Source organism: Xenorhabdus sp. SGI 60, assembly GCF_056632175.1.
The window spans coordinates 2,756,989-2,872,331 of sequence record NZ_CP196860.1; the positions used below are offsets into that span (position 1 = coordinate 2,756,989).

At 44.2% G+C, this 115,343-nt stretch carries 112 protein-coding genes, 6 tRNA genes and 8 pseudogenes (2 of these 126 only partly in view); 58 read left to right on the top strand and 68 right to left on the bottom strand.

The window, feature by feature from the left end; translation table 11 throughout:
• The 3 genes in view from sdhA to sdhC are tightly spaced (each overlapping or abutting the next) and all read right to left on the bottom strand, a layout consistent with a single transcriptional unit that may run on beyond the window.
• Positions 1-1,243: the 5' portion of a succinate dehydrogenase flavoprotein subunit gene (sdhA, locus tag ACSJJG_RS12705; protein WP_481089602.1), read on the bottom strand. Its footprint begins 524 nt before the window's first position; the window shows 1,243 of its 1,767 coding nt (coding positions 1-1,243); the start codon lies at positions 1,241-1,243; its stop codon lies beyond the left edge, outside the window.
• The gene (sdhD, locus tag ACSJJG_RS12710) at positions 1,244-1,591 is read right to left on the bottom strand and encodes a succinate dehydrogenase membrane anchor subunit (RefSeq protein ID WP_047770308.1); all 348 of its coding nucleotides are present in this window, start codon (positions 1,589-1,591) and stop codon (positions 1,244-1,246) included.
• The gene (gene sdhC, locus ACSJJG_RS12715; RefSeq protein WP_074022583.1) at positions 1,585-1,974 is read right to left on the bottom strand and encodes a succinate dehydrogenase cytochrome b556 subunit; all 390 of its coding nucleotides are present in this window, start codon (positions 1,972-1,974) and stop codon (positions 1,585-1,587) included. Before sdhC ends, sdhD begins: the two co-directional genes overlap by 7 nt.
• A 623-nt stretch (positions 1,975-2,597) precedes the next feature.
• Between sdhC and ACSJJG_RS12720 the strand changes: the two genes are divergently transcribed.
• Positions 2,598-3,881, top strand: a complete 1,284-nt coding sequence (locus tag ACSJJG_RS12720; protein WP_481089603.1) for a citrate synthase — start codon at positions 2,598-2,600, stop codon at positions 3,879-3,881.
• A 111-nt stretch (positions 3,882-3,992) separates the two neighbouring features.
• Here ACSJJG_RS12720 and ACSJJG_RS12725 read toward each other — a convergent pair.
• Positions 3,993-4,767: pseudogene (locus ACSJJG_RS12725) on the bottom strand (AraC family transcriptional regulator).
• 119 nt (positions 4,768-4,886) lie between these two features.
• On the opposite strand from ACSJJG_RS12725, the gene ACSJJG_RS12730 reads away from it, so the two are divergent.
• Positions 4,887-6,035, top strand: a complete 1,149-nt coding sequence (locus tag ACSJJG_RS12730; protein WP_481090438.1) for an MFS transporter — start codon at positions 4,887-4,889, stop codon at positions 6,033-6,035.
• 33 nt (positions 6,036-6,068) lie between these two features.
• Here the strand turns inward: ACSJJG_RS12730 and ACSJJG_RS12735 are convergent.
• Together ACSJJG_RS12735 and ACSJJG_RS12740 are read right to left on the bottom strand one after the other, a co-directional pair.
• A pseudogene (locus tag ACSJJG_RS12735) lies at positions 6,069-6,811 on the bottom strand (type 2 GTP cyclohydrolase I).
• A 182-nt stretch (positions 6,812-6,993) separates the two neighbouring features.
• Positions 6,994-7,212, bottom strand: coding sequence for a YbfA family protein (locus tag ACSJJG_RS12740; RefSeq protein WP_481089604.1), 219 nt, complete (start codon positions 7,210-7,212; stop codon positions 6,994-6,996).
• A 350-nt stretch (positions 7,213-7,562) separates the two neighbouring features.
• On the opposite strand from ACSJJG_RS12740, the gene kdpF reads away from it, so the two are divergent.
• The 5 genes from kdpF to kdpD are packed head-to-tail and all read left to right on the top strand — an operon-like array spanning position 7,563 to position 14,805.
• Positions 7,563-7,652 (top strand): K(+)-transporting ATPase subunit F, encoded by a 90-nt coding sequence (gene kdpF, locus ACSJJG_RS12745; RefSeq protein WP_065814091.1) that lies wholly within the window; start codon positions 7,563-7,565, stop codon positions 7,650-7,652.
• The gene (gene kdpA / locus ACSJJG_RS12750) at positions 7,653-9,350 is read left to right on the top strand and encodes a potassium-transporting ATPase subunit KdpA (protein ID WP_481089605.1); all 1,698 of its coding nucleotides are present in this window, start codon (positions 7,653-7,655) and stop codon (positions 9,348-9,350) included.
• Between the two features lie 22 nt (positions 9,351-9,372).
• Positions 9,373-11,439, top strand: a complete 2,067-nt coding sequence (gene kdpB / locus ACSJJG_RS12755; RefSeq protein WP_481089606.1) for a potassium-transporting ATPase subunit KdpB — start codon at positions 9,373-9,375, stop codon at positions 11,437-11,439.
• Between the two features lie 56 nt (positions 11,440-11,495).
• Entirely contained in the window at positions 11,496-12,095 is a 600-nt protein-coding gene (kdpC, locus tag ACSJJG_RS12760; protein WP_481089607.1) for a potassium-transporting ATPase subunit KdpC, read from the top strand.
• Positions 12,082-14,805, top strand: coding sequence for a two-component system sensor histidine kinase KdpD (gene kdpD, locus ACSJJG_RS12765; RefSeq protein WP_481089608.1), 2,724 nt, complete (start codon positions 12,082-12,084; stop codon positions 14,803-14,805). Before kdpC ends, kdpD begins: the two co-directional genes overlap by 14 nt.
• A 75-nt stretch (positions 14,806-14,880) precedes the next feature.
• Here kdpD and pulA read toward each other — a convergent pair whose 3' ends face one another.
• Positions 14,881-17,685 (bottom strand): pullulanase-type alpha-1,6-glucosidase, encoded by a 2,805-nt coding sequence (pulA, locus tag ACSJJG_RS12770; RefSeq protein ID WP_481089609.1) that lies wholly within the window; start codon positions 17,683-17,685, stop codon positions 14,881-14,883.
• A gap of 447 nt (positions 17,686-18,132) precedes the next feature.
• On the opposite strand from pulA, the pseudogene ACSJJG_RS12775 reads away from it, so the two are divergent.
• A pseudogene (locus ACSJJG_RS12775) lies at positions 18,133-18,357 on the top strand (EamA family transporter); the annotation flags it as partial.
• Between the two features lie 60 nt (positions 18,358-18,417).
• On the opposite strand, the gene pgm reads toward ACSJJG_RS12775, so the two are convergent.
• Both pgm and seqA read right to left on the bottom strand, forming a co-directional pair.
• Entirely contained in the window at positions 18,418-20,058 is a 1,641-nt protein-coding gene (pgm, locus tag ACSJJG_RS12780) for a phosphoglucomutase (alpha-D-glucose-1,6-bisphosphate-dependent) (protein ID WP_481089610.1), read from the bottom strand.
• A 93-nt stretch (positions 20,059-20,151) separates the two neighbouring features.
• Positions 20,152-20,685, bottom strand: a complete 534-nt coding sequence (gene seqA / locus ACSJJG_RS12785; protein WP_481089611.1) for a replication initiation negative regulator SeqA — start codon at positions 20,683-20,685, stop codon at positions 20,152-20,154.
• Positions 20,686-20,944: 259 nt separating this feature from the next.
• Here seqA and ybfF point away from each other — a divergent pair, with 259 nt between their 5' ends.
• The 5 genes from ybfF (at position 20,945) to ACSJJG_RS12810 (ending at position 25,685) form a co-directional block, all read left to right on the top strand.
• Complete coding sequence (ybfF, locus tag ACSJJG_RS12790) at positions 20,945-21,724, top strand: esterase (protein ID WP_481089612.1); 780 nt, start codon at positions 20,945-20,947, stop codon at positions 21,722-21,724.
• A gap of 193 nt (positions 21,725-21,917) precedes the next feature.
• Complete coding sequence (locus ACSJJG_RS12795; protein WP_481089613.1) at positions 21,918-22,652, top strand: class I SAM-dependent DNA methyltransferase; 735 nt, start codon at positions 21,918-21,920, stop codon at positions 22,650-22,652.
• Positions 22,653-23,067: 415 nt separating this feature from the next.
• A complete protein-coding gene (locus ACSJJG_RS12800) occupies positions 23,068-24,093 on the top strand; it encodes a methyltransferase (protein ID WP_481090439.1) in 1,026 nt (341 codons plus the stop codon).
• A gap of 66 nt (positions 24,094-24,159) precedes the next feature.
• Entirely contained in the window at positions 24,160-24,591 is a 432-nt protein-coding gene (locus ACSJJG_RS12805) for an FAD/NAD(P)-binding protein (RefSeq protein WP_481089614.1), read from the top strand.
• 17 nt (positions 24,592-24,608) lie between these two features.
• Positions 24,609-25,685 (top strand): FAD/NAD(P)-binding protein, encoded by a 1,077-nt coding sequence (locus ACSJJG_RS12810; protein WP_481089615.1) that lies wholly within the window; start codon positions 24,609-24,611, stop codon positions 25,683-25,685.
• Between the two features lie 425 nt (positions 25,686-26,110).
• On the opposite strand, the pseudogene ACSJJG_RS12815 reads toward ACSJJG_RS12810, so the two are convergent.
• The 5 genes and pseudogenes from ACSJJG_RS12815 to rtxH form a co-directional block, all read right to left on the bottom strand.
• Positions 26,111-29,440: pseudogene (locus tag ACSJJG_RS12815) on the bottom strand (C80 family cysteine peptidase); the annotation flags it as partial.
• A gap of 1,185 nt (positions 29,441-30,625) precedes the next feature.
• A complete protein-coding gene (gene rtxA / locus ACSJJG_RS12820; protein ID WP_481089616.1) occupies positions 30,626-39,562 on the bottom strand; it encodes an MARTX multifunctional-autoprocessing repeats-in-toxin holotoxin RtxA in 8,937 nt (2,978 codons plus the stop codon).
• A gap of 113 nt (positions 39,563-39,675) precedes the next feature.
• Positions 39,676-39,966, bottom strand: a complete 291-nt coding sequence (locus ACSJJG_RS12825) for a hypothetical protein (protein ID WP_481089617.1) — start codon at positions 39,964-39,966, stop codon at positions 39,676-39,678.
• Between the two features lie 27 nt (positions 39,967-39,993).
• Positions 39,994-40,455: an RTX toxin-activating lysine-acyltransferase RtxC gene (gene rtxC, locus ACSJJG_RS12830; protein ID WP_481089618.1), complete on the bottom strand. Its 462-nt coding sequence runs from the start codon at positions 40,453-40,455 to the stop codon at positions 39,994-39,996.
• Positions 40,456-40,458: 3 nt separating this feature from the next.
• Complete coding sequence (gene rtxH, locus ACSJJG_RS12835; protein WP_481089619.1) at positions 40,459-40,851, bottom strand: protein RtxH; 393 nt, start codon at positions 40,849-40,851, stop codon at positions 40,459-40,461.
• A gap of 464 nt (positions 40,852-41,315) precedes the next feature.
• Between rtxH and ACSJJG_RS12840 the strand changes: the two are divergent.
• From ACSJJG_RS12840 to fur, 6 genes and pseudogenes are all read left to right on the top strand, one after another.
• Positions 41,316-43,403 (top strand): annotated as a pseudogene (locus ACSJJG_RS12840) (peptidase domain-containing ABC transporter); the annotation flags it as partial.
• Between the two features lie 135 nt (positions 43,404-43,538).
• Positions 43,539-44,780 (top strand): annotated as a pseudogene (locus ACSJJG_RS12845) (HlyD family type I secretion periplasmic adaptor subunit); the annotation flags it as partial.
• A 2-nt stretch (positions 44,781-44,782) separates the two neighbouring features.
• Positions 44,783-46,978, top strand: a complete 2,196-nt coding sequence (locus ACSJJG_RS12850) for a type I secretion system permease/ATPase (RefSeq protein WP_481089620.1) — start codon at positions 44,783-44,785, stop codon at positions 46,976-46,978.
• A 253-nt stretch (positions 46,979-47,231) separates the two neighbouring features.
• The gene (gene ybfE, locus ACSJJG_RS12855) at positions 47,232-47,522 is read left to right on the top strand and encodes a LexA regulated protein (protein ID WP_047770781.1); all 291 of its coding nucleotides are present in this window, start codon (positions 47,232-47,234) and stop codon (positions 47,520-47,522) included.
• Positions 47,523-47,696: 174 nt separating this feature from the next.
• On the top strand, positions 47,697-48,230 hold the full coding sequence (fldA, locus tag ACSJJG_RS12860; RefSeq protein ID WP_481089621.1) for a flavodoxin FldA: 534 nt from the start codon (positions 47,697-47,699) through the stop codon (positions 48,228-48,230).
• Positions 48,231-48,416: 186 nt separating this feature from the next.
• Positions 48,417-48,866 carry a ferric iron uptake transcriptional regulator gene (gene fur / locus ACSJJG_RS12865; protein WP_481089622.1) on the top strand — a complete coding sequence of 150 codons (450 nt, stop codon included), beginning with the start codon at positions 48,417-48,419 and terminating at the stop codon, positions 48,864-48,866.
• A 144-nt stretch (positions 48,867-49,010) separates the two neighbouring features.
• Here the strand turns inward: fur and ACSJJG_RS12870 are convergent, their stop codons facing one another.
• From ACSJJG_RS12870 to nagE, 3 genes are all read right to left on the bottom strand, one after another.
• Positions 49,011-51,716: a beta-N-acetylhexosaminidase gene (locus ACSJJG_RS12870; protein ID WP_481089623.1), complete on the bottom strand. Its 2,706-nt coding sequence runs from the start codon at positions 51,714-51,716 to the stop codon at positions 49,011-49,013.
• A 220-nt stretch (positions 51,717-51,936) separates the two neighbouring features.
• A complete protein-coding gene (gene glnS / locus ACSJJG_RS12875) occupies positions 51,937-53,604 on the bottom strand; it encodes a glutamine--tRNA ligase (RefSeq protein WP_481089624.1) in 1,668 nt (555 codons plus the stop codon).
• A gap of 243 nt (positions 53,605-53,847) precedes the next feature.
• Positions 53,848-55,878, bottom strand: a complete 2,031-nt coding sequence (nagE, locus tag ACSJJG_RS12880; RefSeq protein ID WP_189758081.1) for an N-acetylglucosamine-specific PTS transporter subunit IIBC — start codon at positions 55,876-55,878, stop codon at positions 53,848-53,850.
• Positions 55,879-56,249: 371 nt separating this feature from the next.
• On the opposite strand from nagE, the gene nagB reads away from it, so the two are divergent.
• The 11 genes from nagB (at position 56,250) to ACSJJG_RS12935 (ending at position 61,486) form a co-directional block, all read left to right on the top strand.
• The gene (gene nagB / locus ACSJJG_RS12885) at positions 56,250-57,056 is read left to right on the top strand and encodes a glucosamine-6-phosphate deaminase (RefSeq protein ID WP_481089625.1); all 807 of its coding nucleotides are present in this window, start codon (positions 56,250-56,252) and stop codon (positions 57,054-57,056) included.
• Between the two features lie 24 nt (positions 57,057-57,080).
• Entirely contained in the window at positions 57,081-58,238 is a 1,158-nt protein-coding gene (gene nagA / locus ACSJJG_RS12890) for an N-acetylglucosamine-6-phosphate deacetylase (protein ID WP_481089626.1), read from the top strand.
• A gap of 12 nt (positions 58,239-58,250) precedes the next feature.
• On the top strand, positions 58,251-59,471 hold the full coding sequence (nagC, locus tag ACSJJG_RS12895; RefSeq protein WP_481089627.1) for a DNA-binding transcriptional regulator NagC: 1,221 nt from the start codon (positions 58,251-58,253) through the stop codon (positions 59,469-59,471).
• Between the two features lie 155 nt (positions 59,472-59,626).
• A tRNA-Met gene (locus tag ACSJJG_RS12900) sits at positions 59,627-59,703 on the top strand.
• A gap of 6 nt (positions 59,704-59,709) precedes the next feature.
• Positions 59,710-59,794: transfer RNA gene (locus ACSJJG_RS12905), tRNA-Leu, on the top strand.
• A gap of 69 nt (positions 59,795-59,863) precedes the next feature.
• Positions 59,864-59,938: transfer RNA gene (locus ACSJJG_RS12910), tRNA-Gln, on the top strand.
• Positions 59,939-60,021: 83 nt separating this feature from the next.
• Positions 60,022-60,096 (top strand) — tRNA-Gln (locus ACSJJG_RS12915).
• Between the two features lie 41 nt (positions 60,097-60,137).
• A tRNA-Met gene (locus ACSJJG_RS12920) sits at positions 60,138-60,214 on the top strand.
• Positions 60,215-60,228: 14 nt separating this feature from the next.
• Positions 60,229-60,303 (top strand) — tRNA-Gln (locus ACSJJG_RS12925).
• A gap of 302 nt (positions 60,304-60,605) precedes the next feature.
• Entirely contained in the window at positions 60,606-61,067 is a 462-nt protein-coding gene (locus ACSJJG_RS12930) for a hypothetical protein (RefSeq protein ID WP_282892752.1), read from the top strand.
• Positions 61,067-61,486 carry a tail fiber assembly protein gene (locus ACSJJG_RS12935; protein ID WP_189760254.1) on the top strand — a complete coding sequence of 140 codons (420 nt, stop codon included), beginning with the start codon at positions 61,067-61,069 and terminating at the stop codon, positions 61,484-61,486. Before ACSJJG_RS12930 ends, ACSJJG_RS12935 begins: the two co-directional genes overlap by 1 nt.
• 26 nt (positions 61,487-61,512) lie before the next feature.
• On the opposite strand, the gene ACSJJG_RS12940 is transcribed toward ACSJJG_RS12935, so the two are convergent.
• From ACSJJG_RS12940 to ACSJJG_RS12990, 11 genes and pseudogenes are all read right to left on the bottom strand, one after another.
• Entirely contained in the window at positions 61,513-62,982 is a 1,470-nt protein-coding gene (locus tag ACSJJG_RS12940) for a phage tail fiber protein (RefSeq protein ID WP_282892751.1), read from the bottom strand.
• Positions 62,966-63,625, bottom strand: coding sequence for a DUF2612 domain-containing protein (locus tag ACSJJG_RS12945; RefSeq protein WP_189760253.1), 660 nt, complete (start codon positions 63,623-63,625; stop codon positions 62,966-62,968). The genes ACSJJG_RS12940 and ACSJJG_RS12945 overlap by 17 nt, the downstream gene beginning before the upstream one ends.
• Positions 63,618-64,742, bottom strand: a complete 1,125-nt coding sequence (locus ACSJJG_RS12950; RefSeq protein ID WP_189760252.1) for a baseplate J/gp47 family protein — start codon at positions 64,740-64,742, stop codon at positions 63,618-63,620. Before ACSJJG_RS12950 ends, ACSJJG_RS12945 begins: the two co-directional genes overlap by 8 nt.
• On the bottom strand, positions 64,726-65,088 hold the full coding sequence (locus ACSJJG_RS12955; RefSeq protein ID WP_189760251.1) for a contractile injection system sheath initiator: 363 nt from the start codon (positions 65,086-65,088) through the stop codon (positions 64,726-64,728). The genes ACSJJG_RS12950 and ACSJJG_RS12955 overlap by 17 nt, the downstream gene beginning before the upstream one ends.
• Positions 65,085-65,750, bottom strand: a complete 666-nt coding sequence (locus tag ACSJJG_RS12960; protein WP_189760250.1) for a Gp138 family membrane-puncturing spike protein — start codon at positions 65,748-65,750, stop codon at positions 65,085-65,087. The genes ACSJJG_RS12955 and ACSJJG_RS12960 overlap by 4 nt, the downstream gene beginning before the upstream one ends.
• Entirely contained in the window at positions 65,728-66,579 is an 852-nt protein-coding gene (locus ACSJJG_RS12965; protein ID WP_189760249.1) for a phage protein, read from the bottom strand. Before ACSJJG_RS12965 ends, ACSJJG_RS12960 begins: the two co-directional genes overlap by 23 nt.
• On the bottom strand, positions 66,554-66,892 hold the full coding sequence (locus ACSJJG_RS12970) for a phage baseplate plug family protein (RefSeq protein WP_189760248.1): 339 nt from the start codon (positions 66,890-66,892) through the stop codon (positions 66,554-66,556). The genes ACSJJG_RS12965 and ACSJJG_RS12970 overlap by 26 nt, the downstream gene beginning before the upstream one ends.
• Positions 66,892-67,626: a phage baseplate protein gene (locus ACSJJG_RS12975; RefSeq protein WP_189760247.1), complete on the bottom strand. Its 735-nt coding sequence runs from the start codon at positions 67,624-67,626 to the stop codon at positions 66,892-66,894. The genes ACSJJG_RS12970 and ACSJJG_RS12975 overlap by 1 nt, the downstream gene beginning before the upstream one ends.
• A 249-nt stretch (positions 67,627-67,875) precedes the next feature.
• Positions 67,876-68,247, bottom strand: a pseudogene (locus ACSJJG_RS12980) (phage antirepressor N-terminal domain-containing protein); the annotation flags it as partial.
• A 283-nt stretch (positions 68,248-68,530) separates the two neighbouring features.
• Positions 68,531-69,337, bottom strand: a complete 807-nt coding sequence (locus ACSJJG_RS12985; RefSeq protein WP_223281752.1) for a Rha family transcriptional regulator — start codon at positions 69,335-69,337, stop codon at positions 68,531-68,533.
• Positions 69,327-69,494: an Arc family DNA binding domain-containing protein gene (locus ACSJJG_RS12990; protein ID WP_189760244.1), complete on the bottom strand. Its 168-nt coding sequence runs from the start codon at positions 69,492-69,494 to the stop codon at positions 69,327-69,329. The genes ACSJJG_RS12985 and ACSJJG_RS12990 overlap by 11 nt, the downstream gene beginning before the upstream one ends.
• A 128-nt stretch (positions 69,495-69,622) precedes the next feature.
• Here ACSJJG_RS12990 and ACSJJG_RS12995 point away from each other — a divergent pair, with 128 nt between their 5' ends.
• Positions 69,623-70,060, top strand: coding sequence for an Arc family DNA-binding protein (locus tag ACSJJG_RS12995; protein WP_189760243.1), 438 nt, complete (start codon positions 69,623-69,625; stop codon positions 70,058-70,060).
• A 37-nt stretch (positions 70,061-70,097) separates the two neighbouring features.
• On the opposite strand, the gene ACSJJG_RS13000 is transcribed toward ACSJJG_RS12995, so the two are convergent.
• The 20 genes and pseudogenes from ACSJJG_RS13000 to ACSJJG_RS13095 all read right to left on the bottom strand — a co-directional run bounded on the left by ACSJJG_RS13000 (position 70,098) and on the right by ACSJJG_RS13095 (position 83,933).
• On the bottom strand, positions 70,098-70,397 hold the full coding sequence (locus ACSJJG_RS13000) for a DUF6694 family lipoprotein (RefSeq protein WP_189760242.1): 300 nt from the start codon (positions 70,395-70,397) through the stop codon (positions 70,098-70,100).
• 75 nt (positions 70,398-70,472) lie between these two features.
• Complete coding sequence (locus tag ACSJJG_RS13005) at positions 70,473-72,413, bottom strand: hypothetical protein (RefSeq protein WP_223281751.1); 1,941 nt, start codon at positions 72,411-72,413, stop codon at positions 70,473-70,475.
• Complete coding sequence (locus ACSJJG_RS13010; RefSeq protein ID WP_189760241.1) at positions 72,385-72,534, bottom strand: hypothetical protein; 150 nt, start codon at positions 72,532-72,534, stop codon at positions 72,385-72,387. Before ACSJJG_RS13010 ends, ACSJJG_RS13005 begins: the two co-directional genes overlap by 29 nt.
• A 26-nt stretch (positions 72,535-72,560) precedes the next feature.
• Positions 72,561-72,953, bottom strand: a complete 393-nt coding sequence (locus ACSJJG_RS13015) for a phage tail assembly chaperone (protein ID WP_189760240.1) — start codon at positions 72,951-72,953, stop codon at positions 72,561-72,563.
• Entirely contained in the window at positions 72,953-73,387 is a 435-nt protein-coding gene (locus ACSJJG_RS13020) for a tail tube family protein (RefSeq protein WP_189760239.1), read from the bottom strand. The genes ACSJJG_RS13015 and ACSJJG_RS13020 overlap by 1 nt, the downstream gene beginning before the upstream one ends.
• A gap of 9 nt (positions 73,388-73,396) precedes the next feature.
• Entirely contained in the window at positions 73,397-74,908 is a 1,512-nt protein-coding gene (locus ACSJJG_RS13025; protein ID WP_189760238.1) for a DUF3383 domain-containing protein, read from the bottom strand.
• 2 nt (positions 74,909-74,910) lie between these two features.
• On the bottom strand, positions 74,911-75,357 hold the full coding sequence (locus tag ACSJJG_RS13030) for a phage neck terminator protein (RefSeq protein ID WP_282892750.1): 447 nt from the start codon (positions 75,355-75,357) through the stop codon (positions 74,911-74,913).
• Positions 75,329-75,664 carry a hypothetical protein gene (locus ACSJJG_RS13035; protein ID WP_223281749.1) on the bottom strand — a complete coding sequence of 112 codons (336 nt, stop codon included), beginning with the start codon at positions 75,662-75,664 and terminating at the stop codon, positions 75,329-75,331. The genes ACSJJG_RS13030 and ACSJJG_RS13035 overlap by 29 nt, the downstream gene beginning before the upstream one ends.
• The gene (locus tag ACSJJG_RS13040) at positions 75,657-76,127 is read right to left on the bottom strand and encodes a phage virion morphogenesis protein (protein ID WP_189760236.1); all 471 of its coding nucleotides are present in this window, start codon (positions 76,125-76,127) and stop codon (positions 75,657-75,659) included. The genes ACSJJG_RS13035 and ACSJJG_RS13040 overlap by 8 nt, the downstream gene beginning before the upstream one ends.
• Positions 76,124-76,486: a DUF4054 domain-containing protein gene (locus ACSJJG_RS13045; RefSeq protein ID WP_189760235.1), complete on the bottom strand. Its 363-nt coding sequence runs from the start codon at positions 76,484-76,486 to the stop codon at positions 76,124-76,126. The genes ACSJJG_RS13040 and ACSJJG_RS13045 overlap by 4 nt, the downstream gene beginning before the upstream one ends.
• Positions 76,487-76,500: 14 nt before the next feature.
• A complete protein-coding gene (locus ACSJJG_RS13050; protein WP_223281748.1) occupies positions 76,501-77,448 on the bottom strand; it encodes a major capsid family protein in 948 nt (315 codons plus the stop codon).
• A gap of 2 nt (positions 77,449-77,450) precedes the next feature.
• Complete coding sequence (locus ACSJJG_RS13055; protein WP_189760234.1) at positions 77,451-77,921, bottom strand: structural cement protein Gp24; 471 nt, start codon at positions 77,919-77,921, stop codon at positions 77,451-77,453.
• Entirely contained in the window at positions 77,921-79,078 is a 1,158-nt protein-coding gene (locus tag ACSJJG_RS13060) for a DUF2213 domain-containing protein (RefSeq protein WP_189760233.1), read from the bottom strand. The genes ACSJJG_RS13055 and ACSJJG_RS13060 overlap by 1 nt, the downstream gene beginning before the upstream one ends.
• 1 nt (position 79,079) lies before the next feature.
• On the bottom strand, positions 79,080-79,946 hold the full coding sequence (locus ACSJJG_RS13065; RefSeq protein ID WP_189760232.1) for a phage head morphogenesis protein: 867 nt from the start codon (positions 79,944-79,946) through the stop codon (positions 79,080-79,082).
• Positions 79,888-81,222, bottom strand: coding sequence for a phage portal protein (locus tag ACSJJG_RS13070; protein ID WP_189760231.1), 1,335 nt, complete (start codon positions 81,220-81,222; stop codon positions 79,888-79,890). The genes ACSJJG_RS13065 and ACSJJG_RS13070 overlap by 59 nt, the downstream gene beginning before the upstream one ends.
• Positions 81,222-82,450, bottom strand: a pseudogene (locus tag ACSJJG_RS13075) (PBSX family phage terminase large subunit). The gene ACSJJG_RS13070 and the pseudogene ACSJJG_RS13075 overlap by 1 nt, the downstream one beginning before the upstream one ends.
• A gap of 47 nt (positions 82,451-82,497) precedes the next feature.
• Entirely contained in the window at positions 82,498-82,605 is a 108-nt protein-coding gene (locus tag ACSJJG_RS13080) for a terminase small subunit (RefSeq protein ID WP_481089628.1), read from the bottom strand.
• Positions 82,602-82,880: a terminase small subunit gene (locus tag ACSJJG_RS13085; RefSeq protein ID WP_481089629.1), complete on the bottom strand. Its 279-nt coding sequence runs from the start codon at positions 82,878-82,880 to the stop codon at positions 82,602-82,604. Before ACSJJG_RS13085 ends, ACSJJG_RS13080 begins: the two co-directional genes overlap by 4 nt.
• 118 nt (positions 82,881-82,998) lie before the next feature.
• Positions 82,999-83,409, bottom strand: a complete 411-nt coding sequence (locus tag ACSJJG_RS13090) for a hypothetical protein (protein WP_189761272.1) — start codon at positions 83,407-83,409, stop codon at positions 82,999-83,001.
• Complete coding sequence (locus ACSJJG_RS13095) at positions 83,406-83,933, bottom strand: KilA-N domain-containing protein (RefSeq protein WP_189761274.1); 528 nt, start codon at positions 83,931-83,933, stop codon at positions 83,406-83,408. The genes ACSJJG_RS13090 and ACSJJG_RS13095 overlap by 4 nt, the downstream gene beginning before the upstream one ends.
• A gap of 397 nt (positions 83,934-84,330) precedes the next feature.
• Between ACSJJG_RS13095 and ACSJJG_RS13100 the strand changes: the two genes are divergently transcribed.
• A complete protein-coding gene (locus ACSJJG_RS13100) occupies positions 84,331-85,392 on the top strand; it encodes a beta family protein (RefSeq protein ID WP_189761271.1) in 1,062 nt (353 codons plus the stop codon).
• Here the strand turns inward: ACSJJG_RS13100 and ACSJJG_RS13105 are convergent.
• The 19 genes from ACSJJG_RS13105 to ACSJJG_RS13195 form a co-directional block, all read right to left on the bottom strand.
• Complete coding sequence (locus ACSJJG_RS13105) at positions 85,389-85,955, bottom strand: sce7726 family protein (RefSeq protein ID WP_189761270.1); 567 nt, start codon at positions 85,953-85,955, stop codon at positions 85,389-85,391. The two genes, ACSJJG_RS13100 and ACSJJG_RS13105, sit on opposite strands and share 4 nt — an antisense overlap.
• A 178-nt stretch (positions 85,956-86,133) precedes the next feature.
• A complete protein-coding gene (locus tag ACSJJG_RS13110; protein ID WP_311062208.1) occupies positions 86,134-86,334 on the bottom strand; it encodes a Lar family restriction alleviation protein in 201 nt (66 codons plus the stop codon).
• Positions 86,316-86,771: a lysis protein gene (locus ACSJJG_RS13115; RefSeq protein ID WP_189760935.1), complete on the bottom strand. Its 456-nt coding sequence runs from the start codon at positions 86,769-86,771 to the stop codon at positions 86,316-86,318. Before ACSJJG_RS13115 ends, ACSJJG_RS13110 begins: the two co-directional genes overlap by 19 nt.
• Positions 86,768-87,169, bottom strand: coding sequence for a structural protein (locus ACSJJG_RS13120; protein ID WP_189760936.1), 402 nt, complete (start codon positions 87,167-87,169; stop codon positions 86,768-86,770). Before ACSJJG_RS13120 ends, ACSJJG_RS13115 begins: the two co-directional genes overlap by 4 nt.
• Positions 87,150-87,482, bottom strand: coding sequence for a phage holin, lambda family (locus ACSJJG_RS13125; protein ID WP_189760951.1), 333 nt, complete (start codon positions 87,480-87,482; stop codon positions 87,150-87,152). The genes ACSJJG_RS13120 and ACSJJG_RS13125 overlap by 20 nt, the downstream gene beginning before the upstream one ends.
• A gap of 78 nt (positions 87,483-87,560) precedes the next feature.
• Positions 87,561-87,785 carry a hypothetical protein gene (locus ACSJJG_RS13130; protein WP_189760937.1) on the bottom strand — a complete coding sequence of 75 codons (225 nt, stop codon included), beginning with the start codon at positions 87,783-87,785 and terminating at the stop codon, positions 87,561-87,563.
• A gap of 134 nt (positions 87,786-87,919) precedes the next feature.
• Positions 87,920-88,390: a hypothetical protein gene (locus ACSJJG_RS13135; RefSeq protein ID WP_189760938.1), complete on the bottom strand. Its 471-nt coding sequence runs from the start codon at positions 88,388-88,390 to the stop codon at positions 87,920-87,922.
• A 617-nt stretch (positions 88,391-89,007) separates the two neighbouring features.
• A complete protein-coding gene (locus tag ACSJJG_RS13140) occupies positions 89,008-89,499 on the bottom strand; it encodes an HNH endonuclease (protein ID WP_223281835.1) in 492 nt (163 codons plus the stop codon).
• Between the two features lie 264 nt (positions 89,500-89,763).
• Entirely contained in the window at positions 89,764-90,603 is an 840-nt protein-coding gene (locus tag ACSJJG_RS13145; RefSeq protein WP_189760939.1) for an antitermination protein, read from the bottom strand.
• On the bottom strand, positions 90,600-90,956 hold the full coding sequence (locus ACSJJG_RS13150; protein WP_189760940.1) for a RusA family crossover junction endodeoxyribonuclease: 357 nt from the start codon (positions 90,954-90,956) through the stop codon (positions 90,600-90,602). Before ACSJJG_RS13150 ends, ACSJJG_RS13145 begins: the two co-directional genes overlap by 4 nt.
• A gap of 1 nt (position 90,957) precedes the next feature.
• A complete protein-coding gene (locus ACSJJG_RS13155) occupies positions 90,958-91,242 on the bottom strand; it encodes a DUF1364 domain-containing protein (RefSeq protein WP_189760941.1) in 285 nt (94 codons plus the stop codon).
• 69 nt (positions 91,243-91,311) lie between these two features.
• Positions 91,312-91,755, bottom strand: coding sequence for a YbcN family protein (locus ACSJJG_RS13160; protein WP_189760942.1), 444 nt, complete (start codon positions 91,753-91,755; stop codon positions 91,312-91,314).
• The gene (locus ACSJJG_RS13165) at positions 91,756-91,926 is read right to left on the bottom strand and encodes a Lar family restriction alleviation protein (protein ID WP_189760943.1); all 171 of its coding nucleotides are present in this window, start codon (positions 91,924-91,926) and stop codon (positions 91,756-91,758) included.
• Positions 91,923-92,363, bottom strand: a complete 441-nt coding sequence (locus tag ACSJJG_RS13170; RefSeq protein ID WP_189760944.1) for a phage protein NinX family protein — start codon at positions 92,361-92,363, stop codon at positions 91,923-91,925. The genes ACSJJG_RS13165 and ACSJJG_RS13170 overlap by 4 nt, the downstream gene beginning before the upstream one ends.
• On the bottom strand, positions 92,363-92,698 hold the full coding sequence (locus ACSJJG_RS13175) for a nucleoside triphosphate pyrophosphohydrolase family protein (RefSeq protein WP_189760945.1): 336 nt from the start codon (positions 92,696-92,698) through the stop codon (positions 92,363-92,365). The genes ACSJJG_RS13170 and ACSJJG_RS13175 overlap by 1 nt, the downstream gene beginning before the upstream one ends.
• A gap of 22 nt (positions 92,699-92,720) precedes the next feature.
• Positions 92,721-94,106 (bottom strand): replicative DNA helicase, encoded by a 1,386-nt coding sequence (locus tag ACSJJG_RS13180; RefSeq protein ID WP_189760946.1) that lies wholly within the window; start codon positions 94,104-94,106, stop codon positions 92,721-92,723.
• On the bottom strand, positions 94,099-94,923 hold the full coding sequence (locus ACSJJG_RS13185) for a replication protein (protein ID WP_189760947.1): 825 nt from the start codon (positions 94,921-94,923) through the stop codon (positions 94,099-94,101). Before ACSJJG_RS13185 ends, ACSJJG_RS13180 begins: the two co-directional genes overlap by 8 nt.
• Complete coding sequence (locus tag ACSJJG_RS13190) at positions 94,916-95,041, bottom strand: hypothetical protein (RefSeq protein WP_262985617.1); 126 nt, start codon at positions 95,039-95,041, stop codon at positions 94,916-94,918. The genes ACSJJG_RS13185 and ACSJJG_RS13190 overlap by 8 nt, the downstream gene beginning before the upstream one ends.
• Before the next feature lie 404 nt (positions 95,042-95,445).
• Complete coding sequence (locus tag ACSJJG_RS13195; protein WP_189760948.1) at positions 95,446-95,691, bottom strand: helix-turn-helix transcriptional regulator; 246 nt, start codon at positions 95,689-95,691, stop codon at positions 95,446-95,448.
• A gap of 111 nt (positions 95,692-95,802) precedes the next feature.
• Between ACSJJG_RS13195 and ACSJJG_RS13200 the strand changes: the two genes are divergently transcribed.
• The 18 genes from ACSJJG_RS13200 (at position 95,803) to ACSJJG_RS13285 (ending at position 106,065) form a co-directional block, all read left to right on the top strand.
• On the top strand, positions 95,803-96,207 hold the full coding sequence (locus tag ACSJJG_RS13200; protein WP_481089630.1) for a helix-turn-helix domain-containing protein: 405 nt from the start codon (positions 95,803-95,805) through the stop codon (positions 96,205-96,207).
• 548 nt (positions 96,208-96,755) lie between these two features.
• Positions 96,756-97,121 carry a hypothetical protein gene (locus ACSJJG_RS13205; protein ID WP_189760950.1) on the top strand — a complete coding sequence of 122 codons (366 nt, stop codon included), beginning with the start codon at positions 96,756-96,758 and terminating at the stop codon, positions 97,119-97,121.
• Positions 97,122-97,203: 82 nt separating this feature from the next.
• The gene (locus ACSJJG_RS13210) at positions 97,204-98,793 is read left to right on the top strand and encodes a DUF262 domain-containing protein (protein ID WP_223281901.1); all 1,590 of its coding nucleotides are present in this window, start codon (positions 97,204-97,206) and stop codon (positions 98,791-98,793) included.
• Positions 98,794-98,871: 78 nt separating this feature from the next.
• Positions 98,872-99,060 (top strand): hypothetical protein, encoded by a 189-nt coding sequence (locus tag ACSJJG_RS13215; RefSeq protein WP_189761293.1) that lies wholly within the window; start codon positions 98,872-98,874, stop codon positions 99,058-99,060.
• Positions 99,061-99,074: 14 nt separating this feature from the next.
• Entirely contained in the window at positions 99,075-99,470 is a 396-nt protein-coding gene (locus ACSJJG_RS13220; protein ID WP_189761292.1) for a hypothetical protein, read from the top strand.
• 73 nt (positions 99,471-99,543) lie between these two features.
• Positions 99,544-99,666, top strand: coding sequence for a hypothetical protein (locus ACSJJG_RS13225; protein WP_262985622.1), 123 nt, complete (start codon positions 99,544-99,546; stop codon positions 99,664-99,666).
• 2 nt (positions 99,667-99,668) lie between these two features.
• Entirely contained in the window at positions 99,669-99,890 is a 222-nt protein-coding gene (locus tag ACSJJG_RS13230) for a hypothetical protein (protein ID WP_189761291.1), read from the top strand.
• A complete protein-coding gene (locus ACSJJG_RS13235) occupies positions 99,887-100,051 on the top strand; it encodes a hypothetical protein (RefSeq protein WP_189761290.1) in 165 nt (54 codons plus the stop codon). The genes ACSJJG_RS13230 and ACSJJG_RS13235 overlap by 4 nt, the downstream gene beginning before the upstream one ends.
• The gene (locus tag ACSJJG_RS13240) at positions 100,048-100,383 is read left to right on the top strand and encodes a hypothetical protein (protein ID WP_189761289.1); all 336 of its coding nucleotides are present in this window, start codon (positions 100,048-100,050) and stop codon (positions 100,381-100,383) included. The genes ACSJJG_RS13235 and ACSJJG_RS13240 overlap by 4 nt, the downstream gene beginning before the upstream one ends.
• A gap of 1 nt (position 100,384) precedes the next feature.
• Entirely contained in the window at positions 100,385-101,065 is a 681-nt protein-coding gene (locus ACSJJG_RS13245; RefSeq protein WP_189761288.1) for an AAA family ATPase, read from the top strand.
• On the top strand, positions 101,062-101,676 hold the full coding sequence (locus ACSJJG_RS13250; protein WP_189761287.1) for a DUF669 domain-containing protein: 615 nt from the start codon (positions 101,062-101,064) through the stop codon (positions 101,674-101,676). Before ACSJJG_RS13245 ends, ACSJJG_RS13250 begins: the two co-directional genes overlap by 4 nt.
• Before the next feature lie 105 nt (positions 101,677-101,781).
• Positions 101,782-102,132: a phiTE_072 family protein gene (locus tag ACSJJG_RS13255; protein ID WP_189761435.1), complete on the top strand. Its 351-nt coding sequence runs from the start codon at positions 101,782-101,784 to the stop codon at positions 102,130-102,132.
• Positions 102,083-102,511 (top strand): zinc-finger-containing protein, encoded by a 429-nt coding sequence (locus ACSJJG_RS13260; protein ID WP_282885614.1) that lies wholly within the window; start codon positions 102,083-102,085, stop codon positions 102,509-102,511. The genes ACSJJG_RS13255 and ACSJJG_RS13260 overlap by 50 nt, the downstream gene beginning before the upstream one ends.
• 129 nt (positions 102,512-102,640) lie before the next feature.
• Complete coding sequence (locus ACSJJG_RS13265) at positions 102,641-102,895, top strand: hypothetical protein (RefSeq protein WP_189760799.1); 255 nt, start codon at positions 102,641-102,643, stop codon at positions 102,893-102,895.
• 210 nt (positions 102,896-103,105) lie between these two features.
• Positions 103,106-103,642, top strand: coding sequence for a phage N-6-adenine-methyltransferase (locus ACSJJG_RS13270; RefSeq protein ID WP_189760798.1), 537 nt, complete (start codon positions 103,106-103,108; stop codon positions 103,640-103,642).
• A 367-nt stretch (positions 103,643-104,009) separates the two neighbouring features.
• Entirely contained in the window at positions 104,010-104,231 is a 222-nt protein-coding gene (locus ACSJJG_RS13275; RefSeq protein ID WP_189760797.1) for a DUF4224 domain-containing protein, read from the top strand.
• On the top strand, positions 104,224-105,261 hold the full coding sequence (locus ACSJJG_RS13280) for a tyrosine-type recombinase/integrase (RefSeq protein WP_189760796.1): 1,038 nt from the start codon (positions 104,224-104,226) through the stop codon (positions 105,259-105,261). The genes ACSJJG_RS13275 and ACSJJG_RS13280 overlap by 8 nt, the downstream gene beginning before the upstream one ends.
• Before the next feature lie 429 nt (positions 105,262-105,690).
• A complete protein-coding gene (locus ACSJJG_RS13285) occupies positions 105,691-106,065 on the top strand; it encodes a helix-turn-helix domain-containing protein (RefSeq protein ID WP_189760795.1) in 375 nt (124 codons plus the stop codon).
• Positions 106,066-106,089: 24 nt separating this feature from the next.
• On the opposite strand, the gene ubiF is transcribed toward ACSJJG_RS13285, so the two are convergent.
• Positions 106,090-107,277, bottom strand: a complete 1,188-nt coding sequence (gene ubiF, locus ACSJJG_RS13290; RefSeq protein ID WP_481089631.1) for a 3-demethoxyubiquinol 3-hydroxylase — start codon at positions 107,275-107,277, stop codon at positions 106,090-106,092.
• 203 nt (positions 107,278-107,480) lie between these two features.
• On the opposite strand from ubiF, the gene miaB reads away from it, so the two are divergent.
• The 8 genes from miaB to gltK form a co-directional block, all read left to right on the top strand.
• Positions 107,481-108,911, top strand: a complete 1,431-nt coding sequence (gene miaB, locus ACSJJG_RS13295; protein ID WP_481089632.1) for a tRNA (N6-isopentenyl adenosine(37)-C2)-methylthiotransferase MiaB — start codon at positions 107,481-107,483, stop codon at positions 108,909-108,911.
• Positions 108,912-109,004: 93 nt separating this feature from the next.
• A complete protein-coding gene (locus ACSJJG_RS13300; RefSeq protein ID WP_481090440.1) occupies positions 109,005-109,982 on the top strand; it encodes a PhoH family protein in 978 nt (325 codons plus the stop codon).
• Complete coding sequence (ybeY, locus tag ACSJJG_RS13305) at positions 109,979-110,446, top strand: rRNA maturation RNase YbeY (protein WP_481089633.1); 468 nt, start codon at positions 109,979-109,981, stop codon at positions 110,444-110,446. The genes ACSJJG_RS13300 and ybeY overlap by 4 nt, the downstream gene beginning before the upstream one ends.
• A 70-nt stretch (positions 110,447-110,516) precedes the next feature.
• A complete protein-coding gene (gene corC, locus ACSJJG_RS13310) occupies positions 110,517-111,395 on the top strand; it encodes a CNNM family magnesium/cobalt transport protein CorC (protein WP_481089634.1) in 879 nt (292 codons plus the stop codon).
• 10 nt (positions 111,396-111,405) lie between these two features.
• Positions 111,406-112,935: an apolipoprotein N-acyltransferase gene (lnt, locus tag ACSJJG_RS13315; RefSeq protein ID WP_481089635.1), complete on the top strand. Its 1,530-nt coding sequence runs from the start codon at positions 111,406-111,408 to the stop codon at positions 112,933-112,935.
• A 420-nt stretch (positions 112,936-113,355) separates the two neighbouring features.
• Complete coding sequence (locus ACSJJG_RS13320; RefSeq protein WP_481089636.1) at positions 113,356-114,243, top strand: glutamate/aspartate ABC transporter substrate-binding protein; 888 nt, start codon at positions 113,356-113,358, stop codon at positions 114,241-114,243.
• A 114-nt stretch (positions 114,244-114,357) separates the two neighbouring features.
• Positions 114,358-115,098, top strand: coding sequence for an amino acid ABC transporter permease (locus tag ACSJJG_RS13325; RefSeq protein ID WP_481089637.1), 741 nt, complete (start codon positions 114,358-114,360; stop codon positions 115,096-115,098).
• Between the two features lie 3 nt (positions 115,099-115,101).
• Positions 115,102-115,343, top strand: partial view of a glutamate/aspartate ABC transporter permease GltK gene (gene gltK / locus ACSJJG_RS13330; protein ID WP_481089638.1) — the 5' end (the start) only. 433 nt of this gene lie beyond the right edge of the window; only the first 242 of its 675 coding nucleotides appear in the window; it begins with the start codon at positions 115,102-115,104; its stop codon lies beyond the right edge, outside the window.

A 115,343-nucleotide genomic window follows, 5' to 3' on the forward strand; every position in this document is an offset into this window, starting at 1 on the left:
CGGAACGACCAAATACCACCAGGTCAAGCAGTGAGTTACCCCCCAGACGGTTTGCGCCGTGAACAGATACGCAAGCAATTTCACCCACAGCAAACAGGCCAGGGATGACCACATCTTCGCCTTTTTCATTGACTGTCAGCGCCTGACCCGTAATCTTAGTTGGAATCCCCCCCATCATATAGTGACAGGTTGGGATAACAGGGATCGGCTCTTTTACTGGATCGACATGGGCGAAAGTACGGGATAATTCAAGGATACCTGGCAGGCGGGATTCCAACACTTCTTTACCCAGATGATCCAGTTTCAGTTTGACATGCGGACCCCATGGGCCTTCACAGCCGCGGCCTTCACGGATTTCGATCATCATAGAACGTGCGACTACATCACGACCAGCAAGGTCTTTAGCATTTGGCGCATAACGCTCCATAAAGCGTTCACCATCTTTATTTAGCAGGTAACCACCTTCACCACGACAACCTTCTGTAACCAAAACCCCCGCTCCAGCAATACCCGTTGGGTGGAATTGCCACATTTCCATATCCTGAACAGGCACACCTGCACGCAACGCCATCCCCACACCATCACCGGTGTTGATATGCGCATTAGTCGTGGATTGGAAAATACGGCCGGCACCACCCGTGGCCAGAATAGTCGCCTTAGCTTTGAAATAGACCACTTCACCAGTTTCGATACAAATCGCGGTACAACCGACAACGGCACCATCCTGATTCTTAACCAAATCTAGCGAGTACCATTCAGAGAAGATAGTCGTGTGGTTTTTTAAATTCTGCTGATACAGAGTATGCAATAGCGCGTGACCGGTTCGGTCAGCAGCAGCGGCAGTACGAGCGGCCTGCTCGCCACCAAAATTTCTGGATTGCCCACCAAATGGGCGTTGGTAAATACGGCCATCATCCAGACGGGAAAACGGCAACCCCATGTGTTCCAGTTCCAAAATAGCTTCTGGGCCAGTCTTACACATATATTCGATGGCATCCTGGTCACCAATATAATCGGAGCCTTTCACCGTATCATACATGTGCCATTCCCAGTTATCGTCATGGGTATTGCCCAAAGCAACCGTGATCCCACCCTGTGCTGAAACTGTGTGGGAACGGGTTGGGAATACCTTGGAAATTAACGCACAAGATAAACCCATTTGTGAAATTTGCAGTGCAGCACGCATACCTGCGCCACCAGCACCAATAACAACAGCGTCAAACTCTCTTACCGACAGTTTCATTTATGCACCCCACACCACAATTGTTCCGTAAATCAAATAAGTTAACAGCGCTACGATAATCACCAGTTGCAACACCAGACGCAGTGCGAGCGGTTTGACATAATCTGTCAGTACCTGCCACATTCCAATCCACGCATGAACCAGAATGGAAAGCAGAGTCAACACAGTGAATACTTTAGTGAGGGATGAAGAAAAGAAACCTCGCCAGACTTCATAGGTAATATCCGATGTTGTTGCGACAAAACCGACGAGATAGAGGACGTACAAAACAATAATAATTGCGGATGCACGCAATAGCAGCCAATCCTGAATACCTGTACGACCCAAAGCGGATGCGTTGCTTACCATAATAATACCCCAGCCAGAATAGACAGAATAACCGCGATCGCTATTGCTACTTTGGCAGATGCACTACCGGTAGCGAGATTTTCTTCCAGGAAACCAAAATCCATCAACACATGGCGAATACCTCCACAGATGTGGTAAGCCAGCGCCGTCAATATCCCCCACAGGATAAATTTGGCGAAGAAGCCAGTCATGATTTCAGATGCTTGCAGGAAGCCTTCTTGCGAAGACAGAGACATCCCCAATAACCACAGCAGAATGCCAACTGCGATAAAGGTAATGACGCCTGAGATACGGTGCAAGATCGACGCTATCGCGGAGACGGGTTGGTTAATCGTCCGCAGATCAAGGTTGACAGGTCTTTGTTTTTTCACAATTTTGCCCACAAAGCTTTTTTTTATTTTCCATCCTCCGGTCCTGGGCGGGAATCAGACAGCGCGAAGAGGATACAAAGACACAACATAATTAACTTAAACAATCCCTACTGTTCATCAAAAGTTGTGATTTGGTTACGCTGGGTGCTCCTACATCAGGATAATCCGGAGACCTCACGGAAGTATAAGTACTTCACATTGTTATTACAATTGCCACACAATATGATTATTAACATTTAGCTTGAACAGTGAGAAAGATCACGCTTCAAACATTTTTCATAAAATCAACAATCTTGTTTGACAAAGATTAAACATTTATCTTACATATATGTCGTTATATATTATTTGCCATCATTTTATGATGCAAAATTAATCTTAACGAAAAATAAAAGTTATGTAAAAGTATCATATAAGCACAAAATGATAACATTTTATGTAAATAATACTTTAAACATAACTTCCAAAAACTTTTTAACAACCTGAAAACCATTGTCGTCCGTAATGAGATTTCAGCGTTAAATGTGATACCAGCCTGATTTTAAATTCTCTCCGGTAGCACAATGCCTTCGGCACAGTATAAATTGCGCCTATCTGGTTGTTAGGGGTTATAAAAAATAAGCGCTAAGGAGATATAAATGGCTGATAAAAAGGCTACGTTGAACATAAATGGTTCAGCTGCTATCGAACTAGACGTACTAACGCCGACCCTAGGTTCTGAAGTGATTGACGTTCGTACCCTCGGCTCAAAAGGCTTCTATACTTATGATCCAGGTTTTACTTCCACTGCCTCCTGTGAGTCGAAAATCACCTATATTGATGGCAATGAAGGCATTTTGCTACACCGTGGTTTTCCCATCGATCAGCTTGCAACGGAATCGACCTATCTGGAAGTCTGTTACATTCTGCTATATGGCGAACCCCCCACTCCCGAAGAATACGAAAAATTTAAAACTACGGTGACTCGCCATACTATGATCCACGAACAGATCACCCGTCTGTTCCATGGTTTCCGCCGTGATTCCCATCCAATGGCTGTACTGTGTGGTGTCACAGGCGCACTAGCGGCCTTCTATCATGATGCTCTGGATGTCCATAATCCCCGCCACCGTGAAATCACTGCTTACCGCCTGCTGTCCAAAATGCCAACTGTTGCGGCAATGTGTTACAAGTATTCCCTTGGACAACCTTTCGTTTATCCACGCAACGATCTGTCTTATGCTGCTAACTTCCTGTACATGATGTTCTCAACACCGTGTGAGGAATATAAAGTTAATCCAGTATTAGAACGCGCTATGGATCGCATTTTCATTCTGCATGCTGATCATGAACAAAATGCGTCAACTTCAACGGTACGTACTGCGGGTTCTTCTGGTGCCAACCCATTTGCTTGTATTGCTGCGGGCATTGCATCCCTTTGGGGACCAGCACATGGTGGAGCAAATGAAGCCTGCTTGCGGATGCTGGAAGAGATCCAAACTGTCGAACACATTCCTGAATTCATCGCTCGCGCCAAAGACAAAAATGACTCTTTCCGCCTGATGGGCTTTGGTCACCGTGTTTACAAAAACTACGACCCTCGCGCGACAGTGATGCGTGAAACCTGCCATGAAGTGCTGAATGAACTTGGTCTGAATGACAGTCTGCTGGAAGTGGCAATGGAATTAGAACGCATTGCCTTGCATGACCCCTACTTCATAGAGAAAAAACTGTATCCAAACGTTGACTTCTATTCAGGCATTATCCTGAAAGCGATGGGTATTCCGTCGACCATGTTCACCGTGATTTTTGCTATTGCCCGTACGATTGGCTGGATTGCCCACTGGAATGAAATGCACGATGAAGGTTTGAGGATCGCCCGTCCGCGCCAACTTTATACTGGTCACACGCAACGCGATTTCAAGAGCCAGCTGAAAAAGTAATTGAATCAATAACACTATTCATATCCAGTCAAGTTCTGGCATATTTTGAATAGTGTATTTCTGCACCTCTTATGTTAGTTTTTATTCTGATATTAGGGGTGTAGTTTTGTTTTATCTCTTTGAACCCGCCATATATTCTCTTGGCGGCCTCCCCATGATTTTGCGAAAAAATGTCACAAATGCACTATCATTGGCAAAACCGAGTTCCAGTGCAACATAGGATAACGTTTTATTCTGCGCCAATAACTCTATTGCCTTTACCAATCGCCATTGCTGCCGCCACTGTTGATAATTCATTCCTGTCTCACGCTGAAATATCCGGGTAATGGTTTTCTCACTGGCGCCAATATAAGTAGCCAGTATGTGTAATGGTGATGGCAATTGATCAAATGACAAATGTGCTAAACGCCGATCAGAGGGTAGCGGTAATAAGGTTGGTTCCCTACGAGCCTCACGGATCTCATCAAAAAATAGTGCTAACAAATTTGTTCCTTTTCCCTGATACCAATTAGAATCCAAAGAAGATGTCGCGATACGCTCCAAAAGGGCCTGTAATAGTGGTGTGGCTTCTAATATTTCACTTTGCGTCGAAAACAGAAAATTCCAAGTAACTAGAATTTAAATAAATAGAACGATAGCCTACAGAGCCATGCATTTCTGCCCGATGTCGTATCTTGGGGGGTATCCATGCCACTCTGGTTGGAGGCAGAACAGAAATTTGGTTTGCCAATGTGATCTTGATACAGCCCCGCTGGGTAAACAACAACTGCCCCATATTATGTTGATGAAAGCCCGAATCGTATTGCCCCATTTCTGCTGCGATCCCTATCACAGGCATATCCAAGCTATCAGGATCAAAATAATCACTTTGTTGCAACCACGCCATGTTGATTCCTTCTGATTTAATGTCCGATTAAATAAACAAATAGTCTTTATTATCATAAAAAGACAGTGACCATAATGCTAACCTTTCAAGCCATTACTTATCAGCAAAAGAAAAAAATCATGCAAACTAAACCATCACTTTGGCTCGCTATTGCCTTGATGATGTTCCCGCAGATCGTAGAAACCATCTATAGTCCCGCATTAACCAATATTGCTGCTGGATTTTCCGTCAACTCAGAGCAAGCAGGCCAAACATTATCACTCTACTTTTTTGCTTTTGCCTTTGGTGTTGTCGTATGGGGACGTATGTGTGATGTCATTGGCAGACGCCCAACCATGATTGCTGGTCTATCACTCTATAGCCTCGCTTCCCTGCTGGCATTATTGACACAACAATTTTGGTTATTACTCGTTGCCCGAATGCTGTCTGCTTTCGGAGCCGCCGTTGGCTCTGTCGGCACACAAACCATTATGCGTGATACTTATCGTGAGGAAGAGTTAGCGCGAGTCCTTTCCATTATGGGAATTGCCTTAGCAATCAGTCCTGCTATTGGTATGCTCAGTGGTTCAATATTGAACTATTTTGCTGGCTATAAGGCAGTCTTTGCTGGGTTAATTATTCTGGCAGTTATCCTGATCTGTTGGTCTATTACCCGATTACCAGAAACCCGGCCAACTGACGTAACAAAAGTGGCTTTATTCAGCACAGTAATTATGATGCTTAAAGATATTTCAATTTGGCGAAATGCGTTTTTGATCGCATTTTTTAATATTTGTTTATTCAGCTATTACCAATTAGCACCATTTCGTTTCCAGCAATTTGGGTTATCACAGAAAATATTTGGTTATACTGGCTTGTTATTAACTTTCGGCGTTGCATTAGGCTCGCTATTAAACAAATATCTATTAAAACAACAATGGATATCAACCCAATTAGTTACCCTTGCCTCATTAATCAGTTTATTCAGTGGGATCGGTGTATACCTGCTCGAAAATAGCGGGCTTTTTATTTTTCCAATATTGGGAATAGTTATCGCTTATGGACTGGCGATCCCAAATATTTTAGCTACTGCATTAACTAACTATTCAGACAGGCTAGGTACAGCTGGTGCTTTACTTGGGTTGTTTTACTATTTGCTGCTGGGACTTGGTTTGGCATTGGCAGGCTGGAGTCAGGCATTAGGCAGCGTATTAATATGCTGTGGGATTGCAATGATTATTTTATCTCTCTTGCAAGATAAAAAGCCCCACTTCCCAAAATGGAAATAAAACCCAGGGGCTAGATAATAATTTACTAAAAAATCAAGCCGGATTAGGAATATCGATAAAAGTCACATCCAACCCATAATTATTCGTCAACCATTCACCGAGCGCTTTGATGCCATAGCGCTCTGTCGCATGGTGCCCTGCCGCAAAAAAATGCAGTCCCATTTCACGGGCTACATGAATAGTTTTTTCCGATACTTCTCCTGTCACAAAAGCATCAACGCCAAACTCAGCCGCCTGTTCAATAAAACCTTGGCCGCCGCCTGTGCACCATGCCAGTGTGCGGATCTCTTCCGGTGCATTATCACCACAATGCAGGACCTTTCTCTCCAGGTTTTTTCGAGACGTTCAGTCAATTCTGCCGGTGTAACAGGCTGTTCAAAAGCACCATGAGGAAGAAGAGTATCAATCTCGCCGATAACCTTTATACCCATCTGACGAGCCAATTGGATATTGTTACCCAAAGCAGGATGGGCATCTAACGGAAGATGATAGCCATACAGGTTGATATCATTGCAAAGCAGTGTTTGCAAACGGTGCCGCTTCATGCTACGGATAACCGGGGATTCATTCTTCCAAAAGTATCCATGATGAACGATGACAGCATCTGCCCCAAGACGAACGGCTTCATCCAATAGTGCCTGACAAGCTGTCACGCCGGTAATGACCCGTTGAACATGGGGGCGGCCTTCCACCTGTAATCCATTGGGGGCGTAATCTTGAAATTCACGGATCTTCAATTCCGTATTGAGCACATGCTCCAATTCAACATTGTTCATCACATTCTCCCTGCCACTTAGCATTTTCTTTAGCATAAAATACATACCTGCCATGGATTAAGTCAAAATAGATTGGTTATAAATCCAATATAAAACAAAACACCTTGCCAGCATAAACCGACAAGGTGCCAAAATACTATAGTTCAAATGTTATATTCAACATGCCCGGTTAGGCTACATCGTCATGCAATTTTAGTGATTTCGGTATCTGACGCCGTTTCCGAACTTTCCAGCCATACTGGCTTATCACTGGTTTTTAACCATACTTTATGCAGATAGCTATAAAAGCGGGCACGATCATGACGAAACAGCATAACAGGAAGCGCAATGACACCCAGTGATATAGCGCCAATACGCCGCAAGAGAATCTGATGCCAAGAGTATGCACGATAAATAGACATTGATACCCCCCTCGTGGGCTTAACCTGTAATATGCATAAAATTTTATCCGATAAAATGAAAACTTACCACTCATCCGACCACTTTTTAGTGATATAAATTACCTTTTTTCTTTGATTGCGTAATTTAATTACAAAATTATACTTAAACAGAAACAAAACAAACAAATTGAAAACAAAAAATTAACTCAACATAGTTTGCTACACTTGCCCTATGATGCTTTATCGTTGAATTCCAAAGATCATTTATACTTTTTTACGCTTACAAGAATTCTTTTAATAACTTCTTTGTATGGTATTTCTATGCTGTAACTGACTATTTCTTGAAGAAATAAGCAAGGAGATACACCACCATGAATATCTTTCTGATCCTTGGCATTTTTCTGGTGACGCTATTACTGGGCTACCTAATTTATGCGTTATTGAATGCGGAGGATTTCTAAATGGCAATATCCGCTTTTTTACTGATTGCCAGTTTCCTGCTCATACTATTTCTATTGGCTAAACCGCTTGGTATCCTGATTGCCAGACTCGTCGAAGGAGAGCTACCTCACTGGCTAACCAAAACAGAAACTATCTTATGGCGTTGTTGTGGCCTGCAAAAACCGGGCAGCAATGTTAAAGAAATGAACTGGTGGCAATATGCTCTCACCATCCTCATATTCAATATAGTCGGGCTATTACTACTGTTTACGCTGCTGATCAACCAAGGTCACCTGCCACTGAATCCACAACATTTTGTTGGCATGAGATGGGATCTGGCACTGAATACCGCGATCAGTTTTATCACTAATACCAATTGGCAAGCTTATAGCGGAGAAAATACCCTCAGTTACCTGAGCCAAATGGCCGGATTAACTGTTCAGAATTTTCTGTCTGCGGCAACGGGAATTGCCGTGGCTTTTGCCTTAATGCGGGCGTTTTCCCGTCAAGGCACTAAAACAGTGGGAAATGCGTGGATAGACATTACACGTATCACTGTATATCTCTTACTTCCGCTTGCGATCATTGTGTCCTTATTCTTTGTCAGTCAAGGCGTTATTCAAAACTTTTCTCCCTATGTCCTCATCCATTCCCTTGAAGGACAGCAACAATGGCTTCCTATGGGACCCGTTGCTTCCCAGGAGTCCATAAAACTTTTGGGAACCAATGGCGGCGGATTTTTTGGCGCCAACTCAGCCCATCCATTTGAAAACCCAACTGCACTCAGTAACTTTGTTCAGGTTCTGGCTATTTTTTTGATCCCCTGTGCCTTATGTTTCGCATTCGGTCTGGCTGTTGGCGACAACCGTCAGGGATATGCCCTGCTGTGGGCAATGAGTATTATTTTCATTATTGCCACCAGCGTTGTGATGTATGCCGAAACCGCAGGCAATGCCCATCTCATCCATCCCAATATCGGTAACCACTTTAATATGGAAGGCAAAGAAGCCCGCTTTGGTATCCTTGCCTCTTCTCTCTATAGCGTTGTGACGACAGCCGCTTCCTGTGGTGCCGTAAATGCAATGCATGACTCCTTTACCGCGCTGGGTGGCATGATACCGCTCTGGTTAATGCAGATTGGTGAAGTTATATTCGGTGGCGCAGGCTCCGGGCTTTATGGCATATTGCTGTTCGTTCTGCTTGCCGTATTTATCGCGGGCTTAATGATTGGCCGGGCACCAGAATACTTAGGCAAAAAAATCGATGTCTATGACATGAAAATGGCCGCACTCGCGATTTTAATCACACCTTCGCTGGTTTTATTAGGTACTGCTTTAGCAATTTCAATCGATGCAGGTCGCAGCGCTATTGCCAATCCCGGCGCTCATGGTTTCACCGAAGTACTTTATGCTTTCTCATCCGCAGCTAACAACAACGGAAGTGCCTTTGCCGGACTCAACGCCAACAATATTTTTTACAACCTGTTGTTGGGAATAGTCATGTTTCTTGGGCGCTTTGGCATCATTCTGCCTGTTCTGGCAATCGCGGGTTCCATGGTTAACAAAAAACGCCAGCCGATTAGCAGTGGTACCTTACCAACCCACGGTTCTCTCTTCATCGGGTTACTCATTTTGGTCATTTTACTGATTGGTGCTCTTACGTTTATTCCTGCTCTGGCTCTTGGCCCTATTGCAGAACATCTACAACTTTGGCCGTGAGGTTGAGAGAGTGAGGTAACGCATGAAAAATAAACAACAAGTATTATTTGAACCTACTTTAATTCGCCATGCCCTGATCGATTCGTTAAAAAAATGTCATCCGGCCCAACAATGGCGCAATCCGGTCATGTTCGTTGTCTATGTGGGAAGTTGTCTGACCACCGCCTTATGGATCGGCATATTAGTGGAACAATTGACAGGCAGCGCACTCTTTACCGGCACCATTGCACTCTGGTTATGGTTTACGGTCCTGTTTGCCAACTTTGCGGAAGCACTGGCCGAAGGACGTAGTAAAGCTCAAGCTTCCAGTCTGAAAGGCGTAAAAAAAACCAGTTGGGCGACCAGACTGGCCTCCCCCAACTGTGAAGCCACAAAAGAAAAAGTCACCTCCGACACCTTGCGCAAAGGCGATATTGTGCTGGTAGAAGCCGGAGAAATTATTCCTTGTGATGGTGAAGTTCTTGAAGGTGGTGCTTCTGTTGATGAAAGTGCTATTACAGGAGAATCGGCGCCCGTTATCCGCGAATCCGGCGGCGATTTTTCCTCTGTCACCGGAGGTACGCGAGTTTTATCAGATTGGTTAATCGTCGAATGCACAGTCAATCCGGGAGAAACCTTTTTAGACAGGATGATCTCAATGGTTGAAGGCGCCAGGCGACGTAAAACCCCCAATGAAATCGCCCTCACCATATTACTCACCGCGCTGACCATTATTTTTCTGCTGGTTTGTGTAAGTTTGCTGCCTTTTTCCTTGTTCAGTGTTCAGGCTAACCAATCTGGCGCCCCGATTACACTTACTGTTTTGATTGCCTTACTGGTTTGCCTGATCCCCACCACCATTGGCGGGTTACTGTCAGCTATTGGCGTTGCGGGTATGAGCCGGATGTTGGGAGCCAACGTTATTGCTACCAGCGGGCGAGCCATTGAAGCCGCTGGGGATGTCGATGTTTTGCTACTCGATAAAACGGGTACTATCACGCTAGGAAATCGTCAGGCATCCCAATTTTTACCCGCATCGGGCGTAACGGAACGGCAGTTGGCTGATGCCGCTCAACTCTCTTCTCTCGCAGATGAAACACCAGAAGGACGCAGTATCGTGATTTTAGCAAAACAACGGTTCAATATGCGTGAACGTGATCTGCGAGAATTAAACGCGACATTTGTCCCCTTCTCCGCAATGACGCGCATGAGTGGCGTCAATATTGGTAATCGCATGATCCGCAAAGGCGCTGTCGATGCTATTCGTCGCCATATTGAAGCTAATCATAGCCATTTCCCGGATGTGATTGACCAATTGGTACAGCAAGTTGCGCATAAGGGAGGAACACCTTTGGTTGTTGCTGAGAACCAGCAGGTTTTGGGCGTTGTTGCCTTAAAAGATATTGTGAAAGGCGGAATTAAAGAGCGCTTTAGTGAAATGCGCAAAATGGGGATCAAGACTGTCATGATCACGGGTGACAATCATCTCACAGCCGCTGCAATTGCCGCCGAAGCAGGCGTTGATGACTTTCTGGCAGAAGCCACTCCCGAAGCGAAACTTGCCCTTATCCGCCAATATCAATCCGAAGGGCGTCTGGTTGCCATGACGGGTGATGGTACAAACGATGCGCCAGCACTGGCACAAGCAGATGTTGCCGTTGCCATGAATTCAGGTACACAGGCGGCGAAAGAGGCAGGCAATATGGTCGATCTGGATTCCAATCCCACCAAGTTGATCGAAGTTGTCCATATTGGCAAGCAGATGCTAATGACCCGTGGGGCTTTGACCACATTCAGTGTTGCCAATGATATTGCTAAATATTTTGCCATTATCCCCGCCGCTTTTTCAGTCACATACTCACAACTTAATGTGTTGAACATCATGCATCTTCACTCTCCTGAATCTGCGGTACTGTCTGCGGTTATCTTCAATGCGATAATCATCATCTTTTTACTGCCATTGGCCCTAAAAGGCGTCAGTTACCGCCCAATGAATGCATTGTCACTCTTGCGCCGCAATCTATGGGTATATGGCTTTGGTGGCCTGCTTGTGCCTTTTGTGGGTATCAAGCTTATTGACATATTGCTCACTGCCTTAATGTTTAACTAACGATTTTTTAACTACAGCGTATTTAAAAATAGGTGCTTCAAATAAGGTGATGAAAAATGATCTGGTTACGTTCTTCCATTATTCTGCTGGTATTTCTTAGCTTAATCACGGGGATTACCTATCCATTACTGGTGACGGGAATATCAGAATTTTTATTTCCCTATCAAGCTAAAGGATCGCTAATAGAACAGAATGACAAGCTGGTTGGCTCTGAATTAATGGGTCAAAATTTTACCAAATCCATCTATTTTCATGGGCGGCCTTCCATGACAATCGAAAAACCGTACAACACTTTGTCATCTGGAGGCAGTAATCTCGCGATAACCAACCCTGTATTGAGCAGCAAAATACATCAAAACATTATCCGGGTACGCTTATTTAACCATCCCGAAAACAATCCGCTTCCTGTTGATTTAATCATGGCATCGGGGAGCGGACTCGATCCCCATATATCCCCAGAGGCGGCTGAATTCCAGGCTCAACGTGTGGCGATAGCCCGTCACATGCCACTTGAAGTCATTCATAAGCTCATTCAGCAACACATTCAATATCCCCTGCTGGAATATATGGGGCAACCCATAGTCAATGTACTGGAACTGAATCTGGCGTTAGATAACCTGGACCAGAAAGGCAGATCAGAATATGGCACAAAATGAACCGCAGCGTCCTGATCCTGATGAATTGCTGACACTGGCAAACGAAAAACCACGCGGCAAACTAAAAATATTTTTCGGGGCTTGTGCGGGTGTCGGCAAAACCTATGCCATGCTGCAAGAAGCTCAGCGGCTGCTGGCGCAAGGTTTAGATATCATTGTCGGTGTTGTTGAAACTCATGATCGGCAAGAGACCGCCGCCTTACTGAAAGGGTTGCCCCGATTACCCCCCAAATATTTCCGCCATAATGATCGCCGGATAGCAGCATTTGATATTGATGCCGCCCTTGCCCGTCATCCTGCCATTATTCTGATGGATGAACTGGCATTCAGTAACCCGAAAAGTTGTCGCCATCCGAAGCGCTGGCAAGATGTCGAAGAATTATTGGAAGCTGGCATTGATGTACTGACTACCATCAATGTACAACATTTGGAAAGTTTAAATGATGTTGTCGGCGGCATTACCGGTATTCGCGTTCGGGAAACCGTTCCTGATCATATCTTTGATCAGGCCGATGATGTTGTTCTGGTCGATTTGCCGCCAGATGATCTGCGCCAACGGCTTAATGATGGCAAGGTTTATATTTCAGGTCAGGCCGAGCGGGCCATTGAACATTTTTTTCGCAAAGGGAATCTGATTGCCCTGCGTGAATTGGCGTTGCGTCGCACGGCAGATCGCGTCGATGACCAAATGCGCGCTTTTCGTGATACTCGAGGAAAAGAACCCGTATGGCATACGCAAGAGAATTTACTGCTGTGTATTGGCTACAACACCGGCAATGAAAAACTGGTTCGAAAAGCAGCTCGCCTGGCAGCAAAACTCAACTGTACCTGGCATGCTGTTTACGTTGAAACCCCCAAACTACATCGATTGCCAGAAAGCAAACGACGTACCATTTTGCAAGCCTTAAAGCTGGCACAAGATCTGGGTGCTGAAACCGCAACACTCTCTGATTCCGATGAAGAAAAAGCCATCCTGCGCTACGCCAGAGAGCATAATTTGGGAAAAATTCTGATTGGTCGCTATTACAATTCACATACCAATTTCTTTGGCTTTAAATGGTATCGTGACTTTTCAGAGCGTCTGGGAAAACTCGGTCCTGATTTGGATTTGATTATTGTTGCATTGGAAAATAAAAAAAACAGAGACAAAGAGCCAAAAGATAACCGAACATTCAATGATAAATGGAGAGTCCCGATTCAGGGTTTTTTGATGGCTATCGTACTCTGTGCCCTTATTACCCTCTTTTCCCGAACTTTCTTGCTGACCCTTGATAAAGCCAACCTGGTCGCACTCTACCTGCTCGGTGTTGTCATAATCGCGCTGTTTTATGGCCGTTGGCCATCTGTCTTTGCTGCTTTTGTCAATGTCATCAGTTTTGATCTTTTCTTTGTCCAACCACGTTGGTCATTGGAAGTCAAAAACATACAATATCTGCTCACATTAGCTGTAATGCTGATTGTCGGAGCCGTTGTTGGCAACCTCACTTCCGGTATTCGCTATCAAGCCAGAATAGCCCGTTATCGCGAAAAACGAACACGACACCTGTATGAAATAACGCGTACACTGAGCAAAGCTCTGAACGAAGAAGACGTAGCCCGTATCAGCTATCACTTTCTATCCAACAGCTTTCAGGCAAAAACAGGTCTGCTGCTGCCAGATAGCAACCAGCATTTATATCAAGTGAAATCCACTAACGGTGGTCAGATGCAGATCGATGAAGCGATCGCCAAATGGTGTTTTGAGAAAAAACAACCTGCTGGAGCTGGTACTGATACATTACCGGGTGTCCCTTATCAATTATTGCCTATCGCTACGCCCTCACAGGTTTTTGCCGTTCTTGCTATTGAATCTCCTAACCTGCGCCAGTTACTGGTGCCGGAACAACAGCGGCTATTACAAATCTTCACGGGACTCATTGCCAATGCGCTGGAACGCTTGTACCTTACCCGCAGTGCAGAATCCGCCAGGTTAGAAACTGAACGGGAGCAACTGCGTAATTCATTACTGGCAGCCCTATCTCACGACTTACTGACTCCATTAACCGTACTATTCGGGCAGGCTGAAATACTGATGTTGGATTTATCGACAGAAAGTTCGCCCCATACTCAACAGGTTAACCAAATTCGCCAGCAAATTCTCAGCCTTTCGCGACTGGTCAATAACCTGCTTGATATGGCACGACTGCAATCAGGTGGCATTCAGCTTAATCTTGAATGGTATCCACTGGAAGAAATTGTTGGCAGAGCCTTGCACGCTCTGGAACATTCCCTTAATCGTTATACTGTAGCGCTTTCTTTACCTGACGCTTTATTGCTGCATTGTGATGCCGTCTTACTGGAACGTGTTTTTATCAATTTGCTGGAAAATGCCATTAAATACACTAACGGACAAACCCCCTTAGGCATAAAAGCCACACTCGAGGAAAAAAATATTCAAAAACAGGTGCATATTGAAATCTGGAATGCAGACTCTGGCATTCCATCAGGGCAAGAAAAACTTATTTTTAATAAATTCTCACGCGCCAGCAAAGAAACAGCCATATCCGGTGTCGGGTTAGGTTTGGCAATCTGCCGATCCATTATTGAAATCCACGGTGGAAAGATATGGGCGGCTAACAATAAAAAAGGGGGGACCAGTTTTCATTTTCTTCTACCGTTAGAAGATCCGGCAAAATTGAAAATGCCCCCAGAGAAATATGAGTATGGTTAACGTAAATACAGCCAGTGCCTGTACGTAAAACCGTGGCTTGCTCACATCAAAAATAACCCCATTTTTTGCCGGATTTTACTCTTTCCTGCGCACAGGCAAACCTGTTCCACGAATTCCTGCTTGCGGCAGGACTAATACGGCGGCTGACCACGCAGGCATGGTTACCTCACCATTTTCTGTTATTTGTATTCCCGCTGCTAAAGATATTTCACCTAATTCACGTTGAATAGCGTTTAATTTCAATTCCTTGATATTAAGATCTTTGACAGTCACAGGCCAAGGAGCAGCATTAATAACGATGACCAAACCATCAAATCTCCGGTCATAATCACGCACGGTCGTATTACCATCATCAATCGTCATGACCAATAAACCCATTTGCTGATGGGGACCAACATTGGCAAAATCGACCCGCTGCCTGACAGCATCACCATCACCAAGTGTCATCAATGGTGAAAATTGACGTAACTGTAATAGCTCCTGATAAAATGCCATCATCTGTAATAATTCAGTTTGGCTCGGTTTTTCTACTTGATTTTTTACCCGATTAATCAATGGATAATTTTGGCCGTCGTTATCACGTTCAGGTAGCCCCACATCATAGTTATTGTCTTTATAGTTATAACTAACTCGATTAAACCAGTCGCCAGCGTCATAAGAATCACGGGTAAATGATTTTGAACGCAATAACTCTGAACCTTGTTGATCGAAAGCCAGGCCTTGCCCAAGGAATACCGTTGCCAGGGAGATCGCCTGCATACGGACCCTTGTCATCAAATCCGCCTCTTGGGCTGCTTTATAGCTAATAATGTCCCACAATGTTTGATTATCGTGCTTGGATACATAATTAAGTACTTCAATAGGATCTGACGCATAGCCCGCAGCACTGCCTTTATAATCAATTTCCTTGCCTGTTTTCACATTCCCATCTTTATCGATCATGACGAAATCAGCCAAATTGCCAGCCATGCCAAGACGTACCAGATCCCATAAATGACGAGTCTTATCCGCATCTAAACCAGAAATTTCGTTCGGCAATATTCCGGCACCATTACCGACTCCCTGATGACTACGAATACTGTCAGCAACATCAAAAGGCCCACCTCCACGTACCGCATCTCGCAGCCTGTCAGAGAAAGTCCCGATGCCAGTTCCTTTAAGATTGGCTTGCGATGCGATTTCAAATCGATCATCTTGCCCAGAATCCCATCCCTCTCCGAGAAAATAGATCGATGGGTTAATAGCCCGTACTTTTTCCAGTGCCGATATCATTTGCGCTTTGGGATGATAACCCATTAAATCGAATCGAAATGCATCTATCTTATAATCTTTAACCCAGGTCACCAGTGAGTCTTCAATCAGTTTGGCAAACATACGACGTTCAGGTGCCGTGTCAGCACAACAAGTATTACTTTCAATCTTGCCTGCTATTTCATCCAAACGGTGGTAATACCAAGGCACAATCTTATCCAACACCGATGTTCGGGATACAGGGCCTGCCGAATCGGTATGGTTATAGACAACATCCATGATCACATTCATCCCTAATTGCTGTTTGATAGCCTGTATCATGGAGCGAAACTCTTTTATACGACCGGAACCTTCTGGATCAGTCGCATAAGAGCCTTCCGGTACTGAATAGTGAAACGGATCATAGCCCCAGTTATAGGAATCCGTCTTTGCCACCATCATAGTTAACTCCTGCACTTGCGGATTATTGATGTTGTCACCACGCTGCAATTGCTGAAAAACTTCCCGCACAGTCAATGAGCTATCGCAATAACCCGCAAAACGACTCTTTTTCACCATTGGATTGATTTGGCACAGACGACTAAAAGGGTGATCAAGATCAACCACCTGATCGCTAAATTCATTAATGGAAGCGATATCGAACACAGGCAATAACTCCATATGAGTCATCCCCGCCCGACTTAGCGCCTTAAGGTGCCTGAACATCTCACTGTTCTTGTCAGTCAGTGCCAGATACTTACCACGCCAGGCTACTGGTATCGTGCTGTCGGCAACGGAAAGATCGCGGATATGCGCTTCATAGAGGGTCATGCGGGCAATATCTGCGGGGGTATTCTGCGGATGTGGTGCCAGCAGGCTATCCCAATTTTGTGGTTTCAGTGATGCATCATCCAAATTGACGACCTGGCTATATTCTGAGTTAGTAGACAGGCTATAAGAATAGGGATCGGTCACTTCATAACGTTCAATATTGCGGGAATCAGGATGGTAAACCTTTAAAGCATAGCGATAGTAAGCGCCAATCAATTCCTTGTTACCTTGCCATGACCAGGAGCCACTCGCAACATTACGCTCCATTGAATGATTGGCGACAATTTGTTTATCTTGATTATAAATGACCAGACTGACCTCTTGGGCAGTCGGTGCCCACAAACGGAAAATCACGCCTTTTTCGTTTATCCGTGCCCCATATTCCAGTTTATCCGCAGCATCGGCGAAACGCTCATCCAACGCCCCCGCCGTTTGTACTTGAGTTGCCGATATTAGCAAACCTTGCCCATTAGCAGCCAAAGCCACCAAATCGCCAGCCAGTAGAAGATCAATATCTGTTCCCTCTGGCAGACGAAATGCTGCCCATTTTGCCAGATGAGGAAACTTCCTTGCCATCTCTTGACTTAAGTTCGTCGGCGTTAAAGTCAGATACTTATCGGTAAAATAACCCTGGTCATTAGCTTCTACTTTATGACTGTGATTGTAATACAGGCGAACAATAGGTTGGCCTGCCCCACCTGGCCATAATAATGTTTGTCGATCAATCCAATGTGCCGAGGCTTGAGAAATTTCTGGTTCAGAATGACAACGATAGATTTGTTCACTGTCGGATATTTTCTTCAAACTATGTGCCATCATTTCCTCCTGGGTTTTGAACGAATGATTTTTATTTTGTATACAGCTATCTTGTACGCAACTTGTCAGTGATAAAATGAATAGGCTGCTAAATACAATAAGATAAACCTTTCTCCAAAAGACAGATTTCATAGCCAAACCTTTTTAATAAAAAGATCACATCAACTCTATTTTTAATAAAAATGAAAATAATGATTAAACATTGTATTAGATAAGTTCACCTCATCCTTTATTAATAAATATCAGGAGTAGGTTAAAGGATGAGCTATCTTCTGTGATATTAATTAATTGTGCTTTCAAATAATTAAAAAGTGGCGGCAATTTGAAAAATAAAGCGCATAAATATTTTTAACATTTTAATGGAATTGTACATATTCGGATCAACAAAATTAGCCTATGATGCATTGCTCTGATACAACACGTTAATATCAAACACAGGGTTAATTGAATATGAGTACATGGCTGATTTATGCCTTACTCTCCGCGCTAATGGCAGCGCTAGTCGCTATCTTTGGCAAAGTTGGGTTGCAAAATCTGGATGCCAATACCGCAACCGCCATTCGCGCTGTTATCATGGCACTGTTTCTGGTTGGTGTTGTCGTTGTGCAGGGAAAATTACATCTTATCTGTGAAATTTTCGCCAATCGTAGGGCACTGCTGTTTATCCTGTTAAGCCGCAGCAACCGCTACGGCTTGTATTTTTGCCAGCCAGAGCCAGCCAGAAATAGAAACCAGTTAACCCGCAGCAAATACCTGATTAACGATTTCCTGTGCCTCTTGTTCAATTTTTTCACGATGCTCCGCACCAAGGAAGCTTTCGCAATAGATTTTATAGGCCTCTTCCGTACCAGAAGGACGGGCGGCAAACCAACCATTGTCACTCATCACTTTCAGGCCACCAATGGAAGCGCCATTGCCCGATGCGGTTGTCAGGCGAGCGGTAATCGGATCACCTGCCAATCTGTCGGCCTTAACCATTTCCGGTGACAATTTGGACAGCAATGCTTTTTGCTGATGAGTCGCCGGTGCCTGAATACGGCTATAGCTTGGCGTACCAAATTTGGCCGCCAGTTTATCGTAACGCTGCTGTGGATTTTCACCGGTCATTGCAGTCATTTCAGCAGCCAACAAGCAAAGAATGATGCCATCTTTATCGGTTGACCACGGAGTACCATCAAAGCGCAAGAAAGATGCTCCGGCACTCTCTTCTCCACCAAAACCCAACTCGCCTTTATATAATCCATCCACAAACCATTTAAAACCGACGGGGACTTCCACTAATTCACGCCCTAAATCGGCTACAACACGGTCAATCATGGCGCTGGAAACCAGTGTCTTACCTACGGTGATATTTTCCGGCCATTGTGGACGGTGACGGAATAGGTAATCGACAGCCGTGGCTAAATAATGGTTAGGATTCATCAAACCAGATGGTGTAATAATCCCATGACGGTCATAATCAGGATCATTGGCAAAGGCCAAATCAAATTTACCACGCAGCTCCAGTAACCCCGCCATTGCCCAACGGGATGAACAATCCATACGGATCACGCCGTCATGATCCAGTGTCATAAAACGGAATGTCTGATCGACCTTATCATTAACCAGAGTCAGATCGAGATTGTAATATTCCCCAATCCGCTGCCAGTAGGCAATTCCAGAGCCACCCAGTGGATCAATACCAATCTTTAAACCTGCCTGCTGGATCACCGCCATATCCACAACGTCACCTAGCGCAGTGATATAAGGATCGATCAAATCTTGAGGATGCAGATAGCCACTTTTTAATGCCTGTTCATAAGAAAGACGCTTGATCCCACTAAGAGCAGTTTCCAGTAATTGATTGGCACGCCGTTCAATGATGGCCGTCAGATCGGTATCGGCTGGCCCGCCGTTAGATGGATTATATTTAATACCCCCGTCTTCTGGCGGGTTATGGGATGGCGTGATCACGATACCATCAGCCAAATTTTTTCCCTGACGGTTATGGCATAAGATGGCATGGGAAATGGCAGGTGTCGGCGTAAACCCATTATTTTCCTGCACAATCACATCCACACCATTCGCCGTTAACACCTCCAATACGGAGATAAATGCAGCTTCTGAAAGCGCATGGGTATCTTTACCCACATAACATGGCCCTGTAATTCCATGTTGCGAACGCACTTCCGCAATGGCCTGCGAAATAGCCAAAATATGCGCTTCGTTAAAACTATTGCGTCCAGCGCTGCCACGATGGCCGGAAGTACCGAACTTGACATTGTGTGCCGGATTTTCAGGATGTGGTTGTAAGGTGTAATACTGTGAAGTGAGCTGAGCAACATTGATTAAATCATGTTGCCGGGCGAGCTGCCCTGCTCTCGGATGAATGGCCACTTTATTATTTCTCCTGGGAGACCGCACAGGCTTATTGCCAGTACGGTACTAATAAGTTAAGCGATTGTATTAACAGTAAAGAAATTAACCGAGTTAAATAGTGCCACACACTTTCTCAATCAAATTTGCCGGAAACTTCATATCCTGCATAATATGTTCAATCATGCTGCGTTTACGGTCAGTATTGGTATTAGTGATCACCCAGAAAGGCGTACCAGAGATATGCCGAGGCTTAGTTTGCTTGCCACTGGCCAATAAAGTGTGCTCATCACCGGCGAAATAAGTACGGGTACGGCCATGCATCGCTTCCGTTGCTTTGGAAAAGCTTTCGCTGTTCAGGCTATGCAATGCAGACAGGATCAGCATAAAGCGTTCAACCGATTTTTTCTTTTCAGCGTACTCATCAGAAAGCAATAATTCACGAATAACGCGAACAGCATCACGGGAACGGGCAACTGGGGTTTTAACAACAGGTGCAGGATCGTTGGCAGGCTCTGTAATTTGTACTGGCTGCCCGGCGTCTAACTTCAATATGCGCCGTAAAATATCAGATGCACTTTCACCGATATGCAAAGTTTGGCTTGCAATAAAGCGGTAAAGTTCTTCATCAACTTCTATCGTTTTCATTTCTATCCAGTACTGTTCTTAATGAAAAAATTATCTTGAGATTATAAGATATAATGCCACAAAACAAAACAATTAAACTTTCAATAACTTAAAGTGATTCTTTTTAAAATTGACAATCTTTAGGAAAGCGACTTTCCTTTAAAATAAATCAATTAGTTACAACTAGTTCATCCTATTGAGTTTGTCACAGCTTACGTATCATGATATTAAGCATCTCAATATTAAACATTGGATAAATGGTATTAAATTCAGGCAAATCATGAAGTCAAATTGTCAATTAAATTATCATCTTCACACTGTAGAAAATCTGCAATCTTCAACTCCCATTGTCTTGATTCATGGGCTTTTTGGCGATTTAAACAATTTGGGAGTATTGGGGCGTGATCTACAGCAACATTATCCGGTGATCCAAATTGATGTACGTAACCACGGTATTTCTCCCCGTATGGAAAATATGGATTATCGCGATATGGCGCAGGACGTCCTGGCACTGCTTGATGAACTAACCGTGTCCAAAGCCATTATTATCGGGCATTCTATGGGGGGCAAAATCGCCATGACCATGACGGCCATTGCGCCGGAACGGATTGAAAAGATCGTGGTGATTGATATGGCTCCCGTCGCTTACCCGGTTCGCCGCCATGACCGCATTTTCGCAGCATTGAACAAAGTCACGGCGGCCGGTGTACAAACCCGACAGACAGCGGCAGATATTATGCGTCAGGATATTCGGGAAGAGGGCGTTATTCCGTTTTTATTGAAATCATTCCGTCAAGGGGAATGGCAATTCAACCTGCCTGTTTTGCAAAAAGAGTATGAAAAGATTATCGGTTGGGAGACTATTCCGGCATGGCACGAACCCGTCCTGTTTATCCGTGGTGGAAATTCAGATTACATTACAGAAGAATATCGAGAAGATATTATCAGCCAATTTCCACAAGCAACAGCATGGGTTGTCGCAGGTTGCGGGCATTGGGTGCATGCAGAAAAACCAGAAGCTGTACTCCGGGCTATTCATCGTTTTTTAGGCACAAAATAATTATGAATATCAACCCATTTGGGTATGGGTTGATAAAAAAAAGAATCAATATAAAAATAATTATATCTAATTTATCATTGGCACTTTAATATACAACGAAGAAAAACAATCAGCCATTATTACACCAATATTAAATAATATATCCTACAGATAAATAAAACATCTTAATTTCAATTTAATTAAGGACAAAATTATGAAAGCTAACATCTTATATAATCCTATTGCACATCTTTACGAGAGCTTTTCGGATTCCAGTGCTCAAATAAAAATAGTTATTCGGACTATTCTTAATTTGGCAGGAGATATAAAAGAGAAATCAGTGTTAGATTTAGCATGTGGATATGGCTTATTTAGTCGGGAATTCAAAAATCGTGGCGCTTCAAAAGTTATTGGTGTTGATATATCAGATAAGATGATAGAAATTGCTAAAAACAAATCGCAACAATATGGCGACGACATAGAATTTCATATCAGGGATGTCAGCAAAATGGAGTCATTGGGTAAATTTGATCTGATAGTTTCAGCCTGGTTATTCTGCCATGCGGAATCACTTGAACAACTAGAAAGTATGTTTCGTGTCGTTGCGGAGCATCTTAAACCTTCCGGTAAATTTATCGCTTATACATTTGATCCTGATTATCGTTTAGAAAAAGGGAACTATGAAAATTATGGCATAAAGATTCTGAGTGAAGAGCCAGTGAAAGATACGACTCTTGTGAAAGCTGAATTTCTGACTACTCCACCCAGCCCTTTTACTATGCATCGCTGGAGCCGTGAACAATATGAGGATGCCATCACTAAGGCGGGATTAAAATTTGAATGGCATAAGCCCATGTTATTGGAAAGTGATATTGAGAGTTATCCACCCGGTTTTTGGGATGATTACCAAAGAAATTGTCTTGATGCCGCTTTTGTTTGCCAATTATAATAAAATAATCCCCCATGATTATTTTAGGGGGATTACTTTATGAAATAGTTTTTAGCTACCAAACTAACAAAAACTTTCATAACAAAAAATATAATTTACTGATATTATTTATGATGGCGTTTTTATTATACCCTAATGTATTTTTATATTGTGTTATTTAATGGCTATGTCCCCTAAAAATTCTTACTATAAAATCACGTAATCTCACAGCATAACCTTCTCGTAAAAACAATCTTATTCATTATCCTTATTAATAAAAATCATTATAACAATATACTTTCGTATAAGATTTTTTATGATTGAAAAATGAACAATTTTCTGGTTAATAATATATTTGAAATAATAAGGTAACTTATATTTCTTTGATTTTTATTTTAATTTAAATAATTACATAATAAATGAGATCTATATGAACATTTTAAATAATAACACAGCAATTTCTAACTACACATCAGCAGCGTTACATTTACTTAATCAAACAATGGGGTATTCTTATCAAGCGGCGCTTCGTGCTGCCGCGGTTCTTGGTGTAGCCGATCATTTGAGCAACGAGCCAAAAACAGTGCATGAACTTGCCAAAACGGTCGGAGCCCAAGAGCAGCAACTACACCGAGTTCTGCGGTTGCTTGCCACACGGAATATCTTTCATGAAACCGAAGAAAATCGGTTTTCACTAACACCAGCCGCAGAGTTCCTGCGCAAAGACACACACCACTCCCTCCGAGCCGCAGTATTGATGCTGACTGACAGGACATTTTGGCAACCTCTTGGTGAGATTGTAGAAAGTGTCCGCGGCAATCCCGCCTTTAAACACCTCTACGGACTTCCTTTCTTTGATTATTGGGCGCAGACGGACACACCGGCTGATGATTTTCACGCCGGTATGTCCTCAATGTCTAAAGTGGAAAATTTGTTCCTGGTGAACAGTTATGACTTCCCGAAAAATGCGACAGTTGTCGATATAGCTGGCGGATTTGGTGGCCTGTTATTAAGCGTATTACAGGCCAATACAACTCTGCGAGGGATCCTTTTCGACCAACCCCACGTACTGACCAGACATCAACTTGACGCGCTAGGTGACGATACGCGTTGGGCGATTGCTTCTGGCGACTTTTTCGAGTCATGTCCTCAGGGCGATATATATCTGCTCAAGTACATTATGCACGACTGGCCTGATGAACAATGTATACACATCCTACGTAACTGCCGACAAGCGATGTCTCCTGACGGTCGAGTGCTGATAATGGACCCCGTAATCCCTAATGGCAACGTTTCGCACGCAGGTAAGGAAATGGATCTCCTCTGCATGGGGATCTACGAAGGGGGACGCGAACGCACAGAAGATGAGCTACGACAATTGCTGGCTAACGCAGATTTGAAACTCAATCGCGTCATTGATACAGGCTGTTATATTTCGATTGTCGAAGCCATTGCAAAATGAATGCCTTCACTTAAGTCAGCCGGATAAAACGTCCTTAATTTCAATATATTTAAAATATAGGAAATAATGATGTCTTTTCAAAAAAGAAGTCTTGCGATTGTCGGAGGCGGGGCTGCGGGCGTGGCAACATTCATCGCAGCAGTGCAACATCGTGTGGCACAAGCCATTTATATTATTGAACCTGGGCCTGTTGGCCCCGGTATGGCCTTTTTCAATTTGGATGACGATATACTCTGCAATACCTCGGTTGATACCATGTCCGTCGTGGCAGGTAACCCTCTGGATTTTCTGGATTATCTGCATAAACGTGGGCATATCGTTACACCGGAATCTTTTGTGCCGCGCCAATGGGTCGGAAACTATCTGAATGAAAGGTTCCTGGAATTTAACTCTATCGCTCAGAAGGCAGGTATTGGTGTTTTCCATATACCTCATTTATTCAGGAGATTGAAGATAAATTCACACCGTTGTTATACGCTTTGGCACGGTGACTTCTGACTCCCCAAGCGCTGGAAGTGACCGATGTCATTTTCTGCACCGGCTTCGGTTCTTCTCGTATTCCTGAGGTATTGAAACCCCACTTGACTCACCCAACTTTTATTCACTGCCCCTACCCAGAGCAGGATATGTTAGCCAGAATCCCCTCGCAATCGCAGGTATTGGTTATCGGCAGTAAACTTTCAGCAATCGATGCTGCTATTCTTCTCTGCCGTGAAGGCCATCGCGTCACCATGACGTCGCCATCAGGAGATATTCCCGCTGTTCGTTCGCGGTTTATGCGAAGCCCCGGCACCTTCTTTGAGCATGAAAACATAATGTCAATAATGTCCCGTAAGGGGAATCAATCGAACCATTTTTTTCCTGACTCATTGAAACATGCCTACCTAAAATATTTCTACCGCGCACTCGACAAATACACAAAAATACCCTGGCGAGAGCAATTTTCTAATGCCAATAGTTATCGGGAACGTCTGCGTGAAGAAATCGCTATTGCCGAGCAAGGAAAGAGTCAATGGCAAGATATGATAGTCAATTTCATGGATGTCATTAATGAAGTGCATTTAAATGATAAAACCTATTTCGACGGTTCATTTCATCCCAACGTCGAAAAAATGCTTCATCGATATATCACTGCCATTGCTTTACCCAATGCACGAAAACTTCTGCACTATATGGATAGTGGTTCTCTGAACATTCAGCAAGGAGAAATTCTAAATGTTGTTATAGAGGAAGGAGAGGTAAATACCTGGTTAGTCAACTTAGAGCAGGATTATCAATCGTTTGATGCTATTGTCGCTGCTGTTGGTTATCACCAACCTGACTTTGTCATTGACGAGGATGGGAAACTTGAGATTGACACTCACGGTCAGCGTTCAGAACGCGCCATATCGATCTCGCCAGAAATGGTCGCCATCCACCCTGACCTTAAGGAAAAGGAAAGTATTTGGTTTGTCGGAACGCCTGCGCATAAGCGGTTATGGGTGCCCAATGCCCTCGTCGTGGTAGCGAATATTGCGACCAGGGTGATCAGAATATGTTACAAATGGATGTTCAAGTCCCATCTGCTGTTGACAACCACGAAAAAGAGCTAGAAATCAGCACATAATTTTAACCCGTTCGTCTAACATGGATTTTCCTTAAGGTTTTGAGGAAGATCCATGTTAAGCATGGTTCATACAATCAGCGGCTTTGTTTAATAGCAACACATGAAATAGTTGATATCATAAAATACAGCATCGTTTAATCCGCAATGGATGGATTCATTATCTGCACGACACTATCCAGCAATTTTGGCGTACATGCCGATACCCGGCTGCAACCATGATTGTTGGTAAGCGTCATTAACAAACGTAAAATCACGCACTGATTTTACCAGTGAATCCAAATTATAGGCGACAGTCCCATCGGCAAGGTTATAACTCCTTTGATCATGAGAAATAACACATTAATTGAATAATGGCCCACATTCATGCATGGGCCATTTTGTTAACTAAACTAAGTTCAGTGAATAAAACTATCAGGCTAGTTTAGATTTTCCGTTGAGGGTATCAGACCAAGCCGTTATAACAGTTGATTTCGATTTACTATCAAGCGAATCAATAAAACTACTTTCTCCCATATTAGGCGCGAATCCACTCATGGCTTGCACCAGAGAATCGACTGCATTGGTAGAGAGTGACGTATATTCACGCTCACCTTGTGCATCTTTATCTCCCATTTGGGTGATAATATCCGCCCGGTTGCCATTGAAGTAGTCGTTGAAAGTCACAGAACCCATTGCCTCAAACTGCCCCTGTGCAGAGGTATCTTTGATATTACGCTGGGTCAACAGAACCAAATCGTAGCCGCTGCGCTGGAACCACAGGTTTTGCCAATTGATATCGTTGAACATAATCTTGTCGCCTTGCTTGATATCTTCAACCACGTTATCAATCACATCACCGCTGACTACAAAGCTATTTACGCCCGTGCCGCCTTTGAAGCGGTTTTGATACCCGCCCAATACCAGCAGATCATCACCATCGCCGCCGTTAAGCTGGCTGAACTTAGATACCACATCGGCAATCAGGTGATCGTTACCTGTACCACCATTGATAACAGCGTGATAACCCATCAGTTTGATAGCATTGTCCCCTTCCCTGCCATCGATTCGGTTATCGTTGCCGAATACCATCGCAAAGTCGTTACCTGCGCCCAAATCAACCTGGTTGTTATTACCAATGGTGACAACATAGTCTTGATCTTCCTCTGCATCAATGCGGTTAAAGTTGCCGGAGGCCACGATATAGTCACGTCCCTTACCGCCATCAATCACGCCACCTTCACCGAAGACAAAGGTTTGATCATCGCCACTACCCATGTGGGCGTAGTTAATCCGTCCAGCCAATACAGCGACATCGTTGCCTGCACCGCCAAACATCATGTTTTCACGCCCCATCAGAACACCTACATCATTACCTTGGCCGCCCGTGAAGATATTCGAGGTGCCTACGGAATAGAAGACGTCATCACCACGGCCGCCCCAGACGTTGTTGTTATCGCCCAGATATGCACCGAGATCTTTGCCGTCACCACCCCAGTTAAAGTTGTAGTTACCCAAGGAGACATGGATATCACCATCACCTTGCAGATGACCACTATTACGCAGGAAGTCGAAGGTTTTATCCTGCATGTTTAGCAAATCGGCTGTCAGGTTCTCTTTCAGGTTAGTGACCAGTGATTTCATCTCAGCCTGCTTATCCCGATTAAACAGCGTTGCAAACAGGTTCGGCAGGTTCAGGGAAGTCAAGCCAAAGGCGCGATCTGCCTGTGCCTCTGTCGTTTCCGGTGCTGATTTATCCTCTTCACTGATAGAGATATGCCCTTCCTGGCTCTCATCAGGTGCTTTGGCTTTCAGGCCGTGGCTTTCAGCAAAAGATTTCACGCCATCAGCCCCCAATTTCAGGCCGGCTTTCAGACTATCAAGTAATTTTTCTGGATCAGTAAAGGCTTGCAGTTGATCGCCACTGAATTCACCGATAATTTCCAGCATTTCACGCAGAATGGCAATGCCATCAACAGGCTGGCCTGAGCGGGAGACTATAGCGCCTTTCGCGGTATAATCCACGCCAAAGATATCCGCCAGCGTGGTATCCGCACTGACGCCTGCCAGATTTCCCAGCAATTTATTTTTGATCTGACGTGGCAAGTCCGTTGGGCTAAAGGTAAACGTGGTTTTTGCCACACCCGTTGAGGTATATTCCTGCGTCATTAAGCCAAACAGCGATCCCAGGTTGGTATCCAGAATCGACTGGATATTGTCACCGAACATAAAGTTCCAGTTACCCGTCGTGACCTGAATATCAGCCCCCTGTCCACCAACCGCAAAGTTGAAAGCCAGTTTTTCATTCGCTTGACGGAATTTATCCGCCCGACTGACTTTACTCATCGCTGGGGTATTACCATTTCTACTTAACCATTGGTTGTATCGCTTGTTCAATGTGCTTTCGAGATCACTTTTCAGACCACGGCTGCTACGTTCATTTTGGCTGTCGAGATCCGTCAGGGTCTTATAGTTGACGCTGCTGGTCAAATCGAGACCAGACAGATCACTGACATATTTCTTCGCACTTTCCAGCGTCCATTGCTGGTTTTGAGTAGCCAACCAATCCGGTGAGTTAAACGATCCGGCAATGTCTTGCAAGACACCAGAAATACGGGCTGCACCATCAAACGGATTAACCAACGGTGGGGTTGGAATGGATTTTTCCAACATAACAATCAGATCGTTACTACGCCCCATATTGAAGCTGATGTTGCGGTTACCGACAAACAGTTGTGCACCTTCCAATGCCTGATAACCGGCAATATCAACGCTGTGCTTGCTGTTACCATTGCCAATGTGAACCATCACATTGTTATCACCAAAGGCCAGAGACTTAAAGCCACCCGTACCAACCTTGATGCCCACGTTGGTGGTGCCCCAGTTAATGGCCGTAAACTCACCATCACCCGCCTGTACCTGAATATTGCCGGAATAACTCAGTGAGTTGTTTGATGATGCCGCCGCTGAATGGTTATCCACAGTATTGCGTTGTTTTGGTGCATGGAATGTCTCCGCATTATCCGCAATAGCGCCTTGTGCTTTTGCATCAACATCGGTCTGCCCCACGCGGGACAAATTGATGTCACGTTCAGAGATACCAAGACGGACTCGTTCGGAATGGCTTTCCACTTCGCCGTTGTCATTCCATCCCAACACGATCTTATTATCCGTGAGTTTGTTAACCCACTGTTCCTTCGCATCTTTCGTGTACTTGCGACCAATCTTGTCTACCGCAACTTCACTGCTGCGCGCCGATACCGTGGTACGGATACCCTGCTCATCCAGTGCCGAAATAAAGCGGCGGGCAAATCCCTCTCGTTTGTCATCACCGATCAAAGAGCAACTGACGAGGCTGATATGATCAGGCATACCAACCTGTTTGAAATCGGCACTGAACTGCTTCAATTTTAGGGCCAGTTCATCTGCACTGTAACCGCTTACGCGCGTGTGGTTTTGTAGCGATTTTTCACGCCCATGACCAACAATCTGCCAGCGTAATTTGCCGGACTGTAATTTATCGGCCAAGACAACCGGATCGCCATACACCACACGGTATTGACCATTGGCATCAAGCTGCACAATCACAGTGGAATCTGGGTGCTTACCAGCCAAATTCGCGGCAGCTTGCGCAACTGTAGGATCATTTTCAGTCTGAATAATGATCTGACCAGCAAAGCGGCTATCGCTACTTTCAGGCTGGGATTTGACCACAATATTTTCCCAGGAATTGACGTCCTGGTTATTTACGCGAATATGACTTTCCAGCGAATCATCACCTAATGGTTTTTTCACGCCATTAGGTGCATCAATCTCGGTCGGTTTCTTGATTGGGATATCATCAAACACGGGCAGTTCTAATATGTCTCGCATAGTGAAGTTATCAGCCCATTTTGGACGATAAGTAGCCAAGACCTCACCATCCATGACAACTACGCGCTCGAAAACGCTTTCTCCTGCTGCATTTTTTGGCAACTTGTAGCTTTGTGCCATGTTTAGATCGGATTCACCGAAAAAGCGCGTTATATAAGCACCAAACTTCTCCACTGATGAGAATTCGACAATGCCCACATTGGGATCATAGAAACCATAAACACGATTTTCACCGCTGCCTTTCGCCCACGCCGCCATTGCATGATCTGGACCATCCAGTTCAAGCAACACGGATTGACCTTCCATATTTCCGGCGGAAATTTTCTGAATGACGCCATCGACTGTCAGTGCTTTCGTGTCTTCCAGTTTCTCTTTCCACACTTTGATGGATGTCTCTGACATTGGGTTCCTGGCATGGAGTGCTGCCAAAGATCCCAACAACTTATTTGCGTTGGCGTGCTCAGTGGCAGAATACAAATCTGGATTGTTAAGTACCGCTGCCGCAGAGTACATTTTTTCCAGCAATTGACGGGCAACGCCATCCTGACCCTCATTTTCAAGTTGTTTCGCAACCAGAACCAACTTCGACAATGGGTCACAACGTCCGCCAAAACCATCATTTGACAGATTCACCAATAACAATTGTGGTGCCTGTTGTTCACTCGCCTTAGTGTCAGCAATACCTGTTGAAACGACATCACGGAACAGCCGATTGTATTTTTCAGCTCTTGGCTGGAAGGTGATTTTCAAGGCCCGGCTTTCAATTTCCCAGGCCAAAGCCCCTTTCTGCTCCAGGCTCCAGTTACCTTTAACCAGCAAATCTACCAGTTGCTTGATATTCATGTTTGGACGGAAACCATTCACCACCTGCTCCGCATGGCCTTGCTTGTAACCCGCCAGAAAATCTTCCGTTGTGCGAATATCTTTCAGCTTCTTACCTGAGCCGGATGGCTGTGGTTTTATTGCTTCACCGTAACGTTTCAGGTCGTTATTGATGCCTTTGAGAATCTCCGATTCATCAGGCTGAGGTTTTACATCAAACAAGTGTCGTCGCAATCTGATCAGCATATTGGCTCATTAACCCACTGTTTCTTCATGGCCATAGAAGGTCTGTTCACCCGATACCTGATAACCTGCCACAACCAGTTTGGCGCGCAGTTTTTCCCCTTCTTTGCCCAATCCTTCATTATCGGTCAATAGCATGATTGGCGTCTGTTTCGAGATGCCTTGCAGATTTTTCTCCAACGAGAACTGACCATTGACAAATTTAGCCAGCCCCGCCGTGATCCCCGCAGGGTTCGGCACTTCATGAGCGGTAATCGCTTTGGTCATGCTTGGCATTGGCCTGTCAAGTAACAAACCAGAAACTGCCTGTCCGTTGCGCTCGGCATAACGGGCAAGATCCGCCGCAACCGCTCCACCCATGGAATAGCCATGAATAATGATATTTTCAGGTTTGATGCCACGGTCATTAACTAAATAGCTGAACATGGTACGGGCATCCTGATAAAGCCCTTTTTCGCTTGGATGACCATCACTGGAGCCATAACCCCGCATGTTCACTGACAGCATATCCACACCCTGTTTTTGGTATTGATTTTGGATAATGCTGGCTTGCTCTTCCGCAGATGAGCCGGAACCGTGGATGAAAAGCACGACTTTTTTCGCCGAACTATGTTCTCCCTGATCGTTTTGAGCACCGTTGTGGTAATAACCCGTTAGACGCCCAGCTTTACCCTGTAGCGTGATCTTATCCGCTATACCTCTGGTGACTGCCGCATCCAATATTATTTGGGTACGATTATCGACGTTACGGCGATCTTCTCTGGAGCCATAAAGCTCATCATTCAGGAAGCGAGTCACTGGATTGAATGGTTCTCTGTCACGCGGTGGCGTACCATCGTTATTAATGGCAACTTTTTCCAGCACGTCATCTTTCTTATCGGCATGATCCAAAACTTCCAGCTCGCCACTGACAACGCGATTTGGATCATGCAGGATTTTTTCCCCCTGCGCTTCCTGCAATGCCTGGGCAAAGTTGAATAGTTCGGTTGGCGTCCAGACACCAAATTTTGGTCGCCATGTATGACCGATAACGTTATCAGCACCTCCCGCCTTAAGCACTCTGGCAACAATGCTTGAACAGTTTTTTGTCAGAAGTTGATAACGCGTATCTGGTTTTTCGCTGATTTTCCGCCATTCTTCCCGCATTGCGGCCGTATCCAATCCAGCCAGATTGATGCGGAATACTCGCCCATCATCGCCATCACTGGCCTTGAAATCCCGAATATCGTCTAGAAGATGGTCTTGTTTTCGTTCAATAAACTTCTGGATAACATTGGCAACGCGTTTTTTTGTTAATTCAGGGGGTTGCGTGGCAGCCTTGCGCAGAACCTCAGCAAATTGTTTGCCCATTTCAAATACATCCACACCACCCTCTTCCAATTTTCTGAGGAATGGTCGAGCAAACACTTCTGGTATGCCGTAACTGCCCAGCAAGCGAGGATTTTCCAGTAAAGTAGTGGCAAGCTCTTCGCTGGTATCCGCGAATGTTTTATCAACGCCTTTCGCAACCTGAAGTTCTTCATCAAGCTGCTTGTAGACAACATACTGCATACCAAAGTTATCTTGTTCTTCAGAATCAACATCCAGTCCCAGGGTTTGATTCTGGGTTGCAGATTGACTCAAATCACGCCAGCGTACATGAGAAAAATTATTTAAGATATGAGCAGGATCAGAAGACTTACCCCATTTCGGCCACCAACTGACGTAATTTTTCTGATTGAATTCATTGGCATTTTCTGTGATCTGGATACGCCCTTGGCCAATCTGCAAGGCAGCATGTCCCAATTGGCTGTGATCACTTGGTTTCCAGACAAACAACGTTGCGCTCACCGGAGACAGTTGTTGTTCCACCGCCTGATGTATCTTTCTCAAGCCTGAGATATCAATCCCCTTGCCATCTTTCGACAATTCATGGGGTTGCAGGGTTGCAAAGGCGTTTTCTGCTACTGACTGACCATATTCATTGCTCACAGCCGCCTTGATCTGTTCAACCGCTTTTTCTGCACTCTCCGTTTTCATCGCAATCTGGATATTGGATTTACCGCGGGTAACAAAATTCCCTTGTTCATCAATATAAAGATGCTTGGAGTCTTTGAGGTTAGCATTACCCAGTTTGTTATAGAGATCGCTAAAACTACCTTTACCTGAACTTTCGACGGTCGGTTCAGCCAATGTCAGCGATTCTTCCAGACGTACACTCACTTGTGACAACAAATTTTGTAGCGCAGGAACACGTTTTGAATCTGGATGTCCCTTCAAATAGCTTTCAACCTGGTGAAGCAGGTCGGTTAATTTTTCCACTGCTTCAAAGCTATAATCCTTGCTGGTTTGCAACACATTTTCGTAGTTACTAAGGGCATCTAACACATTCCGATAGCTGTCACCAAGGGGCTTGCCTTTAACATAGGCGGCTTCCCGTAACTCACCCACAGACATTAAGTTAGTTTTCGGTTTATAGCTCCAGCTACCATCCACTCTTTCCGCGATAATATGGGTAAGCCCATGTTCGTGGGAAATAATGCGATCTTTCACCAAATGCAATTCATCAGGCAGTTGGTCGTAATTGTTATAGTTGGCGAGAATAAAACGCTCAATAGATTTAATTTGAGCGGAATCTTTTGGATTTTCCAGCATGATAGTTTTGAATTCAGCACGGTTATTACCCGGCCACGGACGAACTTCAAGGCCTTCATTATCAGCTTCATTCACCAGCAAATTGCGTTCTGTACGCAAACCATAGAATGGCAGGGCTTGGTTCAGCAGGCTATCAATGGCACTGGTTTTGATATCCAGATCAATCAATGTACCCGGCTGATATTTTTCAGGGTTCAACGCAAGCCGCCTTTCCTGCTCTGCAAGGCTGAGTGAATCAAAACGTGCTTTTACAGAAACACCTGCTTCTGTCAATCTGCGGCCAATGGATTCAGGTGACATACCTTGATATTCTTTGGCAGCTTTATCCAGCAGGCGAATTTCCCCGACCAAACCTTCACGCTGTAATTGACGCAATACAGGTAATTCAACATTCCAGAAGTAGTTGCCAAGACGCAATCCGCCTTCCGCAATGACATAGACATCATCACGTGATCCGGTTGCATAAAGGGAACTCCAGAATCCAGTATTGCTGTATGCAGAAGCGTTAATGACTGATTGCAAGGCTTTCTGTTCCCCAATATCAGAATCGAGGAATATGCCGCCCCAACGCATCAGCGTCTTGTTCAGATCAATGGCAAAAGAGTTACCTTTTACATCAATATCGTAAACCACCTTCTTGCCATCAGTCTGTACTGCATCAAGAATTTGGCGATATTGCTTAAAGTTACTGCCAGACCAAAATGAAACGATGCTCTTATCGCCATGTACAGGCTCGAAGCTATAACCATAACTTTCCAGCGTTGAGACGAACTCGACACGCTTATCCCAGTCGTAATCGATTGTGGCATCAACAAATAGTTTTGCCAGTGAAGTAACCTGATCTTTCGGTACGCTGTTTTCAGTATTTTTCAGGTAGCCTTCAATAAAGGTGACCATTTTCTGTCTGAGGTCATCCGGGATATCTGCATCCACGCGATCAAACCCCGGCACAGGAATATATTTTTCAGTAGCAAGATCGTTATCGCTATCCAACCAATGGTAAACATTAGCTACTTTCTGTGCCCGGCTTACGACAGAAACGCCAGAAGTATTCACCGAACCTTGCTGAACATGTTCTTCACCCAGCGCTTTCAGGCCACCGAGATCCAATCCTGAAATTCTTGGTGTACCCCTGACCCATTCAGTCACTACAGCAGAAGGTTGGCTAACTCCCTGATTGTCTGACGTTTCGTTATGAGCAGAAGTTAGGCTAACCCACACTTTTTTAGCACGTATCCCTGCATTGATCTGCAAGCGGTTTAAGGCGTCTTTGGCATTGTCAAGTTCGCTCAGATCTTTATCCAGCTCTTGCAATCGCTTGCTGAATCTACCATCAGCCTGAACAGTCAAATCAGCATTGATATTACTCTTGGATTTTTCTGCTTGTTCAATGTCTTCAGAGTAATTAGCTTCATAAGCTTTGCCGGACAGACCACTGCCTATTGCGCCTGTACGGGCTGGCTTATAGTTGCCATCCAGTTTCGAACCCTTGGCATCATGTTGTATTTGCGCGGTTTTACTGTCTGCCGCAGAGACTTCGCGCTCTCCATGCTGCTCTGCTTGTTGTACCGCTATCTCACCATCACGCTCCGCTTGTCTAGCCTTTTGCTCACGATCAAGGGCTTCTTTCTCCCTGTTTCTGGCTTGGATAAACGCTGTTTCAATATCCTGCTCAGCATGTTGTTGGTTTTGCTCTGCCTTAAGTACACCCACTTCTGATTTAGCGACGGCATCCTTGGTATCGCCCAAACGCGCTGCTATTGCTGTTTGGATATTATTCAATTGACTCTGCGCAGTTTCACCCGCCTGGTTCAATTCGGTTTGAATACGCTGCTGTAAACCAACTGCAAATTGATCACGCCATTGTTGGCCTGATTCACCCTGATAGGTGGCATGGATATCCAGCGTTTCCAGACCGCGGACTTGCGCCATCATCTGCTTTGTCACCGCCTGCGCTTCTTCCTCAATGACATCACGCTGGCTCTGTCCGTTAGCGTTCAGGGCATCCAGATCTGTCGCTTCCAGTTGTGACTGGGTGCCAGCAATCGCGGCAAGTTGTTTATCTTTTTCCTGAGCCAAGCGTTGGCTATCGGCTTCTGCTTTTTCCTTGTCCTGCAAGGCGTTTTGTGCCGCTTTATCCTGTTTCACATGGTCAGTAACAGACAATTCAGAGGTTGCAACTACATTATCCAGCACATAACCCACGCCATCACTTAAACCGGTTCCAGAAAACATCAGTAGGTTATTGCCCGCCCTGGCAGTTAAGCTCAGTGTCTGGTTTTGCCACTCACTGCTACCATTGTCAGCCGCAAAAACAACCTTGCCATTCCAGCTCACTTTCAACCCATTATCCGCAGAAATGCCAGCACGTCTTGCAAAATCGAACTTAACGGTAATTTTTTCACCCGCCGTCAAATTCTTAATGAGCTGACAGATAGATGTATTATCGTTGACATCAAGCTCACTAACCCGCTCACCATGCCCTTCATCACTCAGTCCATACGCCTTGGCCGAATAGCTGGCTTCAATCCCCTTGGTGGATATCCATCCCATGTCGCCTTGTTCAAAATCACCATTGATGATCAAATTGCGAGGCTGATTCGGACTCAGGCGTTTTTCATCGCCAAGTGTCTTCTCGATCCCGGCAATATCTGGAGTATCAACACCGGTCACAGCACCTTTCAGATCTTTTGCCAAATCAGACGAAATTTCATTAAGTTCTGTCAGTTTGAAACCATTCAGGGAAGAAACTCCCGGCAGGTCAATGGCACCTCGTCCTTTATGGGTTCCTGATGTATTTGCTTCATCGCCATTCACCAGATAATTGATGCCCTGACTGCCCGCACTACCCAGTACGGTCTGTTTGATATTGTCAAACAACGCACCCAATTTATTGCTCTGGGTATTGCTTTCCGCCACGGCAAGGCTATAGAAATCCCCGTTACCCACCTGAATTTCCACGTTGTTGCGCGCATAAGAGGCGTTGATATTGAGACCATCACCCACACGGATATTGGCATTACCCTTGCCTTTCATGACTGAAACATTCAGCCCGTCACCCACACGCGTATTGACGTTGAATTGACCCCAAGCCACATTGACGGAAACCCCGTCACCGACTTTGGTATTGATATTCAGGTCGCCATGAGCCGCAGTCACGCTAAGGCCATTCCCCACCGTGGTGGTGGTATTGCCTTTACCTTTGGCCGCAGTCACTTGCACACCATCACCCACTTTGGTGACGATATTGCCCTGGCTCCATAACACATTGAAGCTATCCCCATTGCCGATTTGGGTCACGATATTGGCTTCGCCCTTGGTGAGCACAACGTTGCGGCCATCACCGACTTTGGTGATCACGTTAGCCTTGCCCCAGGCTCCGGTATAGTCATCACCATTACCCACATGGGTTAAGATATTGGCTTGCCCTTGGACAACGCTAACCTCCTGACCATCGCCGACTTTGGTAATGATATTCGCATCACCTTTGGCAAAGTTATAGCGATCACCGTCACCAACCTGGGTCATGATATTGGCTTTGCCCCAAGCAGCATTGACGCCCAATCCATCACCGACCTTTGTGATGATATTGCCTTCACCTTTAGCGAACCCGACCGTTGTGCCGTCACCAACATGGGTCATGATATTGCCGATTTCAGAAATCAACAGGCCAACCGCGGTTCCATCACCGACTTTGGTCAGCATATTGCCTTTGCCAGTTAACACGGCTGCCGTTGTGCTATTACGCTCATTAACATGGGTCACCACATTGGCTTCGGCAGCGGCCACAACGCCCATAAAATCATTGCCGATTTTCGTCACAATGTTGGCTTTGCCTAATGCCAATACCCCCGTCAAACCATCACCGACATGGGTCATGATATTGGCTTTACCAAACATGGCAGACAGCGTGGTGCCATCACCCATTTTCGTCATGATGTTGGCTTTACCTGCAAACAAACCCACGCTGGTGCCGTCTCCGTCATGGGTATAAATATTGGCTTCACCCACCATCAAGGCTGCTGTCAGCTCATCACCCACTTTGGTCAACACGTTTGCCCCGCCAATCATGGCCGCGAAAGTGGAACCATCACCAATCTGGGTAAAGATATTGCCTTTGCCAATCATGGCAGACAGGGCATCGCCATCGCCGACTTTGGTCGCAATATTGCCTTTGGCGATCATCAGGGCAACACTCTTACCATCACCAACGTGCGTGTATACGTTACCCAGTGCCAGCATCAATACCAGTGCATCGCCATTGCCCACTTTGGTGAAGATGTTGCCTTTACCGCCCATCAGCGCCCAGGCATTGCCATCACCGACATGGGTGAAAATATTGCCTGCACCCACCATAGCCGCAATGGTTGTGCCATCACCCACTTTGGTGAAAATGTTACCCAGCGCCCCCATCACGCCCAGCGTTTTCCCATCACCGACATGGGTCAAAACGTTACCCAGCCCTAACATAATGCCAGTAGTATCACCATGACCGACTTTGGTCAGGATATTGGCTCCACCCAGCATCACGCCGGTAGTTTTGCCATCACCCATATGTGTCAGGACATTGCCGCCACCGCCCATAACGGCCTGAACATTACCCTTGCCTTTTTTAGTCAGGATGTTGGCACCACCCAGCGCAATTGCCGATGTATTTGCCGAACCGGAATCCGAAGTTTCATTATTGCTGATATGGGTAATAATATTGGCGCCGCCAAACATGGCTGATGCCAAATCGCCTTCACCCACTTTGGTCAGAATATTGGTGCCACCAGCCAGTATGGATGAGACATTACCGTTCCCTACTTGGGTCAGAACATTGGCACCGCCAATGCCTGTCCAGAACGCATCGCCACGGCCGATTTGAGTATGGGTATTGAAACCACCCCCCATTGCGATACGGCTGTTGCCATTGCCTTTATGAATGGAGATATTGCCAACGGCCAAAAGGTGAGCAAGATAGCGGCCATCGCCAACACGAACCAACACGTTTGCCGCACCACCCGCATTGACAGTCATATCACCACTTTGGCTTTGGTGCAGCAATACGTTGGCAATGCCGGCACCATCAAAGTTCAGGTGACCTTCTTTGCCTTTTTTGATGATGACGTTTGCCCCACCACCACCTTTGAATGTTGTGTTACCGAATTCGGAGCTATGCTTAATCACATTCGCAATGCCCGCCCCTTTAAAGCTGACATTGCCGCGGGTAACGTTGGATTTGATGATATTACCACCACCGGCACCGGCATAATGAATATCACCAGAACTGTCACCGCCGCCAGGGGCTGACCTGAACAGCTCAAGATCACGATATTCATGCAGATCAGGCACACGGCCGGAATTTATGCGCACAGTATTAACACTGTAATGAAGATCACTGAGCGAATAGCCGCCGGTTCCCATAGTGTGGTAGCCATTGACAGAGGAGATATTTTGGTTCGCCAGATTGGCGGTATGGTTGCCTTCTTTATACCAAGGGCGAGCGATATATTGCAGCACTCCTGTTTTGGGATCGTTCCTCAGCTCCACCACCACGAACTTGGTGTATTCGCCAAGTTGTTTGCCATAAATATAGGTGTTTGGCCTCCGGTTGGATTTGACCGCTGTTACATCAACCTTGGTCCCATCTTGGTAAATGGCATAACCACCCATTTTGGCATCAGACAAAGTGATATCTGCTGCGTCAATCTGGACACCATTGCCATAATCTACCCATTGGTTTTCCGTCAGCTTTTTCTCAACCGCATGAACTGTTACCTGTTTCCGTTGTTCAACGGTCAGGTTTGACAACGTGTATGCGCCGTCTTCACCGACTGAACTGAAGCCACCCTGAGTCGAGATATCTTGTTTTTCCAGCCCTTTGAAATGCTTCCCTGCTTTATACCACGCGGTCGAGATGTATCTCAGCTTACCCGTTGCGGGATCATTGCGAAGCTGGATCTTGTTGATTTTAGTGTGAGTACCATCCTCAAACGCAAACAGGTAAGTGTTTGGTTCCCGTACTGATTTAAACCCTGTCACCTGATGAGAACTGCCAATCCATGAACCACTCATGGTTGCCGTTGTCAGCACAACCTCTTCGGCCTTGGCATATTCCATTCCTTCGCTGCCGAAGTCATTGGCAGTTCCCTTACGGGTAATTTCGTTATAAGCACCGGCACCTGTGAAATAGATATCACCATGGGCAATATCAGAGTAAAGGCTGTTATAACCGCCTGCGCCTTCAAACCGGATATTTCCTTGGGTTGCAGAATATATATCATCCGCCTGACGGATACGCTCAATACGGTTAGATGCGCCTGCACCACGCACCCCCCCCCCCCCCCCCCCCCCCGAGTGATACTATTATATCCAGCGGCTCCAGAATAAAAGATGCCACGTCTCCGTTATTGATTTTCACCCCACCGGAAATACCCTCAAATTCGTTATTCGGACCATCTCTGTGTCTTATTTATGAAGTAGCCACTCCCTCCTTTAACCGTTAGATTGCCACCCGTATCATTGACTTTCAGATATCCGGCAGCACCCACTATAGTGTCGTGGCCCCATGTTGTATTGACGATTGCGCTGGCAGAGCCAACAACTATGTAGTCATTGCCACCATAAGCATTGATGACACCACCAATACCGATGGCGTATATTGTATTTCCATCATCATCATCTTCATATCTCTGGGTAAAGAAGTATTCTGCACTTCGGTTAGATGATTTTCCCATAAAATAATCCTGATATTAGGTAAAAAATTAAACCGTAAACCACTGCACCCGACGGATACAGCGGTTATTTGGCTCATCCAGAGTTCCCCTGACTGTGCAGGCTTTTTGCCCTTTCCATGCGGCAAAGACTCGCCGACGCAAATCGCAGGCAATGTCACGCGCATGTCCGAAAGGCGCAATCATCTCTGGAAAAAAGATATGCTGACCGGAACGCCAATCTGCCTGTGAAATTTCCCGTTCACCGGCAAGGATCGCATCCCGACTGCTGTCAGACAAAAAAGCCCAATTACAAAAAGCAACTGGGCGTTGATGTTCATCTTCGTAATAGCAAAACTGATTAAGCTGGAATGAAGGCAAGATACGTTGCTGCCACTCAGCAACTAAATAACACCGGTGCAAGGGGGAATGCTGACAAAGCAACATCACCCCACCCATCATTGCCTGTATTTCATGCGCACTCAGTGTTGCCGAGTGATGTGTGATCACCATAAGTTAGCAACTACCTGATAGGATACTGATATTATTTCGATGTTTCAGCGTTACGTGTTGAACGTTTTTTAGGTTCAGAAGATCTGGCGCGGTAGCCGGAACTTCAGCAGGTTGTTCACTTTCGTTGCTCTCAGGGAGCGGTAAGAAGCCAGCGGCAATCAGTTTATTGATTTCCGCTTCCATTCTTGGATCTTCAAGCATACTTTTAACCATGGAAACCATATACATAAAACCGGAAGCAGGCATATGGATCACTTGTTTTAACTGCAATTCCTGATCATTTTCCGCCAGCATACCACTCGCCATCCGATTAGGCTCCTGACCTACAAAATAAAGAGAGAATACGCCTTTGTTATAATTAACACTTGAGATGGTTTGAACAAATTTTTCAGACATAGCATTATCCATTAAATTAAAATGATTAAACCTGATGACCACAGCTTATCGGAGTAAACGAAAGTCGTTTATATCTCCCTTATTTTTCAATAACTATTATCTTGAAAGCGCTATCATTTTTAAAGCGCTATCCAAAATACAAAATAGCAAGTAAAGTATGGGCCGACTTAAGTATGATTCTATAATCAGATGGTTTACTGACAAGGAGTTACTCACCAGGCTTTAACGTCAACTTCGGATAAAGATATCTCTATTTATTGGCTAAAATCAACATGTAAATAGTAAATTATCCGTTTAGACTCTATATTTTGTTCCAATGACTCACATTCATAGACGCTTTGATAGCAGATAATATTATTTAATGGATTTGTTAAAATTATTCAATAAATATAACATTTCACTGATTTTCAGGTTATCTCTTTATATCAAAAATGTGATTTTTTATTTAAAATAGATTTGACTTAATGAATGAAATAGAAAAAACAATAATATCATTAATTAACTTAATAATAATGATATCTAATAGGGATCATGCAACCATAGCAAATAAAAACGTAAATGATGGTGATGATTATATTTCCACTCTGAATAAGATACAAAAAGAATGTAATATTAAAATCAAAAATAAATACTCTATAAATAAGAAGTTAGGTGCCATATCCCTACCTGCCATTTTATTTAGTCATGATGGGCAACCTTTCATTCTGGCAAAATATGATGAGCAACGGGTATTAATCCAAAAGCCTTATCAGGAAACACCTGAGATATTAGGTAAAGAAGAATTTATCAATCTATGGAGCGGTAAGTGGATAAAAATAACGCAAAAAAGCAATCGATTTAATATTCACTGGTTTATTCCTGAATTTATCAGACAAAAAAAGAACCTGAAGGAGATTCTCCTGTTCTCCTTCATTCTACAGATCCTGGCACTTATCTCTCCTCTGGTTGTGCAAGTTGTCATGGACAAAGTGCTTGTGCATCAGGCGCTTTCTACATTGGATGTGCTGATTTTTGGGCTGGTAACTGCGGGCTTGGTTGAAATCATTCTGCGGGGATTGCGTGAATATCAGTATGCCCATACCGCCAACCGGATTGACATAAAACTGGGCTTGAAGCTGGTCAGGCATCTGTTTGGCCTGCCATTGCTGTTTTTTAAATCCCGTCAAGTAGGCGCAATTGTGACACGAGTGCGGGAGCTGGAAACGGTTAGGGAGTTTTTAACCGGCTCCATGTTCACCCTGTGTATCGACGTTTTGTTCATGTTTGTATTTATTTATGTCATGAGCCTGCTGTCCGGTACGCTGACCCTGCTCTTCCTGCTGACCTTACCCTGCTATGCCCTGCTTGCCTGGTGGGTGACACCAAAAATTGAAAAGGCAGTGGAAAAACAGTTCACCCATGCAGCCATTAATACCTCTTTCCTGACCGAAACCGTTGCCGGTGCCGAAACGCTGAAAAGTCTTGCCGCTGAACCCCGCTTTATCCGCCGCTGGGATAGCCAGACGGAAAAGATGGTCAGCACCAGTTATGATGTACAGCAGTGGGATAATCGTTCCGGTCATCTGGTGATGGTGCTACAAAAAGTGACCAGCGCCGTCATTATCTGGCTGGGTGCGGCGGAAGTACTCTCCCTGCACATGACTATTGGTCAACTGATCGCCTTCAATATGATGGTAAGCCACACCCAGCAACCGCTGGCTAAGTTGGTGCAACTCTGGGGACAATTTATCCGTTCACGTATTGCCATTGATAAGCTGGGAGATATGCTGAACCTGCCAACAGAGCAGCAATCAGGTAACGAACAGGTTACGTTACACGGGGCAATCTCATTCTCTGATATCGTCTTTCGCTATCAACCCGACCTCCCCCCCACTATCAACCATTTCTCTCTGGATATTCGGGCGGGGGAAACCATAGGCGTTGTCGGCACCTCGGGGTCTGGGAAAAGTACCCTCGCACGTTTGCTGTTGCGGCTTTATACCCCGGAAAGTGGGACTATCACGCTGGATGGCGTTCCCTTGCAAAACTTTAATATTGAATCTCTCAGGCAGCAGATCGGCATCGTTTTGCAAGAAAACTTTCTATTTAATAAAACGGTGTATGAGAATTTGTCCCAATCCTGCCCTGATGCCCCGTTATCTGCGGTCATCGAAGCGGCAAAACTGGCAGGAGCACACGATTTTATTCTCAGATTACCGATGGGGTATGACACGGTGATCGCTGAAGGAGGACAATCGCTATCAGGTGGTCAGCGACAACGGCTGGCCATTGCCAGAACCCTGCTGTCAGATCCCAAGATCCTGATCCTTGATGAAGCCACCAGTGCACTGGATGATGAATCACAAGCCATCATTCAATCTAACATGGCTGAAATTGCCCAAGGGAGAACGGTCATCACCATTGCACACCGGCTCTCTACGGTACGCCAATGTGACCGGATCATTGTGTTACTCCAGGGCCAAATCATCGAACAAGGCAGCCATGAACAGCTTCTGCAACAAGGCAAACACTATCGGAAACTTTGGCAGTTACAACGAGAACTAAAACAGGAAAACAACAGGAGGAGCCTGCCCATGTTTAAGGCCATCTTGCGCAAAGGGATCAAGCGGTTACGTACTGCCAAAGCGCATTATGATTTTTTACCAACCCACTTGGCGTTGTCACAACGTCCACCCTCCCCGTTTGCCCGTTATACGGCCATCACCTTAAGCATTAGCGTTCTGGTCGCCTTGTTATGGGCTTGTCTGGGGAAACTGGATGTACAGGCAACCGCAACCGGCCGTTTGATCGCGTCTGGTCGTTCCCAAATCATTCAGGCTTACGAACAGAGCCGTCTGACTGCCATCCATGTCAAAAATGGTCAGCATGTTGAAAAAGGTGTGCCGCTGCTGACGCTCAATACGCTCGGTGTTAATCAGGATATCGCCCGTTTGATCGAGCAACGCGATTATCAGACGGAAGAGGAAATCCGTTATCAAGCTCTGCTTGAAAAACAAGACCCTGAATCCCTGCTGCTTCTCCAACAGCAACCTGCCGATAGACAGAAAAGAATTCTGACGCATTACGCTCACGAAAAGCAGGAGTTTGACTCAATCATCACCAGTATCTACGCGGAAATGAAAGAGAATCTCACTGCCCAACAAGCGCGGACTAGCGATATACAGTCATTGACCAACCTGCGCACAAATATCAACCAGCGCTTGCAGGCCAGAAAAACATTGAGCCAAAAGCAGGTGATCAGCAAGGTGGAATATCTGGAACAAGAAAAGGAACTTCTGGAAACAGAAAGGCTGCTCGCTCAACAAAAATCGGAACTTGATATTCTGATGTCCAAGTACAAAAGTCTGGAACAACGTTTAAAGGGCACCAAAATAACAAAAGAGCGGGAATGGTTTGAGAAAAGAAAACAGGCAGAGATACAGTTGGCGTTAACACAACAAGAAATTTCGAAAATGCAGGAACGAGAAGACCTTGAGGTTGTACGCTCTCCCGTCACGGGTACGGTGCAACAATTAACTGTCCATACTCTCGGCGCTGTCCTGCAACCTGCCCAGAATTTGATGGTGATTGTTCCTGATGAACATGTACAACTCGCTGAGATCCAGATTTTAAATAAAGATGTCGGTTTTGTCCGGCCTGGTCAACACGTCGCAGTTAAAGTCGATGCTTTCCCCTATACCCGCTATGGCACAATTGAGGGAGAATTACTCAGCATTTCGCGCGATTCCACCACCGATGAACGGTTGGGTCTGGTTTTTCCTGCACAAATCAGCCTCAAACAGAACAACATTATGGTAGATGGAAAACCTGTTGAAATCACGGCGGGTATGTCCATCGTTGCAGAAATCAAGACCGATCAGCGAAGAGTGATTGATTATCTGCTCAGCCCGATTCAGGAATATCAATCTGAAGCGTTAAGAGAAAAATAATCATGACTGACACCTTTTCCTTCACCTGTAATACAGAGGCAGACCAAAAAAACGACAACGCAATCGGTATAAATAGCGATATCAATGCAAACAATTATGCGCTGGATTGTATCGCCCATTTAGGGAAACAGTTCCACAAGGTGGCTTCTGTCGGGCAACTGCACCATATTCTGGGTGTAGATTCTCTGGCGCTGACAGATCCACAGCTACGTGAAGCAGCGGATGCCATTGGGCTACGCAGCAAGTTTGAACTGCTGACACCCGATACCGTTGCTACATTGCCTTTACCTGCATTGGTTGAATTGGATCAGCGTTGGTGGGTGCTATCAGAAATCCGTCCTGACGCATTTACAATATTCGATCCCACCACCGGCAAACATAAAGTGTGTGCATTGGCCTATCCGATGCCCGGTGAGCAAACAAATCGCAGTGAATTCAAGGTGCTGTTGGTGGCGGATAAATCCCTCACCAAGCAGCAAATCAAATTCGGCCTGAGCTGGTTTTATCCCTCTGTTTTCAGGCAAAAAAATCAGTTACGGGACATTTTTCTGTTTGCCATCGTGTTGCAACTTTTTGCACTGGCGGCACCTTTATTATTTGAAAATGTCATCAATAAGGTGCTGGTTGGGCGGAGTATTTCCAGCCTGCATGTGCTGGGTATGGCGATGCTGGCGCTGGCATTGGCCGAACCTCTGTATGGTTTCCTGCGTAATACCGTGTTTGGACATATGGCCAGCCAAATCAATGCCGAACTTTCCGGCAGACTGTATCGCCATCTCGTAGGATTACCCCTGCCCTATTTCAAGCAACGGCAAACAGGACAAATCATCGCCAGAGTGCGGGAGATGGCGCAGATCCGCCAGTTTTTGACCGGCTCTACTCTTATGCTATTGCTTGACCTGATTTTTATCATTCTGTTTCTGGGCGTGATGTTTCATTACTCCTCCCTGCTGACATGGATTGTCATCAGTTCGCTCACTCTCTATTTCTTGTTATGGATCACCGTCGGTCCCATCATTCGACGCAAGGTAGAAAAAGAGTATGAAGCCGATGCCAATGCTACCAGCTTCCTGACAGAAGCAGTCACGGGTATTGAAACCATCAAAACCACTGCGACAGAAAAACGCTTTTTGCATCAATGGCAAAAGGTATTGAGCCAGCAGTTAATCCAACGCTTTACGGCCCAAAAAAGCGGACTTGCCGCAGGGCAAGGGATTGAGCTAATCCAAAAAGTGGTTGCCGCTCTGCTTTTGTGGTGGGGAGTCCGTGGCGTGCTTGATGGAGATCTGTCCCCTGGCGGATTAATTGCTTTTAATATGCTGGCGGGACATGTTACCCAACCCATCCTGAGACTGGCACAAGTCTGGCAAGATTTTCAGCATACCCTGATCGCTCTGCGGCGGGTGGGTGATATTCTTGATGAGCCAATGGAAAGCAGTAAACAAGGGCTGGCATCAGCACCCGAACTGGCCGGCCAGATTGAATTCCGCAATATACGCTTCCGTTACCATGCAGATACGCCGGAAGTGTTGGCAAATCTGTCACTGGAAATTAAAGCCGGAGAATTTATTGGTATTACAGGGCCATCGGGTTCCGGCAAAAGTACACTGACCCGCTTGTTGCAGCGGTTATATGTGCCACAACACGGTCAGGTTTTGGTGGATGGAATGGATTTAGCGATTGCCGATCCGGTATCACTGCGCCGTAACATGAGCGTGGTCTTGCAGGAGAGCATTCTGTTTTCCGGCAGCATTGCGGATAACATTCGTCTGTGTAAGCCCAATGCCAGTGATGAGGAAGTCTATCGGGCGGCAATCTTGGCGGGCGCAGTGGATTTTATCAATGCGTTTCCACATAAATTCGCGCATCCGGTGGGAGAAAAAGGGGGCAATCTTTCTGGCGGGCAACGACAGCGTATCGCTTTGGCAAGGGCATTACTGAATGACCCCAAAATCTTGATCCTTGATGAAGCCACTTCCGCACTGGATTATGAATCCGAAGCTGCCATCATGAGCAATATGGCTGAGATATGCCGAAACCGAACGGTGATCAGCATTGCTCACCGACTAAATACTATCCGCCATGCCGATAAGATTTTCGTTTTAGATTTAGGAAAAATAGCTGAATCAGGTTCACATGATGCTCTGGTACAGCAAAATGGCTTATATGCACAACTTTGGTATCAACAAACAAAGTGATGACTGAAAAAGAAATTTATTGAAAATATGAGACTTGTTTCGCTTTAGAATTCATTTCATTATGAAGCAAGTCTCTCTCACCACTCACTAAGAACAGTAACCCGACTATCATTCGGGTCAGGGGTTCATCCTAAATGTAAATGTCGTTTGAGCCATTCCAACAATCTCTCTCATCAACTAGTAGCGACACGCGTCCAGCTAAGGTATTATTGCCCGCTATATTATTGGTACACGCCCATTATCAATTGAATTTATGGCAAAAGAACAAACTGATCGCACCACACTGGATTTGTTCGCAGATGAACGCAGGCCCGGGCGACCTAAAACAAATCCGCTGTCCAGGGATGAACAGCTTAGGATCAATAAACGCAACCAGTTGCGACGAGATAAAGTCAGAGGATTGCGTCGAGTGGAACTCAAACTTAATGAAGATGCCGTTGATGCACTAAACCATCTGGCAAAACAGCGCAACATTAGCCGCAGTGAATTGATTGAACAAATGTTATTAGCCCAACTGACAGAAAAAAATCACCTTGCCGACTAACGGCTTTTATTAAACACAATGAAGCGGTGTCACCACACAAATCTGACAGATTTGTCATGGATGTTTGGTCAAAATAACGCTTTTCATGTTACTGAAACTGACATTTTTCTAGCTGATTTCAGCGTGATGTGTATAGATTTAATACACAAATAAAACAAGAGGTTAACCCATTTTATGGCAATAATAGGTATATTCTTCGGCAGCGATACAGGCAACACAGAGAACATCGCCAAAATGATCCAAGAAAAATTGGGCGGTGCTGATGTTGCTGAAGTCCACGATATTGCCAAAAGCAGCAAAGAAGACATTGAAGCCTTCGATATCTTGTTGCTTGGCATCCCAACCTGGTATTACGGCGAAGCCCAGTGTGACTGGGATGATTTCTTCCCAACACTGGAAGAGATCAATTTCGAAGGAAAACTGGTTGCTTTGTTCGGCTGTGGTGATCAGGAAGATTATGCAGAGTACTTCTGTGATGCTATGGGTACCATTCGTGATATTATCGAACCTCGTGGTGCCATTATTGTGGGCCACTGGCCAACCGAAGGATATCACTTTGAAGCCTCTAAGGGCATGGTCGACGATAACCACTTTATTGGATTGGCCATTGATGAAGATCGTCAACCAGAATTGACGGATGAGCGCGTTGAAAGCTGGGTACAACAGATCAAGGCTGAAATGAGTCTGTCAGAGATTCTAGGCGCTTAATAAGAAGAGAAAAGCCCTTTCAGGCAGGATTATTCTTGCATAATGTGTCATGATATATGAATAGGCATGGTTTTCATTTTTAATATCCATGCCTATAATCAGCAACGTGAAACAGAATCATGATTCCCTCACGATACCCCCAAGTATCATAAGTACACTTAACTCAAGTTACAGGACTGAATCCGCATGACCGACAACAATAAAGCATTGAAAAATGCTGGACTTAAAGTAACACTTCCACGACTGAAAATTCTGGAAGTGCTACAGGACCCAGAATGCCATCATGTCAGTGCGGAGGATCTCTACAAAAAACTGATTGATATCGGTGAAGAGATTGGCCTCGCCACTGTCTATCGTGTGTTGAACCAGTTCGATGATGCTGGCATTGTCACACGCCACAATTTTGAAGGCGGCAAATCGGTTTTTGAACTCACCCAGCAGCAACATCATGACCATCTGATTTGTCTCGACTGCGGTAAGGTCATTGAATTTAGTGATGAATTCATTGAAGAGCGTCAGAAAAACATCGCTGAACGCTATGGAATTAAGCTTTCAAACCACAGTCTTTATTTATATGGTCACTGTGCTGATGGTGATTGCCGCAAAGAAAGCTCGCTTCATGATGCAAAAGCATGATAAACAAGCGCTGACAATAAAGTAATTCGCTCCACTATTTATTCATCTGAATTTATTCATCTGAATAAGCAACCTGCCGAATAATTATCAAGCTAATCGGCAGGTTGCTTTATCAATTTATTGCCCTCATACCTCAAAGAATCGTTAGAATTTAACTTCATCTATGCGGCTAAAACGGTTTCCATCAGTACTGACAGAACGAATTTTCACATTGCCGCTGACATGAGGCCGCTGTCTGTCATTATAATCCTGCCATGTTTTTCCATTATCCAATGAGTATTGAATAACCACCCCCGGTAATGCGATATTCGCTTCCAGTGTTCCTGAAACAATTCTGCCGCCAGGTACAGGCAAACGATAGAAAATTTTCGCTCTATCCAGTTTAGCCAGTTCTCGCTGCCCTATCAGATTGGCAAAGCGTTCCCAGTCTTGTTGCAGGAGAGCCGTATCAACATAATGCGTTATTCCGCCTTTATATTCCCTGCCATGCTGATAATTCTGCTCCCACTCCGCCTGATGCCATGCCCGTTCCGCCAGCGGCAGTAAGCGTGGATAGATCATATATTCCATTTGTTCATCGGTACGCACGGTTTCACTCCACGATTGCCCCGACATACCATAAGCCCCCGGCCAGCGTTTATTACTATGGGTATTAAAGTAATTGCCATCACGATCCATCGAGGTTTCAGCATTTTGTGGCATATTGTTCGGGGCAAAGCTGAAAATTTTCGCCTCATCATTAAAGCGGGTCGCCCAATAGTAGCCCCGCTCTTTCGGATGAACTTCATATGGCATATCCAGATAGATATAATCAGGGCTGGAAACCACAACTTGATAGCCCTTATTCGCCCAGTCATTGGCAGAATCATAACCTCCCCAATACAGGGTATCCCAAAAGTTCACCGCAACATGTTTAGTGGCGAAATCTTTTGCCGATTTGGCATGTTTCAGGCCATCCTGCCATGCCTGCATGGTGCTGATACCATGGTTATTGACGATTTTGCTAACTTCAATGGCAAAGTAGCTGGCAAGTTCATCAACCTCTTTAATGACACCTTGCGCTATCATTTTCTGACAAGCCTGAGATTTTGCCCACGGCTTGTTTTCAATTTTCTGGTTGATAATCCCCTTATCTGGCACAATCACTCCATCTTTATCCTGATATCCAGCGCCCAAACGAATATTTTTCGCCTCATCCCCACCAAAATGCCATGTATTTAACGGCAGACCGGCCTCGTTATGCATGGCAACAATTTCGCTAATCACTTTATCGACAAACCGCTTTGAAGAGTCCATGCACGGGTTAAGATAACTGTGGCGATCATAGAATTGCACGGAAGTTGTATTCGAGGTATCTGTCGGATCAAGCAGACGATACTCATTGGCTTCCTGCTTTTTGCCTTGTGCCATAAGTCTCTTATAACGCGCTTCCATCGACATCACTGCGGCACGAGCATGGGCAGGTATATCAATTTCTGGGATCACTTCTATCTGGCGGGCTTTGGCATAATTCAGAATATCAATATAATCCTGACGGCTAAAATAACCACTTCCCATATTGTTGCTATCTGGCCCTGATCCCAATTGCGGCAATAAGCATTGAGTCTCACTCAGATCATGACAACGTTGACTGCCGATTTCTGTCAACTCCGGTAAGCCTGGTATTTCCAAACGCCAGCCTTCATCATCACTCAAATGGAAATGGAACTTGTTCAGCTTATAGTGGGATATTTGATCAAGCAGACGCAGGACAGCTTCTTTACTATGAAAATTTCGTCCAACATCAAGGAACACGCCACGATATTCAAACCGTGGTGCATCTTTTGCCGTCAGTGTCGCAATCTTTGGCGTTCCATTGGCGGGAAGTAAGGAAAACAGTGATTGCAGGCCATAAAATACGCCAGACTGGTCAAATGCGACAATTTGTGTCCCCTTGGTGGTAATTTCCAATGAATACGCACCGTTTACTCGCCAGGGCTTAGTAAATTGGTTTGCGTTGATTTGGGTCGCTATTCGATAACCGTCATCGGTTAAATGAATATCATGGGCGTTGAAACGTTCCCTAATCACTTCAACCGATTCGCCGCTCAACCCTCCTAACTCTAATTTCACTCCACGGGATAAATCCACATCCTGGGAATAAATGGAAAGTTCTTTCGGTGTCGGAATAATCTGCCCTCGCAGCTTATCTTCACTGATTGTTGCCACCTGCTGGTTTTTGGCAAAGCGGTTTTCAGGCGTCATCAGGATATTGTTATCCGTTGTGGTCCGTTTCCACTGTTCACCTTCCAGATCAGATAAAAATTCGCTGATGTTTTCAGTATCGGTATTTGCCAATACTTGAGGCGCAGCATCACCGGAAGTCGCATACCAACGCGGCATAAAATCTGTACTGTAAATCTGCCAATATTCACCAATAATCGGTAGTACGACCTTTTCATTGGCTTTGATGCCTGTAAATTTTTTCGTCGGTTCCAGTTTATGTAAATCACCCGTAATATGAGTAATTTTGTATTGATCATTATCCAGTTTCAGTATTTGGCGAATACTGTGAAAATAGAGCGCCCAATCAGAAGAGTTGATTGCCTGAGCACCATTGCTCAAGATGATGTTGACCCGATTACAAGCCGCCGAATCAGCGCCAAGAATGGCACAATTTGTACCATGTGAACCCGCCTGATTATCAATGATTTTGAAATTGACTTTTAACTGGCTCAGTAAATCCACGATCTGTTGTGATGACATTGGATCCTGCGGCGACATTGCCGGTGTCATTTCTGTATGAGCGCCGCCGATAAATCCAACTGCCGTGATGAATGCTGCCAAGGTACGTAATTTAATAGGTTTCATAAATTACCTCGTCCGAACTTATTATTTTTTCGATGGGTAAATTTTGGGCAAATAGTGTACAAGTTTGATCAGGCAATAACCCTATATAATATGTGACTATAAGGCAATTTTTAATCTTAGCTGAAGGAGTTAATTTTCATTACGCGGCTATCAAGCACAAAAAAGCGTGATTATTTTCACGCTTTTTTGTGTACGGGGTCATATTATCTTGGTGAGATTATTACTCTTGTGAGATTTTTGCCCAAGTATCACGCAGGCCAACCGTACGGTTAAAGACCAGATGCTCAGCACTTGAGAGGCAGCTATCAGCACAGAAATAACCTTCACGCTCAAACTGATAGGTTTTTTCCGGCAATGCATTTCTCAACCCTGGTTCTGCAAATCCCTTACGGATCACCAGAGATCCTGAATTGATCGTAGACAAGAAATCATCTTCTGCCCCTGGGTTCGCCACGCTGAACAGACGGTCATACAGATAGAATTCCGCTGGTACGCCGTGTGCAGCGCTTACCCAGTGAATGACGCCCTTAACTTTGCGACCATCGGCTGGATCTTTATTCAGGGTTTGCTCGTCATACTGGCAATAAATTGTGGTGATATTGCCTTCTGCATCTTTCTCAACCCGTTCTGCTTTAATCACATACGCATTGCGCAGGCGTACTTCTTTACCCAGAACCAAGCGCTTATATTGACGATTTGCTTCTTCGCGGAAATCTGCACGGTCGATGTACAGCTCGCGACTAAACGGTACTTCACGGCTACCCATTTCTGGTTTATTCGGATGGTTAAGCATCGTCAGAATAACTTCACCTTCCGGCATGTTCTCAATCACCAGTTTCACCGGATCAAGCACCGCCATCGCACGCGGTGCATGTTCGTTCAGGTCGTCACGGATACAGGATTCTAATGCTGCCATTTCAACGTTGTTATCCTGCTTAGTCACACCAATACGGCGGCAGAACTCACGGATAGAAGCCGCAGTATAACCACGACGACGTAATCCAGAGATAGTTGGCATACGTGGATCATTCCAACCATCAACGATTTTTTCTGTCACCAACTGGTTAAGCTTACGCTTGGACATCACCGTATATTCCAGATTCAGACGAGAAAACTCGTACTGACGTGGATGGCAACCAATCGTAATGTTATCCAATACCCAATCGTATAAACGGCGGTTATCCTGAAATTCCAACGTACAGATGGAATGGGTGATCCCTTCCAGCGCATCGGAAATGCAGTGTGTAAAATCGTACATCGGATAGATGCACCATTTATTGCCTGACTGGTGATGCTCTGCGAATTTAATACGGTAGATGACCGGATCACGCATGACAATGAACGGGGATGCCATATCAATTTTGGCACGCAGACACGCTTTGCCTTCAGCAAATTCACCGGCACGCATTTTTTCAAACAGGGCCAGGTTTTCTTCTACGCTGCGATCACGATACGGACTGTTTTTACCCGGCTCTTTTAAAGTACCGCGATATTCGCGGATCTCTTCAGGACTCAGTTCATCTACATACGCCAGACCTTTATTAATTAATTCAATGGCGTATTGATACAGAATATCGAAATAGTCAGACGAGTAGCAAATATCCCCACTCCACTGGAATCCCAACCACTGAACGTCAGCTTTAATCGATTCAACGTACTCAATATCTTCCTTAACGGGATTTGTATCGTCAAAACGTAGGTTGCATTGTCCCTGATAGTCTTGAGCGATGCCGAAATTCAGGCAGATCGATTTAGCATGACCGATATGCAGATAACCGTTGGGTTCAGGTGGGAAACGGGTATGTACGGATGTATATTTACCTGTTGCCAGATCTTCGTCAATAATCTGACGAATAAAGTTTGTCGGGCGGGCATCTGCCTCACTCATCGTTTTTTTCCTCAATGCAAAAAGCGTTTTAACATAACCCTCTATAATCTAATAAGCTGAACCGAGAAACAACACTTTGTTAGTGGGAAACGGCGGAATGGGTAAAGTTAGGGCGGAAAAGAGGGGATCCCCCCAGATGACGACTCCCAGAAACATATTTAGCTATGTTCCCGGGAAATTGTTTATTTATGTCTCAACTCAGTTTGTTAACGCTTTATGACATAAAATATTATGTACATTCACTTATTGCATTACTTGAAATAAGTCTGACTTATTAGCGATTACATTTCCTTTAGTCAGAATTTTCACGCCCGCATAATCATCAATATTGCTGATAATCACAGGACTGACCATCGATTTGGCATGTGCATTTAAGTAATCAAGATCTAACTTCAATAGAGGATGCCCTATTTTCACTTGTTCCCCTTCTTCCACCAAACGTTCAAATCCTGTGCCATTCAGTGAGACTGTATCTATGCCGATATGAATAATGATCTCAATACCGCTATCCGTTTCAATACATACCGCATGGTTGGTATCAAATATCTTCACGACCTTACCCGCAACAGGAGCAAAAACAGTATCCGATGTGGGTCTTATGGCAATCCCATCACCGACTAATTTGCTGGAAAAGGCTTCATCAGGAACATCTTCCAATTTGACCAATTCACCTGTGACAGGAGCAATTAAAGTCAAAATAGGTTTACCTGCTTGCTTGTCCTCTTTTTCCACCAAAACATCGGTCTCAGACTTGAGAGTGACTTTTGCCGCTGCAACATAACCTTTTTTCAGGATTTCTTTCATCATACTGGATATCAATTCTGCACGTGTACCAATAATAATCTGGACACTCTGCTTATTCAGGCGGATAACACCTGTTGCACCAAGATGTTTTACCCATTGTTCATTGACCAGGCTAGAATCGTTCACTGATAAACGTAAGCGAGTAATACAAGAGTCAACACTCGTCAAGTTGCCTGAACCGCCAACAGCAGCAATGTATTGATGAGCTATTTCATGAATACTCCCCGCTGAATGACTCTCTTTTTTCGCCATATCGATATCATAACCATCAGTTTCATCCGTGGCCGATAACTCACGTCCTGGGGTCATCAAATTGAATTTTTTGATGGTGAAACGGAAGACAACATAGTAAAGGCAGAAGAATACCAAACCCTGCGGGATCAACATGTACCAGTGAACAGCCAGCGGATTACGGGAGGAAAGTAACATATCGACAAGCCCAGCACTAAAGCCAAAACCGGCAATCCAATGCATGGTAGCCGCGATGTAAACCGAAATCCCAGTCATGACGGCATGTAACACATAAAGTACTGGTGCAACAAACATGAACGAAAATTCAAGTGGCTCAGTTACGCCTGCAAAGAAAGACGCAAATGCCCCTGCCATCATAATACCAGCAACCTTGGCTCTATTTTCCGGACGGGCACAGTGGTAAATCGCCAATGCTGCCCCTGGCAAACCGAACATCATTATCGGGAAGAAACCCGCCTGATAACGACCAGTGATCCCCATGACAGCAGTGCCTGCTTCAATGGATTTCTGTCCACCAAGAAAGTTAGGAATATCATTGATACCAGCGACATCAAACCAAAATACGGAGTTCAGAGCATGGTGCAAACCAATCAATATCAACAGACGATTGAAGAAGGCATACAAACCCGCCCCAACAGAACCCAGATTGGTGATGCTTTCACCAAATGCTACCAGCCAGCCATAAACTACTGGCCAAATAAACATCAAGATGAAAGACACAACAATCATCAGGAAAGAGTTCAAGATAGGGACTAAACGACGGCCACTAAAGAAAGACAGTGCTTGTGGTAGCTCCACATTACTGTAACGATTATACAACTCAGCAGAAAAGACTCCCACCAAGATCCCAATAAATTGGTTATTAATCTTACCAAATGCTTTTGGGACTTCCTCAATCGGAATCCCCTGAATCATTGCCACCGCGGCCGGAGAACAGAGTTGCATGACAACAATAAATCCGATAAGCCCTGATAATGCAGCAGCGCCATCTTTATCTTTCGACATTCCATAGGCTATCCCAATCGCAAACAACATTCCCATATTGTTGAGAATGGCAGTACCTGACGTGATAAACAGTGCCGCCAACTCATTATCAGCCCCCCATCCCGTTGGATCAATCCAATAACCTACACCAACCAATATTGCCGCTGCGGGCAATGTTGCCACCGGCACCATTAATGCCCGGCCAATCCGTTGTAAGTAGCTCAGAATATTCACTTATGCCTCCTTAAAGCTCTGCTAATGGAGTCTTTTAGTTAATTAATGACGTTATGTCATCACTTATGTATTTATTGTTAAAACGTTTTTAGTCTAAAAAAAATATTTTTCATCGCAAATTAAATCCGTCTAATATGTGATTAAAGTCACTTGATTTGATAAATTTTTAATCAAAAATCTAGCTATCACGCAAAACTTATTTTATTATGAAAAATATGTATATTACATTGGATGCGACAAAACCCCACTTAGAACAAGGGCTATGTGTCGTCTTGTCACATTGCTATCACGCACCACTTTGATATCTTAAATATCATGTATATCGTACATAAATCTTCATTAACTTATTGAATATTTTTTAAGAGGTAATCATGAGGCTGATCCCCCTAACTACGGCAAGTGATGTTGGCCGATGGTCTGCTCACTATATTGTAAGTAGGATAAATGAGTTCAATCCCACGGCTGAATGCCCTTTCGTGCTTGGGCTTCCCACAGGCAGCACACCACTGGCAACTTACAAGGAACTTATTTCCCTGTATCAAGCCGGAAAAGTGAGCTTCAAGCATGTTGTGACATTTAATATGGATGAATACGTTGGTCTGCCGGAAGATCATCCTCAAAGCTACCATTCATTCATGTACCAAAATTTCTTTAATCACATTGATATTTCAAGAGAGAACATCAATTTGTTAAACGGAAATGCGGAAGATATTGATGTTGAGTGCCAACGTTACGAAAATAAGATCAAATCCTATGGCAAAATACATTTATTTATGGGTGGTGTCGGTAATGATGGGCATATTGCCTTTAATGAACCAGCATCTTCTCTTTCTTCACGTACACGAATTAAGACACTGACTATTGAGACGCGGACTGCCAATTCCCGTTTTTTCAATAATGAAATAGCGCAAGTTCCCAAATATGCATTAACCGTTGGTGTGGGTACTTTAATGGATGCTGAAGAAATTATGATTTTGGCAACCGGAATGAATAAAGCGCAAGCCCTGCAAGCCGCAGTAGAAGGGAATATCAACCATATGTGGACAATCAGTTGCCTCCAGATGCATCCAAAATCACTGATTGTCTGTGATGAACCCGCCACTATGGAACTGAAAGTAAAGACAATGAAGTATTTTCACCAGTTAGAGGCCGATATCGTTAATGAATTCGCCAGCTAAACTGATCTAGGAGTTAAGATATCAATGTATGCATTAACCAATGGCATTATTTATACCGGATATGACAGACTCGATAACCATGCAGTCATTATTGCAGATGGTTTGATTAAACAAGTCTGTCCGCTAAACGAGCTGCCAGAAGAGATTGAAAGACACGATTTATATGGCGCAAATCTCGCACCAGGATTTATTGATCTACAAGTGAACGGTTGTGGTGGAGTCCAGTTTAATGAACGGTTGGAAGATATTTCAGAAGAGACTCTGCATACTATGCAAAAAACCAACCAGCGCTACGGTTGTACCAGTTTCTTGCCTACCCTCATTACCAGCCCCGATGAATTAATGATAAAAGCCATTGAAGTGATGCGCACCTATCTGCAAAAAAACCCTAATCAGGCATTAGGGTTGCATCTGGAAGGACCTTATATCAATCCAATAAAAAAAGGAACGCATAATACCGCTTATATCCGCAAGCCCACCCCTGAAATGGTTAATTACCTATGCCAGAATGCTGATGTAATTACCAAGATCACCCTTGCTCCTGAAATGGTAGAAAGCCAATATATTCAGCAATTGGCCGAAGCGGGTATTACTGTTTCTGCTGGTCATTCTAATGCGACTTATGAAGAAGCTCGTTATGGCTTCCAGCATGGCATTACTTTCTCTACCCATTTATATAATGCCATGCCTGCGATTTCTGGCCGCCAGCCTGGGCTGGTGAGTGCCATTTATGATTCCCCAGAAGTCTATGCCGGCATAATCTGTGATGGAATGCATGTATCATGGCCAAATGTCCGCAATTCCAAGAGATTAAAAAATGAAAAGCTTATCCTGGTAACGGATGCCATTCTTCCTGCCGGGCTTGCTCCCGATGCCATAGAACAATTTACCTTTGCTAATAAAACAATATATTATCGAAATGGCTTATGTGTTGATGAAAATGGAACACTGAGCGGCTCATCAATCACAATGATTGATTGTGTCAAAAATAGTGTGGAGCATGTTGGTATTGCTTTGGATGAAACGTTGCGAATGGTGACGCTTTACCCAGCCCGCGCAATCGGTATTGATAAACACCTCGGTACGATTGAATCCGGCAAGGTAGCGAACCTGACCGCATTTACTCACGATTTCAAAATCTGCAAAACCATTGTTAACGGAAACAAAATCAAACTACCGTGAGTATAAAGACTGATGAGTAATGAAAACGCACAGAAGCAAATTGGTAATATCGATCTCGTCAAACAGCTAAATAGTGCTGTGGTCTATCGGCTGATTGATCAGCATGGACCAATATCACGCATCCAAATTGCAGAAGAGAGCCAACTTGCTCCTGCCAGCGTAACTAAAATTACTCGTCAGTTGTTGGAGCGCGGCCTGATAAAAGAAGTCGAACATCAGGCTTCCACCGGCGGAAGACGCGCAATCTCCATTATCACTGAGACACGCCATTTCCATACTATCGGAGTTCGGCTTGGGCGCCATGATGCAACGGTGGCGCTATTTGATATGAGCGGCAAAACGTTAGTAGAAACACATTATCCTGTGCAGGAAAATAGTCAGCAAGCAGTCGAGAGACGCATTATTTACGCCATTGAAAGTTTCATCGACAAAAACCAGCGCCGGATCCGTGAATTGATCGCCATTTCGATTATTCTTCCCGGCCTGGTTGATCCTGAACAAGGTATCATCCGCTATATGCCACACATTAAGGTAGATAACTGGCCTCTGGTTAAGAATCTCCAAGAACATTTCAATACCCCCTGCTTTATTGGGCATGATATCCGCTGCCTTGCATTGGCAGAAAATTATTTCGGTGCAACACGCGATTGTGAAGATTCCATTCTGGTACGCATCCATCGCGGTACAGGGGCTGGTGTCATTGTTAACAACAATATTTTGCTCAACAAACGCGGCAATCTGGGTGAAATAGGCCATATCCAAATCGATCCTCTCGGTGAACGCTGCCATTGCGGTAATTTTGGTTGTCTGGAAACTATCGCTTCCAATTCAGCAATCGAAGCTAAAGTACAGCAACAATTACGCCAAGGGTTCCCAAGCCAGCTTGCCTTGAATTGCAATATCCATGCAATTTGTCTTGCAGCCAATGCGGGTGATCCTCTGGCAACCGAAGTCATCAAGCAAGTAGGGCTTTATCTTGGCAAGGCTATCTCAATCGCGATTAACCTCTTTAACCCCCAGAAGGTGGTAATTGCCGGAGAAATCACGCAAGCAAAACAGGTATTACTCCCGACTATCAAAAGCAGTATCAATACCCAGGTATTAAAAGCATTCCGCGAAGACCTTCCTGTGGTGATTTCTGAGCTGAATCACTGTTCAGCAATTGGTGCATTCGCACTAACGAAACGTGCAATGCTTAATGGTGTACTGTTGCAACAGCTCCTTGGCGGATAATTTCAACCGTTTTAGCCGACTTTGTCGACAAAACGCTTATAAGACAAACAAACAAACGATTTTGCGCATATTTCTTTAAAAAAGCAGTTGACGCATCTGTCTGATATACGCATAATTCGCCCCGCACCGCCGATGAAGGCAAAGCGAAAAAAGATGGCTACGTAGCTCAGCTGGTTAGAGCACAGCACTCATAATGCTGGGGTCACAGGTTCGATTCCCGTCGTAGCCACCATCTTTTGCGGGAGTGGCGAAATTGGTAGACGCACCAGATTTAGGTTCTGGCGCCGCAAGGTGTGCGAGTTCAAGTCTCGCCTCCCGCACCATTTTCTTTATCGGGTTGTACTTAGAATGTGTTTTAGTAGCAGTTTTAAGTTTTAGTGTATTGTTTCAGGTGGGGTATCGCCAAGCGGTAAGGCACCAGGTTTTGATCCTGGCATGCCCTGGTTCGAATCCAGGTACCCCAGCCATTTAACTGGAACAATAAGTTAAAACGATATAAGGTTAACTGCGCATTCTGGGAATAACAAAGGCTGCATTGATAACACTCAGGTGGGGTATCGCCAAGCGGTAAGGCACCAGGTTTTGATCCTGGCATGCCCTGGTTCGAATCCAGGTACCCCAGCCATCTTACTGAGATTTATCAAAAATCTTACGTTTATCGTAAATGGCTACGTAGCTCAGCTGGTTAGAGCACAGCACTCATAATGCTGGGGTCACAGGTTCGATTCCCGTCGTAGCCACCATTTTAAAATTCAGTTGGGGTATCGCCAAGCGGTAAGGCACCGGATTCTGATTCCGGCATTCCCAGGTTCGAATCCTGGTACCCCAGCCAGATTTATCAATGTGTTATAACTAAAATGACATATTGAAAAAGAATATACAGATAGAATATTCTTTGATATACAAGCCACTATTAAAGGTGGTTTTTTTTGCATTTATCTCATAAAAATAAACTTTCCCGCCCTCTCACCAATTAGATAATCTAATAAATTTGGGTTTGTAATTTTATACAATTGAAATTATAGATCTACCTCCCCCCGCCTCAAATTCCTCCCCCAATAACCGACCAAATTTCCCCCAACTATCCCCATATCATTTCAAACTCACATTTTGCACATTTATTGAACTAACAATTTGTTGGATTTCAACGCGTTCAGCAGCCAGTCACCCGTTTTTGATGTACGAATCGGCCTATTGCGTATTTCATTAAACCTCGGTTTAACAGAACTGGGCTATCGAACCATCGGGAACGGGCCAAATCAGATCCCCGATATGTCGTTTTTTGCTGCCTCGTCAAATTCATTCCAATTACCAACCGGACATATGGTCGTTGTCGGTGATTTTACGGCGTCAGTTCCGCATTCCCATGACGGAGGCAGCGCATCGGCGGAATGGGTAGAATTTCCTGTGCCGTTCCCACGTTCGTGTAGTTGTGTGACGGGGGCATTTACAATTGGTGTCGGTATTGGTCCAATTTTTCACACCTGCGAATCCATGAATCCACGAGGATTTACGTTACGCGCGGGCGTTATGTCCCAAGATGCTGGCGTCATCTCTAAATTGAAATTCATGTACATAGCCGTGGGGGAATACTGATGAAAATACTATGGAGCGCTAAAAACAACGCATTTTTTTACGAATTCGATTTAGGACATTACGCGCGGGCCGGCTGGGATATATCAGATGTTATTCCTGTTTCTGAGCCGGTTTTTAAAACGTTTACGAATCCACCTCCGCGAAAAATACGTGTAGTTGGCCCTGACGGTTTACCCACATGGGAGGATGTTCCACCTCCTACACCCGAGCAGTTGCAACAACGGGCTGAGTCCCAAAAATCCTCATTGAGACAACAGGCAGATATTGCCATAGCCCCGTTGCAGGACGCTGTCGATTTAGACATGGCAACCGATGCCGAAAAATCCGCATTGACCGAATGGCGCAAGTATCGGGTGCTGCTCAATCGGGTGAATTGCACTACCGCCCCCGATATCCAATGGCCGGAACAGCCGAAATGAGTATAGGGGCTGCGTGCCCCTAAACACTATTTTGACTCAGCTAATTTTCGTTGTTGCTGATTCCAAATAGAATTTTCTGGCATTTGTACCCGAACAGAAATATATCGACCAACAGGAATATCAATCGGGTCGCCGTCAGCATAACCCTCGCGTACATTTCTGGCAAATACAGGAGCGTCTGAATGCTCACGGTGGTAGGTCATGATTTTGATAGAACCGTCCGGTAATACCGTGTAGTTAACCCAAATTAACGGCAATTTATTTTTGCACAGGGGTATTTCGACACCGCCATCAACCCCGCCCCATGCGGCATCGGCATTGAATCCCAGCACGTTTTTGATGAGGTAAACGCCCTCTGATAAACGTTCAACGATTGCGCCTTCGGACTCATCGTTAGTTTCGAATGCGCCAGTGTCTGTAATTTTGATGATGGGGGAGGCTGATTTTAGGTAACCATCAACAACGGTAATATTTTTCGTTGTGATAAACTCGATTTTATCATCCCATTTTCCCCACCGTTTTCGGCGGTAATATAGCGGAATTCCGCCCAACTCCCCACCAATAATGATAACGTGATCATCATCCCCATATAGGGCGGCTGCTACCTGTGTGTGATTATTACTCCATGATATCGGCGCACCATTATTACAATAGAAAAAACCCGTCGTTCGAATTTGGTCAAACCCGGATACGTATTCATCACTGGACACTAATTTTCGCCAGTTTCCCCACTTTTTTTTCACACGGTAACGACACGCCAGCCCCGTATGATCCACCTGAATTTGAGCAATCATACCCGTGGAATCGTCCCCACCCCCGCGCGTCATCACCATAATCGGGGCATACGCGTTCCAGAAATTTTTACCGAATTCACCTGCACCTGCGTACCATCCAGACTCATTTAATGCATTTGCGTCAGTAAAATTCCGACCTGCAGCTGCCCCCACGCCATAATCACCCTGCGCCAGCGCTCCCACATCACCAGCATTCAACGTAACATCACCTGTGAGCGGTTTGTTATTGATTTTTCGGCTAGTACGCACCGCATCCGATAAACCGAGGTTTTTTACAAACTCCGCTGGGTTCGGAATGTCTGCGCCGTTCCGGGATTTTTCGAGCCGGTTGTTTAGGGCGTCGGTTGTGGATTTTGCAATACCAATTGCATCTACAAACAGCATCCACTCATTTTGCGACTTATCCGGTTGTTGACCTCTAGTTTGTCGTTTAGCTGTATAGAATTGTCCTGCGTGTTGCACTACAGCATATTGTGGATAATCTACAGATGCATCCCACTCAGAAATTCCGCGTTGGGATAAATACATCAGCCATTGATCGGTGCGTTTGCTGATGGCATTAAACCATTCCATCGGTGGTTTTCCTGCCGTGCGATCAATGGTGACCCCCCAGCCACGTAGAACGTCAGGAAATGTTTCTATTTCCCCTGTTTTTGCATCATTGGCAAATATTTTGTAATCGGGTTTATTGATGATTGACATTGATAATCCTCGTAAATTGACCGTCGCCAAAACCGAAAGCATGGCTATCATTTTCCCAACCGAAGGGGCGGTCACTGTTAATAACAACAAATTGGTAGCGCACACCAATAGGCCGACTCAGGATGTCGAGTTTTAAAATGGCGTGTAATCGAAATGGAGTCAGGTAATTAGCAGGAACAACAACATTCATTGTCATGTCATAGTTATCGATGACAAATGAATATTCCCCTAATAAGTGTTGTAGTGAATGTGTAATTCCTTCAATGGTCGGTCGCTGGAAATTTTTGATAATTTTTGCTCGGATAAAAAAACGATAATCCGAATCATCCAATCTGACGGATTTCTGTAATGAGTCACCATAGCGATAAAATAGCCCATTATTAAATCCTAACGCGCCAGCAATACCCAGCCAACCAAAATAATCTTTTGGTACAAATGATTTCATTGTCCTACCAATTCCTACATGGCGACCAATGAGATCTAATCCATACCCAACTGATTTATCGATATCCAATATTTCGGCTAATTTTACGGCTGACTGGTAAACTATTTTGCTCTCAGAAAATAAAAGCTCGACGGTTTGTCGAGCCTTCGGCTTTCCTCTGTATTGCCAGATCAGAAAATCTTCGGGTTTTTTATTCAATCAACACCTCCACATTTTCAGGTTTAATGCGAGCGCATTGCCTAACTCCTATAGTGGCTATGTCTGAGCGATTGACTGTGATTGATTTGATGTAAAAACCAGAAATAGAATTAACGTTACATGTTAACCGCATAGCATATACTGATTCACCAATAGCAAATTCAGTAGTAGCCAGTGATTTTTTAATACCGTCAGTATCGATATCCTGAAATCCGTTTATGCGGTCAATGATAACTCTTACCTTGATATCAACCATCTCAGCGCGGTCGAATTTTACCGTTCTCACCGCACCTGAGTAGTCACATGAATATGAGATAGCTCCCATTAGGCCACATCCACCCACTTTCTTTTTCAGGATGGTGAGCGCAATATCTTCGTCACGCCCTCCAATCACGACCGCATTCATAGAGTGAGGAGGAACACCCTGTTTGTCTGTCTGGTTAGTGTAATTCTCATAAACTCGCACTTGTTTTACATCTGGCAGGTCAAGCAGTGCCGCCTCTATTCCCTGTCTGTCGTCATGATTGTTGATGGAGTGTGAACGCATAAACCGTTTCAAGAAGTTGCCATCTGTTTCCTCTTCACTGCCAGATTTAGCCTCTTTGGTTGTGATAATTTTTTCAATACCAACAATCACTGTAACAAGTTGTAGCTCTTGCTGGGCTTGCAGACTAAATGCGCCCAGTTCCTGACTGCGCAGAATGACGCGAGCTGAGCCGTTGTTATCTAACTTCGCCTCATTGAGAACTATCCATTTGATGCGGTTATTATCTGTGAGCACAGTGTCTTTAGGAACAATAACGCCAGTAGCACCCGTCATCACCACATCATCCAGATAGCTGAACTCAGCACCACGACGAACTAGTCCAGCATACATAGCCCGCTGTTCCAGCCATGCGCCCGTTGCGTTGTAGGGATCTAACATCTGTGCAATAAATGTAATGACCTGATTGATGTTGGCTAATTCCTGAGAGAATAACCCCACCATCTGACCATCAGGAGAGTCGGCATCCAGATTAATATCCTCACCGTAGATGCGTTTAAAACCTGTTTCTAGCCGTTTGTGAATGTCGGAAAGCTGATCAATGATAATGCCTGTTTCAGTAATCTGGAGCATTGCTACTGACCTCGTTTTTATTTCCGTAGATATCGATATAGGTAATCTCTACCAATGATTTACGACTATCTGCATCGATTTTGATATCAAAATACGTAATTTCCGCTACTCCCTCAGTATTCAGGACGGTTATTTTTAATTCTGATTCCATCGCCATCAGGTTAGGATTTTTACGCAGATAATCGAACCATCTCACACCATGATCGGGATCGAGAAACCAGTCATTGTGCAGGGATAACAACCGAGTTTTTACTGACTGTGCTATTGCCTCTGATTTTGTGGCGTAATCATTGCGACCATTACCGAATATCCAATCGTGATTATCATCTAATCGCCTCACTCTCATTTGTTTGGCCTCCCTGTATTGCCGCCGTGTGAGTCTGGATGCGTGTGCGTTTCAACATCGACGCCACCACCAATTACACGCATCGCCTTGATTGTGCCGCTTGATTCACTGTTACCCTTGGTCTGATTCCAATTTCCAGATTGTTCATGGTTTCCGGTTTGTTTGCTGTTACCGAGATGCTCAATGTCACCCAGAATAGTGATCTTTCCCTGCGTCATGCGAATAAATGTTGAGCCGTCATCGGTCTGCATGGAGGCGCCACCACTGAAATAAGAGGGAATTTTTTTAGGTTGACTGCATACGCCAGGGATAAATGACGCATCGGAATAGTCGTGCAATCGTGCATCCAGTGGGACAGATTTATTACCCGTTGAATACCAACCATCAATGCAGCGTTCTGAGAATATCGCCAATCCCTCATCGCCGGATGTCACAGGTACAGTGAAACAGAATCCACCTGCTCGCGGGAACTGGACAACAACATCCACCAGCGGTGGCAATTCTAGTACCTCGCCATTGTGCAATATTTGGTTAATCATTAGTTCGATTGTGGCGGTGTGACCGTTAAATGAGATAACTCGGGCAGGTAAGGCGGTATGGATATCAAGGCGCTCGTTTTCCGCTTTTCTATCCATAACATCAAGCAGTGTTGGGTTTTTCATCGCTCTTTTTCTCCACCTTCTGAAATTTCCCACCGATACAGGTGATTTTGGTTGTCCAGCCATCACTCATGAAATCGCCGGAGTGTTCTAGTGCAGTGATTTTGTAATCACCGTTATACTCAGGAATAATTGACTGAACCCGAACCAGTCCGCCGATCCGCATAATGGGATTTAACCGACAGCTCACCGACAGACCATCATCGGTTTTTTCTGGCCCGTCAATCATTCCAGTTTCCTGAGACAGCACAAATCCCTCGTTATCGGCTACGATTTTGCTTTTGGGTAACACAGTCATATTCCCATCCTGTACTGACCAGTCAGCGCCATTGTTACGGGCGATTTTGTGCATAATGTCGCGGGCGTTCCCTGTCAGAACTTTGCCACGCGGCAATGCTCTATCTTTGGGTAAATCAATCACGCCATTACCAACCCTCATTGATTTAGTGGCCTCAGCTAAAATACTGGCATCGGTAGCGCCTGCTGCCAGCGTTTTATTGACCGGTGCGCCCGTGTACGCCTCGTAACCGTCACCGCATGTCAACTGAATAATGAAATCCAAACCGTCCCGTTGAGTTATTGCCTCAATGATGTCACCCATATAGATGATACGTAGCTCCTCGTAACCGACTGACAAACTGACGCGGTTATAAATTCGACTGATAATTAAATTGCGGTGTGAGGGATTGAGGTTATAGACACGGATTGTGGCCGGATTTGGTTCGCTACCAATGGTTTTAGATATTTCGAAGGCGACTCTCAGATTGGTGATTTCAATAGATTCTTTAGTGTTACCGATACTTAGTTTAAGTTGTCGTCCGAATTGCCTCATTCCACGCCTCTTTATCGACAAAATATATTTTTAGCCGCCCACCCAGCTCATTACGCTGGACTGAATTAATCTCCAATCCAGAACCGTCATGCATTAATATGATGAACGGCAGATTTTTAGTGAATAATGCGGGGCTATTTACCGTAATGCCGTATCGCTGGGCGATGTATTGATCTGTATTGGTATCCAATAAATCAAATTGCCAGCCGTTAGAAATGGGGTTGAAATACAGGGTGAATCGCAGGTTCATATCAAACAAGGTAAATGACTGCTCTTGGGTTTCTTCGATTGAAACGGGTATTTCGTATATCATCAGTCACCCCCGAAGAGCCACTCAAGCATGGATTTTTCATCTACTTTCTTCGGCTGCGTCTTACCCATATTCTTCTTTTTCTTCGCAATCTTTTTCAGATTGGGGTGTAATCCTTGAGCGGTTTGTGTCTCCACAATGAAAATTTCACGCAGTGTCAGACTAAATTCAGCCGAACCATCATTCATCTGGGTAACGCCAATACTGACTAACATCATGTTCTTATACTGTTTTAGGCCAGTTTGAACTGTGATTGTTTCACCTTTCTTTTGTAGGTTAAGCAAGTCGTTATATGTTTTACCTATCCTATCCAGTGTCTGTGAATTGTCATTGGCTCGTCCCTGATATTTAGGCAACCACGGTGCTATAGCTCGATCCGCTTGCTCCATCATGGATTCCGCTGTAGATATGTAACGATTTACCATCGACTCAGCTTGTCTGGTCATAGCTCTAATTTCGATAGGAACAGGAAACCGATCTATCGTAGATAAATCCAATCCTATCAACTCCCTGAAATGCTGAGGGGGTTGATAACCAACCATTATCCCTACTAGCGTAATTTCTTTTGGTTCCAGAATGGCATGGTCAGCAATTGCCGCCCCAGATTCGATGGGGTTCTCAGTAATACGTAAATTTGAGTTGTGATTTTCAATGACTACACAGTCAAATTGAAACTCTCCAATAGAGCGTGTTATTACCGAGGCTGTTGTGGTATTAAAACCGCTGAGTAAATCCATACTAGGCTCCAATAAAAAAAGCTCCGTAGTGGAGCTTTGCAAGCCATTCTTGGCTTGGTGTTAGAATACATTCATTGGCAGTGAAAGCAGGTTTTCAATGTAAAAACCATATCGTCTTGCTACCCCATTAATGATCCCCTGCGGCGTCTCAGTTCCACCAGTAAAAGTTTCAGTTTTATCGAGATGCTTGTCGTAAACTTCCATCTTGATAATGTATCTGAAATTAGGAGGTTGAGGTTTTTTCTTTTTAACCTCACCCGTAGTCCAATACTCATAGAGAACATCATCGCATTCATCCTGATAGCGGATAACTTTATCCCTGATCGATGCTTTAACTTTATTGGGGCTGATAGTCGCTAACCAGCCAGCAAGTTTGCGAAGGGCGAGGCACTGCATTTCTCTCTTTTTACCATCCGCGGCAACTATAACGATTTCCGTTACAGTTGATTTAAATCTTTGCTTTAGTTTCTCTAATTGAGACTGCCACGCTAAACCCATGCCATCGACAATCGGTTTCATTGGAACATACGGCTCACCGTTATAGTTAACGACATAGAGATCTGAACCATGAAATGGAACGTTAATGGTTTTACAAGACGTATTAACTGGTATACTTAACATGTTTACTTCCTTTAAGCTTGGGTAAACGTTGTATAAGAAGCCCCTGACTATTGCCGTAGTTGGGGGCTTCGCCGTTTTAGGACGACAATATTTATTACGTAATTGTAACGTTTTGTAAAGGTAATCAACCGTGAATTGCGAGACGCCTCGAATATTCAACCATTTACACACGTATTAAGAGTAAATGCATATTGTTATCACTAGCAATCACTGTTAAATTGGCTAATTCTGTTGAATAGATCAGTATTTGATCGCAATTCTTAAGCTACTTCTACACCGTGAATCATGCCGCTGAATTTCTATCCGTAATGGAAAATCTTCCCATCTTAGGATGATGCCACTGTGAACCACGTTGCTCTGCTTCTTTTGTCATCTGGTTTAGTGCTTTTTCGAATGACTCTTCATGCACTACTGACATTTGGATGACCTGTCCACCCGGCGCAACATGAGGAACTTTCTTGTGAGGAACCGACCAAGCCATGACAAGCTGTCTGCTTTTCGCATCACTTAGCCCATAAGTCGCCCTCAGATAGCTGTATCCCTGATATCCTTGCGGGATAGTACCTTGTTTTATTTGCTCGACGTCTTGTTCTACAGCAGAAATGCGTTTTTCATTACGAGCGGCATTACTGGCAATGGCGGCGATCATTTCCATCTCTGATAACTGTAGCTGTGCTGAGCCAGACTCAAGAGCAAACCAGCGGTCAATTACTGCCGCACGGCGGACAACGTCATAACCGGTGATAAGAATTTCTGTATGGCGGCGATCAAGCTGGAATTCAGAGACATACCCGCGATAGTCGATAACAGCAATTACGCCATCAACTAGAGTAACTTGTTGATTTTTATGATGGTTGAAATTCCAACCATCTTTTTTTATTTCATACAGCTGTGTAAGCATATTCCAAATATCGACGTGAACATTTTTTACCTCTTTCCCTGTTAGTTCCGCGATCTCACGACTTGACATAGTGACAGCTTGTTCAGTAGATGCTAAAATTTTCATAGCGTTACTTTCCTCGTAAAAATTTAACGTTGTTGAAGCCCCGATGGTTGCAGCCGTTGGGGTTTCGCTTTTATTAGGACTCATGCTGCATCTTCTCTATCAATCCATACGCCTTTTTTAACTGATAAATAACTTCAGTATTGAATTGTCGACTCTCTTTCTCTCCGTTCTTCTGAATAGCCTTACAAATCTCCTCAGGGAACCGAATCTTGCGCTGGTACATATCTTTTGCTTTCTGCACTTTGGCCTTCCTCTTTTATTGTCACACCGTGGGGTATAACTTAATTGTCACACCGTGCGTCATTGAAGTCAACCCCACCGTGCGGCATAATTTTAAAATTAGTTATTTGACTACAACCGGAATTCATTATGAGCAGAGAAGATCCGCAATTACGCATTAGGCTTCCCATTGAATTAAAAGAAAAAATAGAGGAAACAGCAAAGGCGAACTCTCGTTCTATGAATGCAGAAATCGTTCAGCGCCTTGATGTCAGTTTTTTGAATGAGCCAGCGGCTGATGAACTCATTTCAGCCAAAGACGCTATTCACATAATTAGCAATGCAAAAGACGAGTTATCTAAAGTAATATTCAAAAGGACTGTTGCCGAGATCAATCGAGGAATTCGTATTGGACATAAAATATTCTCAATCGATCTTGATAACTTAGACCTTGAGGGGCTTAGTGAGAGCGATTTTGTATCTGTATTTCAGAAAACTTTCAATGAGTTAGAGAGGTTAGGGTACGTAGTCCCAGACAATGCTTGGGATGTAAGTGGTTTTTTAGTTAAGATTCCCGGCACCGATTAAATAAGTACTGTACTTACAAAAAAGCCCCGTAAGGGGCTTACTTCTTCTCATTCATCTTCTCATCCATCGCGATGATTTCTTTGGCGGTTTTACCGCCAATCAGTTTGTTGATTATCCTGACCCTTTCATCTTCATTGTCTGTTATCATGTTTGCAGCCATTGCCACATTCACAGTAGCCTTTTTAAATTTAGCAGCCTCTTCACCTTGAAGGGATTTGTAAATAGCTTGCGTCGAAGATTTTATGGCTTCACGGTTTGAGCCATCTATTGTAAGTTCCTTTTCATCACAACCTACCAAAAAAATAGCCAGCATAATTGGTAACAACAGTTTTTGCATGATAATTCCCTTAATGTGAAGTTGATGCAATTAAATCACTTAGATGCTACAACCAGAAGCAAACATTAGCCAACATTAGCCAACTCCGTTAGTTAACATTCCTTTTGTATTATAGCCCGCATTTTTCAACGCCTTATTAAAACCGTCATTGGCATAGTTAGCTGCTTTCTCCGGTGATGGTGTTGTAATGTGCTGGGTAACGCTCACATCTCCCTGGCGGATTGTTGTCTGACTACTGTTGTTATTGGTGGTAACGTTGGCGATAGACTGTCCTATCATTCCGCCATTACCTGCGTTAATACTGGATTGAATGTCAGATAAAGAAACATTGTCATTGTCATTGTCATATCCCATGCTATTTTCAGCTTCGGTTTTATTAAAGCCAAAAAAATCTTTCACTGCTTTAATCTTAGCTACGACCTTGTCGTAATATTCCATGACCCAATCCAGCGCCGCTTTGAATGGTTTCTTGATCAACTCCTTCACATCTGAAAACCGCTTACCGATACCATCAACAAACTTACTGACATCTTTCTCGTTCAGTCCGAACAGTCCCAGAACAAATTTGAATGCTGCCTTAAAGGGTGCTGTTATTAAGTCGAGAAGCAGGTCAAACACTTTACCAAGCTTCTCTGTCCATGTGGTTGAATCATCGGAGAATATGTCATAAAGCCCTTTAACTAGTTTGAATGCTGCCCTAAACGGGTAAGTGATCCAATACCAGACGGTGTCGAATATTTCGCCCAGCTTATCAACGAACTGGTTAGCATCCCGCTCACTCATACCAAACTGCCGGAGGATATACCTAAAGCCATCCCTGAACAGCCGCTTAATCTCCTGCCATGTTTTGGCTATCGTTTTCCATAAATTACCAAACGTAGATTCGCCTGTTGTAATCCATCGGTACAGATCATATAAGACGTAGATAAGACCAACTATAAGGGCTACCACTAACCCTATGGGGTTCATCAGCAATGCACGACCGAACCAGAGAAAGGCTTTCCCTGCGGACATGGCGAGTTTTGCAACTGAGGTCAGAGGGAAAAACAGCCACGTAAGCGCCTTAGCAAATCCGCCTACGCCTTTTGTGACTGCCAGAAACATATTGGTGTTAAACATCACTCCCAGCATACCGCTGAGCAGTTTGATGGAATTTTTCATCTCACCGGAGAGACTGTCCCACCACGATTTAACATCCTTAATCCACTTGATGCAGACACCCCAGAAATTACCGAACAACGAATCACCGCCATCAAGGTAGACCATCAGGTCATCCAGTAATAGTAATACTCCTGCGATAGCGGCAATGACCCATGTGACAGGATTAGTGATAAACGCCATGATCATACCGCGCTTCACTATCGCCAATACGCCCGCCAGTACCAGTAAAGCATTCTTCCAGCCAATCGTCCCAGAGATGACCTTATCAACTGCCCTCACCGAGTTAGTGATAACCTGAATGACCTTGCCGCCTGCTTTAATAACGCCGGTTAACCCTTTGGTGATGAGTTCCTTGTTTGAGGCTATCCAGTCATTGAACTTCTTCACAATGGCGGTCAGGGACGGTACGAGGTTCAGGGCAATCTTGGTCTTAATTGATTGAATCGCTAGTCCCGTTTTCTTCATTGCCTCCTGATATTCATCGGCTTGTGCCAGTTCCTGTTTTGAAATGTCATACAGCAAGCCTTTCTGTTCGGCCAACTCTTTCGCACCCGCCAGAGATTCATTGATAAACCCCATCACTTTAGCTGTCGCCATACCAACAACAGCAGTGACACCTACAGCTAGTAATTTGAGTTTATTTAACGAGCCTTGAACTTCCTCCGCCTTCTGCCCTGCTTCTTCCAGATTATCGGAGGCATTATCGCCGATATCATCCAGATTTTGGTTAATCCGGTTCGCTTCCTGCGCGGCCTGTGTCGCGGCTGCGGAGAGGGCAATAATGAGATCCTTGATTTTCTCAGCCTGGGTAGTATCGACGCCGATACTAACGAGCAGCTCTTCTATCTGCATCATTTGCCCTCTTTTGGGATAGCAACTCTTCAGCGTAGGCTTCATGAAAATCAAGCACGTCTGATAGGGTTGCTGTGGTTCTTAGTTCATGCCCTGTATAGGGGCCGTGTAGAATTGGCGTCATCTTTAGCCAATCCACATCAGAGTGGCTTACTTGCTGAGGATCGCTGAGAGATTGATATTTTTCGCAGATGCGACCCCAGCGGGCAAAAAATCCGCAAAATGGAATTTCAGTCCGTCAAAAATCAACTGGAAGTAATGCGAGCGGTGAGTATTAAAGTGGCTGTTAAACACATCCGGTTTTTGCAGCAAAAGGGTTTCTCCTTTTTCATCCGTTGCCGTGACGTACTTCAACACGAATTGCTCAACACCCTGCATTTCCGGTGAGCCAATATTGGCCGCAATCGCCCCGATATCAATATCAACATTATCCCCTTTGGTAGAAATACAGCCTTTAAGCAGGCCAATTAATTTCAAAGCGTGATTTTTGGCTTCAATAAAATTGCTCTGGCGGTGCTCGTAAGTGATGTTATCGATGTTCATTAGTTATACAGTCCTTTCTTGAGGTTCATGGTTGAGCGGGTGGCTTTTAGTGTCCACGTGACGCCGTTATGTGCGGTTCCGCGTGCAATTGTGGGCGGAGTGGTAAAGTAACAACTGTCCAGCATAATCTCGTCGCCATTCATCGTGTCTTTATAGTAAATATGCAGTGGCGAGAAGGCTTTTGGTGTATTGATCTGGATATTACGCAGTTTATTTAGGTACTCGTTGTCTGCACTGTGTTGGAGTAGCTTGATGGTGATAATCATTCCCTGATTACACGTGGCAACGAATACCCCATTGCCATTGACTCCATATGTGATATCACCATCATCACCAACTGGTGCAATGGATAGCGCATCTGCCGCGTTTTCAAACCCTGAAATCTCATAACCGGAAACGGTCAGGATTGCCTGTGAATGGTTATAGTGAGCCATTTTCGCTCCTTAGCGGTTGAATTGGATAAGCAGATCGACGGAGTGAATCGCTCCGGCTAATTTAATTGCGCACATAATCGGCATGGCCTTACGTGATTCGCGGTCAGCCAGTGATTGCAGGTCGTAGCTGTCAGAATAGAAATAGAACCCCTCGTCCAGCCTGTCACCATAGGTCAGTTCACCGATATCATTTCCGCGCCAGAGTCCACCTGCCAGAAATCCATTACGCACGAACTCATTACCAATGACGGTCAGAGCACCGATCAACATGGCTTGCCCCTTATCTGTCTGTGGTATTTTGGTTGGGTTAGCCTGTAATGTTGTAAATGCCTGTTTCTGGCACGCATCCAAAAACGCATCAAGACCTACAGTTTCATCAATGAATACGCCGCCCAGCATAACGCCCTCAGCAATCATAGATACACCGTCATAATCGGTATAAAAATTGACGCCCAGACGACGGCATTTTTCAGCATCTGATAAAGTTATCCGGTCATCAGAACGGACAGCCGTTTGCTGTTTGAATTTGACGGTCTTCGCGGAGTTCTGCGCATTCCAGTTAGTCGAGAGTGAAATACCCAACAGCGAAACGGCGGCATGATCATTACCCGTTTTGTTGTATTCCACCATCAGACGACCGGAGTTTTTGTCGTAGAGTTTTTTCAGGATGTTTTCGTTATTCCAGTCAAGCAACTCATCACGTAGTGCTGTGTATGCGCCAACTTTCATATCAGCCGCAGCAATCCATGTGTGCATATCATCCAATTGTTCATCGGTAATGGCATCAGCAAAATATACACCGTACCAGTCCTGATAGACGTTCTGGAGCTTATGTAATGCTTCTGAAGGTAATTCTTGCTCGATGCTGACAGCGACTTTACCTATAACAATGGTGGCCTGTCCGTCTTGTAATTTCAGCAGATTACCGATATAGGTTCCGGTATTTGGATCTGTGACATAACCCAACTTAGTTGCCGGATACGCCCCTGCCGTTTGTGCCTGAATAATGACACGATGACCTGTTGTATCCCAAGTGACCGTCAGGTTGTTGTTTTCAGGCAGCGCTTTTTGCAGCACAGTTGCGATATCCGTAAAATCAATGGCCTTACTGAAATCCAGACCAGAAAGCGGAATTATCTTACTTCCGACATTCAGTTTCATTGAGCCATCAGTGATAGCCTTGAATGCGTTGATGCCCACTGAAATAGTAGAGCCTTTCAACGCATTGGCTGTCGCAGGAATTTCCTGTTTTGTCTTGGCCCATCGACCAATTAAGGCGCGTTTTGGAGTCGGGCGAACAGAGAAAAGTGACAATGCCGCTTTATAAGTTTCTGACTGTGTACCAAATAAATTGGCGACACCCTGAGCACCGGACACAATGACATAACGTGTCGTATCATCCGTAAACGCATTCCCGATTTCAGGGGTGAAAATGGCAATCATGCTCAAATCACGACGACGCGCCGCCATTGCCTGCGGCATAATCTGAGCATTGACCACCTCTTTAATAGATAAGCTCATTGCTAATCCTCATAGACAGTAATATCAACCGTTTTCGCCTGATTCATTGGCGTTTCTATCCGGTGGATATGGGAGAGAGTTAAATCAATCTGCGCTCTTTGCTCTTTACCCCCAGCAATGGCGGTTGGCAGGTTGCGGATCTGGGATTTCCTGACCAACCCAGCGCCCAGGCTAGTAAGCAGGGATTGTGCGTAGCTGGTTCTGAGAACAGAGGCGAATTTTTCAATAATGAGATAGGCATTTTTGCCGAAGGCATTAACAGAGATAAGGGTTTCGCGAGTGACGGTGATAATTTCAATTTCTTCCCTTGCGTCGAATTTATATTCTTCGCCCATCATTTCCGAGGTTACCCGATTTACAGTGATGAACGACTGCATATTAGACACGTCAGTTTCACCGTCAGCATCTAAAACCTGAGTTTCAGGTAATTTCAAAACCGCCGCTATCATCTGTCTGACTGCCCTCATATCGAGTTGCGAGAGAGTCGTAGTATCCATAGTCGTTCCAACGCGCGTTAGTGATAATTCGCCAACGGTGACCATTCCAAAAGAGAAGGTCTTTTACTTCCACTTCTTCTTGCGTCAACACCTTAATGGTAGGGTTATACCGATCACCTTCCGGCAGGATCTGCAAATCTTCCGTTCCAACAGGAAAAATGACACACACCAGATTTCGTACCTTGCCCTCCGGTGAGGTGAATACCTGCTCTTGCCGAAAGAACTCATCATCGAAAATATCATCGACAAAGTTATTCATCCTCACGCACCTCATAGGTAATCGACTGGACTAATTGCCCGGTGTCAATCAGTGGCTTAGAAGAACCTTTGCGCTCGATAGTTTTCGGATTCAGAGCGGGATCAATGCCTGCCTGAATTTTCCGCTTAACTTCGCCTGCCATTTTTCCGCCAACCAACGCAAACGGCGCTGTTTTATCACCGTCCGTCAATAGCGTTTCACGGATACTATTAGCCAATAAATTCGCCGCCTTCTCCTTGTTTTCGTCCACGGTTGAACGCAAAAAAGAGCGTTCGGGAATATGCCCCGGCACACCGAATTCATGAGCTGCGGCAATTTCCGCATTACTCATGCCGGTTTCATTATTCCGTTGGTTCTTTGATGCAGGAACGCCGACATAAACGCGAACTTTCTCCATTTCGCGCAATTTGGCTTCTAAAGATTTAAGTGCCGCCCCGTTAAAATTGCCAGAGTTTCTAATCATCGCACCACCAACATATGCCGGGAGACTAATTTTCGCAGGCGCAAATACTCCTGCCCGTAGGTACTGGATGCATAACCCTCATGGTTAGCCGTGAATCCCGCATCAGGCGCAGAATAGCCGATGGATAATCCACCAGCTGATTTACTCATCGCTATCTGTACGGGTTTTCCGTTGTTGTTACCGCTGCGGGTTAATGTACCAGAGACATAGAGGAGGTGAGCGGCTAGTGCCTGCTGCCCTTGCTCATAGAGCTTGCCCCACACTTTCCTGCTCATTTGATTGGCAGTGTCCTGTAGGGCTATTTCAATGCGTGATTTATCGACTTTGGCAAATTCGGGGTAACGGGTGAGAAATTCCATGCTACCTCCTGTGGTTATGAGCTTTTGTAATCGACATATATGAACCTGTCGAGCTTACGAATAATAGCTCCGGTAAATTGCGCTTCCAGCGGCACTTCCCAGCTCAATGAGGAACGCTGGAACACAGAACCCGTTGTTGGTGCACGCGCCCAGTCAGTAAATATTGTGTCTTCTTTATTGGTATAGACGCAGGCACGGTTAGCTCCTTTTGTACCAATACCCTGAGCAAATCCCATTGGTACGCCAATGATATTGATCTCTGTTTGGGCGAATTCACGCAGTGCCTCTTTAATCGCTGCTAGTGCGTTAATATTAGTCGCGCCATTGGTGATGGAGGCATCATAAAGGCCAGAAAGTGTCAATAAATCCATGCTGTCAATTGCGATAGTGTCTGGCATGACTATCTGGTCACTGGCGTTATACCCTAGCTTAATCAGATTAATGAACCATGCCCGCGCCTCAGCACCTGACATCGCGGAAATAGGCTTCTGTTTGGTCATATCTTCGATGTTAACCACAGGGTTGTTCATCATTCCTGTCACATCCCGACGACGAGCATGACCAATCAGTGCTGTTTTCTGGATAGTACGCAGGCAAACACCACGCAAGTTTTCCAGTTTGGTAGTATCTAGCTGAATACCGAATCGCTTTGCGCGTTCAACACCGAGCGAGGTATACACAACACCTTTCGCCCAGTCGATGTAGCCCATCTTTTTACCTTCGATGTGAACATCTTCCAGTTCAATAGATGTAGTGCTCTCATCAACTAGGCCGTTATCCAGATCTTGCGTTCCTTTCTCCTGACCGTACAGTACATCAGTGGTCTGTACGTTGCCTTTCTGGGTGATGGTCATGAACTTACCCAGTTGAACGTCTGGGTATTCCTGTTTCTCGAAGGTATTATCAAACTCGATCGCCGCCTGCTCTAGCGTGTCTTGAATATCTACTGTTTCCATTGTCATAGTTACGCCCCTGTGCCATCAACTTGATTAACTTCACTGCGCATGATCTTGGCTAGTGAGCCGTTTACGTCAGTGACATAGAAATGAGTTTTGATATCACCGTTATGGCTTGCTGTGCCTGCGTCTTTGCCTTTTACAACAACAGTGACTGCATCCCCGATTTTTAATTCGCTGCCCTCAGCCATCTGAACCACGATTTCAGAACCGTGAGGCAATGTCATTACTGATAAATTTCGGTTTGGTTTGAACTCATGGAAGATACCAATGACCATTGATACACCTAGGATCTTGTCGCTAGCTGCACTCACATTGCGGCAGGTCTGAACTGCGTCACCCATCGCAACGAAACGACCGCCCAAAATCGCGTTTTCATCCGCATTGATATAGGACGGCGCAACAATACCGGACTCACCCGCACGCGCTACCTGCCCGGCGAACCAGCGTTTACCGAGATAAAGATTTTTACCTGACATTATTTACCCCCAAATTGCTTGGTGAAATCGTGCTTTTTCGTAGAGGCTGCATCGTTGAATAAATGTGTGCCAATATTGCTGCGTGGTTTTGATGTCGCCTGAATAGCCGTATAAGCTGCGCGTATCTCATCATCAGTCATGGCTTTGACCTGCGCGTCCGTGAATACGTGAGTGCTCAACAGTACCGCCGCACGAACATCACGTGCTGATTTACTATCATTGAAATTCACTTTCGGAAAACGGGTTTTGGCATCATTCAGCGTGGCGCTGGTTTCGTTATCGCCTTTGAGTTTTTCCAGTTCTTCTTTCAGTGACGCGTTTTCCTCTTTGAGTTGCTGATTTTCGGCTTCCAGTGCCGTGAGACGGGCGTCTTTGTCATCAGTACCACTTGCATTGGGATCATCATCGTTTGGCGGAGGCGGGGGAGCGCCTGTACCTTTCGATGTTTCCAGTTGGGTTTTCAACTCTGCCAGTTGAGCTACGATTTCCTGTGCTTTCGTTGCCGCTTCTGGTGTTGCGTTGCCTTCCAGCTCTTGCAGTGTTTTCTCCAGTGCGGCAATCATGCCGATCAGCTCTTCATCTGTCAGAGGCTGTCCCTCAGCATCCTTGGCGCGTTTACCCTTGAGCAACGCAATAACATCTCTCAATGTTTTCATCGGTGTACCTTTTTTGTCGTTTAATCTACAGGTGTCGCCTAAGCGTCCCTCAGTTACTACGGCAACGTGATTGCCGCGAATATTGATTTGGTGTAATTCACCGCTCTTCTCGACTAACTCGGCAGGCTCATAACCCACTGACAGCTCTCGAATGCCTTTTTCTTCAAGTAATTGGATCGCCTTTGCATCTTTCAGATACACATCACAAACAACGTAATCGCCTTCTATGCGTACGTTCTGTATGTGTCCAATTGCTTTATCTTTCCATTCGTCAGCATTAACCTCACCGCTGAGCGGATGAGTTAACGTGATCGGCAATCCTTCAAATGACTTAAGAGTTTCAGGTTTGGAGAGTTCTTCAAGAGTGCGGTGAATGGTGACTTTTTTGTTGATACCTGTGCCGGTTAACCCGACTTCATGCCCGTAATATTGCACGGGCCCAGCACGGGTTATCCGCGCAGTGGTCACAACGTAACCCTGCGGTGTTCGTTTCCACGTCATATTAATCCCATGAGACTTTAGGAAGAGACACGCAACGGCATTGATGATCCTCGCCCGGATTACCCTCAAAACCACCGATGCTTTTGCGTTTCTTCCATGTTTTGCCACCATCATCTGAATAGACAGTTGGGTCTGAGTATTTGCAGGTTTTACCGTTCAGTACAAAATGACTGGCTCGTTCCCGTTCATCGCCTGCACCTCCCCATTCATACAAATCTAATCCCAACGCCTTACTGCGGGCTTCGGTCAGTGCTGAATTGAGTTTCGCGGTTTGGTCACGGGCAATAAACTTGGCCCTGCTTTGTGAGACATTGCCGCGCTCACGAATCAGCGACACTAAGTTCTCATGCCGCCCACCATTGGTTAGATTAGCGAAAACCCTTTCCCCAATATCGTTGATAAAATCCGTCTGGATGGATTGGATTAAATCGATATTCTCTCTCACTGCATTTTCGAGATGTTCTTTTACTGTTCCATCTCCCAGCATACCGGTTAAATCAATGCCGAATGCGGCCTTATAGGTCTTTTGCGTCTGAGACTTATTCTGGTCATTAGCACGCCTGACCATACCGAATGACAAACGACGGGCCATATCGAGAATGGACATATTCGCCAGTTTTTGAATTGCTCGTGAGAGTCGTGCGGTGATTGAGAGGACAGATTCGAAGGGGGCATCATTAAGTATCGGTTTTTGCAGGTCTTCTATTACAACATCCTGCATCAACCTGATAAATTCGATGAGTCTGTCACGATACCACACCTCCGTTCGCTTGCTGGGAGTGGGGGGGCGCATTAGCCGATTGCGGGATTTAAGTAGCCCCTGTTTGCGCTCCAGCATCTCCGCCAGGCTGATAGCTCCATTGTTCATTGCGTGCCTCTGCTATTGAACTAATATCCGCCTCCGTAACGGTGGTTAGTACACCCCGCGCCACCATTTCACGTAATGCGGTATCTTCCGGGAGAAAACCCGCCTGAACCATTGTTGTAAAACCAGTAGCATATTGCGTGAACCTGTTTGCCTCTTCCGTTTTGTTAACACTGTCTATTGGTGGATATTTATAGCTAATCTCAATATCAGTGGTCAGTTTGTCGAGAACGAATTGATCCACAAATTCTTGCATTGGCCGCAGCCGCTCCTCTTGTAATCCATTAATGGTTTCATAGTACGTCTTGTTGTCCTCTTCGCCAGAGTTAAACCCACTGGCAGACTGACCGAACAGAATAGTGATAGGTCTGTCCAATGCCCCAGCCAGCACACTCATCATTTTGGTCATTACATCAGACAATCCAGCAAACTGAGCATTCTTTTGTTCATAACGGCTTTGCATCGTGCCATCACCAGCATCCATCAGCATCAGCCCGGTTGAGGATTTTGTTTGCTTCATCACGCGGGCATATTCGATAACTTGCGCCTCTTGCCCTGAATCAATCTGATTGTTTAATCCAGGCAAAAAAATCACATCAACATTTGCCTCTTGAATAGTGTCACCCGTACTCACGACCGTTGAATCGAAGATTTTGATGGCCTCATAGGGCGCTTGGATATCGGATGTCCCGAACTTAGGCATATCTTTGATGCTATGCTGGCCCAGCTTTGTACGGTGACAGCGTGTGTGATGGAATCGCAGTTGCTGGCTACCAATATTGAGCTGGTAGCTCTGAGGATGCCCGAAGTGCGGTGATGCAATATCGGAAATGACGTCACTAGCTGGCGTGTATTCACCTTTCCGCAGCACCAGAAACTTGATGATATCCTCTGACTGGAGGTTGAGTGGCTCGTCAATCATCTCATCTGGACAATCTGTCACCGCCACAATGAGTGAATCCCCCAGCAATGACGCCCATGTCAGCGCACCGCGGTAGATGCCATACACATCTAATTCACGTTCGGTATCTGTTATCCGTGTTTTCAATTCCTCGTCGATATCGCCTGATAGCTCACGAGGTAGTTTCAACATGTCATAGGCAGTTTTGTTTATGTATTTCTGAACCACCCATGAATTTTTGTACATGGCGAGTAACTCTTTATCAGGAATATCTGCCTTGTTACTCGCGTATTTTATTGCCGCCACCCGTTCGCCGAGTGACGTCATCATACTGTGCAGGCCATCAGTCAAACGGCCAATCATGGTCTTTTTTGCCATTACATGATGTCCCATACGGTTGTGCGACCTTTGATATAGCCATCCAGCCCGTACCGACTGGCATCCCAACAGTGGTTGTTGGCCGTCTTCAATCACCGGCAACACCTCTCCGGTAATCCTGTCGGTTTTGTAGGAATAAAGCCGGGCTTCTTTGGCGGTCTGCTTGCAGCGAGGGTGAATATAGATCTGCTTAAAGCCGCGTAGATAGCTGATACCATCCGCAACGCTGCCTGCCGCTGATTTACTGGCGGCTGAGATATTGAACCCTTGCCGCCTGAGATAGCTGATGGTTTCCGGTCGGGCAGCATCCGCCTTGATAGGCCATTGACGAGACTCCGGCACTTGGTCATAAACGCGGGCATGTGATCAAGCTCTATGCCAACGCCGTATGCCTCATAGTCGATATACAGGCAATCATTCAGGATGAACTGTCGGATCAGTGTGCTGGGGTCTTTGGCAAAACCGAAATCGCCACCAAATAACAACCTGTCCGCTTTTTGCCACAGGTCATCAGGAAACTCCTCTTGATAACGTATTTATTCGCCAACACCTGCTTATCGGAGTTCTCCAGATAAGCGCCTTCCCAAATCCACGCATAAGTAGCAGGGTCTAACCTTGCTTGGTCACTTAGCCTTTCCTCTTCCAGCACAGACGGGAACCACGGGTTATCATCGTAATTCATCTCAACAATGATGGAATTTTCAGGTGGGTTCTTTCTGAATCGTTTGTCAGTTGCGCTGCCGTCTCTTTCTGGGTTCCACGTTACCCATATCTGAGAGCCTTCTTCACGAACAGTTGGCGTGAGCTTTGTCGATGCTGTTTCAGACACAGATTCAGCCTCATCAACCCATGCGATCAGTATCCTGGCTTTTGATTCGATGCTGTCGAGATTATGACGCAAGCCGGCAAACACATAATTGACGGATTTGCACTTTGTTCGAATGTACCTCTGACCATATCGTAGAAGTCAGCCAACCACGGAACAGACCGAATAGCTTGCTTCACTTCCTCCATTGAGGACTCTTCAAGGCAGTTCATATATTCACGCGCACAAAGTATGACACCCGATCGCCCATTCCTGCGCCGCCATATAACCCCGAATGGCTGTCATTAATGCAAAGGTTCTCGTCTTTGCCGAACCACGTCCACCGTATGAACCACAGTAACGATAATCGCCACTGAATACCGGAATGAGCTTAGGCGGGAGTTCAATCCTCGCTATCGTCATGCTGACCACCTGCAACCAGTATTATTTTGGCGGGGGACATCGAGCTGTCAGAGGATTTCATGATTCCATTCCTGCTTCTCAGAGTACCCGTGATTAGCCAACATTAATTTTGTGATTGTCGCGTTAAATTCGCCTATCAACCCTTTGTTAATCAACCTGCTTCCCCTCCTGTAGCGCCAAAATCCCCTTCTAACGTGTCCGAAAATTCAGCATTTAGCTTGGCGTATTCATAGACCGTGGAGCGGGCGATACCTAAAAAACAGGCTAAACCCGCCACGCTGGGGATGACAGCTTCATGTTCCGGAACCGCCATACAGATAATGTCTTTCGCCTTAGCGATTAGCTCATCATTCAGCTTGCTAGGGCAACCGACCTGATTTGTTTGTTGTCCACGGTCCCTTTCCCTTATCAGAATAAATAACTGCCTCAATTTATATAATCCCGTAGAATCTTGAGACCACACCAGACCAAAACTTATACAAAACTCTATCAAGCACCCGTTTGAGGATGCTTTGTAGAGGTTTCTACTTTTTGGGATGTTGAGTTGATTACTGTAAACTTACTCCGCTATAGCTCTCTGGTGGGATCAATGTTCCGTATTCATCTTGAACACCGATATCAGTTAACATGTCGCCATACTGATGAACGAGCGCATTCATGTACCTGATACCTCTCTTACTCAAAACAGGTATTTTTCCACCGCAGATGACCGTATTGGGTGCCGGTTTTTCATCAAATGGCTCAAGTAGCATTGAGTAGAATCTGGCTCGCCATTGAGTATCTTTTCTATCCATCAGATATCCATCAAGAAGACCAAATAAGAAGTGACGGCTAACCTCAATATCACCTGTTTCATAACGATAAATCGGGCGATGCCAAGTCGCCACTAAGTGATAGACATAGGCTTCAGCCACTCGCCAGCCGAAAAACTCATAAGGTTCTACTTGCATATCCATCATTCCACTCCCGGCAAGAATGGCTGAACCTGTTCAATCATCCGCTCGCGAGCAGTAAGCAATAGTTCTTTTCTTCCACCCACTCCCCATTGATTCATTTTCCGAGCACAGATACTGATATCTTTTGTTTCCGCATTAATAACCAGATCCAATTTGTTTAGGCGGACCATTGCATCAAATCCAAGCAGCACGGCATCACGGAAAGTGTTATAAACTCGGATTTCAAATTCTGGCTTGAGCCAAGCTGCATATCTAATCACAAGCAGCTCAACACCCCATATTCCTGGATTATCACCACCATTGTTAACTTTAAGTGGTTGATTTTGTTCCAGAGGACTTTTTTGTCCTTTGGTTAATGCTTCTATGAATCTTTTAACCTGAGCACTTCGAATAAACTTGCTAGGCTTTTGAGATTCTGTTGCTTCTCCGTTGGCTACCGCAGCAGCATGCAAGTCGTTTAGGTTGTAACGTCCTTCGTTATCTACACGAACAGATACGCCATTAACAATAACGGTTGGGTATTTCATCATGTGGTTTCCTATAGAAAGTGAACCTGTTCGCACAGAAAAGCCGCCCCAAGATAACCACGTAATTAGCGGTTTTCTCAGGCTCACTTTCTGTAGGTTCTTGGATTAAATTTGCGCGTGCGAATGCGCAGTGAAAATAAAAATGCCACCATCCCGTGAGCGTTGGGTACGCGATGGGAACGGGTGGCAGCATGGGTTATTTCTGTAGCCACTCAGGGAATGGGCAGAGGAATATTGTTTAATTCATGTATTATTATTTTTATTGCAATAATTTTATTTAGGTATCTTATATTAAAAAATGAATGCAGTAAGTCACATTTAGAAAGTTATTCGTATGAAGATTGAAAAATAAGTATGTAATATTTTCTCTTTTTATACTTTATAAGGATATCTATATATGAATATACACCATTATTACCCCCAAATTCGATGGAAAGCGGCTGAATATGAAGCTCTTAAAGAGTTATCACTTGATGTAATTTCTGGTTTAACTCCCATTATTTCTGTTCTAGATATTCCTTGGGATTTCATAAACGAATGCTATCAAAAAAACTTGATAGATCACCTTTCATCATTCGGAGAAATATTAGCTGACTCATGGAAATCTGAACGTCCTGCATTTGTTGATGTTGGTTATTTAGATGAGCATGGTGACATGCAAAATCACCCACTAGATATCTGTATTAGTCATGCAAAAAATCACGGGAAAGAATTAATCCCTGTCATATCACCAGATTACTCTACAGAATATATATATTCTGTACTGAGAAATAATAGTAATGGTGCTGCAATAAAAGTAACACCAAAAAATGCAGGGCTTATATTGTACTTACTTACACAAATTAAACTAGACGCTAAAGATGTCGATTTAATTATAGATTTTACTGATATTCCAGATCTGACCACAAAACTAATAGAGGATGCAATTTATCACTATGTAACGGTTTGTAACTTGAAGAACTGGAGGAGAATAATATTTTCAAGTTGTCATTATCCACAATTTCAAACAGGTATCCAGCAACATACGATACACACCATCCCAAGAGAAGAGTGGAGTTTATGGCAAAAAATAGTAGAAACGTCCGGCATGACTAGAACTCCAGGATTTAGTGATTACCCCACTGCCAGCTCAGAAATAAGCAATATTGACCCTCGATTGATGTCCCCGCATGTTTCAGTTCGTTACTCTGATTGGAGCAATTGGATCATCGTTAAGGGCTTGGCAGCCAGAAAAAATGGTTGGGGGCAAACACAAAATCTCTCTCAAATCTTAGTTAATAGTCCCTATTATTTTGACCCAAATTATAGTTGGGGGGATAGATATATACACGATAGAGCTAACAATACTGTAAAAGCTGGTAGCTCAAAGATATGGAGAAAAGTTGCACACACACATCATTTCACTATGGTAGTTGAGCAGCTTTCTCAATACTCCACTAAATATCCTGCTATACCTTAGTTTTTCCACGTAGTCCTTTGCTTCAAAGTGTGCCTCACTTCAACTTTCAATTTTTCAAGTGAGGTATGCTGTGCAATTATATCCCATAGTTCAAAACGTGGTTTGCTTTTATTGCCTTTCAATATATTCCATTTTTCCATAATACGAAGACATTCATCTTTCCAAAGCAGTTTTGCTAATGAAAAAACATCACCATCAGGATTTAGTTTATCCCGCCTGTAGTTATGTATATGAATCGCTCCCCTACCACCTTGATTGACTATTTTTATCCCCCACCATTCAGGGATAATTTTTTGAGCAGCCAATAAATGAGAATCATGTACAACTAGTGTGACTTTATCCATAACTAAGGAATACTGCTCTATCTGGTTAGGTAGTCTCAAAAGATTGTCTCTCTCGCTCTTTAACTCATAACCATGAATAATTCCATTAATAACCGCAATATCAGCACGGCATAGACCCTGATTCAAAGAAAACTCATCAATAACCAGTGTATCTGGATCTTTATGATGCTCTTTCAATATCTTAGAATGAACAGCACGCCGCACGTCTATGTCTTTCATTTTCTTGTCTTTCTTTCCAAGGAGTTAATGTGTTCGCTTTTTAGGACAAAAACTTTAAACGCTTACTGAATATATAGCACTATTTTTTTCTTCGTCCTCTGACGTAAAGCTAATTTTAAGAAAAATTCCAATACTCAGTTAAAGCACTGCCCCTTAACCCATTCCCACCACCTCAGTATCATTTGCTCTGAGGTGGTGTTGCGTTATTCCACGCAGATACAGCAGTGACCGATGACGCTTCCTCTGGCCCACATGCACCACAGTCAGTACATTGCACAAAAAACCACGTGTCATTTGAATATGAATTAACAGCCGTATCTGAACCACTACAAAACGGGCACGGTTTGAGTTTGTCTGTCATTACTGTGTTCTCCCACATTCAGTCTTCGCCCACTCTCTCAATCCGAGAAACTGGGCTTCGAGGATTTCAAGTTCTCCGAGGAGACGGACATAATCCTGTTCAGCGTCTTTCGCCAGTCTGGCGGGTCTTGAACCATCCACGCCGGAGGGGGAAGTGGTTTCAGACACGGGGCACTCGGCTTTGACGTACACGCGCTTAATGTTAGTGCGCAAATCGTCGCTAAGCTGATCAATCTTAGTTTTGGCATTTGTCAGCTCCTGTAATCGTTTGGTGTCCCGTTCGTGAAGTTGCTGAATCCGCTCTTGCTGGTTGGCGTTGATGGCAACTTGTTCACTGAGGTCAGTCGTTAACTTTTTATTTAAATCATTTGCTTCGTTTAGCGATACCTTCAGCCAACTAGACCAAGCAATGAGTCCAACTATAATAACGAATACGGCCTTCTCGTAGGTGCTCATAACAGTGACCATGCTTTTTCAAACGTTGCCTCAGAATAAGGCTGTTTGCCGTTCTCGTGCCGGATAATGGACTTCGCCAGCGCAATCAGCGTGGGTTTATTGATGTCGATTTTCTCGAACTGGTCAACATTGAGCGCCTTAGCAACACCGTTAATGTAAGCCGTGGTGTTATTTTCGTTTGAAGGTGCATAGCGATTGATAATCTTGGATACGCTATTGTGTCCACCTTTATGATAATTGGTCAGCAACTTCATGAGTGCCCGGATACCGTGCTCCGCAGTCTCAAATCGGCAGAACCGTTTTTCAATCTTCGGGTCATGCCTCAATTGCCCCTGCCACTTATTAGCGGGGTTGTGATCAATGTTGCCCGGGTTGTTATTACGAATGCCTCTCGTCATTGCTGGCCCCCGCTCTTTTCTCTGCCGCCTTACGCAGCAATTGACCAATGAAGTCTGTACCCAAGTAACCAATCACCACACTGCCGATATAGGCCAAGTCAGGATTCAGACCAATAAGATTTAATACATCACGTATGAACCAAGCGAACATGGCACACATAAAGGCGTCGATTGAGACCCGCAGCCACCCCCCGCCGTTATAGCGGCCCCGGAGGAAGGCCATTGTCCCCGCGAGTGCTGCCCCGATGCCTTGCTCTCTTATCGAGACGAGCCAGTCACTCAGATGCACCCATAAATCAGGATTTTCTTTCATCTTCATATTCCACCCCATTTAAGCAATGGGCGTCCGTGGGGTGAACGATGGTTACCCCTGTGAGTTGGTTAAAAGTAGTTAGAGGTGCAGTGAAAGAGAAGAAGAAGCTAACTGCTGGTCAAGATCAGAAATAATATCTGTTGCAGATCGAATTGATTTTGATTTTTCCCTCTCCAGTTTCGCCATGCATGAGTAAACTTGATAAATAAATGAATAAATGGCAGCGTCATCTGAACCAATATTTAATGCTGCCATTTCTTCGCTAACATTTCCCTTCTTCATGGACAAAATAATTTCCATCATTCACCTCGCTAGTGAGTTAATAGAATGCCAGTCGCAATAGGAGATACTGAGGTTCTGGGAGTGATTGCGGTGGCAGATACGAAAAAGGCCGCATCATTAAGCAGCCTTGTGTTAATTAAAGCAAATTGGCGAGTCTATTTTCGTGATGTCATGTTATTAATTATCATTAACACATTATCTTTAATAGCATCACAGAATTCGGTTTCATCATCATCAAATATATAAATCAATTTACTTGGTTGCCCGACAATAGCAGTCATCTGATTACCGTCGATAAAAAGCTCCACATCAACTACGGCTGTATCTCCACCCCTAGGCGAATCATCAATGACTGTTGCAATGGCAAAATGAAGATGATGATCAGGAGTTAGCTTTATGCTTGTGGGGGTTTTCTGCTCGAAACCGTATTCAGCCATAAAGCCAGTCATGACATAAGGCTTTTCAGCTCCTTGCACATCTATCCATGATTTATTATCAAGCTCTAATGAGCGTATGTATGCTTCAACCAGATCAGTCGCTTTTCTGTAAATCCAGTTAATATTATCTTGGTGCCTTTCATCAACACTTATCTTTCTTTCGCGTATTGTTTTGTAAGTGACAGTCATAAACCTTCCTTCGTTACAGTTAAAAATGTTCATTTTGCCACCTGTATGATTACATTAATTTGATTAAACTCGCGCTTCGAAAGAATAAAATTGAAAGAAAATATAGCATTACCTGTAATAACCATTTCGTTGAGATAAATAAAATGGTTTATGTATTTACAACTATTTGAATTTATTCCGTTATGGGATTTCCCATATCGAGGATTTGAACCAATCCGATGTGTTGATCGAAATGGTCGAAATTGGAATTAACCTATTGATTTAAAACTAAATTAACTGTTTATCGGTGCTGCTTGAATTGAACAAACCCTCGAATTCGGGGGAATTGAAACATTCCTCTAAACATCCCGACTCTTGCGGGATTTTGAACTACCTGAAAATCCTCGGTAGTTGAATAAATCCATCGAATTCATCTTGCATGAGAGTGATCTCTTTTTCGCTGAAAATCAGGTTAACCATGTGACTTATACAGCATGTGAGGGTGTTCTCTATACCAACCCGAGGTGTTGATCGAAATGGTCAAAAACTCACATAACACACTGATTTAACATCAAAATTAGTGTTGATCAACCCCAATCGAGCTGTCAACTCTAAGTTGACTACGGGTAGATACGAAATTATATATCGCGGGAAAATTCACCATGGTACTTGGTTCTAGCTTTTTCCATGATTAATCGTGCTTCGTCTATGTTTGAGAAATAACCCAGAGTTTTTCTCTTTCCATCTATTCTTATTCTGGCAACCCATTTTTTTTTAGATTTACACCAACAGACGCCCTTAATACCAGAGGAATTATTTTTCCTCATTTTGCTGTTCCATGAATTCTCGGTATTTGATGCTTCTCTCAGGTTAACAATTCTATTATCTGATTTATCACCATTAATATGATCAATGAACTCACTAGGCCACCTACCATAATAAAGTAACCAAGCGAGTCTATGTATATAGATATGCATTCCGAATAACTTTATTTTGTAATACCCATGAGTAAGATAACCAGCCATATCACCCTTGGAATAACAAGAATACTCTGGCGGATTTTGCCATGTCACATGCCCGGTATTTGGGTTGTATTTAAATAAATGAACAGCATCATCATAATTCAACATGAGCGTATTCCTATAGAAATTAGAACCTGCTGACATAGAAATACCGCCCACGAGAGGTCGCCACCTGGCGATACTTCTCAGGCTCTATTTCTATAAGTTCTCGTGTATGGTTTAACGCATGTCAGTGCGTAGATATAAAAAAAGACCTCTGTTGAGGCCTTATTTTTTACTGGGTGGTCAATGAAATTGCAAATATCCTATCATTGAGATAATGATGGGCTAATTTTCCGAGAAATGCAATAGTTATTTACTATTTATTTAAACTTAAATAGAAACCATTTCCCTTTTTGTGATTTTTTGCAGCATAGAATCAGCTCTAGCTTCCTCTTTGAAACATTCCGTTACCAGATGTTCAAACAGTGGCTGATATTTGTCGTAACAGGTGGTTTTGGATACCCCTGTTAGTGGTTTCACTGCGTCCCATACATCTGTAAATTTCAACCTAGAATATCCACGCCCAGCGCACTTAGGGCAGGTTTTATAAGTTGGGATGCCAATCAACTTTGTCTGTTTCGCATCCAGAACTTCCCCGCGACCATTGCAGCGGCATGAGTGGGAAACTTCACTTTTCCCTTTGCACGTCGGGCAAGCCACTTTCACAACCTCACGTACCTCTCGGAACTTTTCATATGATGACGGGATAATCTTCAATCCCATATCACGAGAGGCTTGAATTATTTTCTTTGCTACCCAATGCGTTGATGATTTAGTTGTGAACACTTCCGCCTCGATGAACCCATTTTCACAATTCGGATCTGGACACGGCTTTTTGCTAGCCGCGCTCCTCGCATAATCCTGAAATGCATAATTTGCGAGTATTTGCAGTACGGATACCCTAATATCTGCATCGAGTTTCGCAATTGCAGGGTGTTTGTGAACCTGCGTCAGTGCATACTGGTAGAGACTCTCCACTGCCTCATCGGGTTTATTGATCCCCTGTTTCGCCAAAAACAGCTCAATACCCAGCCTCGCCTGAGCGGACGCCAATCCTAGCGAGGCCATAACATCGGTGATTGAGAATGAATCAGTAGCCGTTGCAGCTGGAGAGTCACTAATGTGAACCGTTTTAGGTGAAAAATATTTTGGTAGTGATTCTAAGTTCATTGTAACTCCGTGATAATGATTTGCCCCTTTTCGCCCCAGATCTTCGTAACCCGACCATCCCAGATGCGTGAGTCATCATCAAAAATGGCGTCTAATAACGCCTTTTCGAGATTGTCTTTATCTGGTTTTTGCTGGTGTGGCTTGCCGTTCATTTCTGAGCGTTTTTTCTTGCTCCAGCTGGGCGGCATTGGGATTACAAAGGTGATGTGGTAATTCGATTCGGGGAGGGTGATTCTGTTGAGTCTGACTTCATCCTTGAATGCGTAGTAATTTAATACCGGCTTTCGTTTTCGCCATCTGTCCGCCTGTGTCATCCGTGGTTTAGGAACTGGCGAGATGTCATAGATTCTCACGTCAAATCTTACCCTCCGATAGCAATATTGCCTGTGTCCTGATTACACCCTCTAAATGAGCCAAATGTGCACAGTCAGAATCTGTCAGGCGGGTTCTGCGGTCTATTTCATCGTGACACGCTGAACATGCCCACGCGCCCAATAAATCAGGGGGTTTCATCCCTATACCACAAATACCCGCCATCCGATAATGTGCCAACACCACCGTTTCGCTATTGCCATTGCAGATGCCCGGAATCCTGACCTGACATTCTCGTCCCCGTGCTTCGTTCCGTAAATTCGCCACCTTATCCCCCTAACGAATATCCCATAATCAGCATGAGCACTGTCCAAAAGCCGAAAAATATTAAATACCTCACTGATTCTGCTCCTGTTTGAGTTTCATGTACTCGCTGTCATCCGGCGCTGTCACGAAACAACCAATACTCGCAGCCCATTGCTCTATTTGCTCCATGAACCGAAACATCTCGCCCGTGTCCAGTTTGGATGTCTGGCGTAGTGTCCTGACGTGCTCTGGTTCCTGCGTTCTCGCATCAATCCGCTCCACCACCTCGTAGCCCAAAAATGTGTGTTTGAGCATGTCCTTAACTTCATCTGGTGAATATTTCGCCCCGTTAGATTTCAGAAAACGGCTAATCTCGCCAAACCACATATGCATGGTTGCGTTCTGAGATGGTGATCGGGTGTTTTTCCACGGTTTGATGATGATTCGATGAGGTTGATTTGTTGCGAGAACTTCTTTGAGTTGCTGCCATGCGGACTGTTTGGTTGATTCATGGAATAGAAAGTCACATTCCATCTAGCCTCCGTTATTTGCCCTCTGGTTCCATGCCACTATTACCTGTCGTTTACTGTGTAGTTCTCTACTGGATGAACCGCAATTTTGACAAACAGCACGTTTAGAGAAATAACCAATGATTTTAATTCTCGGACTACTACAAAACGGACACGGTTTAAGTTTTTCTGTCATTTTGCCCTCACCAATTCATCCGGTATTTCAACCTCGTCGCCTAACTTACCTAAGACTATCAATCTACATGCTGCTTCAAGGTGATTACTTCCAAATTCTGAAATTACTAATTTATCCATCAAATACGAAGATGCCTCAATTGTTGCATCTGATACCCAAATGAATTGAATTCCATATTCATCAATCAACTGCCCACACTGTCCCCAATTGGTTGAGGGTGAATATTTTTTTGACTCACCTTCAAACTCAACATGCACGTTATTACACATTCCAACAGTGATAACCGGTTTTTTAAATGCTGCCTCTCGAACTCTACCGTTGCCGATCCATGCATACTCATCGTCATAGTGATTGACCATGTAAATATCCATACCAACAGCCCTAGCCACAGCCCAATCCAACGCCCGCCCCGAAAGTTCACTTGTTTTGATTTTCATTAAAATGCCTTACCGCCAGTCTTGGTGCGGTTTTCTCGTTTATGGTCTGCCCGATGCCTGTTGTATTCTAATTTTTCAGCAATCGCGCCCTCGATGTCATAACCAAATGCCGCTGCATAATCTAGAATTCGGATCACTGCATCAGCCAATTCGACCTCAGCCATCGGACGATGAGGCAAATGGTCGTCCATCAAATTTTTACGCTCTCCCTCCATTGCCTCACTAATTTCTGAATGGATTAGGCAAAGCAAAGTGCCTTTTTCTCTTGGATTATCCCACCAACCTGCCTCAACATTTTGCTGGTGAATTTGTTTTTGTAATTCAGTTAGTTTCATCTCAAAGTCCTTATGGTGGGGTTTAAACGTTAGCGCCTTTAGCAAAGCGTTTATGAGGTTTATTGTCGTTCTGGCAGACTCTGGCGGCCTCTTCCTGATCGGTCGGCATAAAATGGCCATTGCGGAATCTTTGATAAACCGTGCCGAGCTGCCCGAACCTGTTTTTCGTGACGATAATTTCAGCGTATGGCGCTGCGGGGGAATTCTCATTGTACACGGCATCGCGGTACAACATGATGATACTGTCCGCATCTTGTTCAACACTGCCAGAATCTCGTAAGTCTGCGTTTACTGGGCGTTTGTTCGGGCGTTTCTCAACATCACGAGAGAGTTGACTCAATGACATAACTGGCGTCTTGAGGTCTTTCGCTAAACGTTTCAGACTGGATGAGATGTGTGCGATAGCCAGATCATTACGCTCTGCTTTGGGTTTATCAATCAGCCCCAGATAATCAACCATAATGAGTGACAACGCCGGATGCGCTTTCTTGTGACGTCTGGCAATTGACATAATCTGCTCAACGGTCAATTTGCTGGCATCGACAACCCAAATATCCAATTGTTGCAACTTACCCAGACCAACAGTGACCCAATCCCAACCCTCATCATCCAATCGTGCCGGGTTTCGTAATACTGAAATTGGCAGGTTAGAGGCTCCCGCCAACTGGCGTTCAATAATTTGTTGGGAATCCATTTCCATTGAGAAAACCAATACGCCGCGTTTCTGGTCGGTTCCTGTAATCGTCTGACTAGCAACGCCACTTGAGATTTTCAATGCGAATTCTGTTTTACCCATGCCAGGGCGAGCGGCAACAATCACCAAATCGACTGGGTTTATACCACCGGTGATTTCGTCCAGTTCCTCAATGCCCGTTTTTAGTGTGTCGGATTGTTCACCGTTCTTCAGCCGTTTCTCCAGTAATTCGGAATAATCATCCAGTAGTTCGGAAACATGCAACGGACGAATTTCATCACGTGGTCTGCGGATCTCCATTGCCTGAGCCAGAAATGCATCCATACTCTCCGCCGCATTTTCAATCGTACTGCTCAGGATTAACGCCCGTGTCTGATCCATCAGTTCAATCATTCTTCGGCGTTCATGATTAGCTGCAACCATGTTTGCGTAGCCTTTCAGATTAGCAGCACTGGGGCAATTTTTGGCTATTTGCATGACGCTAGCCCAATGTTCATCACCCATAGCATCTGCCACCATCAGCGAATCAATCATTCCCCGGGTTTTTGCCTGTGAACGAATAATCCTGAACATCTCGCGGTAGAACCGTGAGTAAAAAACGTCTGGTTCCAGTGTTGCCAATACATCGCTGGCATCCTGTGATAACCCGCTAATCAGTAATCCACCGATCACGCTCGCTTCGTATTCGTCATAATTTTCAATGTAATTATTCATGATCTTCTCCCGCAAATTTCCCTTCACGAACACCGGTGAGCGTTGTTTCTCTTAGTAAAAAATCAATATCTGCTGTCCAGCCCGTTTTACTTTTGCCAAAATAAAACGGACGGGCCATTTTCACGAAAGCTCTGACGTAAGCTCGCCAGCCATCCACGTTCTGAGTAACCAGCTTTGAAATGATTTTCTTTAAGGCTCGTTGTCGCTTGGTATTAACCTCTACAGCGTGAGGCAGTCGATCACCCACCTCTTCGTTGTAGGCATTGAGATAGTCGTCGTAGTTGATTTGAGGGGATGGTTTTCGCTTTTTAGGTTTAACCACTTCATCATCACCCCCCGTGGGGGTAAGGGGGTTCTTTTCTTTTTTCTTTACAGTGTTTCTTTTGTGTGTCTCTACATTGGAGACATCATCTGTCTCTAAGTTAGAGACTTTTTTTGTCTTCAAATTAGAGACACTGTCTCTAGATTGATTAATCCACTCTGTTGTGACTTTGTTTACCCCTATTTTGTTATCATCAATAATCAAAAAACGCATTGAAATTAATTCGTTTTTCGCCTTGTTCACATTCTGTCTGGATAAGCCTGTGATTTCTGCTACTTGAGAATCAGCAATACGATCAGATTTTTTACCAAAGCCGTATGTCTTTCTGATAATTGCCAGCATGACTTTTAACTGTCTAGCCGTAAGATCTGAACTCGCTATAGATTCCAGTAATTCATTGGCTATCCGTGTGAATCCATCTTCAACATCAGCCACTTTCCTCTCCACAACCTCAGGGCGAGGCCGGTAATCAGCCATTCTTGCAACGTTACCCATGCTGCGACCCTCCGGTCAGCTCCTCACGATGCTCCAGACGCAATTTCGCATCCTCCAGTGCTTCGCGCAGTTTTTTCGCCCCATCCTCAGTGACGGAACGTGCCGACCTATCGCGCATGTTGTTTTTATGCACAGCGCTAGGATTAAATTTATTTTTCATGTATAATTCTCCATAGAAATGTTGTTTTGAGGGGGACTTGCATACTGCCCCTCAGTCGTTAAATCGACATCTCAAGTTGCATTTCAGGAACCTCAGTTGTTACAGCAACTGGGGTTTTCTTTTCCCATCTTTAATTCCCATACGTAAAATTCCTAATGTTTAGTTTCGTTTAATAAAAATACAGGTGTATCAACTATCCTGAGATAGATGATGGCCATAGATGGGGGAACTGCCCCTCTTTAAGAGGGTTAGTTGTGATTTAGCCTCCCCGAAGAAATCGGGTTGGTTGCTCCAAGAGTGCCTAGAGCGTTCCGTTGCCCTGTACTAGCGGCCTGTTAAAGAGCGAGAGCGATTATTAAAAATCAGATTTCTACAGGTTGTATTGATAAGCTATGTCTTGAACGATCTTCAGGAGGGAAAATATCATCAAGAGAAAATTCACCACCTAGTTCATTCAGTGCTAGCACTATTTTCCGGCATGAATCTAAGTCAGGTTTTCTGATACCAGACTCATAGTTGCCAATTCTGGATTGTGACCACTTGATTTTTTTGGCCAGTCCAAATTGTGTAGCTCCGACTCGTCGTCTGGCCTCTGCAATTTTGTTCATGTTTATGTTCCATTTGTTAATTTAGGCTCAGTTAAACACAAATTGTGTTATCTGTAAACACAAATCGTGAAAGATTAATAACACGCTATGTGTTAAATAGTGATTATGAAAATGAGTAACCAAATCGGTGCGCGTATTAAGCGCTTTAGAGAGCAATTAGGATTAAGCCAAGCAACTCTGGCAGAACGCTGTGGCTGGTCATCTCAATCTCGGATAGGTAATTATGAATCAGGCTCACGAAACGTCAGCGCTGACGATGCTTTGATCCTGGCAAACGCCTTAGGTGTAACCCCTGCTGAATTAATGTTCGGTTCAATTGATTGTGCGAATGCTCCCATGCCTTGTACGACAGAAGAAACCAAACTCACTCCGCGACAAAAAATCCTTCTGGAACTATTTGAAGAGCTACCAGATAGTGAAGCCACTGCTTTGATAAAAAATCTTGAGGAGAAAAAACAGCACTACGATAATTTGCTAGAAGAATTATTACATAAAAAAAAGCAAAAGAAAGCCTAGCACAGATAGTTTGCTTGATTATCAAACTATTAAATTATATAAATTTTAAATAATTCCAATAAATGGAAAATTAAAATTTATTTTTTTCTGAAAATTTTAGCGTTAACTGATGTGACTATGGCTTTCGCAAGGATTACTTTCTAAAAGTAGGTCACTATTAACCACAACGCGCCACCCGCTAGGGTGGTTTTCTTTATTATTTCATAAATCCCATTCGATTTTTATCCGCTTTCCAAATTTAAAATAAATAGCTCAATCATGTGCGTAGATAACCATAATATCAAAAATCACATTTCGTGTTGACAACAAAAACACATTATGTGATTATGATTGCATCGAACAGGCAGGACGCCCACGAAGTAGCCGCCAGTGGCATATGAATAACTGGATGATTCGATAGTCAGTAATACCAAGTTTCAGAAGTACCGCTCTTTTAAAAATCTGGAAAGATTCAGGCATTCTTGAATCAACCCCGCTGAGTAGGTTTTGGGGTGTAGTGAAAATGAGGTGAATAACTACACCACCAAAACTTACTTATGGAGGCGAATATGGCTAATACAGATCGCTCTATCCTTTCTCTTAAGAAAAGAGGCGATAAGAAAACCCCGGTTAAAGTAAAAGCTCAAACAGCTTATACCGCTCGTCGTTTTAAACGCCGGGCTGAATTCTTGGCAAGAAAAAGTCAGGAACTGGGGGCAAAATTTCAAACCCGCTCAGTGGAAAAAATTATAGATTCAGTCGTCAGAGTCGTTGACGAAAATGAAATTTACGCTCGTCTTATTGTGGGACTCAAGAAGCATGTGAGTTCCGATAACAACAGCGGCTCTTGCTGCATGAGTGACGTAGCCCTGTATTCAACCAAAACCAACTCCCGCCGTAGACTGGCGTCGGGCGGGGTTACAGCGAGGGTGTGAGTTGTAAATCACGCGACGAGATCTAGGTCATTGCTAAATTTTTATTAATGATGAATCATCACAATACAATCAAAGGTGATAAATGAGTAAAAAAATGGCAAGAAAAGCTAATTTAGTTAATTTAGATGCAATGATTGCGAGAGAAGACTTTCTCGTAAAAGCCGATAGCGAAATGGGGTTTGAATCGATTCAGAATATAGCAATGAGAGATATGGGTATGCTAACTGGATTGTTAAGAAAGCCGGACTTTCAACGAGAAACCAATCACTGGACACCTGAACAGGTTGTTTCTTTATTACAAAGCTTTGTCTCTGGAGATTTGATTCCATCAGTCATTCTTTGGAAAAGTTCCTATATTTTTGTTATAGATGGTGGTCATAGGCTCAGCGTATTAAGAGCTTGGAAAGAAGATGATTATGGTGATGGAGTTATTTCTCGATCTTTTTTTGGTGGAAATATATCCGAAGAACAAAAAAGCATCGCTGATAAAACCAGGAAACTTGTTAATGAATCTGTAGGTAAGTGGGATGAAATAGAGAAAAAAATACAAAATCCAAATAGTATGTCTCCTGATGAAACTAGGCTTCTAACTAATATTTATGTAAGGGCACTACAAATACAATGGGTTAAAGGTGATGCGGAGAAAGCTGAAACTTCCTTTTTCAATATAAACAAAAAAGGAACTCCTTTAGATAATGTGGAAGAACTTCTTCTCAGAAATAGAAAAAAGCCAATATCTATAGCAGCGCGAGCAATAATTAGGGCTGGCAAAGGTCATAAATATTGGTCTTCATTCTCTGATGATAAAGTAAAGAAAATCGAAGAGAAATCACTTAAATTAAATTCAGCCTTATTTTCACCAGATATAAATTCAAAAATAAAGACAATAGATCTTCCTCTTGGTGGCTCAAGAGAAGTAAGAGTAGCATTGGATATTTTAATTGAACTTATATCAATCGCTATTGTTCAGAATAAAAAATATCAAAACGAATTAATAACTCAAACAGATGATCAAAATGGAGAAGAAACTGCTTTAGCGTTAGATAAGACATTAAAATTAGTAAATTGGATTACAGGTAATGACAGGGGTAGCCTTGGGTTACATCCAGCTGTATATTTCTATAGTTCATCGGGTAGACATATTAACCCAATGTTTCTAGGAACATTATTAGTAATAGCAAAGCAATTAAAATTTAATAACAAGCGATTTTTTAAAGAATTTATTACCATACGCTCTAATCTAGAAAAAACACTTATTGAAAATAAGCAATTGATATCATCATTAGTAAATAGAGCCAGCCATAACAAAAGGGTCGTTTATTACTCTGAATTTCTAGAATCAATGATAGATCTTCTGCTTGAAAAAATTAAAAAATCAGAAAACTCACAGCTTAATGGGGAAGAAATTATTTCACTCTCTCATTTTGAAGGTGATGTATTAAAAGGAAGCAATATTACAAAAGGAAAGAAAATCAGTGAAGATAGCAAAAATACTGTATTCATAAGAACAGCACTATCTTCGGCGTTAATTTGTCCCATCTGTAACGGATATATAGATAGTTCCAAGTCTATATCCTACGATCATAAAGCTAGAGTTGAAGATGGAGGTGTGGGCTCTGTAGATAATACGCAAATTACTCACCCGTATTGCAATATGTCAGTTAAGAATTAGTTGAAACATTGAAAATTAAACACCAGCCTCGCCAATGCGGGGCTTTTTATTACCTGAATATAGGAAAGGAATAATACAATGACAATATCAGAACTAATTGAATTGTTGAAAACTCGGATTGGTAGTGAATGGGGGGAATATAAATTGGAGATTATTGATGAGTTTAACGGTGGCTGGTTAACCGTTGGGCCTGAAAATATTGTTATCGATTCTAGCCAATTTATCAAATTAGATTGCTGGAAAAGTTATCCAGATGACGATGAATAACAGGAGGATAAATAATGCCTAAACACATTCACGCCGATTTAATTATGGAATACGCGAAATTAGCACAGGAGACGGATAAACCGTGGGAGTATTTCCAGTACAGATATGCGGATGGGAATGATTGGTTGGAATTTGCTAGCAATTTCGGCTTTCATCCCGAGGTGAATTTTAGACTAAAACCCCGCACTATCAAAATCGGGGAATATGATGTTCCTGAACCAGTGAGGGAGCCGTTGAAATCTGGCACTGGATACCATATTCCCGATATTACTGATACCGAGTTTTATGCAGCGTTTATATGGGATAATGACGGAGCTGATGCGTACTATTTACAACAAGGGCTAATTCACCTCGACCGCGAATCCGCCGAACTCCACGCCAAGGCGCTGATTGCGCTGACCGCTAAATGATTCCCGATAGTTTCTATTATTACTCACTCTCAATTCTAGCGGTCATATTCACTCTACTCATCGCGAGATAATTATGCAAATCAACGAACGTCTTCTATGTCAGGCGCAAGAGCTGGCATGGATAGCCCGTTGCCTGCGTTGTGAAGACGTTTGGTGGCTAGCTATGGAAATACTGAAAAGAAGTTATGGGAGGTAAATATGAAAATCAGACTTTACGACGATGCCGTTATCAAGCGCACATCAGACTACGTTGAAATCACCACTGACCAACACAGTAAAGTGGGGATGGAATGCACGATGACTGAACGCATGGATGGCGGTCAATGGGGAATGAATGAACTAGCTGAATATCTCATGGACAGAGATTTAGTGGATAGTCTCATGGAGGAACTGGGGAAAATGCAACGGAGGGTCGCATGAGATTCAACTACAACCCCTGTGGTGCTCAGGATGAGCAGAAAAAACGCAAATACACAGACGAACAAATAGCCGAACACAGGGAACTGGCATATCAACGGGAGGTATTGGGTAGGGAGGGATTACCAGTTAGCGACATGGATTTCGCGGGAGATTTCACGTGAACGGGTATTATCGGCGCTCAACAGGATGTTACGTACCGAAAGACCCGATAGAACGGCAGCAATATCTCAGGGAATTAGTCGCTGCTGTCACAACCAAAACACCACACCCCGCAATAATGACCATAGCAGAACGTGTTACCGCAGAGCAGATATGGAACATCAATCACCAAGCTGCATTCAATCCCCCGCTACCACCTCACATGGCAGAACAACGCGCTGAACGGGAGCGTCAGGCGTGGCGAGATTATTACAAAACCCACCACACAGAACACGATTTTTATCGTGGTGATTCACCCCGCCGCCGTCAGGGTGGTATCTGGACAGGAGATTAATATGGGAACTGCAACACTCATTCTTGGCGAATCTGGTACGGGGAAAAGTACCAGTTTACGCAACCTGAACCCGGAAGAGACATTATTAATCCAAACGGTCAGGAAGCCGTTACCGTTTCGTTCCGCAGCATGGAAACAATGGAATAAGAACGACGCTGCTACATCGGTTTTTGTTACGGACAACTGGCAGCACATTATCAGAGCCATTGAATCGGCAGATAATTACGGGAAAAAAATCATCGTCATTGATGATTTTCAATATTTGATGGCGAACGAATTTATGCGTCGATCAGAGGAAAAATCGTTCGATAAGTTCACTGAGATTGGTTCTCACACATGGAATGTGATCAACACAGCCATCAGCAAAACACCGGACGATTTACGGGTTTATTTCCTGTCACACACGGAAGAGACGCAGATGGGAAAAATCAAGATGAAAACCATCGGCAAGATGCTGGATGAAAAGATAACGGTAGAAGGGATGTTTACTATCGTACTGAAAACCGCAGTCAGGGATGGGCAATATCTATTCACCACCCAAAATAACGGGTTCGACACTGTTAAATCACCAATGGGGCTATTTGACAGCTCAGAAATTGAAAACGACCTGAAAGCCGTAGATGACGCTATATGCGAATACTACGGAATTGCAACACATACAACAGATGAGGCAGCAGCATGAGTAATGTAATTTTCACCTATAACCAAGAAACAGCCATGAGCGCCGGACAGGGTGGTTTTATCAACGAAAGCGGCGCGTATGTCATTACCATTAGCGAGGCAAAAATAACCAAGAGTCAGCATGGTGCAGAGTTTATTGAGTTCTCTGGTGAGGCAGATGACGGGCGAAAGGTCAGTTATCTGAGCATTTGTTGCAAGAAAAAAGACGGTTCAGCCAATCAATTTGGTCAAAGTATGGTGCAGGCTATCATGGGATGCTGCGGCGTTCGTCAGGTAACCAGTCATATGATTTCTGCCAGCCATGTAATTACCCCTGAATTCGCGGGTAAACGAGTTGGGCTGGTATTACAAAAAATACTCAGGACGAAAAATAATGGTGATGATACCTACGGTATGGATATCCGCATACCGTTTTATCCTGATACTCGACAAACCATCGCTGAAAAAGTGGAGGGTAAAACCGCTACTACTATCGATAAAATGGTTGCAAATCTGAAAGATAAAGACGAGCGTAAAATAAATACTCAACACTATTCAGGGCAACAATCGGAAGCACCACGACAGCCACAAGGCCAACCCTCAGTGGATTTTGACGATGATATCCCATTTTAGATTTCCCCACCGATTTTCAACACCGAGTCACCGTGCTCGGCAATCCAGATAGAACCCTGTAACCCTAACCCTATCACTACGCTGCACTGCGGCGGGAGGATTATTGTGCATATCGAAACATCGGATGTAGTGAAAATTCAAATCACGGATGTACCGCGACATGACCCTATTCATGTTTATCTGGAAGATTACGGTAATAAGATGGGACGAATAACAATCTCTGAATATGGTAATTCATGGACTGCATTCTGGCCTGCAATGGGAAGTTCATTATCTGATTTTATTCTCAAGGCTGATAACGGATATCTCACCGGATATCTGGCTCCCGCACTAAATATTGACAGTCCAAAATACGAAAGGATGGATTCTCGTTTAAATGCCGTGAAAGAAGCATTAAGGAGATTACATGCAGTTCACCCCATGGAACCCGAATCCAAGAGCAATACAGAGAGTTAACGACCCCTACCCCATTCCGACTCATTGCCGATACTGCGGCAGGCACGTGATGATTGAGCATCATCTGAATGTTTTTAAACGCATCCATGACAACCGCTGGCCGTGGCTGTATCACTGCTGGACATGCGGTGCGCGTGTCAGCATTCATCCGGGAACGGATATCCCGATGGGGTCACTGGCAGATAAACCGACACGCAGAGCCAGAGCATCGGCTCATCGGTATTTCGATGATGTCGTCAGGAGTCGTAATTTGGAGCGCACGGAGGCGTACAGATGGTTAGCAAAACAGCTAGAAATTAGCCCTAGCCAATGTCATTTCGGCTGGTTCGACACTGATATGTGCGAACGGGCAGCGAATATATGCAGGGAATTTAGATGAGAAATGACAAAATTAAAGTTATGCATTGAGTATCTCGGTTGACCATTAAACGTCAACCGTTTTACAAATTTACTTGAATTTGTCAACCAAATAAATTTTCTATAATAGAAAAATCGAGAGAGAATAATAATGAGCAATGATGTGATTGAGAAAATAAATACAACTTTAAAATCAGCCGAGGAATTAAAATCAGCAGGCTATCATGAAATAGCATTAGATTTAAATTTATGTATCACAATATTAAAACGTCTCGCTGAATATGAAAATATGAAGCCTGTGGCTTGTTACAATTTAATGGATGGGAAATTGTACAAAGATATATCTGATATGCCTGCTGATAAGACAATGTTTGGAATTTTTCTGTATCCCCACCCAAACAAATAACGAGAAATAACATGGATATTATCGACGCAGCGAATGAATTAAATGAGCTGAATATATCCCATGCTCTACAGAGCCGACCACCAGCATTAACCAGTATCAACGGAATGTGTCGGTGGTGTGAGGCGGAACCAGCAATACACGGTGCATTCTGTAGTCGGGAATGTGGGGAGGATTATGAGCAGGATAGGCGGAAAATAAGGAATATAAACAATGAGTGATTTCGGAGGCAGTAATACCCCGCCCGAATTAAAAGATTTATGGCAAACTCCACTCCCATTATTTATGGCACTCGATATAGAATTCGGATTTTATTTAGATGCAGCCGCCGATGCTCAGAATACCCTGTGTGCACATTATCTCACGGAACGAGATAATGCACTGGAGTGTGATTGGGCGAGTTATGGGGCTATCTGGTGCAATCCGCCCTATAGCAACATTAAACCGTGGATAGAAAAAGCCGCTATCGAATGCCAGAAACAATTACAGCCTATTGTGATGTTAATTCCCGCTGACCTTTCAGTCGGTTGGTTTAAATTGGCATTGGAAACTGTAGATGAGGTCAGATTAATTACAGGTGGCAGGATTTCATTTATTAATGCAGAAACAAAAAAATCAGTGAATGGAAATAACAAAGGTTCATTGTTGTTAATTTGGAGGCCGTTCACTGCTCCACGTAGAATAATAACAACCGTTGAACGAGATTATTTAATGATTATTGGCAATCATCAATTGGAGAAAATAGCATGAAAGTAACAATTGAAATAGCAAACAGCAACGATATCCATTTAGCTATTGGTGCAGTTCAAGACTATTGACAGGCAAATAAATCTAACGATCCCTTTTTATACAAATACGGGTCGCTCAGGGCGTATCAGAGAATCACACAAAGGCAATATCACGTGTCGTATCTATGACTAGCGAATTCGAGAACGCAAGGAGGACAGTAGCAAGGGAATGCCTAGAGGAACTGGAACAATTACCCAAATACGATGACATCGCAGTCACCGCAATCCTCGATAAATACACCCCCAAATTTAAACCACTCAACCACATGAAATTCAGCGCTAAATCAGTGCTGGTGCACTATGTGCGGATGATTCAGAAGGAGAGATAGATGAGTGAGCCTATCTATTTAACTGATAAAGAATTGATTTTACTAACCGGATTTAAACAAAAGAGTCACCAGATAAAATGGTTGACCTCTAACCGAATTCACCATTACATCAATAAGCTAGGTAAGCCTATTGTTATTCGTAGTGAGTTCACTGGCAATTATCGTCAACAAGCCAGTACTAAAGTTGAATCCCCTGATTTTGGAGCGTTACTCAATGGTTAGGAAGCGCAAAGATCCCAATGACCAGAAGCTACCCTCTCGTGTATCAAAAACAAAATATTCGTATTACCTCAAAACCAAAGATAACAAAACTATAATACTAGGCCCATTAACAATGAGCATGACCGAGTTATGGGCTCGGTATGACGGAGAGATCGCAAATCAAAAAATAGTAATGACATTCTCTAAACTGTGGGGAATGCATTTGAATAGCCCCGCATTTACTGAATTATCAGCACGTTCTCAGAAGGATAAATTGCAAGGAGCAAAGAGCATTCTAAAAGTTTTTGGTCATATTAAGGTTGATAACATTAAACCAGAACATATCAGGCAGTATATGGATATAAGAGGAACCCAAAGTAAAACACAGGCTAATCACGAATTATCGTATATGTCAGTGGCGTTTGGTTGGGGGTATGAGAGAGGTTATTGCAAGATTAATCCATGTTCAGGGATAAAGAAGTTTTCCCTCCAAAACAGAGACAAATATATCACCGATGAAGAATATCAAACCACATATGATGTAGGCTCCCCTGTGGTTAAAATAGCAATGGAGATATCATATCTTTGTGCATCTAGGATCGGGGATATATTGAAGCTGAAACATAACCAGATTTCAGAACAAGGGATTTACATCAAGCAAGGGAAAACTGGAGCTAAGCAGATAAAGCAATGGACTGATAGATTGCGTGAAACTATAAATCACGCAGTAGAACTGTTCCCTCCTACATCAACCCAATCTTATGTAATTTTGAATGCAGATGGTAATCAATTCACAAAATCAGGTTTCGATAATCATTGGAGGGAAGCAAAAGAGAAAGCAGCGAAGGTATTGGGAAGAAAAATTGATTTCACGTTTCATGATATCAAAGCTAAGGCAATCTCAGACTTCGAAGGAAGTTCAAGAGACAAGCAATTATTCAGTGGACACAAGACCGAATCTCAAGTAAAAGTTTATGATCGCAAGACGAAAGTAACTCCCACTCTAGACCTTCCAAAAATCAGCAAAAATGAAAGAATATACAGGAATTGAAATAGATAACTGACTGAGATAAAAGGATTTATATTTTCAACTTCATACTGTATATTCTTTCAATTCATCGTAAGATTTTGATTTATATAGATATTGCACCGGATTCTGATTCCGGCATTCCCAGGTTCGAATCCTGGTACCCCAGCCAAATTTTTCAAAGTAAAATATTCTTTGATATGCAAGCCACCATTAAAAGGTGGTTTTTTGTTTTACAGCCGTCAAAATTCCTTCATAAAAGCCACTTCAACAATCGCAAGTAAATAATTCTCCAATTCAATCGCATTAACTGGATAAAAAATAATACGCTTACTGGTTACTTGCGCTTGATAGTTTCCATCTTTTACCTCGCAGGCTGGGTGTACGTAAAATTCATCGGTACACGGACAATACGATGCTATAGATGCTAATACCGTAGAACCGGAGTGAACAATGAACATTAAACCTATTAGAACAGAGAGCGATTATCAAAAAGCATTAAAAGCTATTGCTCCACTATTTGATAATCAACCTGAAATTGGAACGCCTGAATTTGATTACATGGAAATTATGGTGCTGCTAATTGAAGCTTATGAAGCAGAACATTACCCAATAGATCCACCAGATCCCATTGAAGCGATTAAATACAGAATGGAACAATCAGGGTTAACCGTTAAAGATTTAGAACCTGCCATTGGCAAATCCAACCGTGTTTATGAAGTTTTAAATCGTAAGCGCAACCTGACATTACCTATGATCCGTAATCTGCACTGTATGCTCGGAATACCTGCCGATATTCTGATAAAACCAACCAAATTAGCCCCATAAGGGGCTAATAGGAAGCAATATCCATCACAACCCCAATGCATATTTCAGAGCAAGATTTTTCATGACTCCTGAACGCTGCGCTGCCATCAATGCCAGATTTCGTACCGTTTTCAATCCCGGCAAATCATGGCTGAATGTGGTATGGAAAAAATCCATTCCCGCTTGCATTATCAAATTATCCGGCATTCTGCGATGCTGATAACGCATCAAAACGCTCAAAGAATCCCACTCTTCCAACAATTCTTTAGCATTGGTCAGCACTTTGAGTAAAACATCAACATCCCGATAGCCTAAATTCACTCCCTGCCCTGCCAACGGGTTGATGGTATGAGCCGCATCTCCCAGCAGAACCAACCCTTCTTGTACGTAATGGCTGGCATGATGACGAGTCAGTGGAAATGAACCCGCAGCAATCGGGATAACTTTACCTAAACGGGTAGGAAATACCTGAAAAATTTCTCGTTCAAGTTGTGCCATCGTCATCGACTGCAATTGACGAATACGTGCGGGAGAATCGTACCAAACCAACGAAGCCCATTGATCAAACAACGGCAGAAAAGCCCTGGGACCAGAAGGAAAAAATTGTTGCCAGGTTATATCTTGTTGAGGCTGGTCAGTCTTGACCGTTATCAGCATACATGACTGGCGATATTGCCACCCGTTACTGCCAATACCCGCCAATTGACGGACTTGAGAACGGGCACCATCGGCACCAATAATCAGCCGCGTATCAATTTCCGTGCCATCCGCCAACGTCACCAGCCACGTTTTATTCTCATGCTGACGCTGCATAGATTGCAAAACAGCAGGACAAATCAATGTCAGGTTTGGATAACGCTCAAATTCCTGCCACAACGCCAGTTGTAAGACACGATTTTCAACCATGTGCCCTAACTCTGGCAGCCCCAAACTTTCAGCATCGAAAATGACGCTCGAGTCATTTTGCTCCCATGTTTCCAGCTTTCGATAAGGAGCACTGCGCATTCTCAGTACGTTTTCCCATGCTCCCAATTGTTTCAATAAATCCACTGAAGCACAGCTGATCGCAGATATACGAACATCAGGCTCACTCTCTACATCATAAAGCGCAGGGGGCTGATGTTCCAACAATGCAACACGCCAACCTTCCTGCGCCAATCCCAATGCTGTCGCCGCACCAATCATACCTGCACCAACGACAACGATATCGAATTTTTGTTGTGGATTATTCATATTCATCACGTCATTAACTTATTGATTAAAATAGTCTACCGGAATTTTCCCTTTTCGACTGTGAATATCCGCTGTTACAGTCTGGTCACTGGTGCCTCAAATGACTACAATAGCCAACAATATTATGCTAAATACACTATGTGCAATATATTGCGCTTTTCAGTGTTGAAGCATCATTCCACTGGAAACACCGGATACACAAAATGTCGACGATAAAAAAACTGTATATCAAAACCTGGGGCTGTCAGATGAACGAATACGATTCATCCAAGATGGCCGACTTACTGGAAACCACTCACGGTTATCAGTTAACCGATGTCGCCGAAGAAGCAGATATCTTACTCCTGAATACTTGTTCAATCCGTGAAAAGGCTCAGGAAAAAGTCTTTCACCAACTTGGCCGCTGGAAGGGCCTGAAAGATAAAAACCCTGAAGTCATTATTGGTGTGGGGGGTTGTGTTGCTTCCCAAGAAGGGGATTACATTCGCCAGCGTTCACCTAGCGTCGATATTATTTTCGGACCACAAACCCTGCATCGCCTGCCCGAAATGATTAACCATGTCAAAGGCACCCGCAGCCCAGTTGTTGACATCAGTTTCCCTGAAATTGAAAAATTTGACCGTCTGCCAGAGCCTAAAGCAGAAGGCCCAACAGCATTCGTTTCCATCATGGAAGGATGTAATAAGTACTGCACATTCTGCGTTGTACCTTACACCCGCGGGGAAGAAGTCAGCCGTCCTTGCGATGATATTTTATTCGAAATTGCCCAACTTGCTGCGCAAGGTGTACGTGAAGTTAATCTGCTTGGTCAAAACGTTAATGCCTATCGTGGCGCAACGTTTGATGGCGGTATCTGCACATTTGCAGAATTGTTGCGTCTGGTGGCGGCTATTGATGGTATCGATCGCATTCGCTTTACCACCAGCCATCCCATTGAATTTACTGATGACATTATTGCAGTCTACGAAGATACCCCTGAGTTAGTGAGTTTCCTGCATTTGCCAGTCCAGAGTGGTTCTGATCGCATTCTTACCCTGATGAAACGCGCCCATACTGCGCTAGAATACAAAGGCATTATTCGCCGTTTGCGTAAAGCACGCCCTGACATACAGATAAGCTCTGACTTCATCATCGGTTTCCCTGGTGAAACACAGGATGATTTTGAAAAAACCATGAAACTGATTGCTGATGTTAACTTCGACATGAGTTTTAGCTTCATCTATTCAGCGCGCCCAGGAACACCTGCAGCCGATTTGCCAGATGACGTCAGTGAAGAAGAGAAAAAGCAGCGCTTATACCTGCTCCAGCAGCGCATTAACCAACAAGCCATGAGCTACAGCCGCGCAATGCTTGGCAGCACGCAGCGCATTCTGGTTGAAGGCCCATCACGCAAAAATATCATGGAACTCTCTGGCCGTACCGAAAATAACCGCGTGGTTAATTTTGAGGGAGCACCTGACATGATTGGTAAATTTGTTGATGTCGAAATTGTTGACGTATACGCCAACTCCCTGCGTGGTAAAGTCATCCGTACTGAAGATGAGATGGATCTGCGCATCCATGAGTCACCTGAATCAGTCATTGCCCGTACTCGCAAGGAAGATGAACTCGGCGTTGGCTTTTATCAGCCTTAACAGGCCCTAACATAGAGATAATCAGTGACACAAATAAATCCACAAATAGCAACCCAAGAAATTTTTCTGGAGCCAGCTGACAATCAACGTCTGATGAGTCTGTGTGGACCACTTGATGATAATCTGAAACAGCTTGAGCGTCGTTTGGGTATTGAAATCAATCGCCGTGATAACCGTTTCAAACTGGCAGGTAAACCATTATCTGTCAGTGCGGCCGCAGGGATCCTGCGTCACCTTTATGTCGAAACTGCTCCTATACGCGGCGTGATACCTGATCTTGAGCCTGAACAGGTTCACCTCGCTATTACCGAAAGCCGGGTGTTGGAACAAGCAGCGGAAAGCGTTCCTGAATATGGCAAAGCCGTCAATATCAAGACTAAACGGGGGGTTGTAAAACCCCGTACTCCCAATCAGGCGCAATATATTGCTAACATCCTTGATCACGATATCACGTTCGGGGTTGGGCCTGCGGGTACAGGGAAAACGTATTTGGCTGTCGCCGCGGCGGTTGATGCACTGGAACGTCAGGAAGTCCGCCGTATCCTGCTCACCCGTCCTGCGGTTGAAGCCGGCGAAAAACTGGGCTTTCTGCCTGGTGATCTCAGCCAGAAAGTCGACCCTTATCTGCGTCCGCTTTATGATGCCCTGTTTGAGATGATGGGATTTGAAAAAGTTGAGAAGCTGATCGAAAGAAACGTGATTGAAGTGGCGCCACTGGCTTATATGCGTGGACGTACCCTCAATGATGCCTTTATTATTCTCGACGAAAGCCAGAATACGACCATTGAACAGATGAAAATGTTCCTGACCCGCATTGGTTTTAATTCCAAGGCAGTCATTACCGGTGACGTAACCCAGATTGACCTGCCAAGAGGCCAAAAATCAGGCCTGAGTCATGCAATCGAAGTTTTATCTGATGTTGATGACCTAAGTTTTAACTTCTTACATAGTGAAGACGTTGTTCGCCATCCAGTGGTGGCAAAAGTGGTTATCGCCTATGAAGCATGGGAAGCGGCAGAACAGGAGCGCAAAAAAGCGTTCAATGAGAAACGCAAACAGGAAGCACAATGAGTTCAGTCATATTAGATTTGCAAATTGCATGTGAAAACCCCGAAGGGCTTCCTGATGAAGCTATTTTCCAACGCTGGCTGGAAGGTGTTCTGCCACAATTTCAGACTGAAAGTGAAGTGACGATCCGTCTGGTCGATGAGGCAGAAAGCCACGATTTAAACCTTACTTATCGTGGGAAAGATAAACCAACTAATGTGTTATCCTTCCCATTTGAAGCGCCGCCTGAAGTTGAATTACCCTTACTCGGTGATTTAATTATTTGTCGTCAGGTTGTTGAAAAAGAGGCTAAAGAGCAACAAAAAACGGCCGAGGAACACTGGGCACATATGGTAGTTCACGGCAGCCTTCATCTTCTGGGATATGATCATATTGAAGACGATGAAGCAGAAGAAATGGAAGCTCTGGAAACAGAGATCCTAAAAAAAATGGGTTATACTGATCCCTATCTCGCGGAAAAAGAATAACCACTGTCAACATTTTTATGTTAAACATAATAATCTACGATTTTATATGGGGAATTTTCATTAAAACGCCATGAGCGACGACCATCCTTCAAGTAACGATAACCCTGGCCCTAAAAAAGGCTTTTTTGCACTTCTGAATCAGCTTTTTCACGGTGAACCGAAAAACCGTGATGATTTGGTTGAACTGATCCGTGATTCTGAACAGAACGACCTAATCGATCCCGATACCCGCGAGATGCTCGAAGGTGTCATAGATATTGCTGATCAACGCGTGCGTGACATTATGATCCCACGCTCACAGATCGTTACCTTAAAACGCAACCAATCTCTGGACGAATGTCTGGATGTTATTATTGACTCAGCTCACTCACGTTTTCCAGTGATCAGCGAAGACAAAGATCACATCGAAGGAATATTAATGGCGAAAGATCTGCTACCCTTCATGCGTACAAATGCAGAACCTTTCAGTATTGATAAAGTACTTCGTCAGGCTGTTGTCGTGCCGGAAAGTAAACGTGTTGACCGCCTGCTGAAAGAATTCCGTTCCCAACGCTACCATATGGCGATTGTGATCGATGAATTTGGTGGCGTTTCGGGGCTGGCCACCATTGAGGATATTCTTGAACTGATCGTGGGTGAAATAGAAGACGAATACGATGATGATGAAGATAACGATATTCGTGCTTTAAATCGCCACTCCTATTCAGTACGGGCATTGACTCAAATTGAGGATTTCAATGACGTTTTTGAAACCAATTTCAGCGATGAAGAGGTTGATACCATTGGTGGGCTAGTCATGCAGGCATTTGGGCATCTGCCTTCACGTGGGGAATCCGTCACCATTGATGGCTACCTTTTTAAAGTGGCAATGTCTGACAGCCGTAAAATCATTCAGGTTCACGTAAAAATACCGGATGATGCTGACGTTCCTGGCCTTGATAAACAATAATAGGATCTGGATGAACAAAGCCTCATTAATCAGTTGCCAGCGGTTACGTGCCGTGCTGGCACTTTTCTTCGGAGCCAGTGGAACGCTGGCTTTTTCACCTTTTGATTTCTGGCCTGCTGCACTCGTTTCTCTTTTCGGCCTGCAAATCCTTTCCCTGAACATAACCACCCGTCAAGCTTGCTTTATTGGTTTATGTTGGGGTCTTGGTTTGTTTGGCAGTGGCGCAAACTGGGTTTATGTCAGTATTGCCGACTTTGGTGGCATGCCAACCGCTATCAATATATTTTTGGTGATCCTGTTATCTGCCTATCTTGCCCTTTATCCTGCCTTATTTACCGGTTTGTTGAACCGCTTTTTCCCGGCTTCCAATAGCCTCAGGCTGGTTATAGCCAGCCCAGCGCTGTGGCAGTTAACCGAATTTTTGCGCGGCTGGGTGTTATCTGGGTTTCCGTGGTTACAATTTGGTTACAGCCAAATTGATGGCCCGATGAAAGCTATTGCACCTATTCTGGGTGTGGAAGGTATTACCTTCTTGCTTATGATGATCAGCGGATTGCTGGTTTTTGCTGTCACTAAGAAAAAAATTTCTGCGGCTATTCTCGCCGTTATCCTGCTGCTATTACCGTGGTCAATAAGCCATTACCAGTGGTATACCTTACAACCAGAAAAAGCCACTGAGATTGCTTTAGTTCAAGGTAATATTCCTCAAGCCATTAAGTGGGAGTCCACCGTTCTTGGCAAAACGCTGGACATTTATTTGGATAAAAGCCGTCCTTTCATTGGAAAAACGCCAATCATCATCTGGCCGGAATCAGCCATCCCCGATTACGAATATAACCAGAGTGATTTTCTGACTAAATTGGATACCGTGCTAAGAAAACACAATACCAGCTTGATCACTGGTATTGTGGATGCCCGACCGACGTTGGAAGGTTATAAATTCTACAACAGCATTATCGTATTAGGGGATAAGATACCTTACCAGTACCCAGCGCTAACCCGTTACGACAAACATCACCTTGTACCGTTTGGTGAGTTTGTACCATTGGCATCAATACTGCGGCCGTTAGCACCTTTATTCAATTTGCCGATGTCTTCTTTTAGCCAAGGTAATTACACCCAGCCTCAACTTTCTGTTGCCGGACACAATATTACTGCCGCGATCTGCTATGAAATTATTTTGGGTGAACAGGTTCGTGATAATTTCAAACCTGACACAGAGTTCCTCTTGACCGTTTCTAATGATGCCTGGTTTGGACGTTCCATTGGTCCGTGGCAGCATTTCCAAATGGCACGGATGCGTGCTCTTGAACTAGGCCGTCCTCTGCTAAGAGGAACGAATAATGGCGTTACAGCGGTAATTAACCCGGATGGCTCCATTCAGGCTGAACTTCCACAATTTACCCGACAGGTATTGGCAGCCAAAGTCACTCCAGCTACAGGGATAACACCTTATTTTCGCTTCGGAAATTGGCCAATATGGGGAGTAAGTATCCTGTTTTTCATCTTTGCTTTTATAAAAAAACGCCACAAAACTTAATTTTCTATTTTCCTATAATTAAACGTTAATAGTGGTCAGGGCATATTATTTATGCCCTGATTTTATTTAATCATCGATTTCATCACCGAAATAACAAAAATTCATCACATATTTCACCATAAAATGCCCGCTAAAACAGAATATTATTTTAAATAGCGCAAAGTGTGAACAACATTCAATATTATTCACTTTTTAACCACACATAAATTAAATTGTTTATTTATAGTGCGATGTGGGTCGCGAAACAGAAACATTATGGTTTCAAAAAAGTAACATTATGAATTATTTTTTTACAGTACATAAACAAAGAAACCAGAAAAATCGTTTCGGCAGTCTTAGTTATGTAGAAACATGCAGAAACACAATTATCTGTAAGAAAATTCAATTTCACGAAAAAATGACCAGACAAAGGAGCTGTATATGCGTAAGTTGATGTTAACCATGATGTTGTTTAGTGCAGTCGGGGCTGCCCATGCTGAGGAATTGACAGGAACACTGAAAAAAACCAAAGATAATGGCATTATCGTTGTTGGACACCGAGAATCTTCTGTTCCATTCTCTTACTACGATAATCAACAAAACGTCGTTGGTTATTCCCAGGATTATTCCAACCTAATCGTTGATGCGGTCAAGAAAAAGCTGGATATGCCTAATTTGCAAGTTAAGCTGATCCCGATTACCTCCCAGAACCGCATTCCCCTGCTACAAAACGGTACTTTCGATTTTGAATGTGGCTCTACCACCAACAATTTTGAACGACAGAAACAAGCGGCATTCTCCAATACCATCTTTTCTGTCGGTACTCGTCTGCTGACCAAAAAAGATTCAGGCATTGAGGGACTTGCTGATCTGGCAGGAAAAAATGTCGTTGTGACTTCTGGCACAACTTCTGAAATTTTGTTGAATAAGCTCAATGATGAGAAGCAAATGAAAATGCGTATCATCAGTGCCAAAGACCACGGTGATTCATTCCGTACCCTGGAATCAGGCCGTGCAGTTGCCTTTATGATGGATGATGCCTTGCTCGCCGGTGAACGCGCGAAAGCGAAGAAGCCCGATCAGTGGATCATTGTTGGCAAACCACAATCGGAAGAAGCATACGGTTGTATGCTGCGCAAAGATGATCCTCAATTCAAAAAATTAATTGATGACGTTATTGTCAAAACACAAACTTCCGGCGAAGCAGAAAAAATGTTTAATCGCTGGTTTAAAGAACCTATTCCACCTAAGAACTTGAATCTAAACTTTTCCATGTCAGATGAAATGAGAGCTTTGTTTAAAAATCCAAATGATAAGGCATTGAATTAATTAAAAATCCCAACTTCATTGGCAAGACGGGTATGAGGTAGTTGTTCCCTACCTCATTTTTTCCAGATTTAAATTCGATGAATGACAGCTAACCCCATATCAGGGAGTTCGATTATGTCCGCTAATTGGGATTGGGGCATCTTTTTACAAGCTGCCCCTTTTGGTAATACCACCTATTTGGGGTGGCTTATTTCTGGTTTTCAGGTAACGGTGGCACTTTCCGCCTGTGCCTGGATCATTGCATTCCTTGTCGGCTCATTGTTCGGTATTCTCCGTACAGTTCCGAATAAATTTCTTTCTGGGCTTGGAACCTGTTATGTCGAGTTATTTCGCAACGTTCCTCTTATTGTCCAATTTTTTACCTGGTATCTGGTGGTTCCTGAATTCCTGCCCAAAAATCTGAGCGATTGGTACAAAATGGAGCTGGACCCCAATATCCAATTTTTTATCTCCTCAGTCATCTGCTTAGGGTTATTCACCGCTGCCCGTGTATGTGAGCAAGTTCGTGCGGCAATTCAGTCACTCCCACGAGGGCAAAAAGCCGCGGGTCTGGCAATGGGCTTAACCTTGCCACAAACCTACCGTCACGTTCTGCTGCCAAACGCCTACCGAGTGATCATTCCCCCAATGACCTCGGAAATACTCAATTTGGTGAAGAATTCTGCCATTGCTTCCACAATCGGGCTGGTTGATATGGCTGCTCAGGCTGGTAAATTGCTGGATTATTCCGCTCACGCCTATGAATCATTCACAGCGATCACATTGGCTTATGTTGGTATCAACCTGGTGATTATGCTTGCCATGAGCATACTGGAGAAAAAAGTACGTTTACCCGGCAACATGGGAGGGCGGTAAGAAATGTATCAGTTTGACTGGAGTTCGATTGTACCAAGTTTGCCCTTCCTTCTGGATGGATTGTTGATAACGGCAAAAATTACCGTGACCGCCATTATCATAGGCATTGTCTGGGGAACCATTCTGGCGATGATGCGCCTCTCATCCATCAAGGCATTGAGCTGGTTTGCTGTCCTATATGTTAACCTGTTCCGCTCAGTTCCGTTGGTGATGGTATTACTGTGGTTTTATCTGATTGTGCCTAA

Coding starts and splice junctions, on each gene's coding strand:
- sdhD (WP_047770308.1), bottom strand. CDS start 1,591: ATGGTAAGCAACGCATCCGCTTTGGGTCGTACAGGTATTCAGGATTGG.
- ACSJJG_RS12720 (WP_481089603.1), top strand. CDS start 2,598: ATGGCTGATAAAAAGGCTACGTTGAACATAAATGGTTCAGCTGCTATC.
- ACSJJG_RS12730 (WP_481090438.1), top strand. CDS start 4,887: ATGCAAACTAAACCATCACTTTGGCTCGCTATTGCCTTGATGATGTTC.
- ACSJJG_RS12740 (WP_481089604.1), bottom strand. CDS start 7,212: ATGTCTATTTATCGTGCATACTCTTGGCATCAGATTCTCTTGCGGCGT.
- kdpF (WP_065814091.1), top strand. CDS start 7,563: ATGAATATCTTTCTGATCCTTGGCATTTTTCTGGTGACGCTATTACTG.
- kdpA (WP_481089605.1), top strand. CDS start 7,653: ATGGCAATATCCGCTTTTTTACTGATTGCCAGTTTCCTGCTCATACTA.
- kdpB (WP_481089606.1), top strand. CDS start 9,373: ATGAAAAATAAACAACAAGTATTATTTGAACCTACTTTAATTCGCCAT.
- kdpC (WP_481089607.1), top strand. CDS start 11,496: ATGATCTGGTTACGTTCTTCCATTATTCTGCTGGTATTTCTTAGCTTA.
- kdpD (WP_481089608.1), top strand. CDS start 12,082: ATGGCACAAAATGAACCGCAGCGTCCTGATCCTGATGAATTGCTGACA.
- pulA (WP_481089609.1), bottom strand. CDS start 17,685: ATGATGGCACATAGTTTGAAGAAAATATCCGACAGTGAACAAATCTAT.
- seqA (WP_481089611.1), bottom strand. CDS start 20,685: ATGAAAACGATAGAAGTTGATGAAGAACTTTACCGCTTTATTGCAAGC.
- ybfF (WP_481089612.1), top strand. CDS start 20,945: ATGAAGTCAAATTGTCAATTAAATTATCATCTTCACACTGTAGAAAAT.
- ACSJJG_RS12795 (WP_481089613.1), top strand. CDS start 21,918: ATGAAAGCTAACATCTTATATAATCCTATTGCACATCTTTACGAGAGC.
- ACSJJG_RS12805 (WP_481089614.1), top strand. CDS start 24,160: ATGATGTCTTTTCAAAAAAGAAGTCTTGCGATTGTCGGAGGCGGGGCT.
- ACSJJG_RS12825 (WP_481089617.1), bottom strand. CDS start 39,966: ATGGGAAAATCATCTAACCGAAGTGCAGAATACTTCTTTACCCAGAGA.
- rtxC (WP_481089618.1), bottom strand. CDS start 40,455: ATGGTGATCACACATCACTCGGCAACACTGAGTGCGCATGAAATACAG.
- rtxH (WP_481089619.1), bottom strand. CDS start 40,851: ATGTCTGAAAAATTTGTTCAAACCATCTCAAGTGTTAATTATAACAAA.
- ACSJJG_RS12850 (WP_481089620.1), top strand. CDS start 44,783: ATGACTGACACCTTTTCCTTCACCTGTAATACAGAGGCAGACCAAAAA.
- ybfE (WP_047770781.1), top strand. CDS start 47,232: ATGGCAAAAGAACAAACTGATCGCACCACACTGGATTTGTTCGCAGAT.
- fldA (WP_481089621.1), top strand. CDS start 47,697: ATGGCAATAATAGGTATATTCTTCGGCAGCGATACAGGCAACACAGAG.
- fur (WP_481089622.1), top strand. CDS start 48,417: ATGACCGACAACAATAAAGCATTGAAAAATGCTGGACTTAAAGTAACA.
- ACSJJG_RS12870 (WP_481089623.1), bottom strand. CDS start 51,716: ATGAAACCTATTAAATTACGTACCTTGGCAGCATTCATCACGGCAGTT.
- glnS (WP_481089624.1), bottom strand. CDS start 53,604: ATGAGTGAGGCAGATGCCCGCCCGACAAACTTTATTCGTCAGATTATT.
- nagB (WP_481089625.1), top strand. CDS start 56,250: ATGAGGCTGATCCCCCTAACTACGGCAAGTGATGTTGGCCGATGGTCT.
- nagA (WP_481089626.1), top strand. CDS start 57,081: ATGTATGCATTAACCAATGGCATTATTTATACCGGATATGACAGACTC.
- nagC (WP_481089627.1), top strand. CDS start 58,251: ATGAGTAATGAAAACGCACAGAAGCAAATTGGTAATATCGATCTCGTC.
- ACSJJG_RS12935 (WP_189760254.1), top strand. CDS start 61,067: ATGAAAATACTATGGAGCGCTAAAAACAACGCATTTTTTTACGAATTC.
- ACSJJG_RS12940 (WP_282892751.1), bottom strand. CDS start 62,982: ATGTCAATCATCAATAAACCCGATTACAAAATATTTGCCAATGATGCA.
- ACSJJG_RS12950 (WP_189760252.1), bottom strand. CDS start 64,742: ATGCTCCAGATTACTGAAACAGGCATTATCATTGATCAGCTTTCCGAC.
- ACSJJG_RS12955 (WP_189760251.1), bottom strand. CDS start 65,088: ATGAGAGTGAGGCGATTAGATGATAATCACGATTGGATATTCGGTAAT.
- ACSJJG_RS12960 (WP_189760250.1), bottom strand. CDS start 65,750: ATGAAAAACCCAACACTGCTTGATGTTATGGATAGAAAAGCGGAAAAC.
- ACSJJG_RS12965 (WP_189760249.1), bottom strand. CDS start 66,579: ATGAGGCAATTCGGACGACAACTTAAACTAAGTATCGGTAACACTAAA.
- ACSJJG_RS12970 (WP_189760248.1), bottom strand. CDS start 66,892: ATGATATACGAAATACCCGTTTCAATCGAAGAAACCCAAGAGCAGTCA.
- ACSJJG_RS12975 (WP_189760247.1), bottom strand. CDS start 67,626: ATGGATTTACTCAGCGGTTTTAATACCACAACAGCCTCGGTAATAACA.
- ACSJJG_RS12985 (WP_223281752.1), bottom strand. CDS start 69,337: ATGAGTCCTAATAAAAGCGAAACCCCAACGGCTGCAACCATCGGGGCT.
- ACSJJG_RS12995 (WP_189760243.1), top strand. CDS start 69,623: ATGAGCAGAGAAGATCCGCAATTACGCATTAGGCTTCCCATTGAATTA.
- ACSJJG_RS13000 (WP_189760242.1), bottom strand. CDS start 70,397: ATGCAAAAACTGTTGTTACCAATTATGCTGGCTATTTTTTTGGTAGGT.
- ACSJJG_RS13005 (WP_223281751.1), bottom strand. CDS start 72,413: ATGATGCAGATAGAAGAGCTGCTCGTTAGTATCGGCGTCGATACTACC.
- ACSJJG_RS13010 (WP_189760241.1), bottom strand. CDS start 72,534: ATGACGCCAATTCTACACGGCCCCTATACAGGGCATGAACTAAGAACC.
- ACSJJG_RS13015 (WP_189760240.1), bottom strand. CDS start 72,953: ATGAACATCGATAACATCACTTACGAGCACCGCCAGAGCAATTTTATT.
- ACSJJG_RS13020 (WP_189760239.1), bottom strand. CDS start 73,387: ATGGCTCACTATAACCATTCACAGGCAATCCTGACCGTTTCCGGTTAT.
- ACSJJG_RS13025 (WP_189760238.1), bottom strand. CDS start 74,908: ATGAGCTTATCTATTAAAGAGGTGGTCAATGCTCAGATTATGCCGCAG.
- ACSJJG_RS13030 (WP_282892750.1), bottom strand. CDS start 75,357: ATGATAGCGGCGGTTTTGAAATTACCTGAAACTCAGGTTTTAGATGCT.
- ACSJJG_RS13035 (WP_223281749.1), bottom strand. CDS start 75,664: ATGAATAACTTTGTCGATGATATTTTCGATGATGAGTTCTTTCGGCAA.
- ACSJJG_RS13040 (WP_189760236.1), bottom strand. CDS start 76,127: ATGATTAGAAACTCTGGCAATTTTAACGGGGCGGCACTTAAATCTTTA.
- ACSJJG_RS13045 (WP_189760235.1), bottom strand. CDS start 76,486: ATGGAATTTCTCACCCGTTACCCCGAATTTGCCAAAGTCGATAAATCA.
- ACSJJG_RS13050 (WP_223281748.1), bottom strand. CDS start 77,448: ATGACAATGGAAACAGTAGATATTCAAGACACGCTAGAGCAGGCGGCG.
- ACSJJG_RS13055 (WP_189760234.1), bottom strand. CDS start 77,921: ATGTCAGGTAAAAATCTTTATCTCGGTAAACGCTGGTTCGCCGGGCAG.
- ACSJJG_RS13060 (WP_189760233.1), bottom strand. CDS start 79,078: ATGACGTGGAAACGAACACCGCAGGGTTACGTTGTGACCACTGCGCGG.
- ACSJJG_RS13065 (WP_189760232.1), bottom strand. CDS start 79,946: ATGAACAATGGAGCTATCAGCCTGGCGGAGATGCTGGAGCGCAAACAG.
- ACSJJG_RS13070 (WP_189760231.1), bottom strand. CDS start 81,222: ATGGCAAAAAAGACCATGATTGGCCGTTTGACTGATGGCCTGCACAGT.
- ACSJJG_RS13090 (WP_189761272.1), bottom strand. CDS start 83,409: ATGATGGATATGCAAGTAGAACCTTATGAGTTTTTCGGCTGGCGAGTG.
- ACSJJG_RS13095 (WP_189761274.1), bottom strand. CDS start 83,933: ATGAAATACCCAACCGTTATTGTTAATGGCGTATCTGTTCGTGTAGAT.
- ACSJJG_RS13100 (WP_189761271.1), top strand. CDS start 84,331: ATGAATATACACCATTATTACCCCCAAATTCGATGGAAAGCGGCTGAA.
- ACSJJG_RS13105 (WP_189761270.1), bottom strand. CDS start 85,955: ATGAAAGACATAGACGTGCGGCGTGCTGTTCATTCTAAGATATTGAAA.
- ACSJJG_RS13110 (WP_311062208.1), bottom strand. CDS start 86,334: ATGTGGGAGAACACAGTAATGACAGACAAACTCAAACCGTGCCCGTTT.
- ACSJJG_RS13115 (WP_189760935.1), bottom strand. CDS start 86,771: ATGAGCACCTACGAGAAGGCCGTATTCGTTATTATAGTTGGACTCATT.
- ACSJJG_RS13120 (WP_189760936.1), bottom strand. CDS start 87,169: ATGACGAGAGGCATTCGTAATAACAACCCGGGCAACATTGATCACAAC.
- ACSJJG_RS13125 (WP_189760951.1), bottom strand. CDS start 87,482: ATGAAAGAAAATCCTGATTTATGGGTGCATCTGAGTGACTGGCTCGTC.
- ACSJJG_RS13130 (WP_189760937.1), bottom strand. CDS start 87,785: ATGATGGAAATTATTTTGTCCATGAAGAAGGGAAATGTTAGCGAAGAA.
- ACSJJG_RS13135 (WP_189760938.1), bottom strand. CDS start 88,390: ATGACTGTCACTTACAAAACAATACGCGAAAGAAAGATAAGTGTTGAT.
- ACSJJG_RS13140 (WP_223281835.1), bottom strand. CDS start 89,499: ATGTTGAATTATGATGATGCTGTTCATTTATTTAAATACAACCCAAAT.
- ACSJJG_RS13145 (WP_189760939.1), bottom strand. CDS start 90,603: ATGAACTTAGAATCACTACCAAAATATTTTTCACCTAAAACGGTTCAC.
- ACSJJG_RS13160 (WP_189760942.1), bottom strand. CDS start 91,755: ATGGAATGTGACTTTCTATTCCATGAATCAACCAAACAGTCCGCATGG.
- ACSJJG_RS13165 (WP_189760943.1), bottom strand. CDS start 91,926: ATGACAGAAAAACTTAAACCGTGTCCGTTTTGTAGTAGTCCGAGAATT.
- ACSJJG_RS13170 (WP_189760944.1), bottom strand. CDS start 92,363: ATGAAAATCAAAACAAGTGAACTTTCGGGGCGGGCGTTGGATTGGGCT.
- ACSJJG_RS13175 (WP_189760945.1), bottom strand. CDS start 92,698: ATGAAACTAACTGAATTACAAAAACAAATTCACCAGCAAAATGTTGAG.
- ACSJJG_RS13180 (WP_189760946.1), bottom strand. CDS start 94,106: ATGAATAATTACATTGAAAATTATGACGAATACGAAGCGAGCGTGATC.
- ACSJJG_RS13185 (WP_189760947.1), bottom strand. CDS start 94,923: ATGGGTAACGTTGCAAGAATGGCTGATTACCGGCCTCGCCCTGAGGTT.
- ACSJJG_RS13190 (WP_262985617.1), bottom strand. CDS start 95,041: ATGCGCGATAGGTCGGCACGTTCCGTCACTGAGGATGGGGCGAAAAAA.
- ACSJJG_RS13195 (WP_189760948.1), bottom strand. CDS start 95,691: ATGAACAAAATTGCAGAGGCCAGACGACGAGTCGGAGCTACACAATTT.
- ACSJJG_RS13200 (WP_481089630.1), top strand. CDS start 95,803: ATGAGTAACCAAATCGGTGCGCGTATTAAGCGCTTTAGAGAGCAATTA.
- ACSJJG_RS13205 (WP_189760950.1), top strand. CDS start 96,756: ATGGCTAATACAGATCGCTCTATCCTTTCTCTTAAGAAAAGAGGCGAT.
- ACSJJG_RS13210 (WP_223281901.1), top strand. CDS start 97,204: ATGAGTAAAAAAATGGCAAGAAAAGCTAATTTAGTTAATTTAGATGCA.
- ACSJJG_RS13215 (WP_189761293.1), top strand. CDS start 98,872: ATGACAATATCAGAACTAATTGAATTGTTGAAAACTCGGATTGGTAGT.
- ACSJJG_RS13220 (WP_189761292.1), top strand. CDS start 99,075: ATGCCTAAACACATTCACGCCGATTTAATTATGGAATACGCGAAATTA.
- ACSJJG_RS13225 (WP_262985622.1), top strand. CDS start 99,544: ATGCAAATCAACGAACGTCTTCTATGTCAGGCGCAAGAGCTGGCATGG.
- ACSJJG_RS13230 (WP_189761291.1), top strand. CDS start 99,669: ATGAAAATCAGACTTTACGACGATGCCGTTATCAAGCGCACATCAGAC.
- ACSJJG_RS13235 (WP_189761290.1), top strand. CDS start 99,887: ATGAGATTCAACTACAACCCCTGTGGTGCTCAGGATGAGCAGAAAAAA.
- ACSJJG_RS13245 (WP_189761288.1), top strand. CDS start 100,385: ATGGGAACTGCAACACTCATTCTTGGCGAATCTGGTACGGGGAAAAGT.
- ACSJJG_RS13250 (WP_189761287.1), top strand. CDS start 101,062: ATGAGTAATGTAATTTTCACCTATAACCAAGAAACAGCCATGAGCGCC.
- ACSJJG_RS13260 (WP_282885614.1), top strand. CDS start 102,083: ATGCAGTTCACCCCATGGAACCCGAATCCAAGAGCAATACAGAGAGTT.
- ACSJJG_RS13265 (WP_189760799.1), top strand. CDS start 102,641: ATGAGCAATGATGTGATTGAGAAAATAAATACAACTTTAAAATCAGCC.
- ACSJJG_RS13270 (WP_189760798.1), top strand. CDS start 103,106: ATGAGTGATTTCGGAGGCAGTAATACCCCGCCCGAATTAAAAGATTTA.
- ACSJJG_RS13275 (WP_189760797.1), top strand. CDS start 104,010: ATGAGTGAGCCTATCTATTTAACTGATAAAGAATTGATTTTACTAACC.
- ACSJJG_RS13280 (WP_189760796.1), top strand. CDS start 104,224: ATGGTTAGGAAGCGCAAAGATCCCAATGACCAGAAGCTACCCTCTCGT.
- ACSJJG_RS13285 (WP_189760795.1), top strand. CDS start 105,691: ATGAACATTAAACCTATTAGAACAGAGAGCGATTATCAAAAAGCATTA.
- ubiF (WP_481089631.1), bottom strand. CDS start 107,277: ATGAATAATCCACAACAAAAATTCGATATCGTTGTCGTTGGTGCAGGT.
- miaB (WP_481089632.1), top strand. CDS start 107,481: ATGTCGACGATAAAAAAACTGTATATCAAAACCTGGGGCTGTCAGATG.
- ACSJJG_RS13300 (WP_481090440.1), top strand. CDS start 109,005: ATGAGTCTGTGTGGACCACTTGATGATAATCTGAAACAGCTTGAGCGT.
- ybeY (WP_481089633.1), top strand. CDS start 109,979: ATGAGTTCAGTCATATTAGATTTGCAAATTGCATGTGAAAACCCCGAA.
- corC (WP_481089634.1), top strand. CDS start 110,517: ATGAGCGACGACCATCCTTCAAGTAACGATAACCCTGGCCCTAAAAAA.
- lnt (WP_481089635.1), top strand. CDS start 111,406: ATGAACAAAGCCTCATTAATCAGTTGCCAGCGGTTACGTGCCGTGCTG.
- ACSJJG_RS13320 (WP_481089636.1), top strand. CDS start 113,356: ATGCGTAAGTTGATGTTAACCATGATGTTGTTTAGTGCAGTCGGGGCT.
- ACSJJG_RS13325 (WP_481089637.1), top strand. CDS start 114,358: ATGTCCGCTAATTGGGATTGGGGCATCTTTTTACAAGCTGCCCCTTTT.